105 protein-coding genes, 1 tRNA gene, 1 other RNA gene, 2 pseudogenes and 1 riboswitch (2 of these 110 cut by a window edge) are annotated in these 115,343 nt (G+C 46.1%); of the genes and pseudogenes, 79 read left to right on the forward strand and 30 right to left on the reverse strand.

Annotated elements, in window-relative coordinates:
• The 18 genes from K7399_RS02060 to K7399_RS02145 form a co-directional block, all read left to right on the forward strand.
• A protein-coding gene (locus K7399_RS02060; protein ID WP_028976515.1) for a S41 family peptidase crosses the window boundary here: on the forward strand, positions 1–1,408 show its 3' portion. It extends 50 nt beyond the left edge of the window; the window shows 1,408 of its 1,458 coding nt (coding positions 51–1,458); its start codon lies beyond the left edge, outside the window; its stop codon occupies positions 1,406–1,408.
• A gap of 637 nt (positions 1,409–2,045) precedes the next feature.
• Positions 2,046–2,210: a hypothetical protein gene (locus K7399_RS02065; RefSeq protein ID WP_160168706.1), complete on the forward strand. Its 165-nt coding sequence runs from the start codon at positions 2,046–2,048 to the stop codon at positions 2,208–2,210.
• Between the two features lie 183 nt (positions 2,211–2,393).
• Positions 2,394–3,590: a cell division protein gene (locus K7399_RS02070; protein WP_028976517.1), complete on the forward strand. Its 1,197-nt coding sequence runs from the start codon at positions 2,394–2,396 to the stop codon at positions 3,588–3,590.
• 342 nt (positions 3,591–3,932) lie between these two features.
• Positions 3,933–4,223 (forward strand): AbrB/MazE/SpoVT family DNA-binding domain-containing protein, encoded by a 291-nt coding sequence (locus tag K7399_RS02075; RefSeq protein ID WP_028976518.1) that lies wholly within the window; start codon positions 3,933–3,935, stop codon positions 4,221–4,223.
• Positions 4,224–4,608: 385 nt separating this feature from the next.
• Entirely contained in the window at positions 4,609–6,579 is a 1,971-nt protein-coding gene (gene uvrB / locus K7399_RS02080) for an excinuclease ABC subunit UvrB (RefSeq protein ID WP_037563155.1), read from the forward strand.
• A 7-nt stretch (positions 6,580–6,586) separates the two neighbouring features.
• On the forward strand, positions 6,587–9,466 hold the full coding sequence (gene uvrA, locus K7399_RS02085; RefSeq protein WP_028976520.1) for an excinuclease ABC subunit UvrA: 2,880 nt from the start codon (positions 6,587–6,589) through the stop codon (positions 9,464–9,466).
• Positions 9,467–9,565: 99 nt separating this feature from the next.
• Positions 9,566–9,757, forward strand: coding sequence for a PspC domain-containing protein (locus K7399_RS02090; protein ID WP_028976521.1), 192 nt, complete (start codon positions 9,566–9,568; stop codon positions 9,755–9,757).
• Positions 9,754–10,140: a phage holin family protein gene (locus K7399_RS02095; protein WP_010026438.1), complete on the forward strand. Its 387-nt coding sequence runs from the start codon at positions 9,754–9,756 to the stop codon at positions 10,138–10,140. Before K7399_RS02090 ends, K7399_RS02095 begins: the two co-directional genes overlap by 4 nt.
• Before the next feature lie 306 nt (positions 10,141–10,446).
• Positions 10,447–11,370 carry an HPr(Ser) kinase/phosphatase gene (gene hprK, locus K7399_RS02100; protein WP_028976523.1) on the forward strand — a complete coding sequence of 308 codons (924 nt, stop codon included), beginning with the start codon at positions 10,447–10,449 and terminating at the stop codon, positions 11,368–11,370.
• Positions 11,371–11,395: 25 nt separating this feature from the next.
• Positions 11,396–12,205, forward strand: coding sequence for a prolipoprotein diacylglyceryl transferase (gene lgt / locus K7399_RS02105; RefSeq protein ID WP_028976524.1), 810 nt, complete (start codon positions 11,396–11,398; stop codon positions 12,203–12,205).
• A 77-nt stretch (positions 12,206–12,282) separates the two neighbouring features.
• Positions 12,283–12,936: a pyrophosphatase PpaX gene (gene ppaX, locus K7399_RS02110; protein ID WP_028976525.1), complete on the forward strand. Its 654-nt coding sequence runs from the start codon at positions 12,283–12,285 to the stop codon at positions 12,934–12,936.
• Between the two features lie 104 nt (positions 12,937–13,040).
• Positions 13,041–13,205: a hypothetical protein gene (locus K7399_RS02115; RefSeq protein ID WP_164875477.1), complete on the forward strand. Its 165-nt coding sequence runs from the start codon at positions 13,041–13,043 to the stop codon at positions 13,203–13,205.
• 26 nt (positions 13,206–13,231) lie between these two features.
• Positions 13,232–14,758, forward strand: coding sequence for a tetratricopeptide repeat protein (locus tag K7399_RS02120; RefSeq protein ID WP_128166412.1), 1,527 nt, complete (start codon positions 13,232–13,234; stop codon positions 14,756–14,758).
• Positions 14,759–14,955: 197 nt separating this feature from the next.
• The gene (gene trxB / locus K7399_RS02125; protein WP_028976527.1) at positions 14,956–15,903 is read left to right on the forward strand and encodes a thioredoxin-disulfide reductase; all 948 of its coding nucleotides are present in this window, start codon (positions 14,956–14,958) and stop codon (positions 15,901–15,903) included.
• A gap of 379 nt (positions 15,904–16,282) precedes the next feature.
• Positions 16,283–17,149: an RNase adapter RapZ gene (gene rapZ, locus K7399_RS02130; protein WP_037563162.1), complete on the forward strand. Its 867-nt coding sequence runs from the start codon at positions 16,283–16,285 to the stop codon at positions 17,147–17,149.
• A gap of 5 nt (positions 17,150–17,154) precedes the next feature.
• Positions 17,155–18,117 (forward strand): gluconeogenesis factor YvcK family protein, encoded by a 963-nt coding sequence (locus K7399_RS02135; protein ID WP_128166414.1) that lies wholly within the window; start codon positions 17,155–17,157, stop codon positions 18,115–18,117.
• 17 nt (positions 18,118–18,134) lie between these two features.
• Positions 18,135–19,073 (forward strand): DNA-binding protein WhiA, encoded by a 939-nt coding sequence (whiA, locus tag K7399_RS02140; RefSeq protein ID WP_028976530.1) that lies wholly within the window; start codon positions 18,135–18,137, stop codon positions 19,071–19,073.
• Positions 19,074–19,108: 35 nt separating this feature from the next.
• Entirely contained in the window at positions 19,109–19,378 is a 270-nt protein-coding gene (locus tag K7399_RS02145) for an HPr family phosphocarrier protein (protein ID WP_028984374.1), read from the forward strand.
• A gap of 50 nt (positions 19,379–19,428) precedes the next feature.
• On the opposite strand, the gene clpP is transcribed toward K7399_RS02145, so the two are convergent.
• Both clpP and K7399_RS02155 read right to left on the reverse strand, forming a co-directional pair.
• Positions 19,429–20,013 (reverse strand): ATP-dependent Clp endopeptidase proteolytic subunit ClpP, encoded by a 585-nt coding sequence (gene clpP, locus K7399_RS02150; protein WP_028976532.1) that lies wholly within the window; start codon positions 20,011–20,013, stop codon positions 19,429–19,431.
• Between the two features lie 455 nt (positions 20,014–20,468).
• Positions 20,469–20,541: transfer RNA gene (locus K7399_RS02155), tRNA-Arg, on the reverse strand.
• A 293-nt stretch (positions 20,542–20,834) separates the two neighbouring features.
• Between K7399_RS02155 and K7399_RS02160 the strand changes: the two genes are divergently transcribed.
• From K7399_RS02160 to ssrA, 22 genes are all read left to right on the forward strand, one after another.
• Complete coding sequence (locus tag K7399_RS02160) at positions 20,835–21,332, forward strand: CotD family spore coat protein (protein ID WP_223362463.1); 498 nt, start codon at positions 20,835–20,837, stop codon at positions 21,330–21,332.
• Positions 21,333–21,734: 402 nt separating this feature from the next.
• On the forward strand, positions 21,735–22,676 hold the full coding sequence (locus K7399_RS02165; RefSeq protein ID WP_028976533.1) for a magnesium transporter CorA family protein: 942 nt from the start codon (positions 21,735–21,737) through the stop codon (positions 22,674–22,676).
• 301 nt (positions 22,677–22,977) lie between these two features.
• A complete protein-coding gene (rpoN, locus tag K7399_RS02170; protein WP_028976534.1) occupies positions 22,978–24,285 on the forward strand; it encodes an RNA polymerase factor sigma-54 in 1,308 nt (435 codons plus the stop codon).
• A 385-nt stretch (positions 24,286–24,670) separates the two neighbouring features.
• Positions 24,671–25,705 (forward strand): sugar-binding transcriptional regulator, encoded by a 1,035-nt coding sequence (locus K7399_RS02175; RefSeq protein WP_028976535.1) that lies wholly within the window; start codon positions 24,671–24,673, stop codon positions 25,703–25,705.
• Positions 25,706–25,720: 15 nt separating this feature from the next.
• A complete protein-coding gene (gene gap, locus K7399_RS02180; protein ID WP_028976536.1) occupies positions 25,721–26,728 on the forward strand; it encodes a type I glyceraldehyde-3-phosphate dehydrogenase in 1,008 nt (335 codons plus the stop codon).
• Positions 26,729–26,872: 144 nt separating this feature from the next.
• A complete protein-coding gene (locus tag K7399_RS02185) occupies positions 26,873–28,060 on the forward strand; it encodes a phosphoglycerate kinase (protein ID WP_028976537.1) in 1,188 nt (395 codons plus the stop codon).
• Between the two features lie 47 nt (positions 28,061–28,107).
• On the forward strand, positions 28,108–28,869 hold the full coding sequence (gene tpiA, locus K7399_RS02190; RefSeq protein ID WP_028976538.1) for a triose-phosphate isomerase: 762 nt from the start codon (positions 28,108–28,110) through the stop codon (positions 28,867–28,869).
• A gap of 112 nt (positions 28,870–28,981) precedes the next feature.
• Positions 28,982–30,265, forward strand: coding sequence for a phosphopyruvate hydratase (gene eno / locus K7399_RS02195; RefSeq protein WP_028976539.1), 1,284 nt, complete (start codon positions 28,982–28,984; stop codon positions 30,263–30,265).
• A 738-nt stretch (positions 30,266–31,003) separates the two neighbouring features.
• Positions 31,004–32,443, forward strand: a complete 1,440-nt coding sequence (locus tag K7399_RS02200) for a branched-chain amino acid transporter BcaP (protein WP_051575169.1) — start codon at positions 31,004–31,006, stop codon at positions 32,441–32,443.
• Between the two features lie 159 nt (positions 32,444–32,602).
• On the forward strand, positions 32,603–32,815 hold the full coding sequence (locus K7399_RS02205; protein WP_028976541.1) for a twin-arginine translocase TatA/TatE family subunit: 213 nt from the start codon (positions 32,603–32,605) through the stop codon (positions 32,813–32,815).
• A gap of 11 nt (positions 32,816–32,826) precedes the next feature.
• Positions 32,827–33,576: a twin-arginine translocase subunit TatC gene (gene tatC, locus K7399_RS02210; RefSeq protein ID WP_037563158.1), complete on the forward strand. Its 750-nt coding sequence runs from the start codon at positions 32,827–32,829 to the stop codon at positions 33,574–33,576.
• Positions 33,577–33,764: 188 nt separating this feature from the next.
• A complete protein-coding gene (locus tag K7399_RS02215) occupies positions 33,765–35,177 on the forward strand; it encodes an ISLre2 family transposase (RefSeq protein WP_164875472.1) in 1,413 nt (470 codons plus the stop codon).
• Between the two features lie 183 nt (positions 35,178–35,360).
• Positions 35,361–35,591 carry a preprotein translocase subunit SecG gene (gene secG, locus K7399_RS02220; protein ID WP_028975918.1) on the forward strand — a complete coding sequence of 77 codons (231 nt, stop codon included), beginning with the start codon at positions 35,361–35,363 and terminating at the stop codon, positions 35,589–35,591.
• Between the two features lie 223 nt (positions 35,592–35,814).
• On the forward strand, positions 35,815–36,567 hold the full coding sequence (locus tag K7399_RS02225; protein ID WP_028975917.1) for an alpha/beta hydrolase: 753 nt from the start codon (positions 35,815–35,817) through the stop codon (positions 36,565–36,567).
• Between the two features lie 19 nt (positions 36,568–36,586).
• Positions 36,587–38,935 (forward strand): ribonuclease R, encoded by a 2,349-nt coding sequence (rnr, locus tag K7399_RS02230; RefSeq protein ID WP_028975916.1) that lies wholly within the window; start codon positions 36,587–36,589, stop codon positions 38,933–38,935.
• Between the two features lie 594 nt (positions 38,936–39,529).
• Positions 39,530–40,954 carry a PTS system trehalose-specific EIIBC component gene (gene treP, locus K7399_RS02235; RefSeq protein WP_028975915.1) on the forward strand — a complete coding sequence of 475 codons (1,425 nt, stop codon included), beginning with the start codon at positions 39,530–39,532 and terminating at the stop codon, positions 40,952–40,954.
• Positions 40,955–40,999: 45 nt separating this feature from the next.
• Positions 41,000–42,679, forward strand: coding sequence for an alpha,alpha-phosphotrehalase (treC, locus tag K7399_RS02240; RefSeq protein ID WP_028975914.1), 1,680 nt, complete (start codon positions 41,000–41,002; stop codon positions 42,677–42,679).
• 190 nt (positions 42,680–42,869) lie between these two features.
• Positions 42,870–43,589 carry a trehalose operon repressor gene (gene treR / locus K7399_RS02245; RefSeq protein WP_028975913.1) on the forward strand — a complete coding sequence of 240 codons (720 nt, stop codon included), beginning with the start codon at positions 42,870–42,872 and terminating at the stop codon, positions 43,587–43,589.
• Positions 43,590–43,602: 13 nt separating this feature from the next.
• Positions 43,603–44,472: a Cof-type HAD-IIB family hydrolase gene (locus K7399_RS02250; protein ID WP_028975912.1), complete on the forward strand. Its 870-nt coding sequence runs from the start codon at positions 43,603–43,605 to the stop codon at positions 44,470–44,472.
• On the forward strand, positions 44,469–44,651 hold the full coding sequence (locus tag K7399_RS02255) for a hypothetical protein (protein ID WP_028975911.1): 183 nt from the start codon (positions 44,469–44,471) through the stop codon (positions 44,649–44,651). The genes K7399_RS02250 and K7399_RS02255 overlap by 4 nt, the downstream gene beginning before the upstream one ends.
• Positions 44,652–44,736: 85 nt before the next feature.
• A complete protein-coding gene (smpB, locus tag K7399_RS02260) occupies positions 44,737–45,204 on the forward strand; it encodes an SsrA-binding protein SmpB (protein WP_028975910.1) in 468 nt (155 codons plus the stop codon).
• 98 nt (positions 45,205–45,302) lie between these two features.
• Positions 45,303–45,660: a transfer-messenger RNA gene (gene ssrA / locus K7399_RS02265) on the forward strand.
• Positions 45,661–45,783: 123 nt separating this feature from the next.
• Here ssrA and K7399_RS02270 read toward each other — a convergent pair.
• Positions 45,784–46,635 (reverse strand): site-specific integrase, encoded by an 852-nt coding sequence (locus tag K7399_RS02270; RefSeq protein ID WP_152540341.1) that lies wholly within the window; start codon positions 46,633–46,635, stop codon positions 45,784–45,786.
• 13 nt (positions 46,636–46,648) lie between these two features.
• On the opposite strand from K7399_RS02270, the pseudogene K7399_RS02275 reads away from it, so the two are divergent.
• The 3 genes and pseudogenes from K7399_RS02275 to K7399_RS02285 form a co-directional block, all read left to right on the forward strand.
• Positions 46,649–46,804, forward strand: a pseudogene (locus tag K7399_RS02275) (IS3 family transposase); the annotation flags it as partial.
• A 98-nt stretch (positions 46,805–46,902) separates the two neighbouring features.
• Positions 46,903–47,433 carry a hypothetical protein gene (locus K7399_RS02280; protein WP_010027510.1) on the forward strand — a complete coding sequence of 177 codons (531 nt, stop codon included), beginning with the start codon at positions 46,903–46,905 and terminating at the stop codon, positions 47,431–47,433.
• A 259-nt stretch (positions 47,434–47,692) separates the two neighbouring features.
• Positions 47,693–48,184, forward strand: coding sequence for a hypothetical protein (locus tag K7399_RS02285; RefSeq protein ID WP_028975909.1), 492 nt, complete (start codon positions 47,693–47,695; stop codon positions 48,182–48,184).
• Positions 48,185–48,710: 526 nt separating this feature from the next.
• On the opposite strand, the gene K7399_RS02290 is transcribed toward K7399_RS02285, so the two are convergent.
• From K7399_RS02290 to K7399_RS02310, 5 genes and pseudogenes are all read right to left on the reverse strand, one after another.
• On the reverse strand, positions 48,711–48,911 hold the full coding sequence (locus K7399_RS02290) for a hypothetical protein (protein ID WP_028977442.1): 201 nt from the start codon (positions 48,909–48,911) through the stop codon (positions 48,711–48,713).
• Positions 48,912–49,557: 646 nt separating this feature from the next.
• Positions 49,558–49,809 (reverse strand): DUF4236 domain-containing protein, encoded by a 252-nt coding sequence (locus K7399_RS02295; RefSeq protein ID WP_028977821.1) that lies wholly within the window; start codon positions 49,807–49,809, stop codon positions 49,558–49,560.
• Between the two features lie 47 nt (positions 49,810–49,856).
• Positions 49,857–50,036, reverse strand: a complete 180-nt coding sequence (locus tag K7399_RS02300; RefSeq protein ID WP_028977822.1) for a hypothetical protein — start codon at positions 50,034–50,036, stop codon at positions 49,857–49,859.
• A 190-nt stretch (positions 50,037–50,226) separates the two neighbouring features.
• Positions 50,227–51,110 (reverse strand): annotated as a pseudogene (locus K7399_RS02305) (IS30 family transposase); the annotation flags it as partial.
• A 194-nt stretch (positions 51,111–51,304) separates the two neighbouring features.
• A complete protein-coding gene (locus K7399_RS02310; protein ID WP_414625730.1) occupies positions 51,305–51,442 on the reverse strand; it encodes an integrase core domain-containing protein in 138 nt (45 codons plus the stop codon).
• Between K7399_RS02310 and K7399_RS02315 the strand changes: the two genes are divergently transcribed.
• The 4 genes from K7399_RS02315 to K7399_RS02330 all read left to right on the forward strand — a co-directional run bounded on the left by K7399_RS02315 (position 51,412) and on the right by K7399_RS02330 (position 53,560).
• Complete coding sequence (locus K7399_RS02315) at positions 51,412–51,621, forward strand: hypothetical protein (protein ID WP_028977826.1); 210 nt, start codon at positions 51,412–51,414, stop codon at positions 51,619–51,621. The two genes, K7399_RS02310 and K7399_RS02315, sit on opposite strands and share 31 nt — an antisense overlap.
• 198 nt (positions 51,622–51,819) lie before the next feature.
• On the forward strand, positions 51,820–52,143 hold the full coding sequence (locus K7399_RS02320; RefSeq protein WP_028977825.1) for a DMT family transporter: 324 nt from the start codon (positions 51,820–51,822) through the stop codon (positions 52,141–52,143).
• Positions 52,144–52,618: 475 nt separating this feature from the next.
• A complete protein-coding gene (locus K7399_RS02325) occupies positions 52,619–53,197 on the forward strand; it encodes a hypothetical protein (protein WP_028977824.1) in 579 nt (192 codons plus the stop codon).
• Between the two features lie 24 nt (positions 53,198–53,221).
• Positions 53,222–53,560, forward strand: coding sequence for a hypothetical protein (locus tag K7399_RS02330; RefSeq protein WP_028977823.1), 339 nt, complete (start codon positions 53,222–53,224; stop codon positions 53,558–53,560).
• Between the two features lie 712 nt (positions 53,561–54,272).
• Here K7399_RS02330 and K7399_RS02335 read toward each other — a convergent pair.
• Positions 54,273–54,473, reverse strand: coding sequence for a hypothetical protein (locus K7399_RS02335; RefSeq protein ID WP_028977442.1), 201 nt, complete (start codon positions 54,471–54,473; stop codon positions 54,273–54,275).
• A gap of 618 nt (positions 54,474–55,091) precedes the next feature.
• Here K7399_RS02335 and K7399_RS02340 point away from each other — a divergent pair.
• Entirely contained in the window at positions 55,092–55,361 is a 270-nt protein-coding gene (locus tag K7399_RS02340; RefSeq protein WP_028975965.1) for a hypothetical protein, read from the forward strand.
• Between the two features lie 176 nt (positions 55,362–55,537).
• Here the strand turns inward: K7399_RS02340 and K7399_RS02345 are convergent, their stop codons facing one another.
• Entirely contained in the window at positions 55,538–55,804 is a 267-nt protein-coding gene (locus K7399_RS02345; RefSeq protein ID WP_081791712.1) for a hypothetical protein, read from the reverse strand.
• Between the two features lie 168 nt (positions 55,805–55,972).
• Here K7399_RS02345 and K7399_RS16115 point away from each other — a divergent pair, with 168 nt between their 5' ends.
• The 9 genes from K7399_RS16115 (at position 55,973) to hemB (ending at position 65,699) form a co-directional block, all read left to right on the forward strand.
• Entirely contained in the window at positions 55,973–56,104 is a 132-nt protein-coding gene (locus tag K7399_RS16115; RefSeq protein ID WP_263282749.1) for a hypothetical protein, read from the forward strand.
• A gap of 94 nt (positions 56,105–56,198) precedes the next feature.
• On the forward strand, positions 56,199–56,657 hold the full coding sequence (locus tag K7399_RS02350; RefSeq protein ID WP_223362465.1) for a flavodoxin domain-containing protein: 459 nt from the start codon (positions 56,199–56,201) through the stop codon (positions 56,655–56,657).
• Positions 56,658–57,363: 706 nt separating this feature from the next.
• Positions 57,364–58,596, forward strand: a complete 1,233-nt coding sequence (locus K7399_RS02355; protein WP_028975967.1) for an L-lactate MFS transporter — start codon at positions 57,364–57,366, stop codon at positions 58,594–58,596.
• A 335-nt stretch (positions 58,597–58,931) separates the two neighbouring features.
• Positions 58,932–60,593: a sensor histidine kinase gene (locus tag K7399_RS02360; protein ID WP_028975968.1), complete on the forward strand. Its 1,662-nt coding sequence runs from the start codon at positions 58,932–58,934 to the stop codon at positions 60,591–60,593.
• Complete coding sequence (locus K7399_RS02365) at positions 60,590–61,342, forward strand: LytR/AlgR family response regulator transcription factor (protein WP_028975969.1); 753 nt, start codon at positions 60,590–60,592, stop codon at positions 61,340–61,342. The genes K7399_RS02360 and K7399_RS02365 overlap by 4 nt, the downstream gene beginning before the upstream one ends.
• Positions 61,343–61,582: 240 nt before the next feature.
• Positions 61,583–62,947, forward strand: a complete 1,365-nt coding sequence (hemA, locus tag K7399_RS02370) for a glutamyl-tRNA reductase (RefSeq protein WP_028975970.1) — start codon at positions 61,583–61,585, stop codon at positions 62,945–62,947.
• A 38-nt stretch (positions 62,948–62,985) separates the two neighbouring features.
• Positions 62,986–63,915, forward strand: coding sequence for a hydroxymethylbilane synthase (gene hemC, locus K7399_RS02375; RefSeq protein WP_028975971.1), 930 nt, complete (start codon positions 62,986–62,988; stop codon positions 63,913–63,915).
• Positions 63,905–64,729: a uroporphyrinogen-III synthase gene (locus K7399_RS02380; RefSeq protein ID WP_028975972.1), complete on the forward strand. Its 825-nt coding sequence runs from the start codon at positions 63,905–63,907 to the stop codon at positions 64,727–64,729. The genes hemC and K7399_RS02380 overlap by 11 nt, the downstream gene beginning before the upstream one ends.
• The gene (hemB, locus tag K7399_RS02385) at positions 64,713–65,699 is read left to right on the forward strand and encodes a porphobilinogen synthase (RefSeq protein ID WP_028975973.1); all 987 of its coding nucleotides are present in this window, start codon (positions 64,713–64,715) and stop codon (positions 65,697–65,699) included. The genes K7399_RS02380 and hemB overlap by 17 nt, the downstream gene beginning before the upstream one ends.
• A gap of 142 nt (positions 65,700–65,841) precedes the next feature.
• Here hemB and hemE read toward each other — a convergent pair whose 3' ends face one another.
• Entirely contained in the window at positions 65,842–66,885 is a 1,044-nt protein-coding gene (gene hemE / locus K7399_RS02390; RefSeq protein ID WP_028975974.1) for a uroporphyrinogen decarboxylase, read from the reverse strand.
• Between the two features lie 209 nt (positions 66,886–67,094).
• On the opposite strand from hemE, the gene K7399_RS02395 reads away from it, so the two are divergent.
• The gene (locus tag K7399_RS02395) at positions 67,095–68,711 is read left to right on the forward strand and encodes an L-lactate permease (RefSeq protein ID WP_223362466.1); all 1,617 of its coding nucleotides are present in this window, start codon (positions 67,095–67,097) and stop codon (positions 68,709–68,711) included.
• Positions 68,712–68,826: 115 nt separating this feature from the next.
• Here the strand turns inward: K7399_RS02395 and K7399_RS02400 are convergent, their stop codons facing one another.
• On the reverse strand, positions 68,827–69,954 hold the full coding sequence (locus K7399_RS02400) for a vitamin B12 independent methionine synthase (protein WP_028975976.1): 1,128 nt from the start codon (positions 69,952–69,954) through the stop codon (positions 68,827–68,829).
• Positions 69,955–70,086: 132 nt separating this feature from the next.
• A riboswitch (SAM riboswitch) is annotated at positions 70,087–70,194 on the reverse strand.
• 173 nt (positions 70,195–70,367) lie between these two features.
• Between K7399_RS02400 and K7399_RS02405 the strand changes: the two genes are divergently transcribed.
• From K7399_RS02405 to K7399_RS02425, 5 genes are all read left to right on the forward strand, one after another.
• Positions 70,368–71,321 carry an aldo/keto reductase gene (locus K7399_RS02405; RefSeq protein WP_028975977.1) on the forward strand — a complete coding sequence of 318 codons (954 nt, stop codon included), beginning with the start codon at positions 70,368–70,370 and terminating at the stop codon, positions 71,319–71,321.
• 271 nt (positions 71,322–71,592) lie between these two features.
• Positions 71,593–72,615, forward strand: coding sequence for an N-acetylmuramoyl-L-alanine amidase (locus K7399_RS02410; protein ID WP_028975978.1), 1,023 nt, complete (start codon positions 71,593–71,595; stop codon positions 72,613–72,615).
• A gap of 226 nt (positions 72,616–72,841) precedes the next feature.
• On the forward strand, positions 72,842–73,303 hold the full coding sequence (locus K7399_RS02415; protein WP_028975979.1) for a DUF3290 family protein: 462 nt from the start codon (positions 72,842–72,844) through the stop codon (positions 73,301–73,303).
• Between the two features lie 13 nt (positions 73,304–73,316).
• Positions 73,317–73,997 (forward strand): DUF421 domain-containing protein, encoded by a 681-nt coding sequence (locus tag K7399_RS02420; RefSeq protein ID WP_164875481.1) that lies wholly within the window; start codon positions 73,317–73,319, stop codon positions 73,995–73,997.
• A gap of 48 nt (positions 73,998–74,045) precedes the next feature.
• Positions 74,046–74,786 (forward strand): YdcF family protein, encoded by a 741-nt coding sequence (locus K7399_RS02425; RefSeq protein ID WP_128166449.1) that lies wholly within the window; start codon positions 74,046–74,048, stop codon positions 74,784–74,786.
• A 131-nt stretch (positions 74,787–74,917) separates the two neighbouring features.
• Here K7399_RS02425 and K7399_RS02430 read toward each other — a convergent pair whose 3' ends face one another.
• The 5 genes from K7399_RS02430 to K7399_RS02450 form a co-directional block, all read right to left on the reverse strand.
• On the reverse strand, positions 74,918–75,034 hold the full coding sequence (locus K7399_RS02430) for a YjcZ family sporulation protein (protein ID WP_010024738.1): 117 nt from the start codon (positions 75,032–75,034) through the stop codon (positions 74,918–74,920).
• Between the two features lie 102 nt (positions 75,035–75,136).
• Positions 75,137–75,946: an energy-coupling factor transporter transmembrane component T family protein gene (locus tag K7399_RS02435; protein WP_128166451.1), complete on the reverse strand. Its 810-nt coding sequence runs from the start codon at positions 75,944–75,946 to the stop codon at positions 75,137–75,139.
• On the reverse strand, positions 75,943–76,806 hold the full coding sequence (locus K7399_RS02440; RefSeq protein ID WP_128166453.1) for an energy-coupling factor transporter ATPase: 864 nt from the start codon (positions 76,804–76,806) through the stop codon (positions 75,943–75,945). The genes K7399_RS02435 and K7399_RS02440 overlap by 4 nt, the downstream gene beginning before the upstream one ends.
• Positions 76,793–77,653 carry an energy-coupling factor transporter ATPase gene (locus K7399_RS02445; RefSeq protein ID WP_028983945.1) on the reverse strand — a complete coding sequence of 287 codons (861 nt, stop codon included), beginning with the start codon at positions 77,651–77,653 and terminating at the stop codon, positions 76,793–76,795. Before K7399_RS02445 ends, K7399_RS02440 begins: the two co-directional genes overlap by 14 nt.
• An 81-nt stretch (positions 77,654–77,734) precedes the next feature.
• Complete coding sequence (locus K7399_RS02450; RefSeq protein WP_028975983.1) at positions 77,735–78,313, reverse strand: ECF transporter S component; 579 nt, start codon at positions 78,311–78,313, stop codon at positions 77,735–77,737.
• A gap of 310 nt (positions 78,314–78,623) precedes the next feature.
• On the opposite strand from K7399_RS02450, the gene K7399_RS02455 reads away from it, so the two are divergent.
• Positions 78,624–78,893 (forward strand): glutaredoxin family protein, encoded by a 270-nt coding sequence (locus K7399_RS02455; RefSeq protein WP_028975984.1) that lies wholly within the window; start codon positions 78,624–78,626, stop codon positions 78,891–78,893.
• Between the two features lie 316 nt (positions 78,894–79,209).
• On the forward strand, positions 79,210–79,869 hold the full coding sequence (locus K7399_RS02460; RefSeq protein ID WP_028975985.1) for a VTT domain-containing protein: 660 nt from the start codon (positions 79,210–79,212) through the stop codon (positions 79,867–79,869).
• 291 nt (positions 79,870–80,160) lie between these two features.
• Here K7399_RS02460 and larD read toward each other — a convergent pair whose 3' ends face one another.
• Positions 80,161–80,877, reverse strand: a complete 717-nt coding sequence (larD, locus tag K7399_RS02465) for a D/L-lactic acid transporter LarD (protein WP_028975986.1) — start codon at positions 80,875–80,877, stop codon at positions 80,161–80,163.
• Between the two features lie 307 nt (positions 80,878–81,184).
• Between larD and K7399_RS02470 the strand changes: the two genes are divergently transcribed.
• Positions 81,185–81,898, forward strand: coding sequence for a helix-turn-helix transcriptional regulator (locus K7399_RS02470; RefSeq protein WP_028975987.1), 714 nt, complete (start codon positions 81,185–81,187; stop codon positions 81,896–81,898).
• A 96-nt stretch (positions 81,899–81,994) separates the two neighbouring features.
• The gene (locus K7399_RS02475) at positions 81,995–82,429 is read left to right on the forward strand and encodes an acyl-CoA thioesterase (RefSeq protein WP_028975988.1); all 435 of its coding nucleotides are present in this window, start codon (positions 81,995–81,997) and stop codon (positions 82,427–82,429) included.
• A 196-nt stretch (positions 82,430–82,625) separates the two neighbouring features.
• Here the strand turns inward: K7399_RS02475 and cls are convergent, their stop codons facing one another.
• Positions 82,626–84,074: a cardiolipin synthase gene (gene cls, locus K7399_RS02480; RefSeq protein ID WP_028983946.1), complete on the reverse strand. Its 1,449-nt coding sequence runs from the start codon at positions 84,072–84,074 to the stop codon at positions 82,626–82,628.
• Positions 84,075–84,279: 205 nt separating this feature from the next.
• Here cls and K7399_RS02485 point away from each other — a divergent pair, with 205 nt between their 5' ends.
• Positions 84,280–85,392, forward strand: coding sequence for an AI-2E family transporter (locus tag K7399_RS02485; RefSeq protein WP_128166455.1), 1,113 nt, complete (start codon positions 84,280–84,282; stop codon positions 85,390–85,392).
• A gap of 8 nt (positions 85,393–85,400) precedes the next feature.
• On the opposite strand, the gene alsR is transcribed toward K7399_RS02485, so the two are convergent.
• Positions 85,401–86,288 carry an acetoin biosynthesis transcriptional regulator AlsR gene (alsR, locus tag K7399_RS02490; protein ID WP_028975991.1) on the reverse strand — a complete coding sequence of 296 codons (888 nt, stop codon included), beginning with the start codon at positions 86,286–86,288 and terminating at the stop codon, positions 85,401–85,403.
• A 404-nt stretch (positions 86,289–86,692) separates the two neighbouring features.
• On the opposite strand from alsR, the gene alsS reads away from it, so the two are divergent.
• From alsS to K7399_RS02505, 3 genes are all read left to right on the forward strand, one after another.
• Positions 86,693–88,387, forward strand: a complete 1,695-nt coding sequence (gene alsS, locus K7399_RS02495; RefSeq protein WP_028975992.1) for an acetolactate synthase AlsS — start codon at positions 86,693–86,695, stop codon at positions 88,385–88,387.
• 45 nt (positions 88,388–88,432) lie between these two features.
• Positions 88,433–89,152: an acetolactate decarboxylase gene (budA, locus tag K7399_RS02500; RefSeq protein ID WP_128166457.1), complete on the forward strand. Its 720-nt coding sequence runs from the start codon at positions 88,433–88,435 to the stop codon at positions 89,150–89,152.
• A gap of 581 nt (positions 89,153–89,733) precedes the next feature.
• Positions 89,734–90,012 carry a hypothetical protein gene (locus tag K7399_RS02505; protein ID WP_028983948.1) on the forward strand — a complete coding sequence of 93 codons (279 nt, stop codon included), beginning with the start codon at positions 89,734–89,736 and terminating at the stop codon, positions 90,010–90,012.
• A gap of 188 nt (positions 90,013–90,200) precedes the next feature.
• Here the strand turns inward: K7399_RS02505 and K7399_RS02510 are convergent, their stop codons facing one another.
• Positions 90,201–90,785 (reverse strand): manganese efflux pump MntP, encoded by a 585-nt coding sequence (locus K7399_RS02510; protein WP_028975996.1) that lies wholly within the window; start codon positions 90,783–90,785, stop codon positions 90,201–90,203.
• A gap of 225 nt (positions 90,786–91,010) precedes the next feature.
• Here K7399_RS02510 and K7399_RS02515 point away from each other — a divergent pair, with 225 nt between their 5' ends.
• The 4 genes from K7399_RS02515 (at position 91,011) to coaW (ending at position 95,285) form a co-directional block, all read left to right on the forward strand.
• The gene (locus K7399_RS02515) at positions 91,011–91,778 is read left to right on the forward strand and encodes a class I SAM-dependent methyltransferase (RefSeq protein ID WP_164875482.1); all 768 of its coding nucleotides are present in this window, start codon (positions 91,011–91,013) and stop codon (positions 91,776–91,778) included.
• 105 nt (positions 91,779–91,883) lie between these two features.
• Positions 91,884–92,831, forward strand: coding sequence for a hypothetical protein (locus tag K7399_RS02520; RefSeq protein ID WP_223362467.1), 948 nt, complete (start codon positions 91,884–91,886; stop codon positions 92,829–92,831).
• A gap of 60 nt (positions 92,832–92,891) precedes the next feature.
• Positions 92,892–94,040, forward strand: a complete 1,149-nt coding sequence (locus tag K7399_RS02525; RefSeq protein WP_223362468.1) for an HAD family hydrolase — start codon at positions 92,892–92,894, stop codon at positions 94,038–94,040.
• A gap of 435 nt (positions 94,041–94,475) precedes the next feature.
• A complete protein-coding gene (gene coaW, locus K7399_RS02530; protein ID WP_128166465.1) occupies positions 94,476–95,285 on the forward strand; it encodes a type II pantothenate kinase in 810 nt (269 codons plus the stop codon).
• Between the two features lie 112 nt (positions 95,286–95,397).
• Here the strand turns inward: coaW and serA are convergent, their stop codons facing one another.
• The 3 genes from serA to hisC form a co-directional block, all read right to left on the reverse strand.
• A complete protein-coding gene (gene serA / locus K7399_RS02535) occupies positions 95,398–97,002 on the reverse strand; it encodes a phosphoglycerate dehydrogenase (RefSeq protein ID WP_128166467.1) in 1,605 nt (534 codons plus the stop codon).
• Positions 96,995–98,155 (reverse strand): pyridoxal-phosphate-dependent aminotransferase family protein, encoded by a 1,161-nt coding sequence (locus tag K7399_RS02540; RefSeq protein WP_028983954.1) that lies wholly within the window; start codon positions 98,153–98,155, stop codon positions 96,995–96,997. Before K7399_RS02540 ends, serA begins: the two co-directional genes overlap by 8 nt.
• A gap of 449 nt (positions 98,156–98,604) precedes the next feature.
• Positions 98,605–99,702: a histidinol-phosphate transaminase gene (gene hisC / locus K7399_RS02545; protein WP_128166469.1), complete on the reverse strand. Its 1,098-nt coding sequence runs from the start codon at positions 99,700–99,702 to the stop codon at positions 98,605–98,607.
• Positions 99,703–100,040: 338 nt separating this feature from the next.
• On the opposite strand from hisC, the gene K7399_RS02550 reads away from it, so the two are divergent.
• Positions 100,041–100,883, forward strand: a complete 843-nt coding sequence (locus tag K7399_RS02550) for a MurR/RpiR family transcriptional regulator (protein WP_028976003.1) — start codon at positions 100,041–100,043, stop codon at positions 100,881–100,883.
• A 406-nt stretch (positions 100,884–101,289) separates the two neighbouring features.
• Here K7399_RS02550 and thrB read toward each other — a convergent pair whose 3' ends face one another.
• From thrB to K7399_RS02575, 5 genes are all read right to left on the reverse strand, one after another.
• Positions 101,290–102,198, reverse strand: a complete 909-nt coding sequence (gene thrB, locus K7399_RS02555; protein ID WP_128166472.1) for a homoserine kinase — start codon at positions 102,196–102,198, stop codon at positions 101,290–101,292.
• On the reverse strand, positions 102,195–103,253 hold the full coding sequence (gene thrC, locus K7399_RS02560) for a threonine synthase (protein WP_028976005.1): 1,059 nt from the start codon (positions 103,251–103,253) through the stop codon (positions 102,195–102,197). Before thrC ends, thrB begins: the two co-directional genes overlap by 4 nt.
• Positions 103,254–103,258: 5 nt before the next feature.
• A complete protein-coding gene (locus tag K7399_RS02565; protein WP_028976006.1) occupies positions 103,259–104,545 on the reverse strand; it encodes a homoserine dehydrogenase in 1,287 nt (428 codons plus the stop codon).
• A 297-nt stretch (positions 104,546–104,842) separates the two neighbouring features.
• The gene (locus tag K7399_RS02570) at positions 104,843–105,433 is read right to left on the reverse strand and encodes a hypothetical protein (protein ID WP_051575289.1); all 591 of its coding nucleotides are present in this window, start codon (positions 105,431–105,433) and stop codon (positions 104,843–104,845) included.
• A gap of 1 nt (position 105,434) precedes the next feature.
• Positions 105,435–108,482 (reverse strand): DEAD/DEAH box helicase, encoded by a 3,048-nt coding sequence (locus tag K7399_RS02575; protein WP_028976007.1) that lies wholly within the window; start codon positions 108,480–108,482, stop codon positions 105,435–105,437.
• A gap of 382 nt (positions 108,483–108,864) precedes the next feature.
• Here K7399_RS02575 and K7399_RS02580 point away from each other — a divergent pair, with 382 nt between their 5' ends.
• Positions 108,865–109,686: a lipoate--protein ligase family protein gene (locus tag K7399_RS02580; RefSeq protein WP_128166474.1), complete on the forward strand. Its 822-nt coding sequence runs from the start codon at positions 108,865–108,867 to the stop codon at positions 109,684–109,686.
• Between the two features lie 45 nt (positions 109,687–109,731).
• The gene (gene lipA / locus K7399_RS02585; protein ID WP_010026281.1) at positions 109,732–110,661 is read left to right on the forward strand and encodes a lipoyl synthase; all 930 of its coding nucleotides are present in this window, start codon (positions 109,732–109,734) and stop codon (positions 110,659–110,661) included.
• Positions 110,662–110,757: 96 nt separating this feature from the next.
• Here lipA and gltC read toward each other — a convergent pair whose 3' ends face one another.
• The gene (gene gltC / locus K7399_RS02590) at positions 110,758–111,666 is read right to left on the reverse strand and encodes a glutamate biosynthesis transcriptional regulator GltC (RefSeq protein ID WP_223362469.1); all 909 of its coding nucleotides are present in this window, start codon (positions 111,664–111,666) and stop codon (positions 110,758–110,760) included.
• 181 nt (positions 111,667–111,847) lie between these two features.
• On the opposite strand from gltC, the gene gltB reads away from it, so the two are divergent.
• Positions 111,848–115,343 carry the 5' portion of a glutamate synthase large subunit gene (gene gltB / locus K7399_RS02595; protein WP_128166476.1) on the forward strand. Its footprint extends 1,055 nt past the window's final position, so the window shows 3,496 of its 4,551 coding nt (coding positions 1–3,496); it begins with the start codon at positions 111,848–111,850; its stop codon lies off the right edge, out of view.

A 115,343-nucleotide genomic window follows, 5' to 3' on the forward strand; every position in this document is an offset into this window, starting at 1 on the left:
GATCGTAGGGGCAGGCGGCTCCTATGCGGTGTTCCGCTTTGTCCAGAATCAAAGCCAGGAAAAAACAGCTGCTGTCGCCGGCGGTGCTGTTGCACCGGATCAGGAAACAGCAAAGCTTAAAGCGATCCATGATCTGATCGAGAACGAATATTATAAGAAGATCAGCAGTCAAGATTTGTATGATGGCGCAATTAACGGAATGATCGACGCGCTTAACGATCCGTTTTCCAGCTATATGAATGCTAAGACTGCTTCAGATTTTTCGCAGTCCCTGTCCTCTTCATTCCAAGGAATCGGTGCCGAAGTTCAAATGGTCGGCAAACAAGTCACTGTCGTCTCACCGATTAAAGGTTCTCCGGCGGAGAAAGTCGGTCTGAAGCCGAAAGACGCGATTATGACAATCAATGGAAAGTCAACCGAGGGACTGACCATCAACCAAGCGGTAAATAAGATCCGCGGGAAAAAGGGAACCGTTGTTAAGATCGGGATTAAGCGTTCCGGAGCAAGCGATCTTTTGACGTTCTCAATCAAGCGCGACGATATTCCCATCCGCACCGTAGAGAGCAAAATGCTGAAATCAAGCAGCAATTCCATCGGTTACATTGCAATCACTCAGTTCAATGAAAATACCGATGGCGAATTCAGCAAAGCGCTCGACAAACTTGAAAACGAAAAGATGCAGGGTCTGATCATTGATGTGCGTGGTAATCCCGGTGGTTATCTGCAAGCGGTCGAAAAAATCGGTAATTTGCTGATCTCATCGAAGAAGCCGATTGTACAGATTCAGAACCGAGAAGGCAAGAAGCAGCCGTTCTACAGTACGCTTGAGAAGAAGAAGGATTATCCCATTGCTGCCCTGATTGATGACGGATCGGCATCTGCTTCTGAAATCCTTGCCGGTGCGCTGAAAGAGGCTGGCGGCTACCCGCTGATCGGTGTGAAGTCGTTCGGCAAGGGAACGGTTCAGCAGAGCATTCCGATGACCGATAAGAGCGAACTGAAACTTACGGTGGACAAATGGCTGACACCGGACAGCAACTGGATTCACAAAAAAGGCATTCAGCCAACCATAGAAGTGAAACAACCGGATTACTACTATGTCACGCCGATTAACTTGAAAAAAGGTCAGACCTTCCGGGTTGATCAAACCGATGAAAAGATTGCCAATGCACAAAAGATGCTCAAGGCAGCTGGGCAAAACCCGGGACGTACCGATGGGTATTTCAGCAAACAAACGCAGCAGGCGCTCAAGGCGTTCCAAAAAGAAAATAAATTGCCGGAAAGCGGAGAAATTGACCAGAAAACGGCCGACGCGCTGCAGCAAGCAACCTTGAACGCGATTAAAAATCAGAAACATGACCGTCAGCTCAATTCGGCGATCGAAGAAATCAAAAAAGAACTTAAATAAATGATCAAGCAAAAAGGTGTCTCACAGTCACAGTTGACTGTGAGGCGCCTTTTTTACATGTAGAGAAAAATTATAATTTTGCCTTGTGGTACGACGATAAGCCTCATAAAAGTGGAACCTCTGCTAAAGGATTCTGTGCACAACGCGAAAGTCATCATATCCTGTGAAAGTACATCATGTATGCGCGGAAGACACGAAAGCGCGAGACGCCTGCGGGAGTGCAGGCCAAAGGAGACCCCGCAGATCTCAGCATGTTTGAGGAGGCTCCTGGACTGCCCGCGGCAAGCGAGCAGCTGGAGTGTCGTACGCGCACAAGGTGATGAAAGGAACTTCCGCTATGTAAAGGAACTTTCGCTAATTTAAAGGAACTTTCGCTAAGTGCGCATACGTCCTGTATGCAACGCGAAAGTCACCGCATCCTGCGGAAGTACGTCCTGTATGCAACGCGAAAGTCACCGCATCCTGCGGAAGTAAATCGACGGAGAGATTCCGCTTATCAACTGGAAAAACGTGAACAGGAGGGATTTTGCTTTGCATAACCGGAAAACCTCCGCTTATGTACTCCGAAATGAGATCTGCTCTGCATATAACCGAAAAAACTCCGCTTATGTTACGAGTTGCTTAATGAAGGACCAGAATGCTTAATGAAAAAGAAGTGAGAGGGGCCGGTATCATTTTTAACTATCTCAAAAAGATTCAAGAACCCCTCATTGAGATGCTCGGGCGCCAGCGGGATCGCGCCTTGTTGATGCGAGCAGCCGCAGCAATAAAAAGGCATCGATCGCTGTTTGATCAAGTATGATTGATGCTTTCGGCCTTGTTTTGGAACGAAGATAGGAAATTCAAAAGAACAGAGTAAAAATTTTCCTTGGGAACGGCGACAAAGGGTCAACTCATGTATAATTAAAAGAAAGTGCGGGCAGGAATCTGCAAGCTTTTTGTCGAAACATCAAGAAGATTGGATCGAAAGCTGGGGGAATTGGACATGTCGGACATCATCGGATTGATCTTTTCTAGTGTTGCATCATTTTTTATGAATCCGCTGCTTTATTTGCTGATTTTAGCATTGTTTGTATACAGCACGCAGCGGGTGCGAAGGGAGCGGTTGTCGTTTCGTGTGAAGGCGTATGGGATGTTCAACACAATTTTTGCAAGCATCATTCCAAGCATCCTGGTCGGCCTTTGCGGGTCGCTTGTGCTTGCCGTGACCGGTGCGAGTCTTGCACCCGGAGTGATTGCGCTGCTGTCGCTTGCAACGGTGGCGGTTTTGCTCACCTGTCAGCAACGATTGTTGTCGCCGGCCATCGCAGGCGGCGTGACCGTGATTGCAGCTGCCGTGATGCCGGCTTTCCATACACCATATGCATTCCTCAATCGTTGGATCGAAGAGATTCATTCGATCGATTATGTGTCATTTGGTCTGTTTTTGACCGTCGCCCTGCTGATGGAGAGTACGCTCGTCTTTTTCTGGGGCACGCAGCAGTCCTCTCCCAGACTGATCGGCAGTTACCGCGGCGGATTGGTAGGCGCCCACGAAGCTTGCCAATTATGGATTGCGCCGCTGTTTTTGCTTGTACCGGTTTCCGGGGCGATTCCGGCTGTCGGTGCATGGCCGTTTGTGTCAAACGGTTCGTCATTCAGTTTGGCCCTGTTTCCGCTTGGGGTGGGGATCGCTCAATTAATCACCTACGCCATGCCGCGCCCCGCGGTACGTCAATCGGCCCTCTGGATGCTGGCGACAGCAGGAGTGATGGCCGCTTTTGTCGGAGCAGCATTACTCTTGCATCAATCGATGTTTATTGTTATTGGCGGAGCTGTCGTTCTGATCAGCCGGCTTGCTTTGGTTTGGTATCACCACCATTTGCGTCAGACACGGCCGTTCTATTTCTTGATGCCGAACCGGGGGCTGCGCGTGATTGGTGCCATTCCTCATTCACTTGGGAACCGGATGGGCATCGTTCCCGGTGAAGAAATTTTACGTGTCAATGATTTGGAAGTAAGCAGCGTTTCGGACTTCTATGAAGCATTGCAGAAGCATGGTGCGTACTGTAAGCTTGAAGTGTTTGATCGGTTCGGTGAGCAGCGCTTCGTTAAAGGAGCGATTCACGAGAATGATAACTTTAAAATCGGTTTGCTCTTTCTAGAGAGGGATGAATGGAATATGCAGGCAAAAGACAAATAGCCGATCCGAATCTCGAATAGTATAACAGAAACAAAATACGTTCAGGAATAGAGGAACGCTTTTGATCGTAACGTCCTCATTCATGCTTTTGGGCGGGGGCTGCTCGCGGCTCTCGGCGCACGAATTTATTTCTGAACGAGTTGTTTCCATTCTTTGATTAATCAATGTAAAATAGTTACTGAACTTGAAGCACTCTGAAAAAATGTGAGCGTTTCACTTATTTTGCAAACCTGTGTGTTTATGAAAAATACCGGTGTCTCTGATGCGTTGTGCAACATAAGATGGTGCTATAATTGGGCATAGGCTCTGAATGAAACAATGTCTGAGAGGAGGAATCCTGGAATGAAATCAACAGGAATTGTACGGAAGGTTGATGAATTGGGACGTGTTGTCATACCGATTGAGTTACGGAGAACGATGAATATTAAAGAGGGCGACCCTTTGGAAATATTCACGGAAGATGAGCGAATCATCTTTAAAAAATATGTGCCGAATATGGCGTGCCAGATTACGAATGAAGTTTCACCGGATAATTTGGTTCTTGCAAACGGCAAGCTCGTTTTGAGCCGCAAAGCTGCGAAAAGTGTGGTTCAAGAGATTGAGCGTTATATGGGTGAAGATATTAAGCCTTAACCCGACTTTCGAAAACTTCCATGGCACTGCGCCATGGAAGTTTTCTAGTTTTCCATAAAATGAATCAAGTGATCTCTCATGATTTTAGCATGCAGATGCTCAATGCTCATCGAAGCTTGCGCGTTCCAATGCTTCACTCCAATACACCGTACCCGTTAAAGGACAGGCTTTCGTGCGCTATTCGATACTTTGCGCTGGCATCGGCTATAATGATGCTGCGCAGTTGAGGAGACGCTTACCCACAAACCAGGAATATCTGTTCGCATTTTGCTGTCATTTTTTTATACAGTTATGCTATAATTTAGGCAAGATTTTTTCTAGTGGAGACGAATCATACCTTTTTTCGTTTAAATAGATAGAACGGAGAAGATTGGAGGACAGTGGTATGGATTTTCAGCTTGTGTCCCATTTCAAACCGCAAGGCGACCAGCCGGAAGCGATTGATAGCTTGGTTCACGGCATTGAACATGGTGAAAAGCACCAGACCTTGCTTGGGGCAACAGGAACCGGCAAGACCTTCACGATGTCAAATGTGATTGCCCGCGTAAAGAAGCCGACACTGGTCATTGCGCATAACAAAACGCTCGCCGGCCAGCTGTACAACGAGTTCAAGGAATTCTTCCCGAATAATGCGGTCGAATACTTTGTCAGTTACTACGATTATTACCAGCCGGAAGCGTATATCCCGCAAACCGACACGTATATCGAAAAGGATTCAAGCATTAACGATGAAATCGATAAATTGCGTCACTCGGCGACAAGTGCACTGTTCGAGCGCCGCGATGTAATCATCGTCGCCAGCGTGTCCTGCATCTACGGTTTAGGTTCGCCGGAAGAGTACGGATCGCTCGTTCTGTCGCTGCGTCCGGGCATGGAGAAAGAACGTGATGCCATGCTGCGCCAATTGGTCGATATTCAGTACACACGCAATGATATTAACTTTACACGTGGTACTTTTCGCGTGCGCGGCGATGTCGTCGAAATTTTTCCGGCCTCACGCGACGATCACTGCATCCGGGTTGAATTTTTCGGCGATGAGATCGACCGGTTGACGGAAATGGATCCGATGACCGGCGAGATCGTCGGCGAACGCGATCACGTGGCCATCTATCCGGCATCGCACTTCGTTACCGGTCAGGAAAAAATGAAACGTGCGATTGTCAATATTCAGAAAGAGCTTGATGAGCGTTTGAAGGTGCTCAACGACAACGGCAAACTTCTGGAAGCGCAGCGCCTGGAGCAGCGGACGCGTTATGACTTGGAAATGATGGAGGAAGTCGGTTTCTGCTCAGGCATCGAGAACTATTCGCGCCATCTGACCTTCCGGAAACCGGGTGAATCGCCCTATACCTTGATCGACTATTTTCCAAAAGATTTCCTGATTATGGTTGATGAATCGCATGCGACCCTGCCGCAAATCCGTGCCATGTACAACGGTGACCAGGCACGTAAAAATGTGCTTGTCGACCATGGATTCCGGCTGCCTTCGGCGAAAGACAACCGGCCGCTGAAATTCGAAGAGTTCGAGGAACGGATTCATCAGATCGTTTATGTTTCGGCGACACCGGCAGATTATGAGCTGGAACATTCCGGCAAGCCGATCGAACAGATTATCCGGCCAACCGGGTTGCTTGATCCGGAAATTGAGATTCGGCCGATCAAAGGCCAGATTGACGATCTCTATGATGAAATCAATTTGCGAATTAAGAAAAAAGAACGTGTGCTTGTGACAACACTGACGAAAAAGATGGCCGAAAACCTAACCGATTATCTGAAAGGGATGGGCATTAAGGTCAACTACCTGCATTCGGAAATTAAGACGTTGCAGCGCATTGAAATCATTCGCGATCTCAGACGGGGCGAGTTTGATGTGCTTGTCGGCATCAACTTGCTTCGTGAAGGCTTGGACATTCCGGAAGTATCGCTTGTCGCAATCCTGGATGCCGATAAGGAGGGCTTCTTACGTTCGGAGCGATCCTTGATTCAGACGATTGGCCGTGCAGCCCGTAATGCAAATGGACGCGTGATCATGTATGCTGATCACATCACCGATTCGATGCGTATGGCAATGGATGAGACGGCACGGCGCCGCAAAATCCAAACTGAATTTAATGAAGCCCATCACATCACACCGAAAACGATTCAAAAGGCAATTCCAGAACTGATTAAGGCCACCTATGAAGTGGAAAAGAAAGAAGATACAGGCAAAAAGAAAAAGAAGAAAATGACTAAGAGTGAACGCAATAAAGCGATCATCAGTATTGAAAAAGAGATGAAGCAAGCAGCGAAGGCACTCGATTTTGAACGCGCCGCCGAACTCAGAGACGCGCTCTATGAATTGAAAGCGGAGGGATAACGCGCACATGGTACTTGAGAATATTGTTGTTAAAGGCGCACGCGAACACAATTTAAAAAATGTCAACGTCACCATACCTCGGGATAAAATGGTCGTGATTACCGGTCTGTCGGGGTCCGGAAAATCATCGCTGGCCTTCGATACGATCTATGCAGAAGGGCAGCGCCGTTATGTAGAATCGCTGTCCGCCTATGCGCGCCAGTTTCTCGGTCAGTCGAATAAACCGGATGTCGACGCGATTGAAGGCTTGTCGCCGGCGATTTCAATTGATCAGAAAACGACGTCGCACAACCCGCGTTCCACCGTGGGCACCGTAACGGAAATCTATGATTATATGCGGCTCTTATATGCGCGCATTGGCCACCCGTACTGCCCAAAACATGGGGTCGAGATCACCTCGCAGACGATTGAACAGATGGTCGACCGAATCATGGAGTACCCGGAACGGACAAAGCTGCAAATTCTGGCTCCGATCGTCTCCGGAAGAAAAGGCGCTCATGTGAAAACACTTGAAGACATCAAGAAAAAAGGCTATGTCCGAGTTCGCGTTGACGGCGAAATGCGCGAGGTTGCTGAAGCGATTCAGCTTGAGAAAAATAAAAAGCACACCATTGATGTCGTGATCGACCGAATCGTTGTCAAGCCGAACGTCCAGGGGCGACTTGCCGATTCGCTCGAAGCAGCAACGAAGCTGACCGACGGCCGTGTTGTGGTTGACATTATCGGCGGCGAAGAACTGCTTTTTTCCGAACAGTTTTCATGCCCGTATTGTGGTTTCTCGATCGGGGAACTTGAACCGCGTCTCTTCTCGTTCAACAGCCCGTTCGGTGCCTGCCCGGATTGTGACGGGTTAGGCTCGCGTATGGAAGTAGATCCTGATCTGGTGATCCCCGACCGCTCGAAAACATTGTCCGAGGGAGCAATTATTGCCTGGGAACCGACGAGTTCGCAATATTACCCGCAGCTGCTGAAATCGGCGTGTGCTCATTTCGGCATTGATATGAACATGCCGGTTGAGAAGCTGCCAAAGGACAAGCTGAACCTGCTCCTGTACGGGTCCGGTACGGAACGGATTCATTTTCACTATGAGAATGAGTTCGGTGATGTACGCGATAAGGATATGTATTTCGAAGGGGTGATCAACAACATCGGCCGCCGCTATCGGGAAACCGGTTCCGACTACATCCGCGAACAGATGTCGGAATACATGATGCACAAGGCATGCCCAACCTGTCACGGTCACCGGCTCCGTCCGGAAGCTCTGGCAGTTAAGATCGGTAAAAAGAGTATCAGCGAAGTGACCGAGATGCCGATCCGTGAGATGCTGACTTTTTTCGAGAAGCTCGAACTAACAGAGAAGGAACAGACGATTGCGCGGCTGATCCTGCGTGAAATTAGGCAGAGAACGAAATTTTTGATCGATGTCGGCTTAGACTATTTGACGCTTGGCCGAGCAGCGGGTACGTTATCCGGCGGCGAAGCGCAGCGGATTCGGCTGGCAACGCAAATCGGTTCCCAGTTGATGGGGGTCCTCTACATTTTGGATGAACCGTCGATCGGTCTGCATCAGCGCGACAATGATCGACTGATTCATTCGTTGCTTGGCATGCGCGATCTGGGCAATACCTTGATTGTTGTCGAGCATGATGAGGATACAATGCGCGCCTGCGACTATATTATTGATGTTGGACCGGGTGCGGGAGAACACGGCGGACAGATCACGGCTCAAGGGACCCCCGAAGAAATTATGCAAAATCAGCATTCTTTGACCGGTGCTTATCTTTCAGGACGCAAATTCATCCCGATTCCAGGCAAACGGAGAAAAACAAGCAAACGTGCAATTAAGGTCATTGGAGCCAAAGAAAACAATTTGAAAAATGTCTCGGCCACCTTCCCGCTCGGCGTGATGACCGTTGTGACCGGGGTTTCCGGATCTGGAAAGAGTACACTTGTTAACGAGGTGCTGTTTAAGGCACTTGCTCAGAAGCTGCACGGACGGCGCGACCTGCCTGGTGAGTACCGGCAAATTAAAGGGGTTGAAGAGCTGGATCGCGTCATTCAAATCGATCAAGCACCGATTGGACGAACCCCGCGCTCAAATCCAGCGACCTACACCGGTGTATTCGATATGATTCGCGAAGTCTTTGCAGCAACAAATGAAGCAAAGGTGCGCGGTTATAAGAAGGGCCGTTTCAGTTTTAACATTAAAGGCGGCCGCTGTGAAGCATGCAGCGGCGACGGCATTATTAAAATTGAAATGCACTTTTTGCCTGACGTTTACGTGCCTTGCGAGGTTTGCCACGGGAAACGGTATAATCGTGAAACACTCGATGTAACCTATAAAGGAAAAACGATTGCCGATGTCCTTGATATGACCGTTGAAGAAGGAATGGAATTTTTCAAAAATGTACCGCGCATTAAGCGCAGGCTGAAGCCGCTCTTTGACGTCGGACTCGGCTATATTCGTCTCGGCCAGCCGGCGACGACGCTGTCCGGTGGTGAGGCGCAGCGTGTCAAGCTTGCCTCGCAGCTTTATCGCCGAACAAAGGGACGTGCGTTGTACATTCTTGATGAACCGACAACAGGACTTCACATGGATGATATCTCGCGTTTGCTCGACGTGCTTCAAGCACTGGTCGACAGCGGCGACAGCGTGTTGATTATTGAGCATAATCTTGATGTGATCAAATGTGCCGATTACTTGATTGATCTTGGTCCCGAAGGCGGAAACGGCGGTGGAACAATCGTTGCGACCGGAACACCGGAACAGATTGCTGCAACCGAGGAATCCTACACGGGTCGTTATTTAAAGCCGGTACTGGAACGTGATCATGCACGCATGGACAAACCTCTGCACGCGCAGCAGCAAGTGGCTGAAAAGGCTTAAAATCAAAGGGAAGTTTTTCCGGTGAACCATCTCTTTCTTGTCGAAAGGCATGAGCTAAGGGTATAGTTGAATAGGATATCAATGGTGGGAGGAATACGGATGCAAAAAAGGCTTTATAAGTCTTCAGATAACAGGATGCTGACAGGCGTACTGGGCGGTATCGGCGAGTTTTTTCATGTGGATCCAACCTTAGTTCGGCTCGGATTTGTCGTGCTCGCACTCGTAACGGTTGTCTTTCCATGCCTGATCGGTTATTTTATTGCTTATCTAATTATACCTGAGAGAGTGTGACGCAATTGTTTAAAAACTGGCTTGCAAAGATCTTGCTTAACGTCATCATCAATATGGTGATTCTGATGACACTTGCTGGATATTTGCATACGATGGTGCATATTTCCGGCGTTGGCGCAGCCTTGGCGGCCAGCTTGATCTTATCGTTTCTTAATCTATTTATCCGACCGGTACTGCTTCTTCTTGCTTTGCCGGCAACGATCTTGACCTTAGGATTTTTTATTTTTGTGGTGAACGCGCTGATGCTGGAACTCACCGCAATGATTATGGGATCGGCGTTTGAACTTGACGGCTTTGGCAGTGCCTTGATTGTAGCGATCATTATGGCATTCTGTCAGCTCATCATTCAGAACTTTATGATCAAACCTATGCGACGCGATTAAGGCGCCGCATTATTTTTTATTTGAACGTTATTGTTTATGCGTCTGTTTTCGTAATGGATTGATTCTATGGTAAAATAAAGGAAAAAATGAATCAGATCGGGTGAGATGCCCGGTTCATGAATAACCCTGAGCGCGCGCCGGAACGACCCCCCGGCGCAATTCGAGTGAGAAACGGAGGATGCTTTGCGCTCCGGTATGTACGCCTTGCCCGGCGGAGTTTATGCTTTTTGAACGCAGGTCGCTCTGATTGTTGGAGGCGTGATGATGAAAGAACAGCGGACGTGTTCCGGCGGCAAAATGACGACGATGAATAAAGTACGTGTACATGAACTCATTGAACATTTTGATTTTAAGTTGGTCAGCGGCAAAGAGGGCGTTAACCGATCGATTATTGTCAGTGATATTTCTCGTCCCGGTCTTGAAATTGCCGGTTATTTTACCTATTATCCGAGAAGAAGGCTGCAGCTGCTTGGTCGAACGGAACTCTCGTTCTTTAATGAGCTGAGTATGGATGAGCGTTACAAAAGAACATCGCAGCTGTGTACGGCGCAGACCCCGTGTATTGTGATTTCGCGGGGAATTGAGGTCCCTGAGGAATTTATCATTTCATCCAATAAGCGTCATGTACCGGTTATTCAGTCGAAGATGCAGACCACGCGACTGAGCAGTATGATTACCAACTATTTGGAATCGCGTCTTGCGCCAATGACTGCCGTGCATGGTGTTTTGGTCGATGTGTATGGTGTCGGCGTTTTGATTACCGGGGACAGCGGTGTAGGGAAGAGTGAAACAGCACTTGAACTGGTCAAACGCGGCCATCGGCTGGTTGCCGATGATTCGGTTGAAATTCGGCAGCAGGGCGAGTCGGAGCTGATCGGAAGCGCTCCGAACTTGATTCAGCATTTGCTGGAAATTCGCGGGCTCGGGATTATCAATGTGATGACTTTGTTCGGTGCCGGAGCGGTGCGCAGTAATAAAACCGTCTCTATGGTGATTCACTTGGAACTTTGGGATCAAAACAAGGTCTATGATCGTCTTGGACTCGATGAAGAAAAGACGAAGTTAATTGATACAGAGGTTCCGCGCCTTGTACTGCCGGTTCGGCCCGGACGAAATCTGGCGGTGATTATCGAAGTCGCAGCCATGAATTTTCGATTAAAGAATATGGGCTATCACGCCGCCCAGCAGTTTGCGGATCGACTCAATGACACGCTGAATGAGCATGAATGAACGAAAATTTGAGGTGTAACTTATCATGAATGAAAGCATTGAACCGTTAAATCGATTGGCAATCACACTTGGGCCGCTGCATATTTATTGGTACGGAATTATTATTGCGACCGGCGCCCTGCTTGGGCTGATTCTGGCCATTCGCGAAGGCAAACGTGTCGGACTTCCTTCCGATACGTTTACCGATTTGATTTTGTACGCAGCACCGATCGGAATTATTTGTGCCCGGCTCTACTATATTGTCTTTGAATGGGACTACTACATGGATCATCCAGGAGAAATCATTAAAATCTGGAACGGCGGTATTGCGATCTACGGCGCTTTGATCGGTGCCGTAGTCACAACCGTGATCTTTTGCCGTGTACGCCGGTTACCTTTTTGGAAAGTTGCCGATGTCTGCGCACCAAGCGTGATTCTCGGCCAGGCAATCGGGCGCTGGGGCAACTTCATGAATCAGGAAGCGCATGGCGGACCGACCACGCGTGCCGCACTTGAGCACTTGCATTTGCCGGATTTTATTGTCAACCAGATGTATATTGACGGCGTCTATTACATACCGACCTTTCTTTATGAATCCGTCTGGAATCTGCTTGGCTTTGCACTTTTACTGATCCTTCGCCGAACAGTTGCATTGAAACGCGGGGAACTTTTCGTCAGCTATGTGATTTGGTATGCGATCGGACGCAGTTATATTGAAGGATTGCGCACAGACAGCTTGATGATGGGACCGCTGCGTGTCTCGCAGTGGTTGTCGCTTGTGCTGATTATTGCAGGCATCGGATTGATCGCTTATTGGCGGATGAAACAAAAGGAACGGCCGCGGTACGGGATTTAACGGCTCGTGTACACGGTAACGAGTAAGCTCACCTACTAGCAAAAAGAGGATTCTTTTAGAAGCGGGAGATTGAACAATTGATAAAAACAGTACTTTTTGATTTGGACGGCACATTGATTGATACAAATAACTTGATTTTAACGTCTTTTCAATACACATTGGACAAATATTTTCCAGGGCAATACAAACGGCAGGATTTGATCCCGTTTATTGGCGAATCGCTGGAGACCAGTTTTCACTCTGTCAGTCCTCAGCTTACCCAACAAATGATTGAAGTCTACCGCGACCACAATAGTCGATTTCATGATCAGCTTGTCAAAGCGTTTCCGCATGTGCGCAAGACCTTGACCGCCTTAAAAGATGAAGGCTGCCGTCTCGGCGTTGTGTCCACGAAGAAGCGCGACATGGTGGAACGCGGCTTGAGCTATACCAAACTGGCACCATTCTTCGAGACCGTCGTTACAAGCGATGATGTGACGCACCTAAAGCCTGATCCTGAACCGGTGGAACGCGCAATGGATGCTCTGGCCGCACAAACCAATTCAACGATTATGGTTGGCGACAGTCCCGGTGATATTTTAGCGGGGAAAAATGCTCAGATTAAAACCGCTGCGGTCGGATGGTCGCTGAAGGGGACAACGATGCTCAAAAACTTGAAGCCCGATTATATGCTTCATCAAATGAACGATCTGATTGCTATCGTTGTTCGTGCGGGAGCGACAGTAAAATAACGGATTGAAAAACCTGAAGCAGGCATAACCGCAGCTTCAGGTTTTTCTTACAAGATGAGCATACGGCGGCAAGCAAGCAGCTGAAGTGTCACTCAGGATCAAGAATGATTAATCAGCCGCGTTCTGCGGAAGTAGAAGCTTTCGCTAATTATAAAGGAACGTTCCTGATTGTAAAGGAACGTTCACATCCTGTGAAAGTACGTCCTGCACGCAACAAGAATGCACGCAATGCGGACGAGCAGTTATGCTATAATAGTGCAGTATTTTAATAAAGGCACGGGGGAACTGGGTATTTATGGATGAGAGGAACCGGACAAAGAAAGCACAGGTTATCGATTTTCGCCGGGACGGCGACTTTTTTTATCAAAAAGGGATGACCAGTTTCAGAAAAGGAGATTTTGAACGTGCGCGTCACTACTTAGATCGAGCCATTCAATTCAATCCCAATGCGGTTGACTACTTATGCCGCCAGGCGGAGATTCTATCAGAACTGGAAAACTATGAATTATCGAATCGATTGCTGAAAAAAGTCGTTTACGAACTCGATTCAAACGTAACCGATTGTTATTTTTTTATTGCCAACAATTACGCCTATCTTGGTGAAATCCAAGAAGCCTTAGATGAAATTCAAATCTATTTAACGGTTGAACCAAACGGGACCTTCAAGCGTGAAGCAGAAGATCTGTACCAGATGCTCAGTTCAGAGCTTAAGGAACTCGAGGGGGACGAGAGACCCTATGTGACGGAACATGAGCGCGGGCGCTTGGCTCTGGAACATGGTCATTTTGACGAAGCGATTCATCATTTTAAGCAGGTGATCGAGGATGAGCCGGATTTTCTGGCGGCACAAAATAATCTTTCGATCGCATATTTTTCTATGGGTGATCCGGTACATGCATTCGATGCGGTCCAGCGCGTGCTGCAGAAGGACCCGGGAAATATTCATGCGTTGTGCAACTTGACTACATTTTTTGATCAGCTTGGTCAGCAGAAGGACCGGGCTGCGGTTGTGGCGGTTCTAGGCCAGATGTGCCCCATTTATCCGGAGCATTGCGGCAAGCTGGGTTCTACCTATCTATTGATTGGAGACTATCAGAAAGCATATCAATGGCTGAATGTTGCGGAAAAACGCGGCGTTCATCGCGATCAAGTTTTTTATTATTGGGTGGCATTGGCTGCTTATCGCTGTGGTCATCTGGAAAGCGCGCGCAAACACTGGCGCCGTGCCGACTACTTTAGTGATAAACCGTTTCACCCGTTTAAATACAACAAAATTCAGGATATGATGTTTGAAGCGGACGCCTCGGGAAACTTCATGGTGAAGGATCTCGTCCGGAAAGCATTGAAGGGTGAGGAAGAAGCCTATCGGTTGGTTGCACTTTTTTACGCAGCAGCGCACTACATGCACGATGTACTGTCTGAAACTGCTCAACGTGCCCAATCAGCGGAAATAAAGCGTATGGCCACACGGATCATCAGCGAGACCCGATCTGGCGTTCGTGATGCGAACATGCAAATCATGCGCGAAGTGGAGCAGCTTGCCGGCGGACAAAAGGAAGCGATGAAGCATCCCGAGCTTTACAGTTTCTGGGCAGTGATCGATGCAATGACCACGGCTTCGGAAAACGATGTAAAGGGCTGGGCAGCCGCACTGATTTATCTCTGGAATAAAGAATGCGGAGAGGCAGTGACACAGAAAAAAATTGCAGAAGAAGCCGGAACAACCGTCTATCGATTGCGAAAAAAAATTCATGAATTATCCTGTGCACTAAGGAAAAAATGGGATACGACGCCGCATGAACAAGGCGATAACAAGATCTGAGCAATTTTCTGGACTTTGGTGTCTCCATTCTTTAGCATAGAATTATCAGATGAGCAGATAATAATAATTATTATTAAAAATTCATTTTTCTTAGCGAAAAAAGGATCGCGGCTTGCTGAGCCGATCCTAAATTCTCAATGCTTTTTGCGTATTGGTAAATGATGCGGATAATCTTGTTAAGGAAGGAATGTGTGACATTGACAGAAGAGAAAATTTATGATGTGGTGATTGCGGGGGCGGGGCCTGCCGGGATGACTGCAGCCGTCTATGCGGCAAGAGCAAATATGTCGGTGTTAATGATTGAACGGGGAATCCCGGGCGGTCAAATGGCAAATACGGAAGCAGTTGAAAATTATCCGGGCTTCGAATCCATTCTTGGACCGGATCTATCAAATAAAATGTTTGAACATGCAAAGAAATTCGGCGCTGAATATGCGTATGGAGACATTAAGAAGATTATTGACGGAGCCGATCACAAAACGATTGACTGCGGCAGCAAGCAGTATTTGGCACGTACGGTCATCGTGACGACAGGAGCAGAATACCGCAAGCTCGGCGTTCCTGGTGAAACGGAACTGGCCGGACGCGGCGTCTCGTATTGTGCGGTTTGCGATGGTGCATTCTTTAAAGGCAAGAAGTTGGCAGTCATCGGCGGCGGTGATTCAGCAGTTGAAGAGGGAACCTACCTCACCCGATTTGCATCCAGCGTGACGGTTATTCACCGACGTGATCAGTTACGGGCGCAGAAGATTCTTCAAGACCGCGCGTTCAATAATGAAAAAGTTGACTTTTTGTGGGATACGATCTGTACGAAAATCAACGGTACAGATGGAAAAGTGTCCAGTCTGACGCTGAAAAATAAGAAAACAGATGAAGAAAGCGACTTTCCGGTTGACGGTGTATTTATCTATGTTGGTATGAATCCGTTGACTCACGCGGTGAAAGACTTGGGTATTTTGGATGATCAAGGTTATATCGTGACCAATGAAAAGATGGAAACCAGCATTCCAGGTATCTTTGCCGCCGGCGATGTGCGCCAAAAAGAATTGCGTCAAATCGTGACGGCAACCGGCGATGGAAGTATTGCTGCTGAAAACGCTCAGAAGTATGTTGAAAAACTTAAGGATGCATCCGCAGTAAAATAAGCATGCAGCCTATGCCTTTCGTCATGATGCAAAAGTGAAGTTTGTGTGTTGATTTTATCCTTGTTTAATTCTCGTGTAATCTTTATGCAATGAAAGAACGTTATGATAGGGGTATGAGATTGACCCCCCTTTTTATATATATCAATTGATGTTACGGCTCGCTCAGCAAGGCGGTGCCGTATTTTTTTGTATCATGAATCATTTTTAAGCATCTATTGGTTCTGTAGGCGTCTATTTCATGAGCATAATCGTATGCCGGTAATTTGTCCCACCACACTGCTACCTGAATCTTTCTATTTCGAGTATAATGAGAGTAGTGAATACGGCGCGAAACGCTCGCATGGTTCATGAAAAATTGATCGGTGGGGATGGATGCAACATGAAGGATATTCAAGTAGTCATTATAACGGGTATGTCGGGTGCGGGAAAAACAATTGCTACCCGCATTTTTGAGGACTTGGGTTACTTCTGCATCGATAATCTGCCGCCAACCTTGCTTCCTAAATTTATTGATCTCATCGAAGACTCGGATTCTGAAAAACTGAATAAGCTAGCTCTTGTTATGGATCTGCGCGGCGGCACTTTTTTCGACTCGCTTTTCGAATCGCTGGATTCATTCAGCAAGTCGGATAAAATCAAACCCAAGATTCTTTTTCTTGACGCGAAAGATGAGGTATTGGTGCATCGCTACAAAGAGACGCGGCGCTCGCACCCACTCTCGCCGAAGAGCCGGCCCATTGAAGGAATTCGTGCTGAGCGCAAAAAGTTGGAAGAAGTCAAAGGCCTTGCGCAATACTATATAGATACAACAGATATGAAACCGCGGGAACTTCGCGATACCATCGTTCAGGAATTTGCTAAAGAAACCGAGACGTTTCGTGTCAATCTGCTGTCATTCGGATTTAAATACGGTCTGCCGATTGATGCCGATCTCGTTTTTGATGTGCGTTTTCTTCCAAATCCCTATTATGTGAAGCATATGCGTGAGCGGACAGGGCTGGATGCCGATATCGCTGAATATGTACTGAAATGGTCGGAAACGAAGCAATTCCTGACGAAACTTATGGATCTGCTTCAATTCATGATTCCGCAGTACAAGCGCGAAGGCAAGGGACAGCTGGTGATTGCGATCGGCTGTACGGGCGGCAAACACCGGTCGGTTGCACTGACCGAATGGATTGCCAAAAAACTTTCCGGAGATTTCCCGACCAATGTGTCGCACCGGGATATTGAGAGAGGATCATAATTCGAATGACAGAGCGAAAAAAAATCGTTGCGATTGGCGGCGGTACCGGTCTACCGGCTGTACTTCGCGGATTGAAGAAGTATCCGGTGGATATCACTGCGATCGTGACTGTTGCGGATGACGGAGGCAGCAGCGGGAAACTGAGAAACGAACTGCAGATCCCCCCTCCCGGCGACATTCGCAATGTCCTTGTTTCCCTGTCGGATGTTGAACCCATGTTTCAACAGCTCCTTCAGCATCGTTTCAAAACCGGCAGTGGACTTAATGGCCATTCCCTAGGCAATCTCTTGATTGCTGCATTGACGTCGATTACTGGAGACTTTGTGAAAGCTGTACGCGAGTTGAGCCGTATTCTCAACGTGCACGGTCAAGTGCTGCCTGCAGCTGATCAGATGATTGCGCTTGGCGCATTGATGAGTGACGGCAGCATTGTTGAAGGTGAATCGCAGATTACCGCAGCAAATAAGAAAATTGAACATGTATTTATCAAACCGGCGGATATTCATCCGCTCCCGGAAAGCATTCGCGCCATTCGTGAAGCGGAAATGATTACGTTTGGCCCGGGCAGCTTATTTACGAGCGTGATTCCCAATCTGCTTGTCCCGGATTTGGCTGAGGAAATTGTACGTTCAAAAGCACGTAAGGTTTATGTGTGCAACGTGATGACGCAAAAAGGAGAAACCGACCATTTTACTGCGTCGCAGCATATTAAGGCCATTCATCATCATGTGCCGTCTCTGTTCATCGATACCATCATCGTCAACAGCCGGCCGATTAAAGTTGATTTGTTGAAACGCTATGCAGTTGAGGAATCGGAACCGGTACAAATTGACTGGAAAGAATTAAATGATCTCGGTATCGACATCATTCATGCACCGCTGATTAAAACAGCCGGCGGTGTCGTCCGCCATGACGAGGCAATGGTTGGACGCATGCTCATGTCTTTAGCCACGGAGAAAAAAGTGTAAGGTTTGGAGGAATGGGCATGTCATTTGCCGCTGAAACCAAAAAAGAATTAACCATGCTTGAGGTGGATGACTGCTGCGCACGTGCCGAACTTGCGGCACTGACGCGCATGAACGGATTTATCTCGATCCGCAATAAACGCATTGAACTCGATATCGCAACGGAGAATGCGGCCATTTCTCGCCGCATTTTTCGCTTAATCAAGCAGGTGTATCATTATCAAGTTGAAATCCTAGTGCGCAGAAAGATGCGGCTGAAAAAGAATAACGTTTATATTGTTCGCCTGAAAGAGTCGGCGCGTTCCTTTCTTGAAAATCTGAAAATTATTGATGACAATGGTCAGTTCACACGTGAAATTGCGCTGGACCTTGTTGAAAAGGCGTGCTGCAAGCGTGCGTATTTGCGCGGATCCTTTTTGGCGGGCGGATCGTTGAACCATCCGGAATCTTCATATCACCTTGAAATCTTTTCAAATTATGAAGAATATACGTATTCTTTGGCTAAACTGATGAATACGTTCAATCTTAATGTCAAAATATTACCGAGAAAGAACGGATACATCATCTACATGAAAGAGGGCGAAAAAATCACCGATTTTCTGAGCATTATCGGCGCAAACAAGGCCTTGTTTTATTTTGAAGATATCCGTATTGTCAAAGATATGCGCAACTCAGTGAACCGGCTGGTCAATTGTGAGACCGCTAATCTCAATAAAACCGTGTCTGCTGCGATGCGACAAATGGAAAACATTCGTCTCATCGAGAAAAGCATCGGTTTGGATGAATTGCCGGATAAATTGCGTGAAATTGCCGAGATCCGCTTGAAAAATCCGGACATTACATTAAAGGAACTCGGAGAAATGGTGAACGGCGAGCCGATCAGCAAATCCGGGATTAATCACCGCTTTCGCAAAATTGACGCGATTGCCAATCGGATTCGACAAGGCCAAAACGTTTAGGCGCCGTCATTTTCATGAAGGGAGGCAATCCGCGATTGCTGACAAAGAGAGTGACGATTGGGTTTGAAGAAGGCCTTCAGGCGCGTCCTGCGGCACGATTTGTTCAACAGGCAAGCGAGTATCAATCGCAGCTGACGATTGAGCAGAACGGTCGTGTTGCCAACATGAAAAGCATCATGGGCGTGATGAGTATGGCTCCGGCCTGCGGCGAACAGCTGCTTATGAAAGCGGAAGGCAGCGATGCAGAGGAAGCACTGAAAGCCCTTGCATCACTTGTTGAAGAAGGTAAAACCATGATTAAATGAGGACGCAAAAAAGATCGGAGCATATGCCCCGATCTTTTTCTTTTTGCTGCTTATTTTGCTGTGGTCAGTATTTCGTCGATTAACCCGTACTTCTTTGCGTCTTCAGCAGACATGAAGTTGTCGCGATCGGTATCGCGAGCAATCACGTCATAAGGCTGACCGGTACGTTCTGCGTAGATATGGTTCAGCTTTTCGCGAATGCTGATAATCCGTTTTGCGTGAATTTCCATATCCGACGCCTGTCCCTGCATGCCGCCCAGCGGTTGGTGAATCATAATCTCACTGTTCGGAAGGGCATAGCGCTTGCCGATTTCGCCGGCAGTTAAAAGGAAGCTGCCCATTGAAGCAGCCATTCCGATACAGATGGTCGATACCTTTGGCTTGATGTATTGCATCGTATCATAGATGGCCATTCCCGCGGTGATGGAACCGCCAGGACTATTAATGTAAATCGAAATGTCTTTTTCTGAATCTTCGGCTGCTAAGAAAAGCAACTGTGCAACAACCGCGTTGGCAACATTATCGTCAATCGCTGAGCCGAGCATGATGATGCGGTCTTTCAGTAAGCGTGAGTAGATGTCATACGCGCGTTCGCCGCGATTTGTCTGCTCAATGACTGTAGGTATTAAAGGCATTGAACGAACCCCCTTTTTCCATTGAGAAAGTTATTTTTCCCTTTACCAACATTAATAATACCCTAAAGGTCAATATAGGTCAAATTTAAAGAATAGCAATTTAACCTTGATTTTAGAAATGCAGGATTAAGGCGATGCATTTCACTTATTAATAGTATAGAAAACATGTGGATAGGCAAGCTTTTTTGCTTTGCTGGATTATTTTTTCTCGCAAGATAAGAAAAATCGAGCAAAAAGCGCCCGCTCCTTAAATTCCAGCCATATGTGATGGGTTCGTGTCTTTTCGGTGCTGAATCGTCGCTTCAATTGCTCGCTTGCTGCGGGCGCGCCGCAAGCCTCCTCAAACAGGCGGGAATCTGCGGGGCGAAAGCTCCTTTACAATTGACGTACCACAATGCAAAATCACTTTTTTACAAGTAAAAAAGACCAGCCGTTTGGCTGATCTTTTTTCGCGATGCGCTCGAAGGGAGTCGAACCCCCGACACATGGTACCGGAAACCATTGCTCTATCCACTGAGCTACGAGCGCATAGTATTCATTCACTGACATTTGTCTATTCTAAGCGATTTGGTTAATTTTTGCAAGCATTGTTTGTCGTTTTCCTTCTAGTTGTCGATTAATCATTCCATTGAGAAGACTTTGTTCTTTATCGAATCAAATTTGTCATACGTACGCCTAGCATTTGTATCAACGTAATCCGGCGTGGGCTTACTGCCCAAATTTAGGTGAAAAGTCTAAAATTAGGTGTTCTCATTAGGGCAACAGGCCACTTCGGTTCATAGGTTATAAGTGTACTTCGATGATGAGGAGGAAAAACAACTATGGAAGTTACACCTTATTCAAATCAAAACCTGCCAAACGCTGGCAATCTCGGTCCCGCCGGCAACGTGGGAAATGTAGGGAATATGGGCAACATCAGTCCGGCAGCTGCACCAAAACCGGATTTCAAACCAGATTTCAAGCCGGATTTTAAACCGAGTTTTAAACCTGGATTTAAGCCGGCAGGAAAAGGGAAAGGAAAAGGTGCTTATCCGATGGCTGGTGCGCAGGCGGGAACTGCACCGGGAAAAACAATGGAAAATACACTGAATTGCCCGCCTACCTCGGGCGGAACGGTTTATGATCCGATGACGGTCAATGTTCAGCACATTTTCAAACCGGTTATTGTTCGACATATTCACCGTCTGCATACAGTTAGAAAAACGCACTATGTCTTTGAACATCAGCACTACTATCCGCACACAATGTCGGAAACCTGCGATGAAAAACACTACAATGTACAGTGCGGAAAACCATGTTTTCCTGCACCGCATTGCTGATTGGAAGTTAGCTTCATCACGGATAAAGCCTCTTGTACATCGTACAAGAGGCTTTTTTTTGTACGCTGAGAACCATTCATGACCTTACTTGACGCAGCGACAGATCCGCCGTTATGAGGCAGCTGTTTTTTTTGTGGGCAGCGATTATTCGTTTGTGTTCTTTAGGCGCAGCATGTATTATAGAACGTGGCGGTACGTTGCTGCGCGGGAGTCGTGCAGCAAATTTTATTGTCTTGCCGAAGGAAGTGATTGTTCGATGAGTTCTGATGGTTCGAGTCCAAAGCCTGATCCCGGTCATTGGCAGGAGGAAGTTTATATAGCATCAAATGCTCCCCGGGCAATCAGCATTCCCGGCGGACGGATAACTGTGTAGGCTTCCTCTGAATTAAGAGGAGGTGCACCATGATTGATATTTACTTAACTGATGAACAAGATCGGCTCATTAAAAAAGATGAGCTGACCAAGGGCTGCTGGATCAATCTGACACGCCCGTCTGAATTTGAAATACAAAAAGTGGTGGAGGGGACCGGAATTTCTTCCGATTTCATTCGTGACTCTTTGGACGATGACGAACGTTCCCGTATTGAAAAAGAGGATGATTCCATTCTGATCATCGTCGATTTCCCGGTGCTTATACAGGACGAATCGGATTCTGCGCCGTATGATACGATTCCACTCGGTATTATTGTTACCCCCTATTATTTCGTAACCGTCTGTTTGCAGAGCAATCCGATTATCGACGACTTCGTGAATAATCGGATCCGTAATTTTTTCACCTATAAAAAAACGCGATTCACCTTGCAGATTCTTTATGTGATCGCCCGCTATTATCTCAAGTATTTAAAGACGATTGATCGCAGAACGTCCATGATCGAGCGTGAACTGCATGAATCAATGCGAAATAAAGAACTCTTTGATCTACTTAGTCTGGAAAAAACGCTTGTCTATTTTACAACGTCGCTGAAATCGAACAATATTGTGATGGAGAAAATGACTAAACAGCGCTTCCTGCGTATGTATGAGGACGATCAGGATCTGCTTGAGGATGTGATCATCGAAATCAAGCAGGCAATTGAAATGTCGGAAGTGCACAGCAATATCTTGAGCGGTATGATGGATGCGTATGCTTCCGTGATTTCAAACAATGTGAACGTAGTCATGAAATTCCTGACCACTGTGACCATTGTACTTTCAATTCCAACGATGGTTGCGAGTTTCTGGGGAATGAATGTTTCCGGGATTCCTTGGGAACATGTGACACATGGTTTTTGGATTCCAATCACACTTGCGATCGGATTAGCTGGTATCACTGCGCTGTTCTTCTGGAAGAAGAAGTATTTTTGAGCGGTTTTGCAAAACCAGCACTTTACAAATGAGGATAACAGGAAATATTTCGAGGGTGTCTCAAAAGTCCGATGACGGTGAGGCACCCTCGTGTTGTAACAACGCCAATATAGCGTAAAAAAATACCGATAGAAAGCGCTAATCATTTTTATAGAGGGGCCCCAGTTGCGAAAAAGCGCTCGGCCCGCGTTCAATGGATCATTGTTCAAAAAATTCTCACGAAAAACGACAAAAAACGACTTTGTAAGCGTAGTCATTTTATCATTTCGTTGCTATACTATTACTAAAGGGGGTGAGCGGGATGGGATTAGCACTTGTTCAAAGGCAAGCGTTAAAGTTAAAAATGACGCCGGCCCTATATCAATCCGTGGCCGTTCTGCAGTGTAATAATGAGGAACTTACACATTTAATTCGTGAAAAGGCACTGGAAAATCCGCTTTTGAACGTCGCAGATTCGGATCTTCATCGTGATGATCTTTTTTCATTCAAGGGAGCGAAAAGTACGTCTGATGTCATTGCAGAGACACAAGCACAAACGATTGATTTTCGCGAGCGGTTACACCGCGAGCTCCATCAGATGCGTCTGGAGCCTTGCTGTATTGAAGCAACCGATCTGTTGATCGATTCGCTGAATGACAACGGCTATCTTGATGAAGCGCCTGATGCGATTCTCGACCCGTTTGCAAAGGGTGATGTCGATCCGCAGCAAGCCTTGGCGCTGCTTCAGTCGTTGGATCCCGCCGGTGTTGGTGCCCGCTCACTCATTGAATGTCTGTGTTTGCAGCTCCGACGTCTTGAATCGCGCAGCCCGCTCGCAGAAACGCTTTTAACGGATTACAGAGACTGTTTTCTGAGCGGAGACTGGTCCGAACTTGCCGAGCAGATGGATGTAACAAAGGATGAAATTAACGCAGCGGTTGCGCAAATTCGTAGACTGAATCCGAATCCGGTTGCCGCGATTCAAGAGGATCCGCCGCAGTATATCATTCCTGATGTCACGATCGTGCAAAAAGGTGATCGGCTTGTCTGTGAGCTTGAGGATCAGTATTTGCCGACCGTTTCGATCAATAATGATGATTATCAAATGTACCTGCAGGCATCGGATAAAGAAACAAAACGCTACCTGCGGGAAAAGATGGAAGAAGCGGACGCACTGATCTCGGGATTATCCAGAAGAAAACAAACCATGATGCAGCTCGCCGAATTGGTGATGCAGCGTCAGGAGGCCTATTTCAGTACTGGAGAACGCACGTCGCTGCGGCCGTTCACCATGAAACAAGCGGCGGAACAGTTGGCTGTTCATGAATCGACGATCAGTCGTGCGGCAGCGGGAAAATACGTTCAAACGAATCATGGTATTGTGCCGATGAGGCAGTTCTTCATTCGAGCCGTCGGAAAAAATCAAACCGCGTTGTCCGCTTATCAAATTCAAGATGAAATCAAAAAGTTGATTAATCAGGAAGACCCGAGAAGACCGTTGTCGGATCAAATCATTGCCGGCATTCTTGGACAGTCGGGCATCAAGTGTTCCCGAAGAGCCGTAGCTAAGTATCGGCAACGGTGCGGCATTGGCTCAACAATTGAGCGCCGCGCGGTCGCACGCGCTTGATTTTCATATAAGGGACAGTAAATGTCCCGAGAGCGGATTGCTGTAAATGCTTACAGCATCTTTTTTTTGTTTTCTTTTGTCGAAACGGGGTATAATTTAGTTGGGCGATCAGGCACTGAGCGATGCAAAGGGAACGGCAGACAACGAATGTAAATGTATCATTTTTCGTAATTTACAGACTTTTAACCGCTGGAAAAAACGCATAAGATCAACTTTTTAGTTAATGTGACAATTATGCGTCAATGGAAAGTCTATACAAAACATTTACATGATTATGCTTGTAAACGTAGGCAAAAGTTGTTATCATGTTACTTGGAGCAGATGGGACATAAAATGACTGTGTGGGACATTTTGAGACCTGTATCGGTCGATCGAGGGGGACGCTGTGGAACATTTGCTTGATCTTCAGAAAAGGCTGATCCCCGATGTCTTAGACATTATGTCCAGTCGCTACCGTATTCTTCAATCATTGCATTTTCTGCAACCGATCGGCAGGCGCAGTTTGTCAACCCATTTGGGGATGACGGAACGCGTTTTGCGCGGGGAAGTCACCTTTCTAAGTCAACAAGGGCTGATCCATATGGCGTCAAGCGGCATGCATCTGACGGAAAACGGAGAAGCCATTGTTAAAGATTTGGGAACCGTGATGAAGAACATATCAGGGCTGAGGAATATGGAAAAGCAATTGGAAGAAGTTCTCGGCGTTTCTAAAGTTGTCATTGTCTCTGGCGACAGTGATCAGTACGCGACAGTCAAGAATGAGATGGGGCTGGCCTGCGTCAAGGAAATTGAACGCGCACTGGGTGCGGTGAATGTGATCGCCGTGACCGGGGGCTCCACGCTCGCGGCTGCTGCGGAAATGATGCGCCCGCTCAGAAAAGCGCATCAAGATCTTCTGTTTGTGTCAGCAAGAGGCGGTCTTGGCGAAAAGGTCGAAAATCAAGCGAACACGATCTGCGCTAAAATGGCGGAAAAAGCCGAAGGGCGCTATCATCTGCTCCACGTTCCCGATCAGCTCAGTGACGAGTCCTATCACAGCTTGATGGAAGAGCCCAGTATTCACCGGGTCATGCAGCTGATTCATCGTGCGACCATTATCGTGCACGGCATTGGTGATGCGAAAACGATGGCGATCCGCAGGCATTCCGGTGAAGAGATTCTCAAAAGAGTTGACACGGAACATGCTGTGGCCGAGGCTTTTGGCTATTTCTTTGATCAGACAGGCCGCGTGATCCACAAGGTACAAACCATTGGGCTCCAATGGGAAGACCTTTTCGGCGCGCAATCGGTGATTGCCGTGGCCGGGGGCAAGTCTAAGGCTGAGGCTATTCAGGCTTACTTCAAGAAAGGCCCGGATTCCGTGCTTATCACGGATGAAGGCGCTGCACAAGAGATTTTACAAAATTTCCAAACCATTTAGGAGGTCATTATTGACATGACAGTTAAAGTTGGTATTAACGGTTTCGGACGCATCGGTCGTCTGGCATTCAGAAGAATTCAAGACGTTCCAGAATTGGAAGTAGTTGCAGTTAACGACTTGACAGATCCGGCAATGCTTGGAAACCTGTTGAAATATGATACAACTCAAGGCCGTTTCAACGGCGAAGTTAAAGTAGAAGACGGTTACTTTGTTGTAAACGGCAAGAAGGTTAAAGTACTTTCACAACGCGACCCAGCTGAACTGCCTTGGGGCGAACTCGGCGTTGACATCGTTCTTGAATGCACAGGCTTCTTCACATCGAAAGAAAAAGCTGAAGCACACATCAAAGGCGGCGCTAAGAAAGTCGTTATCTCTGCACCTGCAAAAGGCGACTTGAAGACGATCGTATATAACGTAAACAACGATTCACTCGATGGTTCAGAAACGGTTATTTCCGGTGCTTCTTGCACAACCAACTCGTTGGCTCCTGTAGCAAAAGTATTGAATGACAAATTCGGCATCGAAAAAGGCTTGATGACGACCGTTCACGCTTACACTGGTGACCAAATGACTCTTGACGGCCCACACAGAGGCGGAGATCTTCGTCGTGCACGTGCCGCTGCTGAAAACATCGTTCCTGCTTCTTCAGGTGCTGCTGCAGCCGTTGCACTTGTTATTCCTGAACTGAAAGGCAAATTTGACGGATCAGCACAACGTGTTCCGGTTAAATCAGGTTCCGTAACTTTGCTCTACGCAACACTTGCTAAGAACACAACAGTTGAAGAAATCAACGAAGCAATCAAGGCAAATGCTAACGAAACCCTCGGCTACAACGAAGATCCAATTGTTTCTTCTGACGTAATCGGTATTACTTACGGCTCTCTGTTTGACGCAACGCAAACAAAGATTCTTGACGTAGACGGCAAGCAACTCGTTCAGGTTGTTGCATGGTATGACAACGAAATGTCTTATACTTCACAGCTTGTTCGTACGCTTGAATACTTCGCTAAGCTTGCAAAATAATCATTACCTAACTTTTTGAATAGAACTTGAATAGCGGAAACCCTAGTTGTTTCCGCTTTTTTTACGAATACTGTTCTTGTCGGCGGAGATTTGGACTGCAGCCTTATCTTGCTGCTGATGAAATATTGGAAAGAAGGTCTGGGCATGGCAAAGAAAACCATTAAAGACATTGATGTTAAAGGCAAAAAAGTTTTCTGCCGCGTTGACTTTAATGTTCCGCTGAGCGGCACGACGGTAACGGATGATACACGTATTCGTGCAGCACTCCCTACCATCAACTACTTGATCGAAAATGGTGCAAAAGTCATTTTGGCTTCCCACCTCGGCCGTCCTACGGCTGAAGACAAGGATTCCTTCAAAATGGATCCTGTTGCAAAACGCTTGAGCGAACTGCTCGGCAAACCGGTTGCAAAAACCGATCAGGTTGTCGGACCTGAAGTTGATGCAGCTGTTGCAAAACTGAATGACGGCGACGTACTGCTTCTTGAAAACGTTCGTTTTGAAAAAGGCGAAAAGAAGAACGATCCTGAACTCGCAAAAGCATTTGCAGCACTTGCTGACGTTTACGTCAACGATGCATTCGGATCGGCACACCGTGCCCATGCGTCAACCGCAGGCATTGCTGAATATCTTCCTGCCGTTGCAGGCTTCCTGCTCGAAAAGGAATTGAAAATTCTCGGTGCTTCTCTTGAAAATCCGAAACACCCGTTCACAGCCATCATCGGCGGTGCGAAAGTTACCGATAAGATCGGCGTTATCGAAAATCTGCTTGATAAAGTCGACACATTGATCGTCGGCGGCGGACTTTCTTACACGTTCGTAAAAGCTCAAGGCTATGAAATCGGTAAATCTTTGCTTGACAAAGACAAGCTTGATCTCGCTAAGAAGTTCTTGGCTTTGGCTAAAGAAAAAGGCGTTAATTTCTTGACACCTATTGATACGGTCATCGCTGATGAATTCTCCGAAACAGCTAACAAAGACGTTGTCGACATCGACAAAATGCCTGAAGGCTGGCTCGGCGTTGACATCGGACCGAAGACGGTTGCACTGTATGCAGATGCAATCAAAAAGTCCAAAGTCGTTGTTTGGAACGGACCAATGGGTATCTTCGAAATGGAACCTTATGCCAAGGGTACGGAAGCTGTTGCAAAAGCACTGGCCGACGCAACCGACGCAACGACAATCATCGGCGGCGGCGATTCCGCAGCTGCTGTTGAAAAGTTCCACCTTGCAGACAAAATGACGCATATTTCAACCGGCGGCGGTGCTTCGCTTGAACTGATGGAAGGCAAAGTACTTCCAGGCGTTGCTGCTCTTGATGACGCTGAATAATCTGCAAGACCTATGAATGAACCGCAAGAAAGGGAAGGTGTCTTATTATGTCACGTAAACCGATTATTGCCGGAAACTGGAAAATGAACAAAACAGTTAAGGAAGCACACGAATTTGTTGAAGCAGTTAAGGACAAAGTCCCTTCTGCTGATCTCGTTGATTCCGTTGTTGCTGCTCCTTTCCTTGCTCTTGACCGTCTCGTTGCAGACGCAAAGGGTTCGGACCTGAAGATCAGTGCTGAAAACGTTCATTTTGAAAACTCCGGTGCTTTCACCGGAGAAGTCAGCCCGGTTATGCTCGAAGATCTAGGCGTTCAATACGCAATCATCGGCCACTCTGAACGCAGAGCGATGTTTGCTGAAACGGATGAAACCGTAAATAAAAAGGTGCTCGCATCATTTGCCCATCACCTGATTCCGATCGTCTGCGTTGGTGAAACGCTTGATGAACGTGAAGGCGGCAAATGGCAATCTGTTGTCAAAAACCAAGTAACTAAAGCATTTGCAGGTGTTCCAAGTGACCAAGCTGCAGACGTTGTTGTTGCTTATGAACCAATTTGGGCGATCGGCACCGGCAAATCTGCTTCTTCAGATGATGCAAATGAAGTTTGCGCGTATATCCGCAAAACAGTTGCTGATCTGTATGACGAAACAGTCGCTGCTAAAGTACGTATTCAATACGGCGGTAGTGTAAAACCGGCGACGATTGGCGATCTGCTCGCTCAATCGGATATCGACGGTGCACTGGTTGGCGGCGCAAGCCTTCAACCTGAATCATTCCTTGCTCTGCTTGACGCAGTAAAAGGCTAATTTTTGCAAAGAATAAGATTGAAACGGTGCGGACCGTTCGTTATTGTCCGGAGATAGCGCTCGATTCACACCATTTTGGATCAATTTATATGATGATAAGGAGAGATCATGAATGTCTCAAATCGTTGAAGTTTATGGTCGCGAAGTCCTTGACTCTCGCGGTAACCCAACTGTTGAAGTTGAGGTTTATACTGAAGACGGCGGCAAAGGCCGCGCATTAGTGCCTAGCGGTGCGTCTACTGGTGAACACGAAGCTGTTGAATTACGCGACGGCGACAAAGCACGCTACGGCGGCAAAGGTGTTCTGAAAGCTGTAAAGAATGTTAACGAACTCATCGCTCCCGAAGTCATTGGCTTGGAAGTTCAAGATCAAGTAGCGCTTGACCAAACCATGATCGATCTCGACGGAACGGAAAACAAAGGCAAATTAGGCGCTAACGCAATTCTTGGTGTTTCTTTGGCAGCGGCAGACGCTGCTGCAGACGAACTGGGTGTTCCACTCTACCGTTACCTCGGCGGTGTGAACGCTAAAGTTCTGCCAACACCGATGATGAACATCCTGAACGGTGGGAAGCACGCAGATAACAGCGTAGACTTCCAAGAATTCATGATCATGCCTGTAGGTGCAGATTCCATCAAGGAAGCTGTTCGTATCGGTGCGGAAGTATACCACGCACTCAAAGCTGTTCTTGCAGCTAAGGGCCACCTGACTGCTGTCGGCGACGAAGGCGGTTTTGCTCCGAACCTGAAGAACAACGAAGAAGTTCTTGACACGATTCTTGAAGCAATCGAAAAAGCAGGTTACAAACCAGGCGAAGACGTTAAACTGGCAATTGACCCGGCTTCTTCCGAATTGTATGAAGACGGCAAGTACAACTTCAAGGGCGAAGGCGTTGTAAGAACGACTGACGAAATGATCGAATACTACACCAAACTGGTTGATAAGTACCCGATCATCTCGATCGAAGACGGCCTTGACGAAAACGACTGGGAAGGCTGGCAAAAACTGACCAAGGCTATTGGTGACAAAGTGCAACTCGTCGGGGACGACCTGTTCGTAACGAACACCGATTACCTGAAGAAAGGTATTGACCTTGGCGTCGCCAACTCGATCCTTATCAAAGTAAACCAAATTGGTACGTTGACTGAAACACTGAACGCAATCCAAATGGCTCAAAAAGCCGGATACACAGCAGTTGTTTCTCACCGTTCCGGTGAAACTGAAGATACATCCATTTCCGACATCGTTGTTGCAACGAACGCCGGCGAAATCAAGACGGGTTCTCTTGCAAGAACCGACCGTATCGCTAAGTACAACCAACTGATCAGAATTGAAGATGATCTTGCTGGTTCTGCTGAATACCTTGGCGATGCATCATTCTACAACATTAAATAATTCAGCTTTATTTAAAACCCTCGCTGGACGCGTCAGCGAGGGTTTTTTGTGCACTTTAATAAGAGAGAACGTCTGATAAGCCATAAAGAGGAACTTTCCTGATTGTAAAGGAGCTTTCTTGAAGGAACTTTCCTAAAGGAACTTTCCTAAAGGAACTTTCGCTAAGTGCGCATACATCCTGTATGCAACGCGAAAGCCATCACGTCCTGTGAAAGTACGTCCTGTATGCAACGCGAAAGCCATCACATCCTGTGAAAGTACGTCCTGTATGCAACGGCGAAAGTCATGATATCCTGCGCGCAACGCAGAAGTCACGAAAGTGCTCTGGTGCCAGCGGGATCAGCGAGCCAAGGAAGCCCCCACAGAGTCCTGCCTGGCTGAGAAGGCTCACGGTGCACCCGCGGCAAGCGAGCAATCGGAGCGTAGTATAAATCCAACACCCTTTTGAGACGCCCTCTTTTCTTATCATTCATTCCTTTTAATTGATGAATGATGCATGAATACCAATGATGTGAGGGATTCTTTAGATATCGAATGGTTTCAGTAGCGCTAATCAAACATTTCTTAACAATTTGTGATGATTGAAATTAGAACCTTTACATAGGACCAGGTACCATGTAGAATGGTTTTTACAACGCGTGGGGAATAAAGAGAGATAGAAAATAAATAATCAGAAAACAGAGATAATAGCTTCCCACGATCGTTGATTATTAAGGATGTACAGAAGGAGTTTTTGGCATGGAGTTTTTAAGCAGACTCGTTGCATTGTATGCAACGTTATTCAGAAAGAAACCAATGGACTTTACCGTTCATCAAGCGAAAGGCAATAAGGGGTTGCAAAAAGCGTTAGGCGCTTTTGATTTAACGATGCTTGGTGTCGGCGCCGTCATTGGTACCGGAATCTTTGTCATGACCGGGGTTGTTGCAGCGGAGCATTCTGGGCCGGCAATTGTCCTGTCATTTCTTTTATCCGGAATCGCCTGTGCGTTTGCCGCCTTATGCTATGCGGAATTTGCATCGATGATTCCTGCATCAGGGAGCGCCTACACCTATGGGTACACCGTATTTGGGGAACTGTTTGCATGGATCCTCGGCTGGGACTTGATCCTTGAATACGGACTTGCCTGTTCCGTAGTTGCAAGCGGTTGGTCCGCATACTTTCAAGAATTGATTCGCGGCTTCGGGCTGCATTTGCCGACCGAGATAAGTTCTGCATTTAATCCGAGCGCCGGTACTTATTTTGACTTAATGGCAACGGTGATTGTGTTCGCACTCTCATTGATCTTGCTCAGCGGCGTTAAAGAGTCAAGTCGGATTAATGATATTATGGTACTGATTAAAATCGGCGTTGTTCTGCTGTTCATCGTTGTCGGCGCCTTTTATGTTCAGCCGACCAACTGGACGCCCTTCATGCCGTTTGGTTTCGATGGGGTGGTTCAGGGCGCTGCAACGGCGTTCCTGTCCTACATCGGATTTGATGCGGTTTCCTCTGCGTCCGAAGAAGTACGCAATCCGCAGCGCGACATGCCCATTGGGATTCTCTCTTCATTGGCAGTCTGCATGGTCTTGTATGTGGCGGTTTCGCTTGTCTTAACCGGGATGGTCCCTTATACAAAGCTGAATGTAGGCGACCCGGTTGCTTTTGCGCTCCGCTTTGTGCATCAAGATTGGGTGGCCGGTTTTGTCTCTCTAGGCGCGATTTTGGGAATCACAACCGTGCTGTTTGTTATGATGTATGGACAGACACGCCTGTTCTTTGCCATCAGCCGTGACGGCCTGCTGCCGAAATCGATCTCACGTCTGACAAAAGGAAAGAAAACGCCTGTGTTCAGTATTTTGCTGACATGGGGCATGGCAACCGTCTTCTCTGCGCTCATTCCTCTTGGTGAATTAGCACAGCTTGTCAATATCGGAACGCTATTTGCATTTATCTGTGTCTCAATCGGTGTGGTTGTCCTTCGTATCAAGCGGCCGGACATAAAGCGTAATTTTAAGGTTCCGTTTGTTTATGTAATTCCGTTCCTGTCCGTACTGGCCTGTGGCTATCTGATGATTAACTTGACCGGACAGACATGGATTCGCTTCATTATTTGGTTCGTCATTGGTTTGGTTATCTATTTTGCTTTTGGATTTAGGCACAGTGAACTTGGAAAACGGAAGAAACAACTTCACTCATAATTGATTGAGTAATCAGCGGAAAAGAAGCTCCTTCTTTTCCGTTATTTTTTTGCGAGCCAAACAAGAAGTTTGACGAATGAAGGCGGTCGTGCGATGATCAGGTTGCGTACTTTTGACAAATTTGCAAACAATGATCAATTTTATAAAGAGGTGCTTGATATGTTAGGCGGTATTGGCATTCCCGGATTAATTCTGATTCTCGTCATCGCGCTGGTGATCTTCGGACCGTCCAAACTTCCTGAAATCGGCAGAGCTTTTGGCAAAACGCTAAAAGAATTTAAAAATGCGACACAGGGATTAGGCGAAGACAGTGACCCTGATGCGAAAACATCAGTCGTCAGGGCAGAGAAGACAAGCGGTAAAAAGGACTGAGATCGAGACGCATGGCCGACAAAAAAATGGCGCTCATTGAGCATTTCAATGAGCTGCGCAGAAGAATGATAGCTGTATTTATTGTGTTTATCGCCAGCAGCGCGACGATGTTATTTTTCGTAAAACGCTGCTATTTATGGCTGGTCCATGATCTTGGTGTCGGCAGCAAGTTGGCAGTTCTTGGGCCGACAGAAATTGTCAGCGTTTATTTTCTCATCGCCGGTGTGGCGGCTCTGGCGGTGACTGTTCCGTTTGCAGCATGGCAGCTGTGGCGGTTTGTCGCACCGGCACTGAGTGAGAAAGAACGCAGGGTAACGCTTTCTTATATTCCGGCGATCTTTCTGCTCTTTATCGGCGGACTTGTCTTCGGCTATGAGATCGTTTTTCCGAACATCCTTCACTTTTTACTCGGATTGAATGATGGGACGTTTCAGGTCGTCTTTACAACGGAACGCTATTTTCGTTTTATGACGCATAGCGTCCTGCCCTTTGGTTTTTTATTTGAATTACCAGTAATTGTCGTTTTCTTGACTAATATCGGGATTCTTACGCCGGTACGGATGCGAAAAATGCGCCGCATCGCTTATTTTGTCTTAATCGTGGTCGGCGTTGTGATGTCGCCGCCGGACTTTGTTTCAGACATTCTCATGTCGGTTCCGCTGCTGCTGCTCTATGAAATTTGTGTTTCCGTTGCTTTGATAACGTATCGGCGCAAAGTGAGAAGGAGCCGCAAAACTGAAGATCAAGTGGAGCTAAGCTGAAAACAGGCACTATGTGTAAAATGTTTCTCGGGGGATAAATTTGATGTGGGCGTAAGAGGATGCGATGGCATGCAGTTCTTTCTTTATTTCTTTTTAGTCCAATTTTGACTGGACGAAAAGGAGAAGGCTCCTTATTCTAAATGTATACCGACCAAGGTGAATACATCAGGAATAGAGGCCTTCTCTCAATGGATAGTATAAAAGATTTATTAGAAATTTGGAAGAAGCAAACGAGCCTTTTGGCGTTTGAGGAAGAGGCGACCGCCTATATGTACCAATTTATGAGGCGCAGTGTTGAACAAGTATTTTCTTTGCTTGATCAAGCAATCACTCGGGAGAAACAAGCTGAGGGATGGAAAGTAGACAGCCATAAAGATCAACGTATTCTCCAATTTTTATTTGGACCTGTGACGCTGTATCATACGCGTATGATTAACCCGGAGGGTCATGCCTGTTATCCGTTGGATAACCTTCTGAGGTTGAGAAAGCACATGCGGTATTCGCCAAATGTTGAGTATGAAACAGCAACTTTAGCCAGCCGTATGACTTGTCGGGAGGTCGTGAAGACTTTAGCAACGTGGACTCAGGTTCAAATGAGTCACACTACCGTCATGCGCTGTGTTCGAGCCGTCGGCGAAGCTCAAGAAAAGCAGGATCAGGAGCTTGTCATCCAAGCAGAGAATGGAGAATTAGATGGAAAAAGGCAGCCGAATTTTCTCTTTGCGGAGGCTGATGGAACCTTTGTCCGGGGATTGAAAAAGCGCCAACATATTGAAATCAAGCATTTCATTTTATATGAGGGTTGGGTGAAGAATGGAAAACGGCGGCTCCTGAAAGAGCCTTACGCGGTCATGACAAGCAAGGGACTGGATACTTTTTGGGAACAGGTTGGAGCCGCAGTCGAACAGCGCTATCGCTTATGGCAGACACAAGTTGTCGCTAATAGTGACGGAGGAGTAGGCTATGACGAAGCTCATTTTAAAGATGCTTTTTGTGGGTCACACAAACGTATTTGGGTTCAACTTGATGCGTTTCATGTTGCCCAATCCCTTATTCGTTCACTACACGGTGATAAGGCATGGATCACCCGTATACAACAGGCGATTCAGAGAAAAGACCGTACAGAGGTCATCCTGTTACTGGATACGTATGAAAGTAATTTAGACGAGGATGAGCGTATTAAGCAAGTCGAAAAGGTAAAGCAATATCTGATAGGACACTGGGATCGTCTGTTTGACTGGCGAGAAATTATGGCGAAAGAAACGCTTCCCGAAAATGCGGGGAGATTGGGTGCTATGGAATCCAATCAACGGCATTTGACGTTCCGCATGAAAAAGCGTGGCATGCACTGGGGTGAGTCGGAAGAAGGCATGGTTAAGGTTATTCAAGGTATACGTAACGGGACGTTAAAAGCGGCGTATCTTTCTTCGTTCATTCCGACCAAACGCGACGAACGAATCATAAAAAAAATGATACGAATTGCATCCTTGTTGAAGGAACCTACGGTTCCGTCTATTGGTGCCCATCGCGGTCGAATTGGAACCAACGCGTCCTCTTCGAGTGCAGTAGGCAAACTGAACAAAGTGCTTACGTTTGCCTAAAAAATATGATTTTATACCTAAGGCGTACAAATTTAGAATTAAGAAGCTCTTTCCCAATAAAGAGTTCCGAGAAAAGCTTGACACATACAAACAGGCAGCCTTGGTTGCTCTTCATGAGCGTGTATGGTAAAGTAAAATTAATTGTTGCGTGAACGTTGAGTTGAAGATGAGGGGTATAAATCGATGCATACATTTTTGATAACTTTAATGATTATTTCAGGTATCCTTTTAATTGCACTCGTTTTGGTACAGCGCAGTCAAGGCGATGGACTGTCTGAAGCGATTACCGGCGGCGCCGAGCAGTTATTCAGCAAACAAAAAGCAAGGGGAATTGAGGTCGGGCTTAAACGGCTGACAATCTTATTCGCCATTGTTTTCTTTGCATGCGCTTTTGTACTCGGTTACTATTTGTAATGAATGCTTAGATGTGAAACCGGAGCGAAAACTCCGGTTTTTGATTTATCTTGTACGGAAGCGCTCTCGATGCAATGAAGCTTGTTGGCAACGGTTTTGATGGTTCTGCTCGATTCTTTTAGACCTAGCTAAGGATATAGCGTATAATATAGTTTGGAAGAAGATACCTATTCCTGTTAAAAGCAACCGGCAAAAGACCGGCTTTTTGAATGGGGGCTGAGGGATGGTGCAATTAAAGCGCCCAAAACCATTTTTCCTTGAATCCGGATCGCGCGCTGTACTGCTTCTGCATGGATTCACCGGCAATTCTGTTGATGTTCGACGGCTGGGGCAGTATTTGAATAAACGCGGCTACACCTGCTTTGCTCCGATTTATGCGGGACATGGCGGGCCGCCTGAAGCACTTCTTAAAACAGGTCCAAATGCTTGGTGGCACGATGTGGAGCAGGCGATGGAGCTGCTGAAGAAAAACGGATATACTGAGATTGCCGTGTGCGGACTGTCACTTGGTGGGGTATTTTCACTCAAATGTGGATACACTTTTCCAGTGAAGGGGATTATTCCAATGTGTGCGCCGGCGTATCCGGCTGAATCGGAACGGTTGATTGCCGGAGCTGCTTCTTACGCGCGTACGTATAAGCAGTATCAAGGAAAAAGCGAAGTGGCGCTCACGGCGGAGCTGAACCGTTTTAAACGCGACATTCCTGATGTGCTGACGCGTTTAGGTGTATGCGTTGACGAGGTAGCTGCGCATTGTCATCAGATAAAGGTCCCGGCAATGATCGTTCAGGCGCGTAACGATGAAATGATTGATCCACGCAGTGCAAACTTTATTTATGACACCATTCAATCAAGGCATAAGCAGTTAAAATGGTACGAAAATTCAACACATGTGATTACGTTAGGAACAGAAAAAGAACGATTGCACCAGGATATCGATGCGTTTCTTGAAAGCCTGGATTGGTCTGTTTCCTAAGAATAGGGAGGTTAACGACATGGCGGAAGAACGCATTCAGAAAATCCTGAATTATATGCGAGAAGAAACTTACCGGCCGATGACATTAAAAGAACTTGAGGAAGCCTTTGGCGCAAGCGAACCGCAAACGTTCACAGACTTTGTCAAAACAATGAACGACTTGGAAGAACAGGGACTGGTGATCCGTACTCGTGCGGATCGTTATGGTCTCCCTGAAAAAATGAACTTGATGAAAGGCCGCGTTCAAGCGCATGCAAAGGGGTTTGCTTTTATTATCCCTGAAGATGACAAACTCGATGACGTGTTTGTCAGTCCGAACGACCTTGCAGGAGCGATGAACGGCGATACTGTGGTTATCCGCGTGACCCACAAAACAACAGGGGAACGTCCTGAGGGAACCGTCATCCGTATTCTTGAGCGGGCGGTTACCAAAGTTGTCGGTACATTCAATGCAGGCCGCCACTTCGGTTTTGTCATTCCCGATGATAACCGGATTAACGGAGATATTTTTATTCCGGAAAATGCGGAACACGGGGCAATGGAAGGGCATAAAGTTGTTGCTGAAATCACTAAGTATCCGGAGGGGCGCAAGAATGCGGAAGGGATGATCACGCAAATTCTCGGACATAAGAATGATCCGGGCATCGATATTTTATCCATCATTTATAAACATGATCTGCCGCTTGAATACCCACCGGAAGTGTTAGCTGAAGCCGAGGCAATCCCGGGCGAACTTTCGGAGAAAGATTACGAAGGCCGCCGCGATCTGCGCGGAGAAACGATTGTCACCATTGATGGTGAAGATTCGAAGGATTTGGATGATGCGGTTACCGTTTCACGGCTTGACAATGGCAATTACAAATTAGGCGTACATATCGCGGATGTCAGCTACTATGTAACCGAAGGATCGGCATTGGATGCAGAAGCCTATGAACGCGGCACCAGTGTCTATCTTGTCGATCGCGTCATCCCAATGATTCCGCATCGTTTGTCCAATGGTATTTGCAGCTTGAATCCGCATGTTGACCGACTGACCATCAGCTGCGAGATGGAAATCAATCCTCAAGGGGTTGTGGTTGGTCACGAAATCTTCCCAAGTGTGATTCGTTCAACCGAACGGATGACCTATAATAATGTGCGGAAGATCTTGAAGCGTGAAGATGATGAAGTGCTTGAACGTTACAAAGATATGATCCCGTTCTTTGATCTGATGGCTGAATTGGCGGGCATTTTAGAGAAGCACCGTCAAGAACGCGGCGCGATCGATTTTGATTTTACCGAAGCGAAAATCATTGTCGATGAACAAGGCAAGCCGGTTGATGTCGTCATCCGTGAGCGGACAGTCGCAGAGCGTTTGATCGAATCCTTCATGCTGGCGGCTAATGAAACGGTTGCCGAACATGTAGATAAATTACGCCTGCCGTTTATCTATCGTGTCCATGAAGAACCCAACTCAGAAAAACTGGAGAAGTTCTTTGACTTCGTTGTGAACTTCGGTTATGTACTCCATGGTTCACCGGATAATGTTCATCCGCGTACCTTGCAATCCTTGCTTGAAAAAGCGAAGGGTCAGCCGGAGGAAGCGGTGATCAGTACGGTGATGCTGCGTTCGATGGCCAAAGCGAAATATGATGACAAGTGTTTGGGACACTTCGGTCTTTCCACGGAGTACTACACACACTTCACCTCACCGATTCGCCGCTACCCGGACTTGACCGTACACCGGCTCCTGCGCAAATATCTGTTTGAGAAAAAAACGGATCAGAAAACGCAGGAATTCTGGAAATCAAAAATGCCTGAAATCGCAAAGCATACGTCGGAATGCGAGCAACGGGCGGTTGAAGCAGAGCGTGATACCGATGATCTGAAGAAGGCTGAATTTATGCAGGACAAAGTCGGCGAAACCTTCTCCGGTGTTGTCAGCGGAGTCACCAACTTCGGCTTGTTTGTTGAGTTGTCGAATACAATTGAAGGTTTGGTCCACATCAGCTATCTCACCGACGACTACTATCACTACAGTGAAGAAAATATGGCGCTCGTCGGCGAACGAACCGGGCACCTGTTCCGGATCGGCGATGAAATCGAAGTCCGCGTGCTCAACGTCAACCTGGATGAACATGCCGTTGACTTTGAGGTTGTGGGGATGAAACCGCAAAAACCGCGGCAACGCAAATCACGGCCGACCATTATCCAAGGCAAAACCGGACCGCAAAATGGCGGAAAGAAACGCTTTGGTGATCGTAATGGCAATAAATCCACGAATTCCAGAGGCGGCGGAAACCGTAACCGAAACGGCAATCGTCGTGGCGGAAACAACCACGGCGGCAGCAACCGTTCCTTTTCAAACAATCAAGGCAAAAATGAATAGAACGAGCTACACACACCTCGGCAAAACGGGTCCAATCCGTTTCGACGAGGTTTTTTTTTACAGGATAAGAGCGTATACGATTTTGCCCTGTCTTCAAACCAATAGCCCAGTGTCTTGACCGAGAATCAAAGCGCAGATGCTCTGGCGCCTGCGGAGCGTCTCTGTTGATCGCAGGCCAAAGGAGCCCCCCGCAGATAAAGTATGTCTGAGGGGGCTCCTGGACTGCCCGCGGCAAGCGAGCAATCGGAGCGTACACAAAAGGATACTTTAAGGACCAAGCATCGCGTGATTTAGGAAAACGCCTTCACATGGAAGCAGCTTTCTTTTTCCGTGTTTATTTTATTCGGCGACAAGGTACAAGGGAGGTGTAAGTATAACTAAGAGACGAGTATTCATCTATACAACAATTAATAAATATACAATTTGACTATACAAATATAAATGTAAGCGCTATAATAACAACTGTACTTATTAATGGACGGTCATCATTGCGTGTGCAGCGGCCGTGCACATGCATGTGATCCGAATGATTCAATATGCACTAATGAAAGCGCAATCTTTTTTTGAAACATCAATTATTGGGAGTGGATCGAAATGGCAGCGATCAATGAATCATCGGTCAAACAAATGATTGATTCGGTTGGCGGCGCTGAAAATATTAATGCCGCAACACACTGCGTTACACGTCTTCGCTTGATCCTAAATGATGAAGGCAAGGTCGATAAAGAAAAATTAAATGCTATTGATCTGGTTAAAGGATCGTTCTCAGCCAACGGTCAATTTCAGATCGTGATTGGAAATGGGACGGTTGATAAGGTTTATGACCTTTTCGTTCGTCTGACAGGGATTGGTGAGGCAACGAAACAGGAAGTCAAAGATGCCGCAGCAGAAAAAATGAATCCGCTGCAGAAGGGGATTAAAACCTTAGCGGATATTTTCATTCCAATCCTGCCGGCCATTGTTACCGCCGGTTTACTGATGGGCATTAACAACATTCTTGCCAATCCGGGAATATTCTTCGAAAAATCGGTGGTGCAAGCGTATCCGCAATGGAAAGATTTTGCGGACATTATCCTTGTCATTGCTAACACTGCTTTCGTCTTCCTGCCGGCGCTGATCGGTTGGTCGGCGGTTAAGAAATTCGGCGGCAATCCACTGCTCGGCATTGTACTTGGTCTGGTGCTTGTGCATCCGTCGCTGCTCAATGCATACAGCTTAGCGGATGCCCAGAACAAAGGCACGGTGCCGATCTGGGATCTGTTCGGTCTGCACATTGACAAGGTTGGCTATCAAGGCCAAGTACTCCCTGTTCTTGTTGCGTCCTACGTATTGGCGAAGCTTGAACTGTTTTTGAAAAAACATGTCTACGATTCGATTCAGCTGCTTGTCGTCGCACCGGTTTCACTTCTGGTTACCGGGCTGCTTTCTTTTACCATTATCGGACCGGTGACCCTGACGCTGGCAAACTGGATCACAGCAGGAATTGTTGCGTTATTTCACTTCGCACCGATTGTCGGCGGACTGGTTTATGGCTTCTTCTACGGGGTCTTGGTCATCACCGGGATGCATCAGATTTTCCTTGCCGTCGATCTGCAGCTAATCGGCAGCACCGGCTCTACGTTCCTTTGGCCGATGCTCGCATTATCAAATATCGCACAAGGGGCAGCGGCCTTTGCAATGTTCTTAATTGCACGCGACGCAAAACTCAAAGGCTTGGCAATGACCTCGTCCATCTCTGCATGGCTTGGAATTACAGAACCGGCGATGTTCGGGGTCAATCTCCGATTCCGCTATCCGTTCTTGGCAGCGATCACGAGTTCCGGTATTGCCGGAGCATTTATCACCTTATTCGGTGTCAAAGCAACATCAATTGGTATCGGCGGGTTGCCCGGTTTTCTGTCGATCATTCCGAACTACTGGGGCGTGTTCTTCATCGGCATGCTGATCGTGTTAATCCTGCCGTTTGTACTAACTTATCTTTTCGCGAAATTCAGTAAGAAATCAATTGACGAAGGGTAAAAACAGAGACAAGGTGTAAAGAAAAAAAGATTGGGTGTGACACAAATGCATCACGATTGGTGGAAATCAGCGACCGTTTACCAGATCTATCCGAAGAGCTTCAACGACACAAATGGAGATGGCATTGGCGATATTAACGGGATTATTGAAAAGCTCGACTATATCAAAACACTAGGCGCGGATGTGCTTTGGCTGACGCCAATGTACCGTTCGCCGCAGAACGATAATGGCTATGATATTAGCGACTACTACCGTCTGCAGCCGGAATTCGGAACCATGGACGATTTACGCCGCCTCTTCAATGAAGCGCATAAACGCAACTTAAAAATTGTCATGGACATTGTGGTGAATCATACGTCAACCGCGCACCATTGGTTTCAAGAAGCGCTCAAGGGCAAAAACAATCCTTATCGCGATTATTACATTTGGCGCGATCCGGGAGAAAACGGCGGGGCACCAAACAACTGGCAGTCTAAATTCGGCGGATCGGCGTGGGCATACGATGTGAAAAGCAATCAGTATTATTTACATCTATATGACGTCAGTCAGGCGGATTTAAACTGGGAAAATAAACACGTTCGCGATGAAGTGTATAAAATGATGAACTTCTGGCTCGATCAGGGCAGCGATGGCTTTCGGCTTGATGTTATCAATAACATTTCAAAGGATCAACGCTTTCCGGATGATCATGATCCGAGTTCACCCGGAGACGGGCGGCCCTTTTACACAGATGGTCCGCGTGTGCATGATTATCTGCACGAAATGAATCAACAGGTGTTCCGCAAACGTGCGGAAACACTGACCGTTGGCGAGATGTCCTCAACAACAATTGACAACTGCATTCGCTATACAAATCCAAAGTATGAAGAGCTGAGTATGGTTTTTACCTTCCATCACTTAAAGGTCGACTACCCGAACGGCCAGAAATGGGTACTTGGCACGCTGCATCTCCCGGATTTGAAAAAGGTCATGGCTGACTGGCAGAAAGGCATGCATGATGGCGGCGGCTGGAATGCACTTTTCTGGTGCAATCATGATCAGCCGCGGATTGTCTCTCGTTTTGGCGATGAAGGGGAATATCGGGTTATATCGGCGAAAATGCTGGCGACTACGCTCCACCTGATGCAGGGAACACCTTATGTCTATCAAGGTGAAGAACTTGGCATGACCAATCCGAATTTCAGCTCGCTTGATCAATACCGTGATATTGAAACGCTGAATGCCTACAAACTGCTGAAAAAGCAAGGAAAATCTGAAGCAGAAATCATGGCGGTTCTCCAGCAAAAATCACGTGATAACGGTCGGACGCCGATGCAGTGGGAAGCAGGGAAAAATGGCGGATTTACTACAGGTACACCGTGGATTCCGCTTGCGACCAATGCGCAAACGGTTAACGCTGCGCTTGCGCTTGAAGATCCAGATTCTGTTTTTCATTATTACCGAAAATTAATCGGATTGCGAAAAGAATTTTCTGTGATTCGGGACGGCGATTTTGAGCTGATTGCCCCGGAACATCCGGACATTTTCGCGTATGTGCGCAGCAGTGGCGGGAAGCAGCTGCTTGTGGTCAGCAACTTCACCAATCGTTCGGTTCCATTCTCAGTACCGAAGGCTTTCTTAAATGTGAAGCACACACTGCTGATTCATAACTATCCAGATGCTCTGCATTTTACCGCCTGCTTGCCGCTGCGTCCTTACGAGTCCGCAGCATACCTTCTGAATTGATTTGGAAAATTCACGAATTCGTCTGCATTGTGAGGGTTTTCATGGATCTGTTTTGGTATACTAAATAGTGTGAAATGAAAGATGGGGCCTGAAGTATGCCCTTTCTTTTTACTATTTTTTTATCCTTTACAGCAGAAAGGCAGTCGCGGACGAATCCATGCATGTTGCCGCTTTAAGGAGCACGAACACGATGAGGAAAAGCAAATTTGTCTCGATTTATAATGACCTCAGCGAGAAAATACACCAAAAAAAGATTGATGCAGGGGCACTTTTGCCGACTGAAAATGAACTTTGCGCGCAATATCAAGCTTCTCGCGAAACGATCCGCAAGGCACTCGCGATGCTGTCACGCAACGGCTATATTCAAAAGGTTCAAGGAAAAGGGTCGATCGTTCTGGATGTCAGCAGGCAGAACTTTCCCATTTCCGGACTTACAAGTTTTCGTGAACTCGCGGCTCATTCAAAACGGCAATGGACGACCAACGTTCACCAGGTCGTTTTGTTAAAGCCTGATGAGCACTTGAAAATGGTGATGAATCTGCAGGATGGGCAGACGGTTTGGCAGGTCGTTCGTTCTCGATCAACGGAGGGTGAGTCCGTGATCTTAGATCGAGATTACTTAATTCAAGAGGTTGTGCCCCTGCTGACTGCGGATCAATGCGCGCATTCGCTGTATGATTATATTGAAAATGAATTGGGATTGAAAATCGGCTTTGCAAAAAAAGAAATTACCGTTGAACCGGCAAATGAGGACGACTATCATTATCTGACTATGCACGAGGGAACGCATGTTGTGGTTGTGCGCAGCCTCGTGTACCTTGAGAATGCACAATTGTTTCAGTATACCGAATCCAGGCACCGGGCGGATAAATTTCGCTTTGTCGATTTTGCACGCCGCGATCATATGTAAACAGGAGGATCCGATGATAAAACTATTGGCAATGGATATGGATGGAACGCTGCTGAACAGGCACCGTGAAATCAGTTGGGGAAATTTGAAAGCGCTGCGCTATGCGCACGCAAAAGGAGTGACGCTGGCAATTGCTTCCGGACGCGCCTTTTTTGATATTAGCAGTAAAATGCATGAAGTTGATGTGGAGGCGCATCTGGTCGGCGCCAATGGGGCGACGATCCATTCATCCGACGGCAAGTTGCTGGGTGCTGACTTCTTGGACCGCAACGAAGCGTTGGCGATTGTTCAGGAACTTGTCGCACAGCACTATTATATTGGTGTCTATTCAACACATCATATCTATGTTCCGGAACAGGGAACCGACTGGCTGCGCGATGAACTGCAGCACCTCGGCATTCATGAAGACCGATCCGTCGGTTTCCAAGGTGCAACACGTGACGATTTTTACCGCGCGGTTGACGATTGGAGCGTATTCAAGACGAATAACACTGAGTTCTCGAAAATTATCATCTTCTCCTATGACGACGCGAAACTGCAAAAAGCGCGTGAGATCTATGAAGGGAAGCATAAATACAGCATTGTCACCAGTGGTACAGGCAATTTTGAAATCATGCCGCCTAACGTATCCAAAGGCAACGCGCTCGATCATTTGGCTCATTATCTGGGTATCCCGCTTAGCGAGGTCATGGCAATTGGGGACAATTATAATGATCTTTCCATGTTTGATGTGGCCGGCGTATCGGTGGCGATGGGCAATGCCAATGACGAGATAAAGAACTATTGTGACCGCGTGACAACCGAATGCAATGAGGATGGCGTCGCACATGCAATTTATGAAGCGCTTGGCTATCCAAGCGACGAAAAGGGCGGTTTGCGATGAAAAAAGTCCTGTACTATGCCGGACTGTTTGTGGCCAGCTTTGTGGTTCAGTGGGTTTGGTACCATCAGTTTGCGGCTCAATTTAACAAAACACCACTGGATATGCTGCTGGCCTCTGTCGCATTTCTTGTCATTTTAATCTTGCTCGATCTTATATCACCACGCAGAATGCGCAGATGAACCAACACAAAGTGCGGGTACTTGCCCCGCGGGGCGTGTATCGCCTATAATGAACTAATGAACGTATGTTTGGCAGGTGTTGGTAATGGGAAAAGGCGAAAGCCGCGTCCTTGCGCAAAATCGCAAGGCGCGTCACGAATATTTTATTGAAGAAACAGTTGAGGCGGGACTTGTCCTGCAAGGAACGGAAATTAAAGCCATTCGCCGCGGCAAAGTGAATATCCAAGATGCATTCGCCCGCATCGAAAACGGCGAAGCCTTTGTTTATAATATGAACATCAGTCAATACGAACAAGGCAACCGGTACAACCATGATCCGCTGCGTACGCGCAAGCTGCTCTTGCACCGCAAGGAGATTAATAAGCTCCGGCCGGCCGCTGATCAAACGGGCTATGCACTTGTTCCGCTGAAAATTTATATCAAACACGGCTTTGCCAAAGTGCTCGTTGGACTCGGACGCGGTAAGAAAATGTACGATAAGCGCGAATCGATGAAAAAACGCAGTGCTCAGCGCGAAATGGCACGCGCATTTCGCAATAACCAAAAAGTGTAAGTTGAAAAGCAGCGGATCATCTGCTATAATTCAATTACTGTGTTAAGCACAATTACAGTTATGGATTTTCACCGCAAGTCCCGTTGCTTTTTTTAAACGGGGACGTTACGGATTCGACAGGGGCAGGTCGGGTTTAAGCGGCGAGCCGAGGGGGTCGGCCTCGTAAAAACGCCAAAGCCATAACTGGCAAAACGAATAACAACCTCGCTCTAGCTGCCTAATCAGCTTTAGCGGTCCCTCCCTCCATCGCCCATGTGGTAGGATCAGGGACTCACTCTAGTGGGATACGCCGGACGCCCGCATCCTGAGGGCCATGGAAGAGAATAATCGGGATAGCCTCGCGAAAGCCTGTCGGCAGGCCAACGCCGAGGTGAAACGCTAATATGCTGACTACGCTCGTAGAAACTTAAATTACGATGTCTTTGGACGTGGGTTCGACTCCCACCGTCTCCATTAATGGAGTGTCAGAGATGGTTGCATAAACCAAGTAAAAGAGCCTTAAACCGTTGATATGACGCGGTTTAAGGCTCTTTTTTGTTTTGACTTGATCGTCAATGAAAATCAACGAAAATCAAATCATTATGCGCTGATTTTGCGCATGGCATATAGATCATTTAATGCCAAATCGGTAGCTTCAGAATCGCGCTGTTCTAGCTCGTCAATAATATGTGAGTATGTATTCAGGGTTGTGATCACGCTCTTATGGCCAAGACGCCGAGAGATATATTTGATGTTGATCCCTTTGTAGAGCAGCATAGAAGCGTGCGTGTGGCGCAGAGAATGGAAGGTGATTGAATTAATTTCTATTTTCGTACATAAGCTTTTCAGGCACTTATTGACGGCTGTATTTGTCACTAAGTTCATTTGATCATTAACGAAGCACAGATTTGATTTATTTCTTAGCCCCGATTTGACAGCAGACTTTTTTTGAGATGACTTTAGATCATCGAGCCATTCACACGTTTGCTTGTCCAATCGGATGACTCGGATGGATGCTTTATTTTTTGTTGGTGCAAAAGTATTCGTATCTTGGTAATCCCATGTCTTGTCTATTTTTGCCGTTCGTTTTTTCGTATCAATGCAATCCCAAGTCATGCCTAATACTTCACTGAAGCGGCAGCCCGTTGCTAGTCCAAACAAGATCATGTAGCGGGAAATATAACGTGGCCTGAGATCACCCATCAATTCAGCAATCAGCTTCTGAGCGTCTTTGAAGTTAATGTATTTGAGACTTTCCTTCTTTTCTGCTACCTTTCCGATGGTCACTGCTTTATAAGTCGGATCCTTGAAAATCACGTCATCATTAATGGCGTCACGGAAACATGCACGCATGTAAATATTAAGTTTGCGTACGGAAGCAGTTGAATGATTTTTGGCGTATTTATTCAGTACTCGCTGATAGGCGAGTCGATCAATTTCTTTAATGGACATTCCTGCAAAGTGCACGGAGTTTTCGATTCAAGCAGGCAAAGTCTATCTCTCACCAATCATTGATTGCTTTGATGGGCAGATTACGAGCCGGTCTATCGGTTCAAGTTCGAACGCAGAGTTAGTCTCAACAATGCTTAAAGCAGCAGCTGAGACACTCAATGACAATGAAAACTAAATAAATTAATGAGTTAACTTTTTACAAGTTTAGAAAGTATGGTGGTGATCAAAATATAAATAAATATGTAATTTAGTAAAGGAGCGTGTAGTTTGAAAAACAAAAAGCTGATAATTATTTTGAGTCTCATCCTTATCATTTTTATTGTTTGTGGACTAACCTTTTTATTTTTAGAAAAAGGCCAAGAATCAAAGAATGATCCCTTAATTTGGTTTAGTACTGAAAAAGCAGCAATAAAAAGTGCTATAGAAGAACAAACTTCGGGTAATTCAATTTTATTAAAAGGAACAAACTACATTAATGGAAAAAAAGCAATTCCGGTCTATTTTAAAAACAAAAAGGATGGAGAAGGGTTTATCGTTATTGTTTTAGAAAAGAAGGGGGGAAAATATGCAACATTGTTAAATGGCTCTGGAGCGGCTGTAAGTGATCCGCCTGGTCTTTCTGAGGGACAAGAAGTTGTGCCTGGAATCATTTTCAAACTAGATAAAAAGCACAGATACATCCTCTACTTTGGTAAAAATAAGAATCACTCAAAATCAATTACTTTAAAGGGCAACAAAAAAATCGTTCCTTTATATGTGAATAACACTGATATTTATTATAGATTGGAGAGATATTAATGAGAGTTAAGTTTAGTAAACTTGTTATTACTGTTACTGTACTAACACTAGTGTTGGCTTCTTCGTTTGTTGGGGAAAAACTACTAGAGCCGCTTCTAATTCGAACAGTATCAAGTCAATAGAGCAAGACGATCAGAACACCCCAGCCTTTTATAAAGACAGCAACGATAAAGAAGTTGCTCCGTTTACGATTAGTGAAGATGGTTCCGTTCATTGGTTAAGTAAAAGTGAATATCAGGAAGCAAAAAACGGAGAAAATTTGGATAGTCTTGGAACGCCAAACGATGATAATAATTCAATTATAGGGAAATTTCGTCCGTTAGAGTCACCATTCCAAGGCTCATTTTACAAGCAAACATCTGCTTCAAATTATACAGGTGATCCTATAACTGTCGCTAACGGATTACGGGGACCAGGAACGATATCTTATTCGAAAATTTGGGAAACCACTATTGATGTTACCTTTGGAGTTGAATTATCATCAGCAGAAAAATCAGCTGTGAAATCTGGGGCGTCTATAACTCTCCAAAAGTTGACAAGTACAGCATGTGAATATTCTTTTCACGTTCCTAGTGGCTATATTGGTTGGGTTGCTTTTGTTCCGTATAAGCATAAATCCATTGGCACTGTTACAACTTACTATACGGGTAAAACTGTGACTAAGCATGTACTGCTCGTGCTGCTCGGAAAAGCGGTTCACACGCCTATGGGTATTACGAATGAATTAAGCAAAAAAAGTAAAAAGTTTTAATTAAAGCTTTCCAAAATCAATCAAATAAGTTCCTGAAGCAGTGAACTGTAGCATGAAAATACTTATCTCATCTAGTGAGGATAGGTATTTTTTGCGTTAAGTCTACCAAGATTATATGATATAATTACAGTCAGGCAATAGATGAAGCATATGAGCGGATGCGGTGACACCCTCAAGAAAGGGGGTGGCGCCAATGACAGTATTTCAAGCTTTAAGTCTCATGGATTAGTTTCGGGGTATTGATCTTGATGCTGTCAAATAGAAAAAAATAATCCGTCTCATATGCCATTGCACTGGCTGAAACGGATCGAGTAGAAACTATTCGGCTGTGAGATGCACTGCTCCGCTCTTATTGCGGATATTGCCCTACCGTCAGTGTTCATGCACTGGCGGTTTTATTCTACATCTCTTATGTCTATATTATACACAAAAATTCCTGATTGATGCAAAAATTTATAATCAAAATCGTAGCACTGGCCAGTGTTTTTGTTATTTATCCGTCATCCTCGTTTGTCTCGAGTAGGAGTTATGATTGAGCTTCCTCCTTTAACTGCCTGCGTCTTTCAGCAATCAATTTTTCGAGTTCGTCGAGATCGTCAGGAGCGGCGTCGAGACGAATAAAGGATTTTGCTGTTGACTTTTTAGACATGTACCGTTTACGTTCCCGATTCTTGGCTTCCCAATTTCGAGACGCTTTTATTTGAGCATCACTGGTTTTCTTTTCCATAGTATCACCAGTCCTTTTTAAATAATTTGAGCAGAAACAGAATAAGCCATACACAAACAGCAATCAAGCCAATTATTTTAAGAATGGTCAAGTGTGAGAAATCAACATCAGATAGCCAGGACAGAAATAAAATAAGGAACAAAACATCTACAGTTTTAAGTTTTTTCATGATAAAAAGTGGTTATGATATAATAAATGAGTGGGGGATTGCTCCCCCGGTAAAAATCATCTTCGTCGCTTCTTTTTTCGAGGCTTCCGATGATCTTTGATGAGATAATAGGCACCGATTATCGCGGCCAGCGTTGTTACGGTACTTCTTATCTCATCAATTATTTTATCAACCACTTTCTCACCTCCGTCCATATTTCTATTATGACACATGTGTTATAATAATCAACGGTTTTCAAAACTTCTTTATAAAAAAATCTCATACTTAAGTATGAGAAAGAAGACTAATCGGGAAATGAAAATGCTCTTACTTCATTCGTATGATAATCAAAATAGGCGATTTCTTTATGTCCGTGTTTATCCGTTATTTGAACTCCGTGGGGCCATGCAGAAGGCATTTCGGGGTCTGTGTCTAGAGCTTTCATAACACAGCTGGACAGGTCATAATGCCGTTTTACATATTTACTCACCATTTTATCTATTTTAGCACTCGATGGCTGATACCTAATCGGTTCTTGCTGTTGACGGATTGACGTCCACTTGAAATAGTTTTTCGGTATCGGAAACCGCCTTTACCAAAAGATACTTGCTTTTTATGGTCATTGATTCCGTAATTTATTTTTACACCGGGTGGGCCAAATGAAAGGGACCAGCCGCGGCCGCTACTGTAATTCAGGTAAAGCAGGTTCTTGATAATTGGAATTCGCTTGTTGTAATGCAATCTAGCCATATGATCGCCTCTTTATATAGAAAGAACAATTTTCTTTATCTTACCATTTAAGACCGTTCAGCAAGCCAAACGTTTTGTTTTTCAAGCCGTTCGATCTCATTAGTGACCGCCCAATAAACATGTCGATCAGCGAAACTGTATCGGTGCTCTTCTTCGTATTTTCTAAGAGCGACAAGAGCACGATTATTTTCTTCGATCATTGCTTCAGATGCATTCCAATTTTTCATAAGATTTCCCTCCGTTAATAAATGAGGGCAAAATAAGGGCAAGTGCGTTTTATAGCTCGAAAATTATGTATTAAAGCGGCATTTTTTGAGATGAGTTACACGCCCACCGTCTCCATATTTACCATCCGATACTAGATGGTGGAGCACCCGAAAATCCCTTTGTAGAGGGATTTTTTAATACCTTGAATTGTCAAACTAAGTGCAACGCCTGATTATAAAAGACCTCAAAAGGAGTCTTCAGCCCAAACATTTGCGAGGTCGGTGATTTAATTCGTTCACAGCATGTGCGATGGACGCATCGCTGTCCTGGCGAAAGTCATGTCCTTTAGGGAAATATTCTCTTAGTAGTCCATTAGTGTTTTCGTTACTTCCTCGCTGCCAAGGCGCGTGTGGATTGGGAAAATAAAAAGTCATGCCGCATGCCTTAGCGACTTGGTCATACCAAGCAAATTCTTTGCCACGATCGGGAGTTACGGTCAGCCGCTGATGTCGAGGCAATGGGGAGAACAGTTCAATTAATTTCTCTTTCACGCATTTAGCGGTTTTCTTCGCGGCCTTTGCGGCAATGAGTAAGCGTGTCTTTCGATCAACAAGGGTTACCAGGCATTCGGATCCAATTTTTCCAACGACCGTATCTGCTTCCCAGTGGCCAATGACGCGACGTTCATTAGCCTCAGTCGGTCGTTCATCAATGGAATGACTGTAGTTGATTTTGCCACGACGTTCTTCATAACCTTTGCCGTGGCGTGATTTCCCTCGGTGTCGCAGGCGACGAGCAATCCCGCGTTGCCCAGGTTGATGATTAGGCTCATCCAGAAGATGCGCTTCAATCCCACGATAGATGGTCGTATAACTGATCTTCCAAGGAGAATGATCCTGTTTAAGCCGCTGATCGATCTGTTCGGGAGACCACTGGTGATCAAGAATAAGCCGCTGAATCAAGTCGTGAAGTTCCGGATTAGCCAGTAGAGGTTGGCGGCAACATCCTTCGCGTCGTGCATGGTACTTTTCCTCGGCCTGTACGGACGAGTAAGTACCATCACCCTGTTGATTTCGTTTCAATTCACGACTGATTAAAGTGGACCCCATTGTCAAGACACATATTTGAAAAATTTAAGGTGGGTATTTGATGGCCTTCCCCATCCTAACCTTGAGCCCTGTTTCCTTTGGGGTTCTGTCCAGGGCGACCGCAGGGAGGGCGTAGCCGATACCCCTTGACAGGTTCTCAAAGGAAACAGACACTTTCTCAAGGATGGGGAGGGACGCACCTACCCCTGATGATAAACAGAAACCGGTGTTTGATAGCCGAGCGACTGGTGTGGCCGTTCATGGTTATAAAGATTCAAATAATTGTTAATGCCTCTGCGAGCATCTCTTGGATTTACAAGCCAAGGACGCGACCGCACAGGCAATTGCAGACGTACTAAAGAAAAAAGGCTTAAAGAATGTCACGGCAGACGATGTCGCTGCAGCGATCGACGAAGCGAAGTCGAATGGCGAAGATACTGTGAAGGAACAGGCCGCATCTGCGCAGACGGCTACGGCAGCGGGTTGCAACGTCGTGCAGAGTCCTGTGCAGAAATAACATAGGTTTTACCGCCCGGCGAAAGTCGGGAATACATAATTATGATAAAATTAAGTCTGGTTAGAAATATAAAAAATTGCGTTAAAGTGATCATTTTGATTGATGCTTTTAAACGCTTTGTCATGGCTCGGGAGATTTTATGGAAAAGTTCTGCAAAATCTAATTTTCAAAATTAAACAATGCAGAGGAGATAGTTAAATGGGATATTTATTCTTAGTCTTGGCTATTGTTGGTGAGATAATAGGCACAAATTTATTGAAAATGTCTGCCGGTTTTAGTCGCCTGATACCTACTTTAGGTTCATTAGTATCTTACGGATTATCCTTTTACTTTTTATCCCTTACGTTAAAAAGCGTTGATTTGAACATTGCCTATGCTCTTTGGTCTGGGTTAGGAATTGTATTAACTAGTTTAATAGCGGTTATATACTGGAAGGAGCCCATTAATTTTTCGAGTATCTTAGGAATTGGGCTGATTTTAATTGGTGTGGTGGTCCTAAATCTACATGGCGCTAGTCATTGATAAACTAATGTTGGCACACATATAGTAATTATAATGCAAGAGCTGGGCTGGCGAGACAGTTAGAAATGGGGGGGATTGCGATTAGGCGGTTCCCCGTTTTCTTTTTGCATAAAAAATCCCACGCTTTCGCATGGGAATGGGGAAAGATTAGGTTATCTTGATATACCCTTTCTATAAACTATTAAACTTCCGTTTGGTTTTTTATTGCTGTAATGATTTACCACAGTAGCATACGCGATCGTGCGTGCTACCGCATAAAAATACGGGGTCACGCATGAAATGTGCGGTAATCATGCCTATGAATTGTATTATAATATATTTAATGAAAACATAACACAGACGCAGGAGAAATATTGCAATTATTTCATTTTGATTTGAAAAGGGGGAGTCTCTTCTTTCATAAAGGAAATAAATTATTTGTTAAATCATCGTAATTCAAAAACCAATAACCAGTAGTATAAGGAAGAAAATCAAAATGCCTCAAAAAATCTTATCCAATAAAATACTATTGTCATTCATGGCTACTATTTTGCTTTTATCTATAACACTTCCTACCACATCACACGCTGCCACTCCAAAATCGATAAAATCATTTGTGACACCTTCGCATGAATTAAATAAACAAAAATTTTCTTCTAATAATAAACCACTAATTGATTTTGATAATAATGAATTGCAATTTGATAATAACGGAAATCCAGTATTTACTCCAGAACAAGTTACTGCGATCAAAGAATATGCTAAACTACAAGGTTTGTCTGCTCCTTCTTCAACCCCAAGTGGATACGCTCCTCGAGTTGGCGGTACTAAAGTTGCTTACACAGTCGCTAAATGGATTGTTGGAAGTGTTCTAGGTAGAAAAGCAGCCGTTAGATTTGGTGAAGCCCTTAAACACATGGAAGGACCATTAAGAAAAGTAACAGCTGCTGAAGAAGGTGGTTTGAAAAAAATAGAAGACATTATATATGATGGACTTCGGGCAACTGGAATGCAAAAAAAGGCTTCAAGAACCCTAGCAGCCGGTATCAGAGGCACTTTGAGCTGGTTAGTTTAATAATAAAAGGTGGGTGAAAATGAAATGCCCTTTTCACGTTTTGACATAACACTTTCAAACAAAAAGAGTCAAGAAGCTCTAGAAGCAATTTTATATCAGTATAGAGACATCATTGATGACTTAAATGATGAATTGCAACAAATAAACCCGAATTATAATCCATCTGGGAGATATATTGTTGAGCTAGGACTATCTCAGGATGAATCAAGTGAGATTTATCAATACTTTGGTATAAACAGTAATAAAAGCGAAGAAGAAAGAGTCAAGTGGTTGAGTGATTGGCTGAAAAAAAACGTTCATGAATGTCAACCCGATTATGTTCTTCGAATGGTAAAAGCATTTACGGTAGATCTTGAAGATTGATTCAAAACAAACTGGTTTATTAGCTATAGCTTGGTAATTTGTTCCTCCCACTGTCTTAGTCTTACTGAGACGGACTTTTTTTGAAATGAACAAACCTTTAGACATATAAGCAGAAGGTGAGAAATGCCTTGGAACACAGTCGACGCCTGATGAATTATCGAACGAGATCGGAAAAAGTTTTAAAACGGCGGAAGGCTATTTAAAGAAATACTGTGCACAGCTTACTAAAATGAGATGAACGCAAAATACCCATCCACCCCCACAATGGACGGGTATTTTTATATTAAGTCTACCAAGCTTATATGATATAATTACAGACAGGCAATAGATGAAGCATATGAGCGGATGCGGTGACGCCCTCTGAAAGGGGGTGGAGCCTATGACAGTATACCAATCATTAACATTAATGATTAGTTTTGCAGTGCTAGTGCTGATGCTGTCAAATAAAAAGAAATAATCCGTCTCGTATGCCATTCACGGTGGCTAAGACGGATTACCCTCAATTTGTGTAATTTGTTCAAGCATCGTTCCGCTCTTATTGCGGATATTGCCATCCCGTCAGTGTTCATGCACTGGCGGTTTTATTCTACATTCCTTATGTCTACATTATACACAAAAATTCCTGATTGATGCAAAAATTTATAATCAAAATCCTAGCATTGGCCAGTGTTTTTGTTATTTATCCGTCATCCTCGTTTGTCTCGAGTAGGAGTTATGATTGAGCTTCCTCCTTTAACTGCCTGCGTCTTTCAGCAATCAATTTTTCGAGTTCGTCGAGATCGTCAGGAGCGGCGTCGAGACGAATAAAGGATTTTGCTGTTGACTTTTTAGACATGTACCGTTTACGTTCCCGATTCTTGGCTTCCCAATTTCGAGACGCTTTTATTTGAGCATCACTGGTTTTCTTTTCCATAGTATCACCAGTCCTTTTTAAATAATTTGAGCAGAAACAGAATAAGCCATACACAAACAGCAATCAAGCCAATTATTTTAAGAATGGTCAAGTGTGAGAAATCAACATCAGATAGCCAGGACAGAAATAAAATAAGGAACAAAACATCTACAGTTTTAAGTTTTTTCATGATAAAAAGTGGTTATGATATAATAAATGAGTGGGGGATTGCTCCCCCGGTAAAAATCATCTTCGTCGCTTCTTTTTTCGAGGCTTCCGATGATCTTTGATGAGATAATAGGCACCGATTATCGCGGCCAGCGTTGTTACGGTACTTCTTATCTCATCAATTATTTTATCAACCACTTGCTCATCGCTTCGTTCGCTGATTATTTGGCTGGATTATGTCTTCACATGGTAACATGGGCTAAGAAAATAAAGTTGTTTTTGTAAAAGATAATAAAACGCATTGCATTTGTGTTGCTCGAATTGTGCCGGATGTGAGAAACATGCGCGCTCTTTTTGCAGGATGCACGGATGCGCAGCATTCAACGGATGATAGGCAGATCCCGGTAAATGTTGTACTTGTTAAAGGTTTGAAGCATGGGGAAGTCAGCGGAATGCCGCTTTCTTTAAACGATGGCTTTGATTTGGACGACGTCAAAAAAGTTTTGGGGAGAGCCGGAGCGGCACATTGATCGTGAAGAGATTCAAAGCGATGTATATCGGAAAAATGGGCAGACCTTCCAGATCGATGACAACATTGAAACCGATGACTTTAAAGATCAGAAACGTTATAATTACAGCTTTGTCATCCATCTAAAGACAACGCGCGATCAGATCATTGAAGCAATGCACCTGTCGCCGAAAATAAACGGAAAACGCTTGCTTCAGTATCATTCATTATAACGGCTATGTGATTCAATTCGAGCAGGACGGCACGAAAAATAATTGGTTATTGTTTTATAGAAACGCATAAACAAAATAGTGCGCTGCTGTGTTTGCTGTAGCACGCGGTAAGGGGATGCCTCACAACGAATACGTGAGGCATCCCCTTATTCGCCAAGAATCGAAAGACTTTATGATCAGAACCAAAAATCAAAGCAGGAACGTTTGCGGTCGCATACGTCACACTTGCTTGGATAACCTGGATCGACAATTTCTGTACGTTCGGATTCCCGCACAATGTGTCGCGGAACGTTTACGATGTTCTTCCTATTAATGTGTATGACCGGATGAATGACCGGCACATATCTTGGCACGCAAGTATTGTGGATCACGTATCGTGGATCACAAATAATTGGTTTAACGTTGGAGCCGTCGTTGCCGCAATGACAATCCTTATTACTCATAAGCAATCCCCCCACTAATATTAGATGCACGCGCTAGAGGAAGGGACACGTACAAAAGCCTAGGAGCGTTCTAAAAGAATCGATTCGCGATGCATAAACCGCTTAAGAAAAGCCACACTAATTCTCGGCATACTCAATGCTAAACTAAACGAGAAGGTGTGGAAGAAAATGGGTAAGAACAAAGAAAAGAAGAATAACTTCCAGGAAAAAAACAATCAGACAGACAACGTAAATACTGAGTTTGCGGAAGAATTTGAGCAAGAAGCGGAACAAGAACAGGAACAGAAAAAAAACAAATAAGTAAATGGGATTCGCATGGTCCATGCGAATCTCTTTTTTTCTTGAAAATGATAATCGTTATCAATAAAATAATGATGACAGGAGAGGAGATGGAATGATGCCAAAAGTAATCATTATTTTTGCTAGTGAAACGGGAAACACAGCGGATATCGCGTCAAAAATAGCTGAGGGTGTACGTCAAGGTGGACTAGATCCGGTCGTAAAGGATGCATTTGATACAGACGCTGAGGAATTCTTGGCGTATGACGGCATTCTGCTTGGCAGCGGAACAACCGGAGATGGTGATCTTCCTTATGAAGCGCTCGATCTCTATGATGGTCTGGATACGCTGAACTTAAGGGGGAGGCTGGCGGCAACCTTTGGATCAGGCGATACGGCGTATGATTTATTTTGCGGAGCCGTTGATACCTTAGAGAAGAAACTCATTGAACGGGAGGCAAAAATTGTTTTGCCCAGTCTGAAAATTGACGTGACGATGTCGCCTGATGAGGAGACTCAGGCACTGCAGATGGGTAAGCATTTTTCAGAGCTTCTGCTTCAGGAGAAAGACTGACCGCCGCTTGAGTTGATTCGATTGAACCAACGACGCAAAACGCTTTTATTCTTCAATTCACGAAACAGGCATCTGAATGGATGCCGTTTTTTTATGGATAAGGAAAGTGTAAGAGTTGGGTTTGCTGGTACGACGATGAGCGGAATTTCATCAATAGATCAGTTCAAGTCATGAAAGCGCGAGAGCCTGCGAAAGTAAGGACCAAGCACAGCTTGGTCTTTCTTACAGGATAAGAAAGTATATGATTTTGACCTGTCTTCAAACCAATAGCCCAGTGTCTTGGCCGAGAAACAAAGCGGAGGTGCGAGACGCCTGCGGGAACAGCGTGCCAGCGAGACCCCGCAGATACCTCTACCTGTCTGAGGAGGCTCGCGGTGCGCCCGCGGCAAGCGAGTAACCGAAGCGGCGATTCAGCACCGAAAAGACGCTAGTCCATCACACATGGTTGGAGATTAAGGACCGGGCGTATTTTGCCCGGTTTTTCTTACAAGACCTCTTTTCGCTGCTGAAATGCTGGCACACCATGCCAATTGATGCTGATGCGCGCATTTCAGCCGTTCATACCAAATCGTCGTCATCTCATTCTGTTAACGCTTCCAAAAGTGTTTTCATTGCTACACTATGAGTGTAGGAAAGGGAGGGATGAAGCATATCCCTCCCAGCAAAATAGGAGCGAAAAGAGGTCATACTCATGACAGTTACACGTATGAAAAGCTCAAGTGAATCACGACTTTCTGTACTTATCGGCACGATCATTGCCATGGTCGGTTTAGGAACCATTTATACATGGAGTTTGTTTAATCAGCCACTCGCCGACAAATTCGGTTGGAGCATCGGTGCAGTAGCTGCAACGTTCTCCATTATGAGTTTCGCACTGTCGTTTTCAACACTTTCAGCAAGCAGTATTCAGAAGAAACTGGGAATTCGTGGTCTGCTGATGGTTTGCGGGGCGGGGATGGGCGTCGGTTTGATGATTGGTGCTCTCTCGACATCGTTGTGGATGCTTTACATTTTTGCCGGCATTCTCGTTGGGGCCTCAAACGGTATCGCCTACATGACGACCCTTTCGAATGCGATCCAATCCTTTCCGGAGAAGAAAGGGTTGATTTCCGGAATCGCAGTTGGTGCATATGGAACAGGCAGTTTGTTGTTTAAATATGTGCTCGGTTTTTTCCTTGCTCACGCAGGATTGGTCCAGACATTCCTTTACTGGGGCTTGATTTCAATGGTTCTGCTTTTCGCGAGTGCGTTTCTTATCAAAGAAGCTAAGGCACAAGCCGCACCGCAGAAGAGCGGCAAGCAAACGCAAAAGGATTATACGATTGGCGGAATGCTTCATACAAAAGAGGCATACTTGCTCTTCTTCGTTCTCTTCACGGCGTGCATGAGCGGACTTTACTTGATTGGTAGCGTTGCCAACATCGGTGTCAGTCTTGCTGGACTTGATGCGGCAGCGGCCGCAAATGCCGTTGCTTTGGTTGCCATCTTTAACACAACCGGACGGATTATTCTCGGCGCAGCATCGGATCATTTTGAACGATTAAAAGTGATCGCTGTCTCTTTACTCGTCACGGCGGGCGCTGCCTTGATCCTTAGCCAAGTTACTTTGAACTTTGCCCTGTTCTTCATCTGCGTCGCCAGCGTCGCTTTTTGCTTCGGCGGCAACATTACGATCTTTCCGACAATCGTTGCTGAATTCTTCGGATTGAAGAATCAAAGCCGAAATTATGGGATGATCTATCAAGGATTTGGCATTGGCGGCTTAAGCGTATCGTTTATCTCCGGAATGCTTGGCGGGTTTGCACCGACCTTCAACTTCATTGCCGTCATCTGTGTGCTCGCTGCTGTGACTGCGCTGCTGCTTCACGTACCGGGAACAAAAAAGGTCCATCTGTTTTCCGCACGCAAAGTACAAGAACGCAGCAGCAGCGGCGATTAAACAGTGCAAATAAGATCATATTTAACCACGCGTTCTGCGCTTTCCTTACAAATCACTAGGGAAGAGAGAACGTTTTTTTGTTTAATGATGATCTGAACGGAAGCTTCGAATGAAACTTTAACTTGGGATCACTTTGTCTTCGTTTAGCAAGATGCTTTGTTTTTGCGGTTGTGGCGAGCTCAGCTATTCGTTTTCTCCAGGTAGAAAAGCTACGGGAGAAGCGCAACCAATGAGTACACACGTTTTTTTCTCGTCATCATGATCATTTTAGAAAAAGTCTGCTAAAATTAGAGTAAATCGTTTACATATAGAGTGGGTAATGGAGTGGATTGCCGATGACCGCTTTTGTGACCATGCTTTTCCAATTGTTTGAGCGTGCTGCCTTATTGATTGTATTCCTGTTCTTAGTCACCCGGATGCCGCGCTTTAAGGAAATCTTGCAGCGTGAAAAGCATTCTGCTTCGGAGCTGGCCATTCTGACGAGCATTTTTTGTCTGTTTGCGATTTTAAGCACTTATTCCGGTATTCATGTGGACGGCTCATTAGTGAATGTGCGCGTCGCCACGATTGTATCAAGCGGTATTCTTTTTGGTCCGGTGGTCGGAATTATCACCGGTGTGGTCGCCGGTTTGCACCGTTATTTGATTGATATCGGCGGTGTGACGGCACTCCCTTGCTTTATCACGAGTACCTTTGCCGGCTTGGTATCGGTCTGGATTCATCGCAGCGTGAAGAAGTCGCAGCGCTGGATTTACGGCATTGCTGGCGGTATGTTCTGTGAACTGCTGACAATGCTGCTGATTTTGCTGATGTCCGGGTCGACGGAGCAAGGATGGAGCATCGTCTCGCGGATTGCATTGCCGATGATCTTAGGCGAAATCAACATCGGGTTTATCGTTCTGCTGGTCATGAGCGTCGAGGGCGAAAAAGAAAAGATTGCCGCGATGCAAGCGAAACTGTCGCTGGATATTGCCAACAAAACACTGCCCTACTTCCGTTCCGTGAATAAAGACTCGCTGGCGCAAGTCTGTCGGATTATTAAACAGGAAATCCATGCAGACGCCGTTGCGATGACCGATACAGCAAGCGTGCTTGCCTATGTCGGATTCGGCGATGAGCGTTATACGGTAGGTAAGGAAATCGTTAGCGCTTTGACGAAAAAGGTCATTCATGAAGGAACGATTACTTTTTCCAATGACGCTTCCGAACATCATTTGCCGCAGATTCAATCGGTGCTGATTATTCCCTTAAAAGAACGGGAAAAGGTTACGGGAACGTTGAAAATGTACTATCGCAAGGCGACGAAGATGACCTATTCGCAGCAGTCGCTCGCCATTGGTCTGTCACAAATGATTTCGACGCAGCTTGAAATTTCACGATTGGAACAAATCAAGGAGGCGGCAAGCAAGGCGGAATTGCAAGCGCTCCAATCCAAAATCAATCCGCACTTTCTGTTTAATGCACTGAATACGATTGCTTCTTTGATTCGTCGCGATCCAAGAAAGGCCAGAGCACTGATCATCCACCTCTCCGGCTACATGCGCTCCAATATCGAGCGAACCGATGAATTGATCAGCATGGAGGAAGCCATTCAGCAGGTTAAAGACTATGTAGAAATTGAAAAAGCGCGGTTTGGTCCGCGGCTTGAAGTGACTTATCAGATTGAGGACGTCGATCTGAACATTCCGAGCCTGCTGATTCAGCCACTCGTTGAAAATGCGATCAAGCATGGCGCACTAAAAGCAAAAGGAGCGGGCAGCGTGACCCTTCGCGTGCAAAAAATGGCTGATCGCGTGCGCGTGCATGTGCGCGATAACGGACCGGGAATTGATCAGAATATTGTTGAGCGACTGTACCAAAATCAAATGCCGGCAAAGAAAATCGGCCTGTTGAACGTTCATCAGCGGGTCAAGTTAATCTATGGAGAAGGGCTTGTGGTCCGATCTTTGTCCCCGGGGACGGGTGTTTTTTTCGATATTAAGAAGGTGAGTCAATGAACGCGATTATTGTAGAAGATGAACAACTGGCCCGTGAAGAGCTGGCATACTTGATTCAAACCTACAGCTCGATTAAGGTCACGAATTGTTTCGAAGATGGGCTGGATGTGCTGAAATTTTTGCAGGATCATGAAACGGATGCAATTTTTCTTGATATTAATATTCCTTCGCTCGACGGCATGCTGCTTGCCGGGAACATCAGCAAGTTCAAACGGAAACCGTATATCATTTTTACAACGGCGTATAAGGAGCATGCCGCAAAAGCATTTGAACTTGAAGCGTTCGATTACATCCTCAAGCCCTATGATGAAGCGCGAATTGCGCCGATGCTGACAAAGCTTGAAGCGGTATTTAAGCGTGACCACTGTCCAACCGATAAGCGAAGCAGTGCTGGAAATGGTGCGATGAGTACACCGGTCCGCATAAACCTGCGCCAGGATGAACGCATTATTGTTAAAGAGGTCAATGCGATCTACTACGCAGAAGCTCGCGAAAAAGTAACGCTTGTCTATACCAATGATGCCCACTATACGATGCCGATGAGTTTGTCCGAGTTTCAGCAAATGGTTCCCGATTCGCTTTTTTTCCGCTGCCATCGTTCCTATCTGGTTAATCTTTCAAAAATCCGCGAAATTGTGCCTTGGTTTAATCAAACGTATCTTGTTCGACTGAATGATCTAAATGCGGAACTCCCGGTCAGCAGGAGTAAGGTCAAAGCCTTTCGCGAGCGGATGCATCTGAATCATTAACGATTTTTAGGCGTTCTTTACGCGATGTCCATGGCTTGTTCCTTCATACCTACCGCTTGACTCGGGGATTATAATAGACAATATGTGAACATTTTGTGACTTGATGGTGATATTTATCACTTTTTTTGACGCTTATACTTTGATTTTGGTTTCTCGATTTGGTACCGTAAATATGGAATTTAGACAGCATTTATTCGTGTTCCTATTCGGTGAATTAAAGGATTCGGAGGGAGTCGTTTCATGCATATCTTGGCAATTGGCGTCAATCATCGAAACACTCCGGTGGAAATAAGAGAAAAGCTGACCTTTCAGCCTGAGGATTTGGAGCGGGCACTTTCAGAACTGAGGCAAACAAAAAGTATTTTTGAAGATGTTATCCTTTCGACGTGCAATCGGACGGAGCTGTATGTTGTTTCCGATCAGCTCCATACGGGACGCTATTACAGTAAGAAATTTTTTGCTGAGTGGTTCGGTATTTCCTTGGAAGCGTTAACGCCTTATTTGATCATCCAGGAAGATCAGGAAGCCATCCAACACTTGTTTCGGGTTACATGCGGTTTGGAGTCAATGGTGCTCGGTGAGACTCAAATTCTTGGACAGGTGCGAGAGAGCTTTGTACATGCGCAGCAATGCCGGACAACCGGAACATTCTTTAATGAACTTTTTAAAGAAGCACTTACGGTTGCAAAGCATGCGCAGGACGTCACGCAGATCAACGATCATCCGGTTTCGATCAGTTATGCAGCAGTCAAGCTGATTCAGGATTATTTTGGACCGTTAGAAAATAAATCGGTGGTGTTGATTGGCGCTGGAGAAATGGGCACACTGGCGCAGAAGCATTTGTCGAGCAGCGGCGTTCGCCGGCTGACCATTGTAAACCGGACCAAGGAAAAAGCGGATGGGCTGGCGAAACAGGCACAGGCGAATTCGGCTTCACTCGAATCGCTCGGCGAGCAAATGAAACAGTGCGATATTGTTTTTGCTTCTACCTCAGCACCTGGCTATTTAATTACGGAAGCGCAACTTCAGCCGATTCTTGATCAACGAAAACGCCGGCCGCTTGTATTGGTCGATATCGGCGTGCCAAGAAACATTGATCCAGTCACGGCATATATGGATGGCGTATCTTTGTTTGATGTCGATGATCTGGACCGAATTGTCGATGAAAATCGTGCCGCACGCCGACGTGCAGCGAAACAGATTGAGGGATTCATTGAACAGCAGCAAGGGAAATATAGTGAATGGCTGCACACACTGGGCGTTGTCCCGGTGATTTCTGCGTTGCGCAGAAAAGCATTGGCGATCCATTCGGATACGATGAAGCGGATTGAAAATAAGCTGCCGGAAATGACGGAGCGGGAACGCAGAGTGGTCAGCAAACAGGCGAAGAGCATGATTAATCAGCTCTTGCGCGATCCGATAAATAATATTAAAGAATTAGCCTGTCATGAACATGGCAAACATGCCATTGACCACTTTGCTGAAATTTTTAATATCGACGGGGATGTGCCTCAGCGCGGCCAGTCAGAAGAAGAAGAAAAGGTGACGGAGTTCCGAATTGAAAAAGCGGAACACGAAACGCTCAAACCAACGACTATTGGTTAAGCACGCTGGACTGAGCGAGTAACGAGAGAGGCGAGAAAATGAGGACGATTCAGGTTGGATCAAGAAAAAGCAAGCTTGCTTTGGTTCAAAGCGAGCAGGTCATCCATAATCTGAGCGATAAATCAGACCAATTTGCCTTTGCGATCCGCCATATCGTAACCAAAGGCGACCGAATTCTAAATGTGACGCTGTCCAAAGTTGGCGGAAAAGGATTGTTTGTTAAAGAAATTGAGCGTGCCTTATTGGATGGCGCAATCGATTTTGCGGTTCACAGTATGAAAGACATGCCGGCGGAATTGCCAAGGGGTTTAGAGATTGCTTCCATTCCAATGCGGGAAGACGCATGTGACGTGTTGCTGACACGTTCTGGAGATGGGCTGGACAGTCTTGAACCCGGGGCAATTGTGGGGACAAGCAGTTTGCGCCGCGGAGCACAGCTGCTCAGCCTCCGTCCTGATTTGAATGTACAGCCATTGCGCGGCAATGTCGATACACGGATTGGCCGGTTGAAATCCGGCGATTTTGATGCGATTATTCTTGCTGCGGCGGGAATGAAACGACTTGGTGTTCATGAAAAAAATCATCCGCTCGCATTCGATGAAATGCTTCCGGCGGTTGGCCAGGGCGCACTGGCGATCGAGTGCCGTTCGTCCGATGAAGAGCTCAAAGCTTTGCTGCAAACCATCAATGATCCGGATACTGAGATTACTGTTCGCGCGGAGCGTGCATTGTTAACGCGTTTGAACGGCAGCTGCCAGGTGCCGATTGCTGCCTTGTGCAAACGCCGTGCCGATACCAAGCTGGAACTGACCGGGTTGGTTGCTTCTGTTGATGGAAAAGAAGTATTTAAGACGTGCCGCGTGGGCGAGGATCCGGAGAAGCTGGGCACAGAAGCGGCGGAAGCGTTGCTTCACCAAGGTGCCGGTACGGTTCTGAAACAACTAGGCAGTGATCCAAATGCAGGATGAACGTGGGGACGACGCGTTAACGTTAAAGGGAAAACAGGTGCTGGTCACGCGTGCGACGAGCCAATGTGGCAGCCTGTGTGAACACATTCGCAGATACGGCGGTGAACCGCTGCCTGTGCCGCTCGTTGCCTATCGCCGGGTATCCTTTTCCCACACCGAGCGCATGAAATGGCTGCAGGCTGTTCAGCATTCGGACTGGCTGATTTTTACCAGTCAGAACAGTCTGGACTTTTTTATGGATCTGCTTGATCAATCCGATCGGATGCACGGCGTCAAAATCGCTGCTGTTGGCAAAAAGACCGGGGAACGGCTTGAAGCCTACGGGCTCCATGCAGATTTTATCCCCAAGCCTTATACAGGACAGGCACTGCTTGAAGCGTTCCGCAATGGTCGATTGGCCGCTGAGCAAGTCGCGATTCCGCACGGTTCTTTATCAAACCGAACACTTCTTAATGGATTCAATCACTTGGGGATCAAGGTGGCGAGCCGTGTTCTCTATCAAACGATTGCGGATCAGGCGAGTCAAAAGCAACTTGAAGAAGCAGCTGTATCCAACCGGCTGTCGGCGATCACTTTTGCGAGTCCATCCGCCGTTCACTTTTTTACCGAACTCTTGCCCGAAAAACGATGGCGCAGTGCTTTAAACCGCTGCGTTGTGGCAGTGATCGGCAAGACAACGGCCGATTCACTTGAAAAGCTTGGTGTTGTTGCGGATGTCGTTCCGGAAACGTTCACAGCGGCAAGCATGATTAACGCACTGGCAACTTACTATTTAAATAAAGAAGGAAGTCATCAAAATGAACAGCAATCTTAACTTTGACCGTCATCGTCGTCTCAGAAGAACCTCAGTACTCAGAACAATGGTTCGGGAGACGTTCTTGCGGCCTGCGGACTTTATCTATCCTATATTTGTGACGGAAGAGGGCAGCAATATTAAGTCGGAAATCAAATCGATGCCAAATGTTTACCAGTACTCGCTCGACCGATTGGACGAAGAGCTTGACGAAGTGGTTGCGCTTGGTATTCCATCGATCATGTTTTTCGGCATTCCTAAAGTGAAGGATGCGGTCGGCTCCGGTGCCTATGATGAACAAGGCATTGTCCAGAAGGCAATCCGGCAAACGAAACAGAAGTATCCGGACCTGGTTGTGATTGCCGATACATGTATGTGTGAATATACGGATCACGGTCACTGCGGCATCATCCATAATGGCGACGTGGATAACGACGAAAGTCTGACCTATATCGCTAAAACAGCTGTATCACAGGCAGAAGCCGGTGCGGATATCATTGCTCCTTCCAATATGATGGATGGTTTTGTGATCAGTATTCGCCAAGCACTTGATGAAGCAGGGTTCTCGCAAATTCCGATCATGTCCTATGCAGTTAAATATGCATCCAGTTACTTTGGACCGTTCCGTGATGCAGCGGAAAGTGCACCGAAATTCGGCAACCGCAAAACGTACCAGATGGATCCGGCGAACCGTAGAGAAGCGCTGCGCGAAGCTGAATCAGATATTAAGGAAGGCGCTGATTTCCTCATTGTCAAACCAGCATTGCCTTACCTTGATGTACTGCGCGATGTGCGCAATCAAACCAATATTCCGCTCGTTGCCTATAACGTCAGCGGTGAATATGCGATGGTCAAAGCAGCAGCGCTCAATGGGTGGATCGATGAAAAAGCGGTGGTTCTTGAATCGTTGACCGCGATGAAACGTGCCGGAGCCGATATGATTATTACCTATCATGCAAAGGATGCGATCCGTTGGCTTCGTGAAGAATGAGCTGGAAAAGAATAAAGAATGAATGAACCCGGACAAACAGCTGTCCGGGTTTTTTACTAAGAAAAACTCGGTGCCGGGAATCCAGTTGACAACCGGATTTCAGTCACCGAGAACGCTTAACCTTTATTTTGTTGCCTGCATGTTACTGGGACCCCAACTGCTGGGAATATGCGTGAACAAATTGGGTCAGTGCAAGTAATTTGTCCTCACTCACTTCAGGAAAGATCCCATGACCAAGGTTAAAAATATATCCGGGCTTTCCGTTCCTTTCTTCTAAGAGCCGCTTTGCGCGTTCCTTCAGCATCGGAAGCGGCGCAAGAAGTAGCGATGGATCGAGATTTCCTTGAATCGCTTTTTCGATGCCCAGCTGCCCAAAATCAGCGAAACTTGTCCGCCAGTCAATGGAGAGCACATCAATCGGGAGCTGATTCCATTCAGGTAAAAGATGTCCGGCTCCAGCAGCAAAGTACAAACTTACCGCATGCGTTTTCTTTAGCTCAGAAAAAATCCGCTGCATCGTTGGTGCGAGATAGCGATGATAGTCTTCTGCGCTGAGTGCTCCAACCCATGAATCAAAGACTTGTACCGCTTGCGCCCCGCAGCGAATTTGTGCATGCAGATAATTCAGCGTCATTTCCGCCAAATCTTCCATGAGTGCCGCCCAGTCTTCTGGATGGGCATACATGAACCCCTTGGTGCGATGATAATTCTTCGACGGTCCGCCCTCAATAAGATAACTTGCGAGCGTAAACGGGGCACCCGCAAAGCCGATCAAAGGCACATTTAATTGTTGATGGAGCAGTTGAACGGTTTCAAGAACATAAGGCAAATCACTTGCCGCATCGAGCGACCTCCAATGAGAAAAGTCGGCGCCTGTACGAATCGGATGGTTGAATACCGGCCCGACACCTTCAACAATCTCAACCTTCAAGCCGCGTGCTTTAAGCGGGGTCATGATATCGGCGAAAAGGATCGCCGCATCAACACCGAGTTTTTCAACAGGAAGGCGCGTCACTTTGGCACATACATCCGGATGGTGGCTGATTTCAAAAAAAGAATAGCGTTCGCGTATTGCTCTGTATTCCGACTGATAGCGTCCCGCTTGCCGCATGAACCAAACAGGGGTAAACGGTACAGCTTCTTTTCGGCACGCCCTCAGAAAGATATCATTAAACAGGATACTCATTCCTTTCAAAAGAAGGATCATAATACTATGTTTATTTTTGGTTAAATCATACACTATTCATTTTACGTGAAAAGTGCGAAGCCTGCACCTATTTTGCTGTGAGTTGCTGATTATTCGTAAAGTGGTCGTGTACGTAATCATCGCATAAAGATCGACCCATTTCGTGTATAATAGAAGGTAGATTAGGATTTAAAATCAGAGGAATCGTGTTGAATAAAAGGGAGGCGACGCTGCATTTGCTTTTAATCGCGCTGAGTGCAATCATTATTCCATTTTTATTTCTTGTCTTGTTGAACATTCCGGCAACAAAAGGAATGCCTTTGAGTGCGCTGCTGGTAGGGCTCGCTGCCTATTTTATCTGGGGCATGAGTCCGCAAGCCTTGTTTTCTTCAGTGTTACAAGGCGCGCATAAGACGCTGACGATCTTATGGATTCTATTCGGCGCTTTAGTTTTGCTAAACACGCTTCAGCGTACCGGTGCCATTAAACGGATCAATCGCGGCTTCACCTATATTTCCGGTGATATGCGTGTTCAGACGGTGATCATTGCCTATCTATTTGGGTCGTTGATCGAGGGAGCGGCGGGCTTTGGAACGCCGGCAATGGTTACGGCTCCGCTAATGATTGCGATTGGCTTTCCGCCGGCGGCTGCAGTGACGCTCGCACTGATCTCGGACAGCACAGCGGTATCTTTTGGCGCGGTGGGTACGCCGATTTCGGTTGGTTTAAGCAACATTGTTACGAGTAACCCCGACTTTTTCCGTGAAATTGGACAAACCATTACGATTCTTGATCTTTTTGCCGGTTCGTTTCTACCTGTTTTATTAATCTATGTACTGACGCGTTTTTTCACCAATGCACAGGAGAAGGAAAAAGGTGTGTTGCGTTCGATGCTCCCATGGGCGCTGGTTGTCGGCTTTTCATATACATGGTCTGCGCTCGCGTATGCATTTTTCTTTGGCTATGAATTTGTTTCGATTTTGGCTTCCATTACAGCACTGGCCGTAGCTTCAATTACGGCCGCGCGCGGTTGGCTGCTTCCGAAAAAAGAATGGAAGGGCGCGCTTCGCAGTGATTTTAAAGAAGATACCGAACCGCAGACCATGAGCCTGCTTGCTGCTTGGGCACCTTATATTGCGGTAGTTATTCTACTGCTGCTTACACGTATTGTGCCGCCGATCCATCATGTTGCGACGACTGCGTTCGACCTGTCATGGAATAACATCCTTGGGATTAAAGAAGTTCATTCTGAATGGAAGCTGTTGTACTCACCAGGAACGATCTTAACGGTTTCGGCACTTCTGGCACTCATTTTTCAACGGACACCGGCCGAAGCGTTCATATGGGGTGCTAAAATTTCGCTTCGCTCGATGAAAACAACGGCAATTGCCTTGGTTGCAACCTTAATTATGGTTCAAGTATTCAGTAATTCCGGACTGACAACAAAGGATCTCGTCAGCATGCCGGAGTATATTGCCCAAGCTTTTTCGGGAAGTCTTGGCGGGATTTGGCTGGCCGCTGCTCCCTTTCTTGGGGAACTGGGTTCGTTTATTACCGGAAGCGGAACGGTATCCAATCTAACATTCTCCCCAATTCAATTTGATGTTGCGATGGATGCGGGCCTTGATCCGCGGCTTGTACTGGCCTTGCAAGTGATCGGCGGTTCAGCGGGCAGCATGATGTGTATTCATAACGTCGTTGCTGCAAGTGCCGTTGTCGGACTTGCCGGCAAAGAAGGCGAGATTATTCGTAAGACCGTTGCTCCTGCCATCCTCTATAGCGTTCTGGCAGGGTTAGCCGCTTATCTGATCACTTTATTTTTCTGAACTGAACCAGAAATAGTGGAAAAAGAATCTTCAATCTATAGAAAGAGCCCCTAAAATCATATCCCAAGGATTTGATTTCAGAGGCTCATTTTTCGTTATTCAGTGCGGTTAATTTTTATTGATCAGTCCATACTTTTTTTGCAGTTGTGACAACACGTTTTAATTTCGCCCATTGCTGAGCTTCAGTTAACTTGTTGCCTTCTTCAGTGGATGCGAAACCACATTGTGTGGACAAACATAGATTTTTTAATGGAACAAAAGTGGCTGCTTCTTCAATCCGTTTTTGCAGCTTTTCTTCAGATTCCAGTTCAGGAAACTTGGACGTTATCAGACCTAGAACAACCTTTTTGTCAGCACCATTTTGGAAAATTTCTCCAAGCGGCGCAAAGTCGCCGGCGCGTTCATTATCATATTCGAGAAAATAGCCGTCGATGTTAAGCTGTGCGAGATAGGAAGCAACCGGTCCGTAGCCACCGGAGAACAGGAAGGTGGAGCGGAAGTTGCCGCGACAAATGTGCATGGTGACCGTTAAATCTTCAGGAAGATCTTTGACTGCAGCGTTGATCACCGTGACACCATCTTGTGCGATTTGTTCAGCGCTTGCTTTTTCTTCATTGCTTTTTGCATTGCTGATTCGGTCGATCAGGAAGGCCCAAGTCGTGTCATCGAGTTGAAGATAGCGGCAGCCAAGTTCGTAGAAATGCAGGATCGTTTGCCGATAGGCGGTTGCGAGATCTGCTAAGAAGTCGGCACGTGTTTCATAGAAGTTAACCGCTTGATCATCTCGGTGGTCACGGAAGTAGAGTGTAGGACTTGGGATCGTTTGTTTTGCCAGCACGCCTTCAGGTACGATACGCTGCAAGTATGTAAATGCCTCGTAGAATGGATGGTTCGGATTGTAGGCAACTTTGTCGACGAAGCGGACGTTGGTGTCACGCGTTTTTGCACCTTTAAATTTATAGCTTTCATGTTGTGAATAGGTCTCAACGCCGTTGAGATTGGCGAGAAAATCCAAATGCCACCAGCTGCGACGAAATTCACCGTCGGTTACGGCTTTTAGTCCTAATGCAATTTGCTTATCGACGATTTTCTTGATCTCCTCATCTTCGACTTTGGTCAGTGCAGCTTGGTCAATTTTTCCTTCATGAAAGGCTTCTCGTGCTTCTTTCAATGCTTGTGGACGCAAGAGACTTCCTACTTGGTCGAAACGGAATGGCGCTTTTTTTGCTGTGCTTACGGTCATTTCTTTATCCTCCTCAATTTTTATGGCACAATCATTCATCATGCAGGAGACCTAAGTGATCAACCGGGTGCTTTAGAGCAAATAAAAAAGTCTTCTTTATTTGGGAATAAGAAGACTGTGCGTTCGGGTCTCTTCTTATCCCTCCGGCGTTTTAAATGCCGGCTGGGATTAGCACCTTGTCGCAAAACGACGGTTGCTGAAGCGTCATCAGGCCAGTCCCTCGGCTTCTCTAGATAAGAATGATTGATTCATTGATTTGATTGTCTTGAAGTCTACGCTAAATCGGTTGGCTTTTCAAGCTTTTTTAGCCAATTTGCAAAAAACGATCGTCTGTTCAAAGCAGGCATAATTTTTGACAAGCAGTGCCATCCTTTTTTACGCTAAAGTTATTCTCGTATGAAGCTGGTGATTTAATGGAAAAGGTGAAAATCGGTCGAACGGAACTAACTGTAAATCCACTTGGGCTTGGAACAAATAAAATTGGTGGGTATAACTTGTTTCCCAATCTTGATGATGAGACGGGAAAGCAGGTGGTTCAAACGGCCATTGACCACGAGGTTGAAATGATTGATACCGCATTTATGTACGGGCTCGGTCATTCTGAAGAACTGATCGGTGACGTGCTGAAGAACAATGATCGTGAAAAAGTAATTTTGGCAACGAAAGGCGCGCAGCAAATTGCTGCGGATGGCGCTGTCACGTTGAGTAATAATCCTGAATTTCTGACGCAAGCAGTTGATGAAAGTCTGAAACGACTGCAGACCGATTATTTGGATATCTTTTATATCCATTTTCCAGATCAGGACACGCCGAAGGCAGAAGCGGTCGGAGCGCTTCAGCGTTTGAGAGAAGCGGGCAAGATTCGGGCAATCGGCATTTCGAATTTTAGCTTGGAACAAATTAAAGAAGCTGATGCAGACGGTTATGTTGATTTAGTCGAAAATCAATACAATTTGCTGCAGCAGGATGCGATGCGTGAAGTCGTCCCTTATCTGAAGGAGCGTGGGATTACCTTTGTGCCTTATGAACCGTTTGCTGCCGCACTTTTGACCGGACGCTACAACCCGGATAACTTGCCGCATTTTGAAGCAGGCGATCACCGTCTGACGATTGATTTGTATCAACCGGATCAATTGAAGCGAAATGTTGAAAAAGTTGAAAAGCTGAAACCGATCGCTTCGCACTATGGTGTCACAACGGCACAACTTGTTCTTGCTTGGTACATGAAGAATCCGCTGATCGGACCCGTGATTCCCGGGGCGCGTACACCGGAACAACTGCTGGCGAATGTGGCAAGTGTTTCTACAGCGCTTCGGGATGAGGATTACCAAACGATCGATCATGTCTTTGCCTCATCGAATTTGTAATCAGTTGAGCAGTCTCATGCTAATGGAGTATGATGAGAAGTGCAGTACAGGGGACGCTTGATCGCGCAATTTTATTATCTGAATGTATGAAGAACCGCAAAAGGTTAAATAAAGAATGGAGCAGCCGTTTTCGAGGGGTTTCCTCGCTGAAGCGGCTGCTTTTTCTTTGTGCGCTTCACCAGGCATGTGTGTCTTTTTCTACATAATAGGTGTTCTAACTTTCGGCATCCCTAGGATGTGCATACACATAAGAGAAGGAGGTTGTTTAATAATGGCTAAATACAGTATTCATGCCGGACATAATTCCTTTGTTCCTGGTGCTCAGGGGTTTATCAAGGAAGAAGTCGTTAATCGGCAAATCAAGAACGCGGTTATCAACGATCTTCGAGCAGCAGGTCATACGGTCTACGATGATACGGATGACCAAGCAAAAACACAAAACGAGAATCTTGCTGCAATTGTGCGCAAAATAAACAGCCACACTAATCTCAGTTTAGTCGTCTCGATCCATTTAAATGCAGGCGGTGGAACGGGGATTGAGGTTTACCAACCCGATATACGAACAAATGGGGTTGCGCAGCGTGTGCTCAATGCAGTTTGCGCGGTAACGGGATTAAAAAACCGCGGCGTCCACACGAATTCGAGTTTATATGTTCTGCGCAATACGACTGCTCCTGCGATTCTGGTTGAATGCGGCTTCGTGGATCATCAAAGCGATGCAACTTTCGTTTCTACCCATACCGATGCAATTGGTCGGGCCATTGCAGAAGGCATCTTAGGAAGCACCATCACGTCAAAAAAGTCGCGTGCGGCAAGTCCAAAAGTGGCAAGTCCGAAAAAAGAAGCTGCCCCTTCATCCGTTCAGACTGCTTCGTTGCTGCGAAGAGGCAGTCGCGGTTCAACGGTCAAAGTCGTGCAGCAGAATTTAATTCATGCCGGATACAGTGTGGGTAGTGCAGGTGCGGACGGAGTCTTCGGTGTAGCAACAGAAGCCGCTGTTCGTGCACTGCAGCGTGACTCAGGAATTACGGTGGACGGAATTGTCGGCCTGCAAACCCAAATTGCACTCAGTCAGGCGCTAAGAGGTGGTTTGGCTGTAGTTCCGTACCCGGGACACATCATCAAACGGGGAAGCCGCGGCCGTGATGTGGAAAGAATCCAACGTGCCCTGTCGCTTTCAGTAGACGGAGTCTTTGGACCTGCGACCAAGAAAGCAGTCAAAGCCTATCAGCGACGCCATAATCTTTCTGTAGATGGCATCGTAGGACCAGAAACTTGGAACACGTTGTTTTAGGCGAAGGGCAATGCAAGGCGTTATCGATGTGGGAATCGTTTGCAAAGCGTCGTATTGCTTGAAATCAATGAGTCACGTGAATCATTTGATTTATTTTGTGTGTTTCTATAAAACGGTGTCTCTGAAACTCCGACCGCCTATTTGTCGGAGTTTTTGTGGCATGCAGCATTCATGAAAAAAAGTGTTCCTAGCCATACTAGAGATGAATGAATTTTTGACAAAGAGGATGGTCGCACTGAATTTTTACAGCTATGACTACATCGAAGGTCAAACTCATACGGCAGCTTTTGTACAGTTTGGTTTTATGGCAGCGCTGCTTCTCATTATTTTTTTCTTTATTCTCCGCTTTAGAAAAAGACGGATGCCCCATAAATATACGGAGATCATTTTTTTAGCTGGGATTCTGATTATCTTGCTTGCGGGAATCCAAGTGAATGATTGGCTGAACCGTGAGCATGTACAAAATGAATACCGCGGCGTGCTCAATCAGATGCGGCAGCTGTCACGTGAGTTGGATGTTCCAGTGGATCACATTTACACCAATCATTTGAAGCCGGATGAGGTGGCTTTATTTCTGGCAGGTGATCACTTCTATCGATTGGAACGAACAGAGGGCGATCCCGATCATTATATGCTTGAGCGGATTCAGGTGATCAATGAATTCTCCGTGAAACTCATCGAAAAGTGAAGGGGGACGCAGTGTGTTTTCATACATGGACGTAGCCATTAAGTTAGTCATCGGTCTCATCTGCCTCGTCATTTTCATCAATATGTCGGGTAAAGGCAATCTAGCACCGTTATCTGCTGCCGATCAAATCCAGAATTATGTGCTTGGCGGGATCATAGGCGGGATGATCTATAACCCGGATATTACAATTATGCAATTTCTGATTGTTCTGCTCATCTGGTCAGGATTGATTATCGCGATGAGAATCTTGAAGGCGAAAAACAGTGAGGTGCGTAAGTGGATTGATGGTGACCCAATTGTCATTGTTAATAAGGGTAAAATGATCCCAAAAAATTTTAAGAAAGCCAATCTGTCGGTTACGGATTTTGCGACCATGCTGCGGATGCAGGACATTTACACAATAAAAGATGTGAGCCGGGCGCAGGTTGAACAGAACGGGCATCTCACCGTATTGAAAAAAGATAACGAACGGCTTGGTTTTATCCTTGTCGCCGAAGGTTCGATTGATTATGATATGCTTGATTTGATGGACAAGGATGAACAATGGCTGGTTGACGTGTTTCAGCATATGGGGATTGCGTCGAAGGAAGATGTCTTTTGCGCGGAATATTACAAAGGTTCGATCACCGTATATACGGACGATATGGAGAAACAAACCTCCCCTGTTGCGGTTATGCGCAAAGATCCTCTTTGAGGCAGACGAGCCGTGTTCACTAAAAATGTCTCTACGGGAGCGGTGAACGTGGCATATATCATTAAATTTATTTATGGGTTTTTATTGCCTCCAGGACTGTTTGTGACGGTGCTTGCGTTATTGAGTGTCATGCTGTTTCATAAAAAAAGCAAACTGGCGATTTTGCTTGGAGCGGTTACCTGCCTTATGTATCTTAGCTTCATTCCGCTTACTGGGATTCTTTTGGTGCACCCTCTGGAAAATCATTATCAGCCGCCGGAAAAGCCGAAGGGCGATGTCCTGGTGATGCTTGGCGGGGGGGCGACGCTCGGAACGCCTGATTTAGGAGGGAAGGGGCAGTTGTCGGGCAATGCGGCGAATCGATTACTGACAACGTTCCGTTTGTATCAGAAAACGCATTTACCGATCATTTTAAGCGGAGGAAAGGTCTATCCGGACAGTGGACTTGAGGCTGAGATCGGTAAGCGTCAACTCACGGCACTTGGCGTACCTGCAAACAAGATTATTACGGAAACCAAGAGCATTACAACGAAAACCAATGCTGAAAATACGAAAAAAGTAATGAAAGCATATCGGTTTAAGCGGCCGATTCTGATTACATCAGCCTTTCATTTGCCGCGTGCGGTCTTACTGTTTCAGAATGAAGGTGTTCGCGTGACGCCCTACCCGACCGACTATCTTGAAAGCAGGCGTGTTGCACTTTATCCCGGTCAGTTTGTTCCTGCAAGCGGGGGTACTGCATTTACTGCGCTGAAGGAATATATCGGGATGTTCGCCTCACGCTTTTAATCCACCGAGAAAAGAGCATCCGCAGCTCGGATGCCCTTTCTCAGGAGGCTTGACATTTATTTACGCCATTCGGCACCACTCGATTTGGTGTCGGGTCGAATGAGCTGCTGCTTTTCAACGCTCAAACGGAATTAGTAGCAAAATGCTGCACCTACAATGATTAACAAGATGAACAGTACAACAAGAAGTGCGAAGCCGTTTCCTACGCCGCATCCGCAGCCGGCACCGCCTTTTACTGGTTCGCCCATCAGAACACCCCCTCATGATCGGATACTGCATTATATGTTGCAGTTACCTAGAATGGGAGGGCAAATGTACCGATTTTTTTCTGATTGTCGCTTCGTTAACGATTAAAACGGTTGCCGGATACCGTTGAAAATCAGTGTCATGGCGAATGCAGCCAAGAAAAAGATTGCTGCTGCATAGTCAAGTCGCCTAAGTTTCAAAGGATGCAATTTCGTTCGGCCTTCGCCGCCATGGTAGCAACGGCATTCAATCGCATTGGTCAATTCAAACGCGCGACGGAATGCCGACATGAACAGAGGAAGGATAACCGGAAAAAAGGCGCGAATCCTATTGAGGATCGTTCCGGTACCAAACTGGGCGCCGCGCGCTTTCTGTGCCTCGATAATTCGGTCGAGCTCTTCAGCGAGCGTTGGCAGGAAGCGCAGTGTGATTGACAACGTCATCGACAACTCGTTAACCGGAAAATGAAGCCGCTTCAGGGGCGCAAGCAGTTGTTCCAATCCACTTGCCAGTGCATTGAGCGACGTGGTGTATGTAATGAGCGAGCAGCCGGCGATCAGTGTGATCAGGCGGACCAGTAAAGTAAACCCGGTAAACAAGCCTTGATCCGTGATACGGAGGAACGCATAGTGCCACAAGACGTGACCGGATACATAAAAAATGTTCAGCAGCGCGGTAACGATAATCACAGGAATAATCGGTCGAACGGCTCGAAATACTTTTTGCGCGGGGACTTGGGCACATACTATATAAATCCAGAGCAGCAAAAGTAAAAAGAGTAAGCTGAGCGCGCTTTTCGTCAAAAATACTTGAATGATGAACAGAAAAGTAAGCATCAACTTTGTCCGCGGATCAAGCCGATGCATGAGTGAATGTCCGGGAATAAATTGACCGACGGTAAGATCGCGCGTCATGGACGATCCGCCTCCTTAAGAAAACAAAGCAGCTCCCGCTCCGCCTGCTCAACGGTATAGGCCGCTGTTTTAACGGAATAGCCTTTCGCTTTGAGCCCAAGCAGAACCTTAGTGCTTTGCGGAATATCCAGCCCAATCGACACAAGTTTCTCTGCTTGAGCAAAAATAGAGGCAACCGGTCCGTCCAGTGCAACGCTGCCTTGGTCGAGCACAACGACTCGATCAACAAAGTCGGCGGTATCCTCCATGCTGTGCGAGACAAGGACGACTGCTGCCCCGCTTTTCCGACGATACTGATGGAGCGCATCAAAAAGGGCATGACGTCCCTCGGGGTCAAGACCTGCTGCCGGCTCATCCAGAATCAGCACTTTTGGGCGCATTGCAAGGACACCGGCGATGGCGACTCGGCGCATTTCGCCTCCAGACAGTCGGAAGGGATTGCGTTCCAAGTACGATTTGTCGAGTCCAACGCATTGCAAGGATTCACGAATGCGGGCATTAATTTCTTCTTGATCAAGTCCCATATTCCGCGGACCATAGGCGATATCCTTGCCGACCGTTTCCTCGAAGATCTGCGTTTCCGGATATTGAAAAACCAGCCCAATCTGAAAACGGATCGAACGGATTTCGTTCGGCTTTTTCCATAAATCATTGCCTTGGTACAACACTTGTCCGGAGTTGGGGCGAAGCAGTCCATTAAAATGGCGGATCAGCGTTGATTTTCCAGAACCAGTATGCCCGATCAGGCCAACGGATTCACCGGCGTCAACAGCCATGGATACATCACGAAGCGCATGCTTTTCAAAAGCAGTTCCCGGGCTATAGCAATAATTTATGTTTTTTAATTCAATAAGTGCCATAATCTTCCTCCCTGGCAGCTATTAATGCATTGATACACTGATCAACGTGGATAATCGGATTAGGTAAGCGGATTCCTTGGTGTCGCAAGCGCAGCACAAGCTCGACGACCTGAGGCACATCCAATTTCAATTGTTTGAGCAAATCAATCTGATAAAAGACGTGTTCGGGACGATCATCCATCACCACTTTTCCCTGATTCATAAGCAGAATGCGGCTTGCTTCAGCCGCTTCATCCATGTGGTGTGTAATTAAAAGGATCGTTATCCCAAATTCATGATTGAGCCGTTTGATAATGCGCATGACATCGGCACGTCCTTTTGGGTCGAGCATCGAAGTTGCCTCATCCATGACAATGCATTGCGGCCGCATAGCAAGAATGCCAGCGATGGCAATGCGCTGCTTCTGACCACCGGATAGTTTGAACGGGGAATGCCGTTTGTAAGCCAGCATATCTACTGCATCAAGCGCCCAATCCACACGTCTTTGAATCTCACTGGGCTTCATGCCGAGATTTTCCGGTGCAAAAGCAACATCTTCTTCGACCAGCGTCGAGATAAGCTGGTTATCCGGATTTTGAAAGACCATGCCGACCGTTTGGCGGATTGCATCAAGCTGCTGATGGTCCGCCGTGTCCATACCTTGTATTTGAACGGAGCCGTCTGAAGGAAGCAGCAACCCGTTTAAATGCTTGGCCAATGTAGACTTCCCGCATCCGTTCGGGCCGAGAATCGCGACAAACTCGCCTTGATGGATTGAGAGATCGATCCCATTCAAAATCCATTTTTGCTTGGTTTGGTGATGCAGATATTGGAAATAAAGGTTCTGCGTTTCAATCAGCGCACTCATGTCTGCTCCTTAGGGTAGGATTTGTGAGTATACAAAAAAGTTCGGACAAAATGATTGTCCGAACTTAATCATACCATCTTTTTATCCGAGTTTGGATATCCCTTTGTTTGAATCAAAGATTGACAATCCCTTTTTGAGCGGGAAGTACAGTACGGTGACGATGATCACGGTAGATATTGCGTTAATCGCTGTTGCAGGCAGACTGGTGAAGGCTGCAACCACTGCCGGAGTAAATGCACTCCCGAGCAACAGTTTCTCAATCAAGCCATGTAAAAATTCAAGCGCAATCTTTGATACGCCGGCAACCAAAGCAAGAATAAAGAGGTTGAGCGGGCTGTCCTGATGTTTGAGCAATGTGAAGGCTCCACTGACAATTGCCGCAACAAGAAAAGCGAGAATGACGGTCACTGGAGCAGTGGATGCATAGCCATTGAGCAGATCGAACAACCCAAGTCCGATCGCCCCCGCCAAACCACCACGAAAACCACCAAGCAGCAAGACGGAAAGCACAAGCAGCGAGTTGCCGAAATGAATAAATGGAGCGCCTACTGCTGCCGGCAGAGGAATTCTCAATGCGGAAATGCCCAAATAAGTTACTGCTGCAAACAATGCAACGAGCACGATGTCACGAACGCCAAATGATTTACTTTGCTTGCTCATAATCGACTCTCCTCTGAAAAGAATAATGAAAAACATGAGTTCAAAAAAACCCACTAGCTTACAAGGGATTAAGACTGATATTACCCTTTGCTTACGGAACTGTCAATAGAATTTCTTAAAGAACAGAAGTAACTTTTTTCGCATCATTTTCTTGCTTTGCATAATAAGGAGAGGATAGTGCGCGGATACTAGTAATAGCGGCATACCGCAGCGACGTGTCGCTTATTCTTCGCTGAGCTTCGCCGGTGAAACAGAACAGATGACAGATCGCTATACCGCAGTTTACAATTAGGGTAAAGGAGTGAATACAATGGCTGAAAAGAAGGTATTGATGATTACACAGACCGTATGTCCGTATTGCGATCGGGCGAAGATGGTCTTGAACCATGCGCTTGAAGGAAAATACAATGATCAAATCGAGCTACTTGTACGTGAGGACGACCAGGAACGTTTTGATCAACTGAAGCAAAAATACCAATTCTTGACTGTTCCAACATTTATTGATAAAAAAACAGGCAAGGTATTAAGTGATTCAAAAGAAGAAACGATTACTGCGTTCATGAAAGAGGCGATTGGCTGAGGAGCGCTCGGCAACTAAGGATGTCTCAAAAGTCTACGGACTCAAGAGGCATTCTTTTTTTCACAAATGAGAAAGTCATGATCTTGGACTTTCTCATACTGGAATAAGATGTATTTCTCCAGCAAGGCAACTCTAGCCGATGCGTTGATTTTAAGAAAATGTTCATCTAATAGAATTAAACGAAAGCGAAAATAAAAAATAGGGTTTTCTGCCGACGTTATTTTAGGTACGATGATAACAGGCAAAACCTCATAAGCAGTTGCCTATTCCATTTGCTATCCAAAGACTTTAATGATGAACATAAGGAGACGTACGGATGAATTCGTTATCATGGTTTATTGATGTCTTTCTCCATATTGATCAATTTTTAACGCAAATTGTCAATCAGTATGGCGCATGGACGTATATTATCTTATTTATCGTGATTTTTATTGAGACAGGCCTGGTTATTTGCCCGTTTCTTCCAGGTGATTCGCTGCTGTTTGCGGCTGGTGCGATTGCCGCCCATGCAGGTTCTGAATTGAATTTGGCACTGCTTCTTTGTTTAATTGCGATTGCGGCAATACTGGGCGATACATTAAACTATTGGCTGGGGCGTGAAATTGGTCAGTCCTTTGAGAAGCACAATCGATTTCAGCGATTGATCAATCAAGAAAAAATGGCTAAGGCGGAGCACTTTTTTAATAAATATGGTGGATTTGCAGTCTTTCTTGGACGGTTTGCACCATTCATTCGCACGTTTATTCCTTTTATCGCTGGAGCAAGCCGGATGCATTATCCGTTCTTCCTTTTTTACAACATTATCGGCGGGGTTGTTTGGACACTTGCAGGTTTGCTGGCCGGCTTCTTCTTCGGACAAATTCCGTTCATTAAAGCACACTTTTCGTTGATGATGGTGCTGATCATCTTTGTTTCGCTTCTGCCTATGATTCTTGTGATGGTTACGAATAGGATCAAAGGAAAACGATTGGATTAAGTGTGCATCAATAAGGAAAACAAGCAATGCCTTGATGGCGTCTCAAAGTACGTGATTCCTTTGAGACACTTTTTATATACCATAAGATTCAAATTGGATCGAAACGAGGGGAAGGGGAAAGCGCAAGAGCGCATCTTGTGGTCAACGTATGCAAGATGGTTTAGGATGAGCGCGCTTGTTCGGTCGCTGCACCGGACTTTCTCATGCTGACTTTGCAGAGAAAGAGGACAAAAAAAGCGGAAGGCATGATGCCTTTCCGCTTTTTGTTCAATGGATTTTAGTTAGTGAATCTTATAAGCCTAAGAAATAGCGTGAGAATAATGCGGCACATGCGGCACCAAAGAATGGCGCAATACCTGGTACGATGATCCCGTACTGCCAGTCGTTGTCTGCTTTTCCACCTGGAATTGGCAGAATAGCATGGGCGATACGAGGCCCCATGTCTCGAGCCAAGTTCATAGCAAATCCGGTAGGACCGCCCATACCCATACCAATGGCCCATACGAGCAAGCCGACACCGATAGGAAGTATAGCCGGAGCTTCCGTTGTGGCCGCGGCAATCGCAAGAATTGCTGTGATAAAAATAAACGTATCGATAAATTCGACAAAGAAATTACGTGGCAAGTTGCGCACGTTTGGATTTGTTGAAAAGATGTTTCGGATTTTTACTCGATCGATGTCAATGGAAGCTTTAAATTGATCATAATAAGCGATAAAAACAACAATGGAACCGAAGACACCGCCGAGCACTTCTGCGATACTGATTGGAATGACGCTGGTCCATGGAATGTTGCCAAGAATGGCTTGTGCGACAACCATCGCAGGATTGATGTTTACTGCCCCGAAGATGAACAATGAGATCGTAATTCCGAATCCCCAAGTTGTAATGGCGAAAATGTGACCGGAGTTCTGATACTTTGATGTATTGAGCACCTCACAACAGTGCACGCCGACACCGAAGATAATCATTAACGCCGTTCCCAAAAATTCCGCTATTAATTGATGCATTGATTCATTTTCCCCCTGCAATTTGTTTTAACAGAATGAGTATAGAAGGATTGCAAGGCAATGACTTTTCCATTTCTACGGTGACTATTTGCCAATTTTCGTAGTATCCGCTTTCAAAGTGCAAATTTATTGACTTCTGATCACGAAACCGACATATTTCGACAGTTGTTAACAATATTGTCACATTCACCGGTGTGATCTTTGTTATACTTCATCTAGCGAAGTTTATTTGGACATGAGCCAATAAAGCATAGGTAGCGTGACAACCAAATAGAGGAAGCAACATGACTTCAGGAGGAAACGTCTGGTGGAAGAGATTGTATTCCATTTAATGTCTTTCAGCAAGGAAAAGCACTATTACAGCACGTCACATTTTAGACTTATTATTCCGATTCATGGCTATACCCGGGTTATAACCGGATCTGGAGAAAAAAGAATTAGCAGTTCTCAATTTTGTTTGCTCCCAGCCGGTTTCGATTATTCGCTTGGTTCACTAGAATCGAATGATAATCTTGTGATTGATGTCCCTGAGGGTTATATCCATGATTACTTGAACAACAAAGTGGATGTACAAAGCGAATTAATTTGGGATACAAATTTAATCTGGCAATCGGTGACAGATTTGCTTGTGCACGAAGTCATGCAGCACAAACATGACGAAGCGGTGCTTTTGCTAAACTACTGGTTTCATAAAATGTCTGACCACCCATCAAGTGTATCGATCCGATTTATTCATGATCATTACACGGAAAAGATCGATGTGAAAATGCTAGCGGCCATGGAACACTATTCACCATCCTATTATTGTGACTGGTTTAAACGCAAGATGAAAATGACGCCGCTTGAATATATTCATTTTTTGCGTATTCACCGAGCCAAAGAACTTCTCAGTGATCCGAAATTGAGTGTGTTGACGATTTCTTATCAATTAGGCTATGAATATAATGCTTCATTTACGAAGATGTTTAAAAAATATGTGCGACGTTCTCCTTCTGAATATCGTGCGGAGACGCTTTCCTGAGTCATTTTTGTTCGTGATCTGCCCACTGTTTTGTTCGTTGTGGTACACTAATTTCCGGATAGGATTCAAAGAATCTAGGAAGCAGGGGGTATCGAGATGATCACAACAAAACTTCCGGTACGTTTTGTTGATTGTGATGCGATGGGGCATGTGAACAATGCGGTGTACTTTACGTATTTTGAAGAGGGCAAGCGCGAGATTTTCCGCTGGTTTACCCCGAGTATGGATTTGCATGACTGGAAAGTTATTGTTGCGTCGACGCATTGCGATTATATCCAAGAGATTAATTATGATGAAGAAATTACCGTTTACACGTGGATCAGTACGATCTCCCGGTCCAGCTTTGATGTTGAGCATGCGATTGCCGGCCCCGGCGGTGTCTGGCATGCGCGCGGGCGTGTAACTTTGATCGGTTATGATTACAAACAGAAGAAAGTCGTGCCGCTGACGGAAGCGATTAAAGCCATTCTGAGAAAACATCAGGATGGACCTGCAGGCGTCCCAACGCTGCGGCAGATTCGCAATGTATAAGAAAAATGGACAGACTAAAACAGCTGAGCGCTCAAAACGCTCAGCTGTTTTTCACAAGTAAAGATCGTCTATGATTTGACCTTGCTGATATGACGATTAGCGTCATATCAGCAATAATACGAAAGCGTGAGACGCCCGCTGCAAGTGAGCAATCGGAGCGTACGCAAAAATCAGCTTGGCTCTTCTTACTTCTTTATTACAGAACCGGTGAGATCAGTCGTGAAATGCTTTCCTTAAATTTAATGATGAATGGACGATTTTGGTAGTCCGACGGCGTCAATTCTCGTGAAAGACGAATATCCTTTTTAAAAATTGTCGCGAGCTGTTGAGAGGTCTCTTGATGGTATATGAATGCATTGACCTCAAAATTCAAGCCAAAACTGCGAAAATCGAGATTGGATGTCCCGACTGTGGACAACCGTTCGTCAACAATGATCGTTTTTGCGTGAAGGAACCCGTTTTGATAAAGGTATACACGTGCTCCTGCATCAAGAAGGGCGCCAACATTGGAATACGTTGCCCAATAAACAAATGGATGATCCGGTTTATTCGGGATCATGATGCGGACATCGACATGAGAAAGCGATGCAATCGAGATTGCATTGAGCAGACTTTCATCCGGAATCAGATAGGGCGTTTGAATATAGACCGTTTGTTTGGCGGATAAAATCATTTTAATAAAGGCGTTTTTGATCTGTTCCCATTTCTGATCCGGTCCGCTTGAGACAATTTGGATGCCGACTTCTCCGTATTTGGTGTGATCATCCATGGTGTAATAGGATTGAAACGGCACGCGTTCTTTTGACGCCTGGTGCCAGTCAAGCAGGAACCGTGACTGAATGCTGTTCACGGCTTCACCTACAATGCGTAGGTGCGTGTCGCGCCAAAAGCCAAATTTTTTGCTTAACCCTAAATATTCATCGCCGACATTAAAGCCACCAATATAACTGATTTTGCTATCGATGATCACCAATTTGCGGTGATTGCGGTAATTGATGCGCAAGTTAAGCAACGGCAGGCGGCCGGGAAAAAATGTATAAAATTTGCCGCCGGCCTGAGTGAGCCGACGTACCAGTTTCTTTGGCAACCGTCTGGAACCTTCATCGTCGACAAGCAAGCGAACGATAACGCCTTCTTCTGCTTTCTTTGTCAATAGATCAATCAACTGATTTCCGAGAAAATCTCCACGGAAGATGTAGTATTCGATGTGGATATGATGCTTTGCGCAGCGAATGTCGTGAAGCAGGTTCTGAAATTTGGTTTCACCATCAGTGAAAATCGAAAGTTTGTTGTTTAAAGTCAGCGGCGCTTCATCATTATTCAAATTTAAATAGATCAAACGATGGTATTCGCGAAGAATCGGCTCAGAAAACGGCGGATCCTGATTGACGATACCGAGCATTTGTTTGCTGACTAAATCCTGGGTTCGTTTATGAACGATATGATCCCACTTAAAAATTTTCCGTCTGCTCAAATTTTGACCAAAAATAAGGTAGAAGATGAATCCGATGATCGGGAGGAAATTTAGAATCATCAGCCACGCCCAGGTTGAACTGACGCTTCTTCGCTCAAGAAAAACAATTGTTATCCCAAACAGAATATTTATACCAATTAAAATGGCTAGTAAAATTGAGTAGATGCTCATTAACTCACATCCTTTTTTTACGGCGTGTATGATAATTGATTATACTCCTAATCGAACGACACAAGCCAGACTGAGAGACGGATAGCTGCTTCGGAGTGAAGCACCCACCTCGCTTTCGTTGCCCCAAATGCCATTACCCCCTATAATAATAGTAATAAAGAAACGGAAGCGACCTCATTGAGGCTTATGTAAAGGTGTGGAAACGGTGCTGAATAAACATTCAACGATTATTTTTTGGACTTTGGAGCTGCTGGGTATTGCCTTGCTTATCTTCATCTTAACGAAAATTTCATTTATTTTTGTCCCTGTGGTGACTTTGACTACAACGTTGTTTTTTCCGATTATTGTTGCGGGTTTCTTATTCTTTCTCATAAGTCCATTTGTTGATTTGCTGCAACGGATGAAGGTGCCGAGAACACTTGGCATTTTAATCATTTATATCATCCTTACCGGGCTGGTTGCGTTGCTTGTGCTGATCGTCGGACCGCCACTTACCGACCAAATCAAATCTTTGTTCGGACAGTTGCCGGACTATATTAGCAGCTGGCGTAACAGTATTGAACATCTTGCCGACACACAGGGATTTAAATGGCTGGTTCATCAAGATTATTATTCGATTGATAAAATACAGCACAATTTAGAACAAATGCTGAAAGAGTTCTCCAATAATGCCGGCAGCGGTCTGTCCACGTTCTTCAATGTACTGGTGAATGTCACGTTAACCGTCGTCACGGTTCCATTTATTCTATTCTATATGTTGAAGGATGGGAACAGGCTGCCCCATGCGGTCACGCGATTTTTTCCGCACAAGTATCATGATGAGGTCAACCATATCTTGAGGGACTTGAACGATACGCTGTCTTCGTACATTCATGGCTTGATCATTGTTGCGTCTTTTGTCGGCGTGACCTCGAGTATCGGCTTTTCAATCATTGGCTTGCCTTACAGTCTGTTACTCGGTCTCGTTGTCGGTGTGACCAATATTATCCCTTATCTGGGACCCATTCTTGGCGCAACACCGGCGATCGTGATCGCGCTGATGGATTCGCCGGCGAAAGCATTGCTGGTACTCGCTGTGATCGTGATCGTACAGCAGCTTGACGGACATCTGATTTCGCCGCTTGTCATGGGCAAACGTTTAAACACCCATCCTTTAACGATTATTGTTCTGCTGCTCGTCTCGGGAAAATGGATTGGACCGATCGGTATGATTTTGGCCGTTCCAACTTATGCGATGATTAAAACGTTTGTCTCGCATGTGATTCGTTTAGTACGGCTGCGGCGAAAGAGCAAGGATGATACGCTGATCAAGTCCTAATAAATCAATTATTCATCGATACGAATCCGCTTTGTCAAAGAAACAAATTGTTTCAAAGCAGGATTCGTATTTTTTTTCAAATAAGCCAGCGAGAGTACTGCTGTAAGCGGGTAATTGTCAATTTGCCGGTAAACAACCTCCAGATTGAAGAGTTTCTCCGCCGATGCTGGAACAACGCCGATGCCGATACCGGCCGATACCAAGCCGACAACCATTTGATATTCAGTTGCTTCCTGGACAATGCTCGGGGTGAAGCCGACCGATTGAAACAATGACAGAAACTCATCATACAACCCAGGCCAAATGTCGCGTGAGACAAGAATGAACGGAATATCTTGCAAGTCCTCAATGTATATATGCTCTTTTTTTGCAAGCGGGTGATTTTTCGGCAGCGAGAGCGCAGCAAAACCGCGCTTGATTGGAATTGTTTCAATAAACGAACTGCTGACCGGAGGGTGCAAAAGACCGACGTCGATCCGCTCGCCAATGAGGGCGCTGACCTGATCGGGCGTTGAGAGTTCATGCAGCCGAATCGAGACGTGAGGGAATTTGCGCCGATATTCACGAATGATTTGTGGCAAAATGTCGTAGGTGGCGGAACCGACAAAACCGATGACAAGACGTCCGAATTCACCGCGATCGGCTCGCTGCGCTGTGTCAACCGCTTGGTTTACTTGTGCAATGATTTCACGTGCTTCGGGAAGAAACAGCTGACCGGCTGTTGTCAACTCAACATGACGCTTGTTCCGTTTGAAAAGCGGGACGCCGATTTCTTCTTCAAATTGCTGAATCTGTTTGCTCAGCGGCGGCTGCGTCATTTGCAGACGAGCAGCGGCTCGTCCGAAATGAAGTTCTTCAGCAACTGCTATAAAATATAAAAAATGGCGAAGTTCCATGTTATCACTCCTTGGAAAAAAGATATGTGTGCTTTTGTTTTAATTATAGAAACGATTTGACTTCGGCAAATGAAAAGGTCATGGACAAGAGGCAAAAGAGCAAGTCGCTAGGAGACTTGTGCCCGCGGCAAGCAGCAGCTGAAGTGTCGTTCAAGCATAGATGAATCAACGTCGCTAGCGGAGTAACCGTGACCCAGCTGTCTTCCTTTTGAGCCCTTTAATTATTAATATACACTGAGTATTACATGATGTTCAATAATATATTTCACATTAGAAAAACGGCGCGGTAGAATGATGTTAGTCATAGATAAAGTTTCTGAAATATGCTCGGTCAAACTACCGTTTGCTTCGATAAAGCAGATCGGCAAGACACCACGGCTTATTCATAAACAATGGAGGGAAAAATGGTGAGCGATTTGGAAAAAACAGAAAAAAAGCAGGAATTGGCAACCGGTGCTGAATTGGTCGTTGACTGTTTAATTAAGCAAGGTGTGAAATACATTTTTGGCATCCCAGGGGCAAAAATTGATGCCGTTTTTGATGTGCTTAAGGACCGCGGACCGGAATTAATCGTGTGCCGCCATGAACAAAATGCAGCATTTATGGCTGCGGCAATCGGACGGCTTACCTGCAAACCAGGGGTATGCATCGTTACATCGGGACCAGGAGCATCTAACTTGGCAACGGGAGTTGTTACCGCTAACGTGGAGAACGATCCGATGGTGGCTCTTGTCGGAGCTGTGCCAAGGGCAGATCGCCTGAAGCGGACCCATCAATCGATGGACAATGCAGGGCTTTTTCAACCGATTTCTAAGTTTAGTGCTGAAGTCGTCGACCCGAAGAATGTTCCAGAAGTTGTGACGAATGCCTTCCGTGCTGCTGAATCAACGTCGGCCGGCGCAAGCGTGGTCAGCTTCCCACAAGATGTTCTGGTATCGAAAACGACGGTAAATGCACTTGGACCGCTTGAGAGCCCGATACTTGGTACAGCATCAGAGGATGCGATCGACAAGGCCGTAGAAGCCATTAAACACGCAAAGATGCCTGTGATTTTGGCTGGTATGCGTGCGAATCGTTTCTCGGTTGTTTCAGCTGTCCGTGCACTGCTGAGAAAAATCTCGTTTCCGGTTGTGGAAACGTTCCAAGCTGCCGGATTAATTCCGCGCGATTTGGAAGAGAACTTCTATGGACGTATCGGTTTATTCCGCAACCAGCCGGGCGACTTGGTGCTTGAAAAAGCGGATGTGGTACTTACCATCGGTTATGATGCAGTAGAGTATGATCCGAAATTCTGGAACAATGTTGGTGCGCGGAAAATTATTCATCTCGATGAAGTGCGTGCCGATATCGATCATTACTATCAGCCGGATCTTGAACTGGTTGGTGATATTCCGTCAACGGTTAAGCGAATCACAGAAAAGTTGACGCATTTAAATATTACTGAAGAAAATCTTGACTATCTAGCAAAAATGCGGCACAGATTGGATATCCGCGATGAACCGCCGAAGAAGGTCAATGGCAACCGTGTTCACCCGCTTAGTCTGATCCATACCTTGCGCAGCTTGATCCGCGATGATACAACCGTGACCTGTGATGTCGGTTCTCACTACATCTGGATGGCACGCCACTTCCGTTCTTATGAACCGAAGACGCTGCTCTTCAGCAATGGCATGCAGACGTTAGGTGTCGCATTTCCGTGGGCAATGGCTGCCTCGCTTGTAAACGATCACCAAAAAACAATCTCAATGTCCGGCGACGGCGGATTCTTATTCTCAGCAATGGAACTGGAAACAGCAGTTCGTCTGAAGCTTCCGGTTGTTCATATTGTATGGCGCGACGGGACATATGACATGGTTGCGTTCCAGCAGCAGATGAAATACAAACGTACTTCTGGTGTTGATTTTGGCCCGATCGATGTGGTGAAGTATGCGGAGGCTTTCGGCGCAAAGGGGCTGCGTGTCAACAAGCCGGAAGAACTGGAAGCGGTGCTTAAGGAAGGGCTCGCGTACAATGACGGTCCGGTAATTATTGACGTACCTGTTGATTACAGTGACAATGTGGCTCTAGGCAAGAGCTTGATTCCGAACCAGTTGAACTGATTGAATTTGAACGGAGACAAATAATGAAATGAGGGGATGTGCGCGATGACACAAACAGTAGACAATGGGCAGTTGTTTCAACTTTCAACAATGTCGTCACTGCTCGACGGCGTTTTTGAAGGGGCAATGAGCTATGATGAAATTAAAGCATTTGGTGATTTTGGTATTGGAACGTTTGAACATCTTGATGGCGAAATGATCGCTTTTGATGGCGAATTTTACCGACTGCGCGGTGACGGCACGGCAACACCGCTGAAAAGTGAAGACAAAACACCGTTCTGCTCGCTTACCTACTTTAAACCAGCAGTAACGAAGACCTTTGAACATCCGCTTAATAAATCAGCTTTTGAAGCAGAAATGAAAAAATTGATGAAAAGCGAAAATTTATTTTATGCTTTCCGGATCGACGGTGTTTTCAAAGAGGTCAGTACACGCACCGTTTCCTATCAGGAAAAACCGATTCCGATGACAGAAGCGGTGAAAACGCAGCCGGTATTTCATTTTAAGAATGTGAAGGGCACTGTACTTGGATTCTGGTCACCGGCATTCACGCAAGGAATTGCCGTTTCAGGATTTCACCTTCATTTTATCGATGAAGAGCGAAAAGGCGGCGGTCATGTGTTTGACTACGAACTGGATCATGGAACACTGAAGGTAGATCAAAAAACACACATGAGCCTTTATACGCCTGAGACGAAAGGTTTCTTAAACGCAAATCTTTCCCGTAAGGATTTGGAAAAAGAAATCAAAGTGACCGAAGGCTGATCTGCCTAGGTTCCTGTTCAAAAGGGCAGCACGAATCGAATTAAAGTGCATCGAAAATCCGGAAGGCATGCCTTCCGGATTTTTGTCACAAGTTATGCTTTTATTTTGCGGAACGACGATTCGTGTCATAAAAAAAGGAACCTGTGCTAATTGTAAAGGAACTTTCGCTAAGTACGCATATGTCCTATATGCAACGCGAACGTCATCACATCCTGTGAAAATACGTCCTGCGCCAACGCAGAAGTCAGCGCATCCTGCGGAAGTCACGAAAGCGCTTCAGCGTCTGCGGAGCGTTCCCGTTGATCGCGAGCCAAAGGAGACCCCGCAGGAAAACTGCGCGTCCGAGGAGACTTCCGGATCGCCCTCGGCAAGCGAGCAGCTGTAGTGGCGCACAGGCACAAGACCGATGGCCAAGGCCAAGGTGTAGCCTAATTTTTCTTACAGAATCAGCGATTCATCCGCAACCAAATGATCCACACGAAAACGTCTCATGTCGCGCCGTTTGTGATGAATCTTGAAACAAGCCGCTGCATAGAATAGATCGAAACCAAGACTGGCAGAATTGAAAGCAGGTGGAACGGTTGGTTCAATTGATTATGACGCAAATGATTTTTGGGCTTGTTGCCATTATGGTGGGGCTGGTTATCGTCAAATTTTTCTTTCGATCCGATGATCTGCTGCTGCTGCCGTCCGCATTCGCGTTTGCTTTATTCTATACCGCCTTCATTGAAAAGAGAATATGGTTAAGCGAAGGTGCGTGGGCAGCCATGATCTACGGATTATCCGCCTTTGGATTGTATATGCTGGTTAAGCGACTTGCAAAATTATATCGTAGTGTAAGGGAAGGGCCGTTCCATTGACGAAATCGTTTTAATTGTTTTTGTGCTTAATATAACGCGTTTTTGTATCAGCGAGAAACTATATGTTCAGCAAATCACAGATTGGTGAACCCAATGCGCGGGTGTGAGGGTTCTACAGAGCACCGTGGTAATCGCAGAGAAGCATTCTGAACGGCCTGCCCGCGACCGTATTGTCCGTATTGTACGGCTTACATTGACACGAAAATGGTGTAAATACCGATACAGATTAATAAGATCGATGCCGCATATTCGGACAGCGCACCGATCCGTGTCCGCAATTTTTTTAACCCGAATCGCTGCCCCGCCTCAATCGAGAGAAAGGACAAGACGGCAACCGACAGAGCAACCGCTGCCGGACTAAGACCGCCGATGCCCGCACCGAATGCGGTACCCATTGCATTAAACGATAAAGCGAAACTCAGCCAAATCGTTTCATTAAATGAAATCAAATTATTTTGGTCGCGATCGATTTGTTCTGCCTGTGGAATAGTTCGTGATGGTTTGGCTTTCTGCCTGATCCCGCTAATCAGTGACCAGACGCCAATCCCGAGAATGATTAACCCGCTAATCAAATTGGCCATAAATTCAGGAAAGACAAACCCGAGTGCCGCACCGGCAAACAAGGTTATGAGTGAAGCCGTCAAAGCGACTGCAGCCATGAAGAGATTAGCGGAAAACGTAATTTTCTTTCCTTTAATTCCATAGGTCAGGCCCACTGCAAAGTTGTCAATACTCGCAGCGATGCCAATTAAGAGAATCATCATCCAGTGCATCGCTTCATCCCCTTAAATTGGTTTTGCATGTGCTGCGCCTTTTCTCTCTTGAAGTCATGAAAAACGCCCGTTCCGAAGGTATCTTATGTTAAAATAATAAAGGTGTTCATCGCTTTGAAATGAGAGCGAGTGCATCTTCTGATTGGAAAAAAATTTTCTTTCCATACGAATGTATGTATGAGAATCGAATCGCATGAGAAAACAGGTGATAAGGTGAAAGAGATTATGCAAACACATGGCCTGTATGACGGAGCAGCCTACTATTATCTGAAATACCGTGGTCAATACAGTGACCGATTAATCGATACGTTAGCGAATAAGTGCCACTTGAATGGTGAAGGCCGGCTGCTTGATCTTGGCTGTGGGACAGGAAAATTGACTTTTCCTCTCGCACATTTCTTTGAAGAAACGGTTGGAATTGATGTCAGTTCAGACATGTTGAAATCTGCTCAAAGTCAGTGCGAACTGCTCAACATCAAAAAGATGAAGTGGATGAAGATGCCTTCTGAAAAAATCAGCCCTGCACTTGGCAGCTTCCGTATGATTACAGCTGGTGATGCTTTTCATTGGATGGATCGCGAACATGTGCTGAAATTGAGTTATGATCTTCTTGAAGAAGGTGGCGCACTCGCTCTGGTCGGACAGGGGCATATCCTTGGTGACCGTTCACTAGAGTGGCAGAAGGCAGTGCAGCACGTTGTTGACAAGTGGTTTCCGAACCGCAATCGACGCATCAACGCGGTTCGCCACGAACACATCGTTGCTCAATCTTCGTTTCATTCCTTATTGACCGGACAGATCCACTCGGAACGTGAGCGCGATATACCTTCCATCATCGGCTATCTTTATTCCACATCAACGTGTCGGAAGACCCAACTTGGCAAAGAAGCGCCACAATTTGAAAAAGAAATCTATGATGTATTGAAAACAATTGATTCGTCGGGCATTTTTAGAGAACCCGTAACTGACTACTATATTATCGCTTATAAATAAGCCGGCCCGCTGGCTATAGGGCGACGATGAATGAGCAGTCTGCTCGGCTTTTTTTTAAAGATTCGCTACACTAGTGGAAGATCTTAATAGACGGAGTGGTTTCATGTGACAGAAACAAACGGACAAACATCGGGCAAGCGCAGTGTCCATTGGGTTTTCTGGCTGCTGCTTGCAAAGATCATCTTCATTCTTCTGCTTGCGGGAATAACTTTATGGATTATTTATTCAGTTCACGAAGCAAATTCTGGAGGAACGAGCAGCATTCGTTTTTCGCATGTGCTTGGTGCCGGGTACAGCAGTGATGGAAAGACTTTATGGCTGGCTACGGCAGACAAACAGCTGGTCACCTATAAGGACGGCCAATGGCGGACGCATAAATTAAAAGGTAGCGAAAAAACCGCTCAATACTTGCCGACACGTAATGGATTTCTACAACTGTATGAGTCGGGTACGCTCGAATGGAAAACCTTGGATCAGGCGACAATGCAGCGGCACCAGCTGGACAATCAAAATGGATTGATGACAATTGGTTATGCAACGGGGCGGATTTATCAACTTCAAAAGAAGACAGGCGAAGTTTTCGTTCTACGCTGGTCGGATGATCAGGGACGGTCTTGGCAAAGGGGCAGCAGTATCCGGATTACGGGAAATGCCCCGTTGCTGACAGCATCGCCGATTGATAAAAACCAGGTTGCGATCGGAACTTCCAAAGGATTGTATATCAGTAATGATCAAGGCGCACATTTTGAACACTTTTTAAAAGGACAGTTGGTGACGAGTGCTGCCTATAGTTTTGATCCAAAAACGTCTCTATTCGCAGCTGTTTCCGGGAAAGAATCGATGCTCTATCAAATTGTACCGAAACAGCAGAAAACGATTAATTTAGATACCGGCACCGTTGAACGAGATCGTCTGATAAAAATTGTGCAAAACCCGCGACACCAAGGCCAGGCCGTCCTTTTAACCCAGCGCGGCGATCTGTACCAAACGAACAACGGCGGCCAAAACTGGACATTTATTGCACAAAAAGGACGCGGTTTGGACAGCAAGTGAATGCAGACAACTGCTTTACTATGGTAAACTGAGAGAAAGAGCGAGAGGATCGGTGAAAAAATGATTCAAACGGTTTTATTCGATGTTGACGGCGTTTTTCTAAGCGAGGAACGTTATTTTGATGCATCAGCATTAACAGTACGAGAATTGCTGATGAGCAGTCACTATTTAGGATTGGGCGGCGAACAGGCTTTTCAAACCGAATACAGTAATCAGGAAATTGCTGCGATTCGATCAAAAGTATTCTTGAATGACGATGTCCTAAACTTCTTGAAGTCGCGCGGAATGAATGCGAATTGGGACATGATCTACATCACGATATCGGTTCAACTCATTCATCTTGCAGCACAGCTTCCGAATGAAGCGCGCGATCAAGCGGTGCGGTTGTTAACCGAACCGATCGACCACACCACACTGACCGCCTTTCGGCGTTTGTTCCGTAAGTATCCGGTAAAACCAGATTTTCATCGATTCATGGTTGATTATAAAGAGACAAAAACAGAGAAACAAGAACTGATCTTTTATTTAAATGAACTTGTTGCCAAACGTTTCGGCGTAAAAACCGATGTGTTCAAACCTAAGAGCGCATTCTGGCATATTGGCGAGCACGCGTCGCAAGAATGGTACATTGGCGATGAGAATGTTCTGAACGCAACCGGAACGCCGTCGGTTCAGACCGGTAAGAAAGGGTTTATGAATGAGGAAGTGACGCTTGCGGATCCGGCATTTATTCGTGCCATGTTTCACGCTTTTCGCGAGCAGGGGATCAACGTAGGTATTGCTACCGGACGCCCTCGGCTTGAAACGTTTAAACCGTTTACCTACTTGAATTGGATCGGTGAGCTGGATCAGAAGCATATTGCTACAGCTGATGATGTGCTGGATGCTGAGAAGAAATTTGATGCAGCACCACTCGCCAAGCCGCATCCATTTACTTACCTTGCTTCCTATTATGGCAAGGACAGCGATCTGAAAAAATGGACCGCTCGCAAACCTGAGCCACTCCCGAATGGAGATGCGGTGATGATCGTTGGCGACTCGCTTGCCGACTTGCTCTGTGCGAAGCAGCTTGGTTGCCGTTTTGCCGGTGTCCTGACCGGACTTTCCGGCCAGGCGGCACGCAGCGAATTGGAAACGCATGGTGCTGACTTTATTCTTAATTCGGTAGCGGATGTAAAGGACTTGGTTCTTGGTCTCTTGGAAAAATAAGAGAAAGCAAGAACAAGGCGAGCTGAACACTAGGCTGTCCATGGCCGTCGCAACGAAGCCTTTGCCTTCGCCAGAGGCTTGGCAAAGCCAAGTTTTCTAACAGGATAAGAAAGTATATGATTTTGACCTGTCTTCAAACCAATAGCCCAGTGTCTTGGCCGAGAAACAAAGCGGAGGTGCGAGACGCCTGCGGGAACAGCGTGCCAGCGAGACCCCGCAGATACCTCTACCTGTCTGAGGAGGCTCGCGGTGCGCCCGCGGCAAGCGAGTAACCGAAGCGGCGATTCAGCACCGAAAAGACACTAGTCCATCACACATGGTTGGAGATTAAGGACCGGGCGTATTTTACCCGGTTTTTCTTATCTAAACGCAAAGAAAAACGACGTGCCTGGACACGTAAAAAAATGTTGCCCGGGAGAAGGGGGCAGGCGGCGTATGACTGAAAAGATTGGAATCGATGCCGGCGGAACGCTGATTAAAATTGCGCTGAAAACCGAAGAGGGCTGGCTTTATCGCTCCTTTCCAAGTACTCGGATTGATGCCTGTGCTGACTGGCTCGCTCATGAATATCCTGACCGCTTGATTATGCTTACAGGGGGAAAAGCGGCACGCCTGAAGGAGAAGCTTGCTGACAGACCCTGTTCTGTTTTGCCGGAGTTTACAGCGTCGGCGAAAGGAGCACGACGGTTGCTGGCTCGTGAATGCACGACTGTTCCGAAACGATTCTTACTCACAACTGTTGGTACCGGAACATCACTGAATTACATTCACGATGGGGCAATGGACTGGCTGGGCGGGAGCGGTGTCGGTGGCGGAACGATTATGGGCTTAACCGGTTTGCTAACCGGCATCTATGATTTTAAGACCTTGCTCCGTTATGCCGCGCGTGGAAAGCGGGACGTTATTGATTTAACGGTAGCGCGAATCTATGAAGGCGAAGAACCGCCAATTGCAGGAGACTTGACCGCAAGCAATTTTGGTGCCGTATCAGAGCATGCACTTTCATTGTCTCCCGAGGATCAAATTGCTTCGATTATTGGTCTTGTCGCAGAAACAGTGACCTCGCTCAGCATTTTAGCAGCACAGAAGGCAGAAGTTGATACCGTGATTTTTGTCGGCGGTGCGTTGTCCGGGAATAAACAGCTGAAGGAGATTGCTGCACAATACTGCGCACAATGGGGAATAACGGCAATTCTTCCACAGAATGGTGCTTATTGCGGGGCGATTGGAGCAGCCTGCTCTTGAGAAGGTTTTCCCCGTTCGGGCCGATGCAGCAACACGTTGTTTACTCAATCTATAAAAAAATCCTGTTCCCAACATTTTGGGAGCAGGATTTTTAATCGAATTGGCGAATCAATTAGTCAACGGATTCTTCAATGTTAATTTCAGCAAACTGAACATCATTTAAGTCGTTAATTCTAAGAATGTCGCTGCGGATCTCTTCAGGGACCGGTTTGTCCACCGTCAGCACCATCACGGCTTTTCCGCCAATGGTTTCACGGCCGACGTACATGCTGCCTATATTGATCTTGCCTTTTCCAAGAATTGAGCCCACATTGCCGATCATTCCTGGAACATCCATATGGTCAATGTACAGCAAGTAACGTTCCGGTTCCATATCGAGACGGTAGCCGTTGACCGAAACAATGCGGCCGCCGAAGCCGGACAAATAGGTGCACGCGATTGTTGCCTTGTCCTCACCGTTTCCAATTTCCAACTCAATGAAATTGGTAAATCCTTTGTGTGCGGCATTCTTTTGCACACTGTAAGCAAGTCCGTGTGCTTTAAGCACCTGCATCACATTGACGATGTTGATCGATGAATCAAGGTAATACGAGAGCAGGGCTTTAATCATTTGACGAGTGAGCAACCCGGTGTCTTCCAAGAAGAGTTCTCCGTAATAATTAATTTTAATATTTTTCGGAGCCTTCTTAAAAATTTGCATCAGAAGCTCGGCCATTTGTTCGCTAAGTGTCAAATAAGGCTTGATTTTCTGTTTTACCGTTGCAGAAATATGCGGCAAATTGATCGCGTGTTGCACGCTTCCGCTTGTTAAAATATCGCGGATTTCTTCACTGACCGATTCAGCTACTTTTTCTTGGGCTTCAGTTGTTGATGCACCAAGGTGCGGTGTGACAATAATTCTTGGATTTTGAGTCAGTCCTGGGGTTTCCGGTGGTTCATGTTCGAACACATCAATTGCAGCGCCGGCGACTTGCCCGCTGTTCACCGCGTCAACGAGTGCTTGTTCATCGATAATTCCACCACGTGCACAGTTGATGAAACGCACACCTTTTTTAGTTTTCTCAAAGTATTCTGCGTTGATCAATCCACGTGTTTCGGGAGTAAGCGGCGTGTGGACGGTAATGAAATCCGCTTGAGCCGCAATGTCATCCAAGCTGGCTTTGATGATGCCAAGTTTCTTCGCACGATCCTCGGTGAGAAACGGATCATAGCCGAGAATGTTCATCTGAAATCCTTTAGCGCGTTTAGCAACTTCAGTGCCAATTCTGCCCATGCCGACAACGCCGAGCGTCTTCTGGTAAAGTTCAACGCCCTTGAACCGTTTGCGTTCCCATTTTCCCGAGGTCAGCGATCCGTATGCCTGAGGAATATTGCGGGCAAGTGCCAACATCATTGCAAGCGTATGCTCGGTAGCTGCGATTGTGTTTCCGGCAGGTGCATTGATGACAATAATTCCTTTTTCGGTTGCCGCATCAATGTCGATATTGTCAACACCGACACCGGCGCGCGCGATGACTTTCAAACGGTCTGCTGCCTGGATGATGTCGCGGGTGACCTGCGTTTGGCTGCGGACGATCAAGGCGTCATAATCGCCAATCACTTCTGCAAGTACTTCAGGTTCAAGACCAACACGCTGCTCAACTTGGAATGCATCGTGCTCAGTCAGTGCTTTTAGTCCGCTCTCGCTAATCGGATCTGTGACGATAACTTTATACATTTTTTACATAAACCTCCTCAGCTTTTTTAACCGCTGCACCAAAATGAGGAGCCTGTCCGAATTTGGCGAGCGTCATTTCAAGTGCGCTTAAAACTTTCAGTACATCGAATGGTGTGCAATAGCCCATGTGGCCGATTCGGAAAATTTTTCCTTTTAGATCTTTCTGTCCGCCGGCGATTGTGATTGCAAAATCTTTCTTAAGTGCTTTTTGAATAGCCGGTGCAGCGATCCCTTCTGGTTTAACCGCGGTTACGGTTGGAGAGGCATCTTCCTCAGAAGTCAGAAGCGGAAGCCCCAATTCACGGATTCCGGCGCGTAGCATGTCACGAAGCAGAAGGTGACGTTTGATTACATTTTCCCATCCTTCTTCTTCGATCATGTCACAAACCGCTTGGGCACCTTGTATGAGTGAAACAGCCGGTGTGAACGGCGTTGATTTTTGTTTTTCATAGGTATCGACATAGCGTTTTAAATCGAGATAAAAACGTCGTTCCGGGCATTCACGAATGGCCTGCAGACCGCGATCACTGAATGCGGCAAATGCCAAGCCAGGAGGGAGCATGAGTGCTTTTTGCGAGCTGGTGACAAGAATGTCGACGTGATCGTTCTCCATATCTACCGGAACAGCGCCGATGCAGCTGACTCCGTCCACGATGAACAGGGCGTCGGTTTTCGTTTTGACAACTTGACCTAATGCATGGATGGGGTTCAAGACACCGGTTGATGTTTCGTTGAATGTACCGAATACCGCTTTGATGGGTGTGTCGCCGAGTTCGTCAATAAATGCTTCAAGCATTTCCGGCGTACATGATTTGCCCCACTCAACATTCAAACGATGAACAGAAGCTCCGTAATTTTCTGCGATCGTTGCCAGTCGGTCGCCAAAAGATCCGGCAACAATCACAATAGCATGATCGCCTTCATGAATCGTGTTCACGACGGCAGCTTCAAGTGCAGAAGTGCCGCTGCTGGTTAAAATCATAACGGGATGCTTCGTGCCGAATACCGGTTCTAGCCGTGTTGCGACATCTTCAATCAGTACGGAGAAGTCAGGACTCCGGTGTCCGATCATCGGACGCGCCATCGCGGCGTTGATTTTATTTGGGATAGGGGTCGGTCCTGGTGTAAACAAATAGGTCTGATCTAAAAACAATGAACTCATCCTCTCTGATTATCTAAATGGCGGATCTGGCATCACAAGCGCATGCCGTCCAATTTTATATAATAAAAACGTCCCCCGCAGCATGATTCTACATACTGCGAGGGACGTTGATATTCGCGGTGCCACCCTCATTTGCTGCTGAAACAATTCTGCTTCAGCAGCCTTCATTCCTTCATTAACGACCTAAGGCCGAATGAGCATACTAATTGATTCTCATGGTTCAGCGTGAATCAATGTTCCGCTCATCTGCTACGGAGTGCTCAAGCGATTGTTGCGCGTACCGGTTTCCAGCCTTGCACCGGCTCTCTGCAACGCACAGGCAAACGCTTGTTGTCTCCATCATCGCAAGTTCTTATTAAATTGTTTGCTTGATTGTGTCTAAATTGTAACTGCTATCTGACAATTTGTAAAGAAAAATCGTTTAATTCTTTCTGGAAAAATTATTTCTTACTGCTGCCTACCACTGCCGATGCCTCGTCAATAGCCGATTCAAGCAGTTTCAAAAATTGTTTCATGTCTTCCATTTTTCCCAGAGTCACACGCACACCATCTTCAAAAGGATTAATCAGGAAGCCGTTCTGCTTACAAATCATCGCCATTCGCTTTGGTTCATTGACGCGAATGAAGATGAAGTTGGCTTGAGATTTATCGTAACGAATCCCTTTTTCCTTAAGAAAAGCGGTGGTCATGGTCATGACTTCCCGGTTTTTATGTAGGCAGTCTTCCTTGAACGAATCATCTTTGAGGGCAGCTAATGCGGCCACTTGGCTTAATCTTGGATTGTTAAAAGGAGGACGCACTTTGTCTAGTTCATTAATCACAGTTAAGCTGCCGATTGCATAACCGATTCGAAACGATGCCAAGCCATAAGACTTAGAAAAGGTTCTAAGCACAAGTACATTTTCATAGTCATTCAAATAGTCTAGTCCGTTAGGAAAATCCTCTGCGGTGACAAAGTCGATATAGGCCTCATCCAGTACGACCAGTACATTGCTTGGAACGGAGTCTATGAATTGATCAAGTTCGCTTTTCGTCAGATAAGTGCCTGTCGGGTTATTCGGATTGCAGATCCAGACGACCTTCGTCGTTTCATCGATTGCCTGCAGCATCGCCTTCCAATCGTGTTTTCCGTCTGATCGGCAAGGGACTTTGCGTGTATCTGCTCCTTCAATTTGTGCATGACAATAGTATTCATAGAACGTCGGCCAAGCCATGATGATACTGTTTCCAGGCTCAAGAAAGGCTCTGCTGATTAAAACGATGATTTCATCGAGACCGCTACCGAAAAGAAAATGTTCCGGTGCCGGACCAAGTCGCCGAGAAAGTTCCAGCCTGAGGTCTAGATCCTGACAATCCGGATAGAGTTCTGGAAGCAAAGCGTCCAAGGTAATCGCCTTGCGCACATTTGGGGAGGCCCCATAGACATTTTCATTGGAATCGAGTTTAACGACGCGAGATAAGCCGTACATTTTTTTTATTTCTTCAACAGACGGCCCAGGATTATAGGCACGGAGATTTTGAAGAGACTTTTTAAACATAGTGATCGCTCCACCCCTCATTCAGTTCTAGTTTCGCTCATTTTGTCAAATCTGGCTTTAGGTTTTGTTATGCCTCTGCACTTTGCTCCCAGCAATTTGGTAGGACGCGCGCATTTCGCCAGTCTCCATCATTTAAACATGGAACTGGTGAATTGTAAAGAAGGCGTGACAATGGCTGACATGACGCATGCGCAGGATGAGAAAAAGCTGTGCATAAAGAACGATCAAGGACGAAAAAGAATGCGAAAAGCAAAAAAATGAAAGCGTTTCACGGAAAATTATTTTCAAATGAAAGCGTTTGATGTACAATGGATTTATAGTATAGGGAGGGATAAAACATGACGGAAAGTCAATGTATCGTACGTATTCAGTCCGCCTATCCGCATCTGAGTGAAAAGGAACGAAGAATTGCCGACTATATATTAAATCATCCAAAAGAAACGATTCACAGCAGCATTAACCAAGTGTCGGCGCGAATTAAGGTTGCGGATGCCACCGTGTTCCGCTTTTGCCGACGTCTCGACTTTAAGGGCTTTCAGGAAATGAAAATCGTGCTTGCCTCGGATATTGCACGAAGTCAGCGTTTCGATGAAGCAATTAAGAATGAGTCGAGTGATGAAATGATGAAACTGGCCGAGCAAGTCTTTCAAGACAATATCCGTACATTGGAAAACACGTATCAGATTTTGAACCGTACGGATTTTAAACAGGCCGTTCGCATTTTGACCCATTCAAATCGTATTGCCTTGTTTGGGAGCAGCGGTTCCGCACTCATTGCTCAAGAAGCGCATCGTAAATTTGTTCGTGCCGGTGTGATGACGTATGCACCAAATGATGGAGAATTTCAGATGTTGTCTGCCACGCAGCTATCCAATCTCGATGCTGCCGTATTCATCTCTTATTCGGCAACGGATAAGCATTTGGTTCAAGTAGCAAAAATGGTGAAACAAAAGAAATGTCCGGCGATCGGCATTACCGGATTCATGAAATCCGCACTGGGCGAATTAATGGATGTTTCGCTTCATACCGTTGCTGTACCGACTGACTTTCGCTCAGAGTCTTATGTGGCCCGCGCAGCACAAATGACACTCATCGATGCGCTGTTTGTGAGTATGATGAATCAACGTAAAGAAGCACAGTTGAGCGACGACACGCAGAACAGCATCCTTTTACAGGGTTAAACTTAGGAAATAATGAAAACGATTTCTCAAACTAAATGATCGACATGAGGCGTCAGTGTGAGCCTAAGATGAGATAAATAATATATAATCCGCCTAAGAGCAACGCAAAAAAGAAGATAAACGACCAACCAATGCGTATTTTCATAAAAAAACCTCCTTACTGTCTCTAGTTTGGACAATAAGGAGGTTTCTATTTACAGGATAAGAAAGTAGCTGATTTTGCCTCATCTTCAAAACCAATAGACCCGTGTCTTGGCCAAGAATCAAAGCGGAGGTACTCTGGCGCCCGCGGCAAGCGAGTAACCGAAGCGTACCCGTGCACACGTGATGAATTAAAGTCACCGCATCCTGCGGAAGTAAAGACCGGGCGCTTTTGCCCGGTTTTTCATAAAGATGCTCGGCTGAATTATTTTTCTGCGGGAACGGTGGTACGTACACCGTCATTTACGGGCCTTAGTACCGTACATTCATAATCAGGGAATGCATCGCGCAGCAGGCTGCATAATTTACTGCTCCTACTGCGTTCGGTGAGAGACATTACTGTAGGACCTGCACCGCTTAAAAAGGTCCCGTAGGCACCATTTGCATGAGCAAGACGTATTATTTTATCCATACACGGGATTAAATTTGCGCGATAAGGTTGATGAAATTTATCGCTCGCCATCATCTGTCCTGCTTTTTTTCCATCTCCGCTGAGCAGTGCAGCAACCAGAACATTGCCGACACTGCTTGCTTCAACGGCCTGCTTGAATGAAAGGGACAGAGGGAGGGCTTTGCGTGCATCGCTCGTTTTTAACTCAAAATTTGGAATGACCGTGACAAAATCGTAATCTGGTGCGGGTAAACACATACTGGTTACCTTCGTTTGAGACTGAGACGAAATCACAAGCCCACCATACAGCGAAGCAGAGACGTTATCGGGATGACCTTCCGTTTGGCAAGCGATCCATAACTTTTCTTCAACAGGAAGTTTGAGATCAAGCAGAAAATCAGCAAGCTCAATACCTGCGATAATTGCCGAACCGCTACTGCCCAGACCGCGAGAGAGCGGAATTTCATTTCGTACGTTCACAGAATAGGCAGGAAGTGTTTTCCCATACTCGTCGGCAATTTTCTTTGCGGTAACGTAAATTAAGTTACTTTCCAGAGCAGGGCGGAACTTGGGCTGATCGAGATAGTGAAACGACCAATTCTCTGATTTATCCGCTTCCAGAAGCAGATAGCGATTTACAGCCATACCGATTGAATCGAACCCGGGACCAAGATTCGCCGTACTCCCGGGTACTTTAATCTGAAAGGTTGAAGGCTTGCTCATTGTGACACCTGCTGTAGATGGTCGACAACAGCAGAAGGGTCAGCACCGATAATTGTTGGTTCGATGGTCAACGTATCCATAGCAGTTGCCGGATCTTTTAATCCGTTACCTGTCAAGATACAGACAATTTTCGAACCTTTTTTAATTTTTCCAGCTTCAACATGCTTGATCAGACCGGCAATGGATGCGCAGGATGCGGGTTCTGCAAAAACGCCCTCAGTCCGTGCGATTAATTTATACGCAGCAATGATCTCGTCATCAGTGACCGAATCAATTTCTCCTCCAGATTCCTGCTCGGCTGCTACGGCTAATTTCCAGCTTGCCGGGTTACCGATTCGAATTGCAGTCGCAATCGTTTCTGGATGCTCGATCACTTTATTTTTCACGATTGCGGCTGATCCTTCAGCTTCAAATCCGTGAATTTCCGGAGCTTCGATCTGCTTCGCATCGCGCAATTCTTTAAACCCTTTCCAGTAGGCGGAAATGTTTCCTGCGTTACCGACCGGGATGCAAAGAACGTCCGGTGCTTCGCCCAATTGGTCAACGATTTCATACGCACCGGTTTTCTGTCCTTCAAGACGGAACGGGTTGATTGAATTGACGATCGCTAATTCGGAATGCTTGCCTGTATAGCGGACAATATCAAGGGCTTGGTCAAAGTTTCCATTCACTTCGAATATTTTCGCACCGTACATCACGGATTGTGCTAATTTTCCGAGTGCAATTTTCCCTTTTGGTATGACAATAATGCAGTTCATACCTGCGCGCGCGCTGTAAGCGGCTGCGGACGCCGAAGTATTTCCAGTAGATGCGCAGATGACCCCGGTGCTTCCGTTTTCTTTCGCTTTTGCGACAGCAAGAAACATGCCGCGATCCTTGAAACTGCCTGTCGGGTTAAGTCCTTCAAATTTTCCGTAAATCTCGCATCCTAATTTCTTTGATAGTTTCTCAAGCGGTATGAGCGGTGTGTTTCCTTCGAGAAGCGTCAAACGAGGCGTTTTGTCTGTAACCGGCAAAACGTCCTTGTATTTTTCCATTAAACCTTTCCAAGCCATGATTCTTAGCCCCTTTCAACACGGAAGTATTTGGCATTTACGACGACATCTAATTTTTTTAGCATCGCAAAGGAATTCTCGAAAAGCACTTTGTTGGTGATATGGGTGATAATTGCAACCTCAGCAACGTCGCTGCCCGGAATTGGCTCTTGATAGAGCTTGCCCAAACTGATGCGCTGTTCACGAAACAGATCGGTAAGTTTGGAGAATGAACCGGGTTCATCCTTCATATGCATGCGAATAAAGAACTGGCTTTCAACGAGACTGTCCTTGCGCGAGTGAAGCTCTTTCTTCGGAATAAAGATATGGTTCCCGGTCACATTTAAAGCTATATTGCGTGCAACGGAAATCAAATCGGAAACGACGGAAACAGCGGTTGGTCCTTCACCGGCACCGGCGCCGTAGTACATCGTCTGCCCAAGCGCTTCACTGTGGACATAAATCGCGTTGTTTTCATTTTCAACGGATGCAAGCGGATGAAGGTCCGGCAAGAGGGTCGGCTCGACGCGAATATCGATTGCACCATTGCTGACTTCGGATACACCGACGAGTTTAATCGTGTAACCAAGTTTTTTGGCAAATTGAATATCCTCGCGTGTGACATCTGTAATCCCCTTAATGCTTACATCGGCAAGTTTGACCGGAATGGAATAGGCAAGGTGGCTGAGAATGACCATTTTTCGGGCAGCATCCAGACCTTCCACATCCGAAGTTGGATCAGATTCTGCGAAACCGAGCCGCTGCGCTGATGACAGAGCTTTCTCATAGGACAATCCTTCTGAACTCATTTTACTTAAAATGTAGTTTGTTGTTCCGTTGACGATTCCAATCATTTTATTTATACGGTCGGAAGCCAAACTGTCGGTCAATGTACGGAGGATCGGGATGCCGCCCGCAACGCTTGCCTCGTAGTACAGGTCACATTGGTTCGCGCGTGCTTCAAGCAGCAGTTCTTCGCCGTAGGATGCCATGAGATCCTTGTTTGCCGTGATGACGTTTTTCTTGTTTTTCAGCGCACGAAGAATATAGCGGTACGCTTGGTCGACCCCGCCAATCAATTCAATAATTACATTAATAGTCGGATTGTCAAGAATTTCATAGACATCTGTAGTTAATTTACGGTTATCAATGAGTACTTTCCTTGCCCTGTTCTTATTGCGGACAAGTATTTTCTCTAATTGGATTTGGCAGCCTGTACGTTCTTCAAGCCGCTCTTTATCTTTAGTGAGCAGCCTGACCACGCCTGTACCGACTGTTCCGAATCCAAGCAAGCCTACGGACACCTTCTTCAATTCTTATCACTCCTCAAATCATCGCATCGTCCCACCAACCCTGTGACGGCATCGCAACGCATGAACAATTCATGAAACTGTCCGCACTTTTCTATTTTTCAGTTAATAAGAGACGACATTATGTAATTTGCATTATAACCCGAAGCAAGCCTGACAACAAGACAGGATTTGCTGTCAAATGTGACTGAACGGTTAGGAAATAAGCAAATCTTTGTTATCTTGAGAAAAAAAGAGGGCAGGGAGGGGAAACAAGCTGGCGATGAATAAGGGAAGTGTTCGTGATGGAGAAAAATGGTTTTAATGCGCAGAAGAATGCCGATTTTCTGTTGGCTGCTGATGAGAGGTTTGGTGATCTTGGGCCATCACCTGACGAACAATCTTCTCAAGATGGATCTGCAATTCTGGATGACTGGCAAGTTTGTTTGCATCCAGCCTTTGAAAGCTTGGTGCAGCCTTTGAAGCAAGCTGTTTCATTTTCGATTCGAGCACTTGGTAAGCAGGGCTGTCGCCTTGATCAACTGCCGTTTCAGATTCATTGATGGATCCGGATTGATCCATCCTCATGATCCAATAGAGCACGACTGCGATGCTATGCGTGCAGAAGTGTGCCGCAGAGGCGCAGCTGCAGGTAACGGAAGCTGCATTAGGATTGGGCAGTGCTGCTGCTTCACCTGCAGCGTTACTCCATTTGATTTCGACTTGATAAAAGCTGTTGTGTAGATCTTCTACACTTGCATGCAAGCCATTTTGAGAGGCATGATAATCCCAAACCCGGTGCTTATCATAAAGCATGATCCCCCGTTCAAATCGATTTTGCGGAAGTGTTGCCGCAAAATCGGAAAGCCAGTGCGCAAGTCTGGCATTGCGGAATGTAATGCGTCGAACCATATTAAACCACTCCTTCATGCAGCTGGATTAAATCGAAAAGTTCCTGATCGCTCATCTCGGTCAGCCACGCCTCGCCGCCGCTCAAAACTTGTTTTTGTAAGCCTTTTTTTCGTTCAATCAGCAAATCAATCCGTTCTTCCAGCGTACCCTCACAAATCAATTTATAGACATAAACATTACGCTTCTGTCCAATTCGGTAGGCACGATCGGTCGCCTGTTCTTCCACAGCAGGATTCCACCAGCGATCATAATGAATCACATAGCCGGCCTCCGTGAGGTTAAGCCCGACTCCGCCTGCTTTCAATGAAAGAATGAAGAGCGTTTTTCGCTTCTCTTTATTTTGAAAATCGGTGATTAACTGCTGACGCTGATGAGCGCTTAGAGAGCCGTGGAGAAAATATACTGCGGCATCCGGGTACTTTTGCTGCACTTTATCCACAAGAATCTTCCCCATTTTGACGTACTGAGTGAAGAGCAGGACTTTCTCATTCTGATCGAAGAGCGGATCGAGAATATCAAACAACAGCTCCATTTTTCCAGACGTTCCACCGGCCTCAGGATCCAAGTCACTGACCAGTTCCGGATGATCGCACACCTGTTTCAGTCTTGTCAAAGTAGACAGAATTAAGCCCTTTCTTTTGATACCGCCCGTCTCACCGACATTTTGTTTCAGTCGGTCTACAACGGACTGATAAAGCGATGCCTGATTTTTGGTTAGATTGCAGACGCGCTTCGCTTCAATTTTTTCAGGAAGATCACGAATGATCCGTTTATCCGATTTTTCTCGGCGAAGGAGAAACGGCTGAATCATACGTGTCAGCTGGGTCGCTTTGGAACGATTGTTTTTCTTCTCGATCGGCTGAATAAAGCGTGCTCGGAATCGGTCAAGCGAACCTAAGTAGCCTGGATTTAAGAATTCCATAATTGACCATAATTCTTCCAAGCGATTTTCAATCGGTGTGCCGGTCAGAACAAGCCGATGAACGGTTTTGATATGTCGTAGTGCCCGCGTTTTTTGCGCATGCGGATTTTTGATCGCCTGGGCTTCATCAAGGATGCAGCAATTCCATTCATAGGCAAGCTGATCGGCTTCTTTCGTATAGATCGCATAGCTGGTGATCATCACATCACAGGTCTGCAAACGCTGATCGAGCGCACGCCCATGCAGCCGATTGGTCCCATGATGAATATAGACATCGAGACTGGGGGAAAAGGTGGCACACTCATGACTCCAGTTTGCAACGAGCGATGTCGGACAGATAATTAACGACGGCCCGCGTTTGACCGTCTGATCAGGGGACGGTTGTGTCGGGTTTTGTTTGCAATAATCCAAATAAGCGATGGCTTGCACGGTCTTGCCAAGGCCCATATCGTCCGCCAGACAGCCGCCGACATGCTGGTGCCGCAAATGAACAAGCCAGGTATAGCCCTTTTGCTGATAGGGACGCAGTTTGCCGACAAAACTGTTGGGCAGGGTGATTGCTCGAGACGGGCGCTTAAATAAATGACTCAAATAATTATCCAATTCGGTATTGAGATGGACTTTAATGCTTGGTTTGCGTTTACGTCGTCGTGCTGCCTCGATCTTCATTGCAGTGGAAACGTTTGCTCTCTGATTCAGCAAATCGAGCGCATCTTCCATTTCCGCATAGGCCTTGATCATTTGCTTCACCGGTAAATGGATCCACTGGTTTCCGTGATGAATAAACGGCTGGTTGGCACGGACAAGGGTTGCGAATTCTTCACTGCTGAATTCCAGATCTCCAACGGCGATTCTCCAGTTGTAACTGATGAGTGCATTCAAACCGAACAAGGAGCTGTCTCCAGGACTTTTTTTCTGTTCAATATCAAGATCTACGGATACGTCCGATGCATCGTGAATCTCAAGATCATTTGGAAAAGCGACATGTATGGAAACACGCTTCAAAAGTTCTTCATTTTGATAAAGTTCAGAGATTTCCCCAACGGTCATGGTGCCTGTATAAGCGCGTTTCAGTAGAGAAATCAGTGATGCCGGCAGTTTTGTCCGAAGGGACGTTAACTGTTTTGCAAGCCAGCTGTTCGCGTTCAACGACGACAGAGGATCATTTTCAGGCATACGGATGGTGCGTCGGCCGCTTTGCCATCCTGAGAGACTGATTGAATAGTTCCATTGTGCTCCTGGAGAAAAAAGATCGTGGGGATTGATTGGATGCAGTGCGATCTCTGCTTTCTCCGGTGCAAAGTAAGCGTCCATTTGTTTACGCTTTAGCGTTAATAGTGCCTGAATCCATGCATGCGCGGATGGGGTTGCTACGGGCTGAACCCATCCCGCCAATTCAAATTCAAGACGATCCAGAGTTTCGATCGCCTTAGGATCGCGGGTGATCTTCCACGCCTTTTCGTTGGACGGCAGCAAGTCGTCATGCGCAGATGCTTTGTCTGCGCTCTGATCCTGTGCCGATATAAGCCGATCGGTCTGGTTTTTTTCTGTGCGCACCTCTCGAATCAAGGCATTGATCCAGTAGATGACAATTAAATAGAGCCACTGCTGCACTTTTTGATCTTGTAATTCATCGATAGAGACGGCAAGACGAGGCAATCGGCTCAGCCAATCGCTGAATAAACCGCTTTCGTGCAGCGGTTCTGCATCCGGAATCCATGTGCTGAAATAGCACTGTTCATCTTTTCCGCGTCGCAAATGATAGAAAAAGGGATAAAAAAGCCCGTTTTCTAATAAACTATGAACAGCCTCGGAAATTTGCCGAAACCATTGAACGGTCAGTCCAGGGTAGAACGAATTATTCGATTGAAGGATACCGCTGCGGATCAACCGAAAAGCGTGAGCCATCGGCATGATGATGCCGTCAACCTCATGATCTTGTTTTCCGTCAATGAATGTTGCCGTATAAGGATAGGTTGGATAATCGGAAGTTTCGGAAAGCCAAGAAGGCAAAGCGTTTGATTCAGGTAAAGGCAGTGCCGTGCCATCACGGTCTGTCAACCAGAAAAAAAAATTCCATGTATTCTCAATATGGGGGAGAAACGTCATCTGAAAAAAACGATCCATGTACAAAGATCTCCTTAAGCATGATCCTAAATTTCGCGCTGATAATAAAGTACAGATCAACTCAGTCGCTGCAGTGTGTCGCCGTTCGTTCGTATCCTATTAGTGTATCATATGGGCGGGTGAGATACACGCATTTGAAAAGATTCCGTGCGGCTTTCAAAACGTGCAATTTTGTGAATTTCTTGTTATGATATTTCTTGTTGCAGTTCAGTATAGGAGTATAAAAAGTACTTATGCAGTATGACACATTGAAGCCCAATTCTATACAACCTCTTTCTCAGAAAATGATAGCGTTAACATCAGTAGAAACACGATGACGAGAAAAAGAACAATCCATTTTGGCTGTTTTCTAAGGTTGGCAACAAAGGTGGGATAGGTACAGATGAATAAGCAGGAATGGTATTTTATTGACTCCGGGATCCATTCACCAGCCTATAATATGGCCCTAGATGAGTATTTGCTCGAATGCGGCGAAAAAGGAAGAAAAAAACCGGTGCTCCGCTTCTATGGCTGGGATCCTCCCGGTTTATCGATTGGCTATTTTCAAAAAACAGCGGGAAGAATCGACTTTGATGGTGCGGCAGCACATGGCATTGCTTGTGTCCGCAGACTGACAGGAGGACTGGCGGTTCTGCATGATGACGAATTGACCTACAGCGTGGTGATTCCCGAAGATTATCCGGACATGCCGCATTCTGTCGTCGGCGCCTACCGGGTTTTGTCGAGGGGGTTGCTTGAGGGATTCAGAGCATTAGCGCTGAATGCCGATCTGGCGATTCCTGAGGACAAACGGATCGGCACGCATTCGCCGGTTTGTTTTGAAGAAGCTTCCTGGTATGAATTAATTGTTGAGGGACGAAAAGCGGCTGGAAGTGCACAAACAAGGCAGCGAGGCATGATCCTTCAACATGGATCGATCCCGATCAGTGTCAACACGGATCAACTGTTTGATTGCTTCTCCTATGCCAATCCGCGTCTGAAAGAGCGAGCGAAGCGGGCGTTTACAGGCAAGGCGGCAGCACTCGAAGAACTGCTTGGGCGAAAAGTGACACTGGAGGAAGTGAAAACAGCTTTTTATCATGGTTTTGAAAAAGGCTTGAACATAAACCTTCGCCAACTCGTATTAACTGATGAAGAAGAGCAGACGGTTCGCGAGCGTGCGAAGAATAAATATGAAACGGATGCTTGGAATCGATCCAGATGAGAAGCGCGATCGGCCGACTCATCTAAGAAAAGAGGGGGAAGATACATGAACAAACATGGAACCTACGTCAGAAAACCGGAATGGCTGAAAATTCGGCTGAATACGAATCAAGATTACCGAGGAATCAAACAGTTGATGCGAACGGAACGACTGCACACGGTTTGTGAAGAAGCAAAATGTCCGAACATTCATGAATGCTGGGCAACGCGCCGTACCGCGACGTTTATGATTCTTGGCGATGTTTGTACGCGCGGATGTCGATTTTGCGCGGTGAAAACAGGAAGACCGACCGAGCTAGATCTGCGTGAACCGGAACGAGTTGCTGATTCGGTCGTTAAAATGCGTTTGCGACATGTTGTTGTTACTGCGGTTGCTCGTGACGACTTGAAGGATGGCGGGGCGTATGTTTTTGCCGAAACGATTCGTGCCATTCGAAGAAAAGCGCCTTATTGTACCATTGAGGTTCTTCCTTCGGATATGAAAGGCGACGATGAAAGCATTCTGACTCTGATGAATGCGAAACCGGATATCTTTGATCATAATATCGAAACCGTTCGGAGACTGACCAAACGTGTTCGGGCGATTGCAACGTATGATCGCTCACTTGCTGTATTGAAGCGTGTGAAGGAACTGAGTCCGAATACGCCCGTGAAATCAAGCATCATGGTTGGCTTGGGCGAAACAAAAGAAGAAATTGTTGAAACAATGGATGATCTGCTTGCCAATCATGTGGATATTATGGTCATTGGCCAGTACTTGCAGCCGACGCGAAAACATTTGGATGTGGTACGCTATTACGCACCGGAAGAGTTCGCGGAACTTAAGGAAATCGCATTGGCGAAAGGATTCAAACATTGCGAAGCAGGTCCGCTCGCACGATCGTCGTATCACGCCGATGAACAGGTTGGTGAGGATTCGCGGCGCCGACATGATTTGCTGATTCAACAAGAAGAGAACGAGAACGGAACGGAATAAGAAGAAAGGGCGTCTTGAAGACTGGAGTTGACTTTGAGACGCCCTTTCTGTATCTATTTTGTGGAAAAACAGTATAGGGACCGTGCAAACGTACGGTTACTGTCCGAAACGGTGCAGTCGATCATAGAATGCATCGATAAACTGCGAAAAAATCTGTTCTGACGGTGCCAGCTCGCGGTCACGTGGACGAATGACCCCTACAGAGCGTGAGATTTTCGGCGCACTGAGCGGAACGGCCACGATCGTTTCCGGAAGATTGTAAGCGGCAGCGTTTTCAGGCATTAAAGCAATACCAAAATCAGATGAAACAAGACTTTTAATCGTGTCCATATCTTCGCCTTCGAAAACAATATTCGGAGCAAATCCTGCTTGCCGGCAGGCATCGCGAAATAATTCTTGCAGTGACAGCTTGCTTCTGAAGGTAATAAACCGCTCATTTTTTAACTGACTTAACGCAATCGGTCCTTGTCCGGCTTTTTTATGCCGTTTCGGCATGAGAAGCACCATTCGTTCCGTGTAAAGGATGCTGCTCCGTATCCGTTCATGATGTTTGGGTACAGGTGAAGCAAAGGCCAGATCGATGCTGCCTTGGCTGATTAATTTAATTAAATAGGGCACAGTCCCTTGATGTAACTGAAAATCAATGCCTGGATGGATGCTGTGAAATTTTTGCAGGACAATAGGTAGCGTATGAACAGACAGGCTGGTTGAAATGCCGAGACGGATCAATCCTGTTTCGGGATTGAGGTATTCTTTGATCTTCTGTTCGGCCTTTTCGAATTCGCCGATTCCTCGTTCCGCATGCTCAAGAAAGATTTTGCCCGCTTTTGTTAGCTGGATGTTTCTTCCTTTTCGCGAAAAAAGCGGAACACCTAGTTCATCTTCAAGCAATGCAATCTGCCTGCTGATCGCTGATTGGGCCACGTGCAGTGCCTCGGAGGCCTGCGTGATATGTTCTCGATTTGCAGCTTCCATAAAGTAGTAAATCTGTCTTAATTCCATCATCCAACCTTCATTCATCTAAAAATGAGATTAATTTATTCTAAATTATATATTGTAAAGATCGATAATGAAAGAGTAAAATTGAATCACAAAACTTTTGGCCTATAAAGAGATAGAAAGATCGAATTCAGAAAACTCACACAGATGTGATGGGTGATTGCGAACAGAAGGAAGGATGAGGTTTATGATGAGCAAAGCTCTGACGAGAGAGAAACCGGAAGGACTTTATCGTCCGCAATTTGAACATGATGCTTGCGGGATTGGCATGTATGCGGATATTAAGGGGCGAGCATCCAACGAAATCGTTAAAACAGCGCTGGAAATGCTGGCGCGGCTTGATCACCGTGCAGGTAAAGCTGCAGACGGAAAAACAGGTGATGGAGCCGGAATACTGGTACAAGTCCCTGATCGATTCTTTCAAGAGGCATGCAGCTTTGATCTTCCTCCTGCAGGACACTACGGCGTCGGTATGTTTTTCATGCCTCAAGACCGTTCAAGCCGTATGGTTGCGATTGGAAAAATTAAAGCGTGCATTGCCGCGCGAAATTTGAGACTTTATGGGGAACGCGATGTTCCGGTTGACGAAAATGAAATCAGTGCATTGGCGCGCAGTAAGGCCCCATACATGTATCAAATGTTCATTGGTACGGCCAATCAAGATGCAGGTGCGGCACTGGATTCTAAATTATATTTATTGAGAAAAGCAATTGAAGCAAAATTAACAGATGAAATTTATGTTGCCAGCCTCTCCAGCCAAACCTTGGTTTACAAGGGGATGCTGCGTGCCAAAGAGGTCTCGGCTTTTTATACGGATTTGCAGGATGAACGTTTCGTTTCGGCGCTTGCTTTAGTGCATTCCCGTTACAGCACGAATACATTTCCAAGCTGGGAGCGTGCCCACCCGAACCGAATGATTGTCCATAACGGAGAAATTAATACGATTCGCGGCAATATGAGCTGGTTTAATGCGAAGGCGAAACGATTGGATGGCGGGAAACTGCCGCAGATCATTGATCCTGAGGGCAGCGACTCTGCAATTTTTGATAATGTGCTTGAATTTTTAACTTACCATGGTTTTTCGCTGCCGCATGCCGTCATGATGATGGTTCCGGAACCTTGGGAAGGTGACAGTGAGCTGCCCGACTATCTTCGTAATTTCTATGAATTTACCAGCAGAACAATGGAACCGTGGGATGGGCCGATGGCGCTTGGTTTCTGCAACGGTAAACAAATCGGAGCCATTCTGGATCGCAACGGTCTGCGTCCCGCACGTTACTATATCACCAATGACGACAAGGTTGTATTCTCTTCGGAGGTCGGTGTTGCCGATCTAAAACCGGAAAACATCAAACAGCGCTGTCATTTGAAGCCAGGGCAGCTTCTGCTCATTGATACGGAGAAGCAGCGTATCGTTCCAAGTGATGAATTGAAGAAGGCAGTCTGTGCTTCAGCTGATTATAAGAATATTCTGGAAAAATCGGTTGTGAAGCTGAATCGAGACAATGGGAAAGCACCGCTGTTTTCAGACGATACACGACTTTTCAAGCAAAAAATATTTGGTTATACCTATGAAGATGTGACCAAGGGAATTCAACCCATGGCTGAGCAAGGTAAAGAGCCTACCGGGTCGATGGGAAACGATACCCCGCTGGCGGTATTGTCAAATAAATCTCAGCTATTATTCGATTATTTTAAACAATGGTTTTCACAGGTGACGAACCCGCCGATTGATGCGATTCGCGAAGCGCGAGTGATGTCGAAAATTACATGGCTTGGGCCACAAATTAGTCTGCTTGATCCGCTCAAGCATGTAACCTCGCAAATTCGACTCGAACACCCGATTCTTGATCGAAGAGCATTTCAAGATCTGTTTCACCAGGCGTTAAAAGCAAAAACGGTTGATTTGACCTATCCGGAAAATAATGGTGCGTTTGGTCTTCTCAAAGCCGTTGACCAGCTGATTCTTCATGTCGATGAAGTGATTCATGAAGGCGCTGATTTGATCGTTCTCTCAGATCGGAGTGTTGATGAAAAACATCTTGCGATCCCGTCGCTGCTTGCGGTCAGTGCGCTCCATCATCATCTGATTGAACAGGGAACGCGGCCGCATATCAGTTTAATTGTTGATTCAGGCGAACCGCGAGACAGTCATCAGGTTGCTGCACTGCTCGGATACGGCGCCGATGCGATTCATCCATATCTGGCGCTTGAATCGGTACACGCTTTGATTAAGGAAGATCATCTTGACTTGGATGAGGAAAAAGCAGAACAGAATTATATTAAAGCACTGGTTGCCGGTATCGTAAAAATTATGTCTAAAGTCGGCATTTCGTCGATTCAAAGTTACCGCGGCGCACAAACGTTTGAAGCGCTCGGGTTATCAAGTCGTTTGATCGAGCGTTACTTTGCCGGAACGGTCTCACAAATCGGCGGTATCGGTCTAGAGGAACTTGAACAGGAAATGCGTATACGTCATGAGACGGCCGTTAAGGAACTTGATCACGGGGAGATGAAGCCGCTTGATCCGGGGAGTACGCTTCAATGGCGCCAAGGGGGAGAGCAACATAAAATTGACCCGCTGATTGTGCATACCTTGCAGCAAGCGGCACGTACAAATGATTATAAATTGTATAAAGATTACGCAAATATGGTCGATCATGCACCCTTTTCAACGATCCGCAGTCTGCTCACTTTTGAACGCGATCACAAACCGATTCCACTTGATGAAGTCGAACCGGTAGAAAAAATACTCAAGCGGTTTAAAACGGGAGCGATGTCCTACGGGTCGATCAGCAAAGAAGCTCATGAAGCAATGGCAATTGCCATGAATCGAATTGGAGGCAAGAGCAACAGTGGTGAAGGCGGCGAGGATGCAGAACGATTCACCCGCGATGAGAACGGCAATTGGCGCCGGAGTGCCATTAAACAAGTTGCTTCTGCACGATTCGGTGTAACCAGCTACTATTTATCAGAAGCGGATGAACTGCAAATTAAGATGGCGCAAGGCGCAAAGCCGGGCGAAGGCGGGCAGCTTCCTGCCGGAAAGGTTTATCCGTGGATTGCCCGCACCCGTCATGCGACGACCGGTGTGGCCTTGATCTCACCGCCGCCGCATCATGATATTTATTCAATTGAAGATTTAGCACAGCTGATCTATGATCTAAAATCAAGTAATCCAAAAGCAAGAATCAGCGTCAAACTCGTGGCAAAAGGCGGAGTTGGTACAATCGCTGCAGGTGTTGCCAAAGGCAAGGCTGATGTGATCTTAATTAGCGGTCATGACGGTGGAACAGGCGCAGCATCGAAAACAAGTATTAAGCATGCAGGTCTGCCTTGGGAAATCGGATTGGCAGAAGCACATCAAACCTTAATGAAAAACGGTCTTCGCGATCGCGTCCGCGTTGAAGCGGATGGGAAATTAATGAGCGGCCGCGATGTTCTGATCGCAGCCTGCCTTGGTGCTGAAGAATTTGGCTTTGCAACCGCACCACTTGTTGTGCTCGGCTGTGTTATGATGCGTGCTTGTCACTTGGATTCGTGTCCGGTCGGCATTGCGACACAGAACCCGGAACTGCGCAAGAATTTTATGGGCAGTCCGGAGCATATTGTTCATTTTATGACCTTTATCGCCCGCGATATTCGCGAGCAGTTGGCGGATCTTGGTTATCGTTCACTGGATG

The sequence above is a fragment of the Sporolactobacillus terrae genome (assembly GCF_019930545.1).
Taxonomy (GTDB): domain Bacteria; phylum Bacillota; class Bacilli; order Bacillales; family Sporolactobacillaceae; genus Sporolactobacillus; species Sporolactobacillus terrae.

Excerpts from the sequence above, each read along its gene's own strand:
- thrB (WP_128166472.1), bottom strand. The coding sequence starts at position 102,198 with ATGAGCAAGCCTTCAACCTTTCAGATTAAAGTACCCGGGAGTACGGCG.
- K7399_RS02290 (WP_028977442.1), bottom strand. The coding sequence starts at position 48,911 with ATGGAAAAGAAAACCAGTGATGCTCAAATAAAAGCGTCTCGAAATTGG.
- treP (WP_028975915.1), top strand. The coding sequence starts at position 39,530 with ATGGCAGCGATCAATGAATCATCGGTCAAACAAATGATTGATTCGGTT.
- K7399_RS02200 (WP_051575169.1), top strand. The coding sequence starts at position 31,004 with ATGGAGTTTTTAAGCAGACTCGTTGCATTGTATGCAACGTTATTCAGA.
- K7399_RS02215 (WP_164875472.1), top strand. The coding sequence starts at position 33,765 with ATGGATAGTATAAAAGATTTATTAGAAATTTGGAAGAAGCAAACGAGC.
- K7399_RS02365 (WP_028975969.1), top strand. The coding sequence starts at position 60,590 with ATGAACGCGATTATTGTAGAAGATGAACAACTGGCCCGTGAAGAGCTG.
- clpP (WP_028976532.1), bottom strand. The coding sequence starts at position 20,013 with ATGCCTTTAATACCTACAGTCATTGAGCAGACAAATCGCGGCGAACGC.
- K7399_RS02380 (WP_028975972.1), top strand. The coding sequence starts at position 63,905 with ATGCAGGATGAACGTGGGGACGACGCGTTAACGTTAAAGGGAAAACAG.
- K7399_RS02435 (WP_128166451.1), bottom strand. The coding sequence starts at position 75,946 with ATGACGCGCGATCTTACCGTCGGTCAATTTATTCCCGGACATTCACTC.
- thrC (WP_028976005.1), bottom strand. The coding sequence starts at position 103,253 with ATGGCTTGGAAAGGTTTAATGGAAAAATACAAGGACGTTTTGCCGGTT.
- K7399_RS02120 (WP_128166412.1), top strand. The coding sequence starts at position 13,232 with ATGGATGAGAGGAACCGGACAAAGAAAGCACAGGTTATCGATTTTCGC.
- K7399_RS02445 (WP_028983945.1), bottom strand. The coding sequence starts at position 77,653 with ATGAGTGCGCTGATTGAAACGCAGAACCTTTATTTCCAATATCTGCAT.
- K7399_RS02580 (WP_128166474.1), top strand. The coding sequence starts at position 108,865 with ATGAATAAGCAGGAATGGTATTTTATTGACTCCGGGATCCATTCACCA.
- K7399_RS02405 (WP_028975977.1), top strand. The coding sequence starts at position 70,368 with ATGGAAAAGGTGAAAATCGGTCGAACGGAACTAACTGTAAATCCACTT.
- uvrB (WP_037563155.1), top strand. The coding sequence starts at position 4,609 with ATGGATTTTCAGCTTGTGTCCCATTTCAAACCGCAAGGCGACCAGCCG.
- alsS (WP_028975992.1), top strand. The coding sequence starts at position 86,693 with ATGGTGAGCGATTTGGAAAAAACAGAAAAAAAGCAGGAATTGGCAACC.
- hisC (WP_128166469.1), bottom strand. The coding sequence starts at position 99,702 with ATGTTTAAAAAGTCTCTTCAAAATCTCCGTGCCTATAATCCTGGGCCG.
- larD (WP_028975986.1), bottom strand. The coding sequence starts at position 80,877 with ATGCATCAATTAATAGCGGAATTTTTGGGAACGGCGTTAATGATTATC.
- gap (WP_028976536.1), top strand. The coding sequence starts at position 25,721 with ATGACAGTTAAAGTTGGTATTAACGGTTTCGGACGCATCGGTCGTCTG.
- K7399_RS02550 (WP_028976003.1), top strand. The coding sequence starts at position 100,041 with ATGACGGAAAGTCAATGTATCGTACGTATTCAGTCCGCCTATCCGCAT.
- K7399_RS02160 (WP_223362463.1), top strand. The coding sequence starts at position 20,835 with ATGGAAGTTACACCTTATTCAAATCAAAACCTGCCAAACGCTGGCAAT.
- gltC (WP_223362469.1), bottom strand. The coding sequence starts at position 111,666 with ATGATGGAATTAAGACAGATTTACTACTTTATGGAAGCTGCAAATCGA.
- K7399_RS16115 (WP_263282749.1), top strand. The coding sequence starts at position 55,973 with ATGGGTAAGAACAAAGAAAAGAAGAATAACTTCCAGGAAAAAAACAAT.
- eno (WP_028976539.1), top strand. The coding sequence starts at position 28,982 with ATGTCTCAAATCGTTGAAGTTTATGGTCGCGAAGTCCTTGACTCTCGC.
- lipA (WP_010026281.1), top strand. The coding sequence starts at position 109,732 with ATGAACAAACATGGAACCTACGTCAGAAAACCGGAATGGCTGAAAATT.
- serA (WP_128166467.1), bottom strand. The coding sequence starts at position 97,002 with ATGTATAAAGTTATCGTCACAGATCCGATTAGCGAGAGCGGACTAAAA.
- K7399_RS02185 (WP_028976537.1), top strand. The coding sequence starts at position 26,873 with ATGGCAAAGAAAACCATTAAAGACATTGATGTTAAAGGCAAAAAAGTT.
- K7399_RS02575 (WP_028976007.1), bottom strand. The coding sequence starts at position 108,482 with ATGGATCGTTTTTTTCAGATGACGTTTCTCCCCCATATTGAGAATACA.
- K7399_RS02355 (WP_028975967.1), top strand. The coding sequence starts at position 57,364 with ATGAAAAGCTCAAGTGAATCACGACTTTCTGTACTTATCGGCACGATC.
- tatC (WP_037563158.1), top strand. The coding sequence starts at position 32,827 with ATGGCCGACAAAAAAATGGCGCTCATTGAGCATTTCAATGAGCTGCGC.
- K7399_RS02090 (WP_028976521.1), top strand. The coding sequence starts at position 9,566 with ATGCAAAAAAGGCTTTATAAGTCTTCAGATAACAGGATGCTGACAGGC.
- alsR (WP_028975991.1), bottom strand. The coding sequence starts at position 86,288 with ATGGAACTTCGCCATTTTTTATATTTTATAGCAGTTGCTGAAGAACTT.
- K7399_RS02330 (WP_028977823.1), top strand. The coding sequence starts at position 53,222 with ATGCCCTTTTCACGTTTTGACATAACACTTTCAAACAAAAAGAGTCAA.
- K7399_RS02510 (WP_028975996.1), bottom strand. The coding sequence starts at position 90,785 with ATGCACTGGATGATGATTCTCTTAATTGGCATCGCTGCGAGTATTGAC.
- K7399_RS02410 (WP_028975978.1), top strand. The coding sequence starts at position 71,593 with ATGGCTAAATACAGTATTCATGCCGGACATAATTCCTTTGTTCCTGGT.
- K7399_RS02460 (WP_028975985.1), top strand. The coding sequence starts at position 79,210 with ATGAATTCGTTATCATGGTTTATTGATGTCTTTCTCCATATTGATCAA.
- hemB (WP_028975973.1), top strand. The coding sequence starts at position 64,713 with ATGAACAGCAATCTTAACTTTGACCGTCATCGTCGTCTCAGAAGAACC.
- smpB (WP_028975910.1), top strand. The coding sequence starts at position 44,737 with ATGGGAAAAGGCGAAAGCCGCGTCCTTGCGCAAAATCGCAAGGCGCGT.
- hemA (WP_028975970.1), top strand. The coding sequence starts at position 61,583 with ATGCATATCTTGGCAATTGGCGTCAATCATCGAAACACTCCGGTGGAA.
- tpiA (WP_028976538.1), top strand. The coding sequence starts at position 28,108 with ATGTCACGTAAACCGATTATTGCCGGAAACTGGAAAATGAACAAAACA.
- cls (WP_028983946.1), bottom strand. The coding sequence starts at position 84,074 with ATGAGCATCTACTCAATTTTACTAGCCATTTTAATTGGTATAAATATT.
- K7399_RS02415 (WP_028975979.1), top strand. The coding sequence starts at position 72,842 with ATGGTCGCACTGAATTTTTACAGCTATGACTACATCGAAGGTCAAACT.
- K7399_RS02135 (WP_128166414.1), top strand. The coding sequence starts at position 17,155 with ATGACAGAGCGAAAAAAAATCGTTGCGATTGGCGGCGGTACCGGTCTA.
- K7399_RS02350 (WP_223362465.1), top strand. The coding sequence starts at position 56,199 with ATGATGCCAAAAGTAATCATTATTTTTGCTAGTGAAACGGGAAACACA.
- K7399_RS02065 (WP_160168706.1), top strand. The coding sequence starts at position 2,046 with ATGCTTAATGAAAAAGAAGTGAGAGGGGCCGGTATCATTTTTAACTAT.
- treC (WP_028975914.1), top strand. The coding sequence starts at position 41,000 with ATGCATCACGATTGGTGGAAATCAGCGACCGTTTACCAGATCTATCCG.
- K7399_RS02360 (WP_028975968.1), top strand. The coding sequence starts at position 58,932 with ATGACCGCTTTTGTGACCATGCTTTTCCAATTGTTTGAGCGTGCTGCC.
- K7399_RS02075 (WP_028976518.1), top strand. The coding sequence starts at position 3,933 with ATGAAATCAACAGGAATTGTACGGAAGGTTGATGAATTGGGACGTGTT.
- whiA (WP_028976530.1), top strand. The coding sequence starts at position 18,135 with ATGTCATTTGCCGCTGAAACCAAAAAAGAATTAACCATGCTTGAGGTG.
- hprK (WP_028976523.1), top strand. The coding sequence starts at position 10,447 with ATGAATAAAGTACGTGTACATGAACTCATTGAACATTTTGATTTTAAG.
- K7399_RS02250 (WP_028975912.1), top strand. The coding sequence starts at position 43,603 with ATGATAAAACTATTGGCAATGGATATGGATGGAACGCTGCTGAACAGG.
- K7399_RS02225 (WP_028975917.1), top strand. The coding sequence starts at position 35,815 with ATGGTGCAATTAAAGCGCCCAAAACCATTTTTCCTTGAATCCGGATCG.
- K7399_RS02205 (WP_028976541.1), top strand. The coding sequence starts at position 32,603 with ATGTTAGGCGGTATTGGCATTCCCGGATTAATTCTGATTCTCGTCATC.
- lgt (WP_028976524.1), top strand. The coding sequence starts at position 11,396 with ATGAATGAAAGCATTGAACCGTTAAATCGATTGGCAATCACACTTGGG.
- hemC (WP_028975971.1), top strand. The coding sequence starts at position 62,986 with ATGAGGACGATTCAGGTTGGATCAAGAAAAAGCAAGCTTGCTTTGGTT.
- K7399_RS02515 (WP_164875482.1), top strand. The coding sequence starts at position 91,011 with ATGCAAACACATGGCCTGTATGACGGAGCAGCCTACTATTATCTGAAA.
- K7399_RS02115 (WP_164875477.1), top strand. The coding sequence starts at position 13,041 with ATGATTAATCAGCCGCGTTCTGCGGAAGTAGAAGCTTTCGCTAATTAT.
- K7399_RS02300 (WP_028977822.1), bottom strand. The coding sequence starts at position 50,036 with ATGAAAAATTGGAATGCATCTGAAGCAATGATCGAAGAAAATAATCGT.
- secG (WP_028975918.1), top strand. The coding sequence starts at position 35,361 with ATGCATACATTTTTGATAACTTTAATGATTATTTCAGGTATCCTTTTA.
- K7399_RS02400 (WP_028975976.1), bottom strand. The coding sequence starts at position 69,954 with ATGACCGTAAGCACAGCAAAAAAAGCGCCATTCCGTTTCGACCAAGTA.
- rnr (WP_028975916.1), top strand. The coding sequence starts at position 36,587 with ATGGCGGAAGAACGCATTCAGAAAATCCTGAATTATATGCGAGAAGAA.
- rpoN (WP_028976534.1), top strand. The coding sequence starts at position 22,978 with ATGGGATTAGCACTTGTTCAAAGGCAAGCGTTAAAGTTAAAAATGACG.
- uvrA (WP_028976520.1), top strand. The coding sequence starts at position 6,587 with ATGGTACTTGAGAATATTGTTGTTAAAGGCGCACGCGAACACAATTTA.
- K7399_RS02070 (WP_028976517.1), top strand. The coding sequence starts at position 2,394 with ATGTCGGACATCATCGGATTGATCTTTTCTAGTGTTGCATCATTTTTT.
- K7399_RS02255 (WP_028975911.1), top strand. The coding sequence starts at position 44,469 with ATGAAAAAAGTCCTGTACTATGCCGGACTGTTTGTGGCCAGCTTTGTG.
- treR (WP_028975913.1), top strand. The coding sequence starts at position 42,870 with ATGAGGAAAAGCAAATTTGTCTCGATTTATAATGACCTCAGCGAGAAA.
- K7399_RS02325 (WP_028977824.1), top strand. The coding sequence starts at position 52,619 with ATGCCTCAAAAAATCTTATCCAATAAAATACTATTGTCATTCATGGCT.
- budA (WP_128166457.1), top strand. The coding sequence starts at position 88,433 with ATGACACAAACAGTAGACAATGGGCAGTTGTTTCAACTTTCAACAATG.
- K7399_RS02165 (WP_028976533.1), top strand. The coding sequence starts at position 21,735 with ATGATTGATATTTACTTAACTGATGAACAAGATCGGCTCATTAAAAAA.
- K7399_RS02570 (WP_051575289.1), bottom strand. The coding sequence starts at position 105,433 with ATGGTTCGACGCATTACATTCCGCAATGCCAGACTTGCGCACTGGCTT.
- K7399_RS02270 (WP_152540341.1), bottom strand. The coding sequence starts at position 46,635 with ATGTCCATTAAAGAAATTGATCGACTCGCCTATCAGCGAGTACTGAAT.
- K7399_RS02295 (WP_028977821.1), bottom strand. The coding sequence starts at position 49,809 with ATGGCTAGATTGCATTACAACAAGCGAATTCCAATTATCAAGAACCTG.
- K7399_RS02475 (WP_028975988.1), top strand. The coding sequence starts at position 81,995 with ATGATCACAACAAAACTTCCGGTACGTTTTGTTGATTGTGATGCGATG.
- rapZ (WP_037563162.1), top strand. The coding sequence starts at position 16,283 with ATGAAGGATATTCAAGTAGTCATTATAACGGGTATGTCGGGTGCGGGA.
- K7399_RS02455 (WP_028975984.1), top strand. The coding sequence starts at position 78,624 with ATGGCTGAAAAGAAGGTATTGATGATTACACAGACCGTATGTCCGTAT.
- K7399_RS02320 (WP_028977825.1), top strand. The coding sequence starts at position 51,820 with ATGGGATATTTATTCTTAGTCTTGGCTATTGTTGGTGAGATAATAGGC.
- coaW (WP_128166465.1), top strand. The coding sequence starts at position 94,476 with ATGACTGAAAAGATTGGAATCGATGCCGGCGGAACGCTGATTAAAATT.
- K7399_RS02430 (WP_010024738.1), bottom strand. The coding sequence starts at position 75,034 with ATGGGCGAACCAGTAAAAGGCGGTGCCGGCTGCGGATGCGGCGTAGGA.
- hemE (WP_028975974.1), bottom strand. The coding sequence starts at position 66,885 with ATGAGTATCCTGTTTAATGATATCTTTCTGAGGGCGTGCCGAAAAGAA.
- K7399_RS02335 (WP_028977442.1), bottom strand. The coding sequence starts at position 54,473 with ATGGAAAAGAAAACCAGTGATGCTCAAATAAAAGCGTCTCGAAATTGG.
- K7399_RS02450 (WP_028975983.1), bottom strand. The coding sequence starts at position 78,313 with ATGAGCAAGCAAAGTAAATCATTTGGCGTTCGTGACATCGTGCTCGTT.
- K7399_RS02525 (WP_223362468.1), top strand. The coding sequence starts at position 92,892 with ATGATTCAAACGGTTTTATTCGATGTTGACGGCGTTTTTCTAAGCGAG.
- K7399_RS02345 (WP_081791712.1), bottom strand. The coding sequence starts at position 55,804 with ATGAGTAATAAGGATTGTCATTGCGGCAACGACGGCTCCAACGTTAAA.
- K7399_RS02340 (WP_028975965.1), top strand. The coding sequence starts at position 55,092 with ATGGCTTTGATTTGGACGACGTCAAAAAAGTTTTGGGGAGAGCCGGAG.
- K7399_RS02440 (WP_128166453.1), bottom strand. The coding sequence starts at position 76,806 with ATGGCACTTATTGAATTAAAAAACATAAATTATTGCTATAGCCCGGGA.